Annotated in this window: 101 protein-coding genes, 2 tRNA genes and 1 other annotated feature (1 of these 104 running past the window's edge); of the genes, 64 read left to right on the forward strand and 39 right to left on the reverse strand. The window is 41.6% G+C overall.

Going from position 1 to position 115,343, the window contains the following annotated elements; genetic code table 11:
* Positions 1 to 157: 157 nt before the first annotated feature.
* The 4 genes from AAEZ00_RS05695 to AAEZ00_RS05710 form a co-directional block, all read right to left on the reverse strand.
* Complete coding sequence (locus AAEZ00_RS05695) at positions 158 to 1,450, reverse strand: ABC transporter substrate-binding protein (protein WP_124012252.1); 1,293 nt, start codon at positions 1,448 to 1,450, stop codon at positions 158 to 160.
* Positions 1,437 to 2,258, reverse strand: a complete 822-nt coding sequence (locus tag AAEZ00_RS05700; RefSeq protein ID WP_351075998.1) for a DUF547 domain-containing protein — start codon at positions 2,256 to 2,258, stop codon at positions 1,437 to 1,439. Before AAEZ00_RS05700 ends, AAEZ00_RS05695 begins: the two co-directional genes overlap by 14 nt.
* A gap of 219 nt (positions 2,259 to 2,477) precedes the next feature.
* Positions 2,478 to 4,631: a dihydrolipoyl dehydrogenase family protein gene (locus AAEZ00_RS05705; protein ID WP_124012251.1), complete on the reverse strand. Its 2,154-nt coding sequence runs from the start codon at positions 4,629 to 4,631 to the stop codon at positions 2,478 to 2,480.
* Between the two features lie 11 nt (positions 4,632 to 4,642).
* Positions 4,643 to 6,925, reverse strand: a complete 2,283-nt coding sequence (locus AAEZ00_RS05710) for a TonB-dependent receptor (protein WP_233768654.1) — start codon at positions 6,923 to 6,925, stop codon at positions 4,643 to 4,645.
* 319 nt (positions 6,926 to 7,244) lie between these two features.
* On the opposite strand from AAEZ00_RS05710, the gene AAEZ00_RS05715 reads away from it, so the two are divergent.
* Entirely contained in the window at positions 7,245 to 7,658 is a 414-nt protein-coding gene (locus AAEZ00_RS05715) for a hypothetical protein (RefSeq protein ID WP_101034513.1), read from the forward strand.
* A gap of 176 nt (positions 7,659 to 7,834) precedes the next feature.
* On the opposite strand, the gene AAEZ00_RS05720 is transcribed toward AAEZ00_RS05715, so the two are convergent.
* Positions 7,835 to 9,835: a cytochrome c/FTR1 family iron permease gene (locus AAEZ00_RS05720; protein ID WP_233768629.1), complete on the reverse strand. Its 2,001-nt coding sequence runs from the start codon at positions 9,833 to 9,835 to the stop codon at positions 7,835 to 7,837.
* 668 nt (positions 9,836 to 10,503) lie between these two features.
* Here AAEZ00_RS05720 and AAEZ00_RS05725 point away from each other — a divergent pair.
* On the forward strand, positions 10,504 to 11,115 hold the full coding sequence (locus tag AAEZ00_RS05725) for a flagellar brake protein (protein ID WP_164839448.1): 612 nt from the start codon (positions 10,504 to 10,506) through the stop codon (positions 11,113 to 11,115).
* 171 nt (positions 11,116 to 11,286) lie between these two features.
* Here the strand turns inward: AAEZ00_RS05725 and AAEZ00_RS05730 are convergent, their stop codons facing one another.
* Complete coding sequence (locus tag AAEZ00_RS05730) at positions 11,287 to 12,693, reverse strand: glutamate synthase small subunit GltD family protein (protein WP_351088436.1); 1,407 nt, start codon at positions 12,691 to 12,693, stop codon at positions 11,287 to 11,289.
* A gap of 4 nt (positions 12,694 to 12,697) precedes the next feature.
* Positions 12,698 to 17,146 carry a glutamate synthase large subunit gene (gltB, locus tag AAEZ00_RS05735; RefSeq protein ID WP_335687916.1) on the reverse strand — a complete coding sequence of 1,483 codons (4,449 nt, stop codon included), beginning with the start codon at positions 17,144 to 17,146 and terminating at the stop codon, positions 12,698 to 12,700.
* A 523-nt stretch (positions 17,147 to 17,669) separates the two neighbouring features.
* On the opposite strand from gltB, the gene mnmL reads away from it, so the two are divergent.
* The 3 genes from mnmL (at position 17,670) to oxyR (ending at position 20,410) form a co-directional block, all read left to right on the forward strand.
* The gene (gene mnmL / locus AAEZ00_RS05740; RefSeq protein WP_124012248.1) at positions 17,670 to 18,638 is read left to right on the forward strand and encodes a tRNA modification radical SAM protein MnmL/YtqA; all 969 of its coding nucleotides are present in this window, start codon (positions 17,670 to 17,672) and stop codon (positions 18,636 to 18,638) included.
* Positions 18,639 to 18,929: 291 nt separating this feature from the next.
* Positions 18,930 to 19,295: an Hpt domain-containing protein gene (locus AAEZ00_RS05745; protein ID WP_124012247.1), complete on the forward strand. Its 366-nt coding sequence runs from the start codon at positions 18,930 to 18,932 to the stop codon at positions 19,293 to 19,295.
* Positions 19,296 to 19,486: 191 nt separating this feature from the next.
* Positions 19,487 to 20,410, forward strand: a complete 924-nt coding sequence (gene oxyR, locus AAEZ00_RS05750) for a hydrogen peroxide-inducible genes transcriptional activator OxyR (protein ID WP_101034519.1) — start codon at positions 19,487 to 19,489, stop codon at positions 20,408 to 20,410.
* A 602-nt stretch (positions 20,411 to 21,012) separates the two neighbouring features.
* Here the strand turns inward: oxyR and AAEZ00_RS05755 are convergent.
* Both AAEZ00_RS05755 and mutH read right to left on the reverse strand, forming a co-directional pair.
* On the reverse strand, positions 21,013 to 22,038 hold the full coding sequence (locus tag AAEZ00_RS05755; RefSeq protein ID WP_232772184.1) for an adenylate/guanylate cyclase domain-containing protein: 1,026 nt from the start codon (positions 22,036 to 22,038) through the stop codon (positions 21,013 to 21,015).
* 233 nt (positions 22,039 to 22,271) lie between these two features.
* Entirely contained in the window at positions 22,272 to 22,940 is a 669-nt protein-coding gene (mutH, locus tag AAEZ00_RS05760; protein WP_124012246.1) for a DNA mismatch repair endonuclease MutH, read from the reverse strand.
* 818 nt (positions 22,941 to 23,758) lie between these two features.
* Here mutH and rppH point away from each other — a divergent pair.
* From rppH to AAEZ00_RS05775, 3 genes are all read left to right on the forward strand, one after another.
* Positions 23,759 to 24,277 (forward strand): RNA pyrophosphohydrolase, encoded by a 519-nt coding sequence (rppH, locus tag AAEZ00_RS05765; RefSeq protein ID WP_101034833.1) that lies wholly within the window; start codon positions 23,759 to 23,761, stop codon positions 24,275 to 24,277.
* A 24-nt stretch (positions 24,278 to 24,301) separates the two neighbouring features.
* On the forward strand, positions 24,302 to 26,542 hold the full coding sequence (gene ptsP, locus AAEZ00_RS05770) for a phosphoenolpyruvate--protein phosphotransferase (RefSeq protein ID WP_124012245.1): 2,241 nt from the start codon (positions 24,302 to 24,304) through the stop codon (positions 26,540 to 26,542).
* A gap of 88 nt (positions 26,543 to 26,630) precedes the next feature.
* Complete coding sequence (locus AAEZ00_RS05775; RefSeq protein WP_124012244.1) at positions 26,631 to 27,431, forward strand: sulfite exporter TauE/SafE family protein; 801 nt, start codon at positions 26,631 to 26,633, stop codon at positions 27,429 to 27,431.
* A 77-nt stretch (positions 27,432 to 27,508) separates the two neighbouring features.
* Here AAEZ00_RS05775 and AAEZ00_RS05780 read toward each other — a convergent pair whose 3' ends face one another.
* Positions 27,509 to 28,360 carry a thymidylate synthase gene (locus tag AAEZ00_RS05780; RefSeq protein ID WP_101034524.1) on the reverse strand — a complete coding sequence of 284 codons (852 nt, stop codon included), beginning with the start codon at positions 28,358 to 28,360 and terminating at the stop codon, positions 27,509 to 27,511.
* Positions 28,361 to 28,605: 245 nt separating this feature from the next.
* Between AAEZ00_RS05780 and nhaA the strand changes: the two genes are divergently transcribed.
* The 5 genes from nhaA to AAEZ00_RS05805 all read left to right on the forward strand — a co-directional run bounded on the left by nhaA (position 28,606) and on the right by AAEZ00_RS05805 (position 31,926).
* Positions 28,606 to 29,841, forward strand: coding sequence for a Na+/H+ antiporter NhaA (nhaA, locus tag AAEZ00_RS05785; RefSeq protein WP_124012243.1), 1,236 nt, complete (start codon positions 28,606 to 28,608; stop codon positions 29,839 to 29,841).
* Positions 29,777 to 30,166 carry a hypothetical protein gene (locus AAEZ00_RS05790; RefSeq protein ID WP_124012242.1) on the forward strand — a complete coding sequence of 130 codons (390 nt, stop codon included), beginning with the start codon at positions 29,777 to 29,779 and terminating at the stop codon, positions 30,164 to 30,166. The genes nhaA and AAEZ00_RS05790 overlap by 65 nt, the downstream gene beginning before the upstream one ends.
* Before the next feature lie 105 nt (positions 30,167 to 30,271).
* Positions 30,272 to 31,201, forward strand: coding sequence for a transcriptional activator NhaR (gene nhaR / locus AAEZ00_RS05795; protein WP_124012241.1), 930 nt, complete (start codon positions 30,272 to 30,274; stop codon positions 31,199 to 31,201).
* 22 nt (positions 31,202 to 31,223) lie between these two features.
* Positions 31,224 to 31,472 carry an FAD assembly factor SdhE gene (locus tag AAEZ00_RS05800; RefSeq protein WP_101034528.1) on the forward strand — a complete coding sequence of 83 codons (249 nt, stop codon included), beginning with the start codon at positions 31,224 to 31,226 and terminating at the stop codon, positions 31,470 to 31,472.
* Positions 31,473 to 31,509: 37 nt separating this feature from the next.
* Positions 31,510 to 31,926, forward strand: a complete 417-nt coding sequence (locus tag AAEZ00_RS05805; protein WP_124012240.1) for a protein YgfX — start codon at positions 31,510 to 31,512, stop codon at positions 31,924 to 31,926.
* A 35-nt stretch (positions 31,927 to 31,961) separates the two neighbouring features.
* Here the strand turns inward: AAEZ00_RS05805 and nadB are convergent, their stop codons facing one another.
* Entirely contained in the window at positions 31,962 to 33,575 is a 1,614-nt protein-coding gene (gene nadB / locus AAEZ00_RS05810; RefSeq protein WP_124012239.1) for an L-aspartate oxidase, read from the reverse strand.
* 233 nt (positions 33,576 to 33,808) lie between these two features.
* On the opposite strand from nadB, the gene rpoE reads away from it, so the two are divergent.
* From rpoE to AAEZ00_RS05870, 12 genes are all read left to right on the forward strand, one after another.
* Positions 33,809 to 34,387, forward strand: a complete 579-nt coding sequence (gene rpoE, locus AAEZ00_RS05815; RefSeq protein WP_011638383.1) for an RNA polymerase sigma factor RpoE — start codon at positions 33,809 to 33,811, stop codon at positions 34,385 to 34,387.
* A gap of 26 nt (positions 34,388 to 34,413) precedes the next feature.
* Positions 34,414 to 35,031 carry a sigma-E factor negative regulatory protein gene (locus AAEZ00_RS05820; RefSeq protein WP_124012238.1) on the forward strand — a complete coding sequence of 206 codons (618 nt, stop codon included), beginning with the start codon at positions 34,414 to 34,416 and terminating at the stop codon, positions 35,029 to 35,031.
* 41 nt (positions 35,032 to 35,072) lie between these two features.
* A complete protein-coding gene (locus AAEZ00_RS05825; protein ID WP_124012237.1) occupies positions 35,073 to 36,005 on the forward strand; it encodes a MucB/RseB C-terminal domain-containing protein in 933 nt (310 codons plus the stop codon).
* Between the two features lie 198 nt (positions 36,006 to 36,203).
* Positions 36,204 to 36,674, forward strand: coding sequence for a SoxR reducing system RseC family protein (locus AAEZ00_RS05830; protein ID WP_351088451.1), 471 nt, complete (start codon positions 36,204 to 36,206; stop codon positions 36,672 to 36,674).
* Positions 36,675 to 36,969: 295 nt separating this feature from the next.
* The gene (gene lepA / locus AAEZ00_RS05835) at positions 36,970 to 38,760 is read left to right on the forward strand and encodes a translation elongation factor 4 (protein WP_101034534.1); all 1,791 of its coding nucleotides are present in this window, start codon (positions 36,970 to 36,972) and stop codon (positions 38,758 to 38,760) included.
* 188 nt (positions 38,761 to 38,948) lie between these two features.
* Positions 38,949 to 39,863 carry a signal peptidase I gene (lepB, locus tag AAEZ00_RS05840; protein ID WP_351088452.1) on the forward strand — a complete coding sequence of 305 codons (915 nt, stop codon included), beginning with the start codon at positions 38,949 to 38,951 and terminating at the stop codon, positions 39,861 to 39,863.
* On the forward strand, positions 39,863 to 40,543 hold the full coding sequence (gene rnc, locus AAEZ00_RS05845) for a ribonuclease III (protein ID WP_124012235.1): 681 nt from the start codon (positions 39,863 to 39,865) through the stop codon (positions 40,541 to 40,543). The genes lepB and rnc overlap by 1 nt, the downstream gene beginning before the upstream one ends.
* Positions 40,540 to 41,544, forward strand: a complete 1,005-nt coding sequence (era, locus tag AAEZ00_RS05850) for a GTPase Era (RefSeq protein WP_351075957.1) — start codon at positions 40,540 to 40,542, stop codon at positions 41,542 to 41,544. The genes rnc and era overlap by 4 nt, the downstream gene beginning before the upstream one ends.
* Positions 41,545 to 41,589: 45 nt before the next feature.
* Positions 41,590 to 42,303: a DNA repair protein RecO gene (gene recO, locus AAEZ00_RS05855; RefSeq protein ID WP_164839450.1), complete on the forward strand. Its 714-nt coding sequence runs from the start codon at positions 41,590 to 41,592 to the stop codon at positions 42,301 to 42,303.
* 111 nt (positions 42,304 to 42,414) lie between these two features.
* Positions 42,415 to 43,152: a pyridoxine 5'-phosphate synthase gene (pdxJ, locus tag AAEZ00_RS05860; RefSeq protein WP_101034537.1), complete on the forward strand. Its 738-nt coding sequence runs from the start codon at positions 42,415 to 42,417 to the stop codon at positions 43,150 to 43,152.
* Positions 43,152 to 43,538: a holo-ACP synthase gene (acpS, locus tag AAEZ00_RS05865; protein WP_124012232.1), complete on the forward strand. Its 387-nt coding sequence runs from the start codon at positions 43,152 to 43,154 to the stop codon at positions 43,536 to 43,538. Before pdxJ ends, acpS begins: the two co-directional genes overlap by 1 nt.
* 284 nt (positions 43,539 to 43,822) lie before the next feature.
* Positions 43,823 to 44,344, forward strand: a complete 522-nt coding sequence (locus AAEZ00_RS05870; RefSeq protein WP_124012663.1) for an Mpo1 family 2-hydroxy fatty acid dioxygenase — start codon at positions 43,823 to 43,825, stop codon at positions 44,342 to 44,344.
* A 60-nt stretch (positions 44,345 to 44,404) separates the two neighbouring features.
* Here AAEZ00_RS05870 and AAEZ00_RS05875 read toward each other — a convergent pair whose 3' ends face one another.
* Together AAEZ00_RS05875 and AAEZ00_RS05880 are read right to left on the reverse strand one after the other, a co-directional pair.
* Positions 44,405 to 45,685, reverse strand: a complete 1,281-nt coding sequence (locus tag AAEZ00_RS05875; RefSeq protein ID WP_101034540.1) for an HlyC/CorC family transporter — start codon at positions 45,683 to 45,685, stop codon at positions 44,405 to 44,407.
* Between the two features lie 153 nt (positions 45,686 to 45,838).
* A complete protein-coding gene (locus AAEZ00_RS05880; protein ID WP_101034541.1) occupies positions 45,839 to 46,627 on the reverse strand; it encodes a cytochrome C assembly family protein in 789 nt (262 codons plus the stop codon).
* A gap of 281 nt (positions 46,628 to 46,908) precedes the next feature.
* Here AAEZ00_RS05880 and ffh point away from each other — a divergent pair, with 281 nt between their 5' ends.
* The 8 genes from ffh (at position 46,909) to AAEZ00_RS05920 (ending at position 53,698) form a co-directional block, all read left to right on the forward strand.
* Positions 46,909 to 48,282, forward strand: coding sequence for a signal recognition particle protein (gene ffh / locus AAEZ00_RS05885; protein WP_124012231.1), 1,374 nt, complete (start codon positions 46,909 to 46,911; stop codon positions 48,280 to 48,282).
* A gap of 229 nt (positions 48,283 to 48,511) precedes the next feature.
* Positions 48,512 to 48,763, forward strand: a complete 252-nt coding sequence (rpsP, locus tag AAEZ00_RS05890) for a 30S ribosomal protein S16 (RefSeq protein ID WP_101034542.1) — start codon at positions 48,512 to 48,514, stop codon at positions 48,761 to 48,763.
* A 21-nt stretch (positions 48,764 to 48,784) separates the two neighbouring features.
* Positions 48,785 to 49,315, forward strand: a complete 531-nt coding sequence (gene rimM / locus AAEZ00_RS05895; RefSeq protein ID WP_101034543.1) for a ribosome maturation factor RimM — start codon at positions 48,785 to 48,787, stop codon at positions 49,313 to 49,315.
* A 15-nt stretch (positions 49,316 to 49,330) separates the two neighbouring features.
* The gene (trmD, locus tag AAEZ00_RS05900) at positions 49,331 to 50,077 is read left to right on the forward strand and encodes a tRNA (guanosine(37)-N1)-methyltransferase TrmD (protein WP_101034544.1); all 747 of its coding nucleotides are present in this window, start codon (positions 49,331 to 49,333) and stop codon (positions 50,075 to 50,077) included.
* Positions 50,078 to 50,110: 33 nt separating this feature from the next.
* Positions 50,111 to 50,467, forward strand: a complete 357-nt coding sequence (gene rplS / locus AAEZ00_RS05905; RefSeq protein WP_101034545.1) for a 50S ribosomal protein L19 — start codon at positions 50,111 to 50,113, stop codon at positions 50,465 to 50,467.
* Positions 50,468 to 50,815: 348 nt separating this feature from the next.
* Positions 50,816 to 51,907 carry a 3-deoxy-7-phosphoheptulonate synthase gene (locus AAEZ00_RS05910; protein WP_101034546.1) on the forward strand — a complete coding sequence of 364 codons (1,092 nt, stop codon included), beginning with the start codon at positions 50,816 to 50,818 and terminating at the stop codon, positions 51,905 to 51,907.
* An 11-nt stretch (positions 51,908 to 51,918) separates the two neighbouring features.
* Positions 51,919 to 53,058, forward strand: a complete 1,140-nt coding sequence (tyrA, locus tag AAEZ00_RS05915; RefSeq protein ID WP_351088437.1) for a bifunctional chorismate mutase/prephenate dehydrogenase — start codon at positions 51,919 to 51,921, stop codon at positions 53,056 to 53,058.
* A gap of 295 nt (positions 53,059 to 53,353) precedes the next feature.
* Positions 53,354 to 53,698 carry a hypothetical protein gene (locus AAEZ00_RS05920; protein WP_101034548.1) on the forward strand — a complete coding sequence of 115 codons (345 nt, stop codon included), beginning with the start codon at positions 53,354 to 53,356 and terminating at the stop codon, positions 53,696 to 53,698.
* Positions 53,699 to 53,875: 177 nt separating this feature from the next.
* Here the strand turns inward: AAEZ00_RS05920 and AAEZ00_RS05925 are convergent, their stop codons facing one another.
* Together AAEZ00_RS05925 and hpf are read right to left on the reverse strand one after the other, a co-directional pair.
* Entirely contained in the window at positions 53,876 to 55,822 is a 1,947-nt protein-coding gene (locus AAEZ00_RS05925) for a chorismate mutase (protein ID WP_351088438.1), read from the reverse strand.
* Positions 55,823 to 55,880: 58 nt separating this feature from the next.
* Positions 55,881 to 56,002 (reverse strand) — a sequence feature (Phe leader region).
* Between the two features lie 124 nt (positions 56,003 to 56,126).
* Positions 56,127 to 56,480 carry a ribosome hibernation-promoting factor, HPF/YfiA family gene (gene hpf, locus AAEZ00_RS05930; protein WP_101034550.1) on the reverse strand — a complete coding sequence of 118 codons (354 nt, stop codon included), beginning with the start codon at positions 56,478 to 56,480 and terminating at the stop codon, positions 56,127 to 56,129.
* A 519-nt stretch (positions 56,481 to 56,999) separates the two neighbouring features.
* Here hpf and AAEZ00_RS05935 point away from each other — a divergent pair.
* Positions 57,000 to 57,665: a cytochrome b/b6 domain-containing protein gene (locus AAEZ00_RS05935; RefSeq protein WP_124012228.1), complete on the forward strand. Its 666-nt coding sequence runs from the start codon at positions 57,000 to 57,002 to the stop codon at positions 57,663 to 57,665.
* 135 nt (positions 57,666 to 57,800) lie between these two features.
* Here the strand turns inward: AAEZ00_RS05935 and AAEZ00_RS05940 are convergent, their stop codons facing one another.
* Positions 57,801 to 58,250, reverse strand: a complete 450-nt coding sequence (locus tag AAEZ00_RS05940; RefSeq protein ID WP_124012227.1) for a c-type cytochrome — start codon at positions 58,248 to 58,250, stop codon at positions 57,801 to 57,803.
* 300 nt (positions 58,251 to 58,550) lie between these two features.
* Between AAEZ00_RS05940 and trpR the strand changes: the two genes are divergently transcribed.
* Positions 58,551 to 58,829: a trp operon repressor gene (gene trpR / locus AAEZ00_RS05945; RefSeq protein ID WP_101034553.1), complete on the forward strand. Its 279-nt coding sequence runs from the start codon at positions 58,551 to 58,553 to the stop codon at positions 58,827 to 58,829.
* 301 nt (positions 58,830 to 59,130) lie between these two features.
* Here trpR and AAEZ00_RS05950 read toward each other — a convergent pair whose 3' ends face one another.
* Positions 59,131 to 59,508, reverse strand: a complete 378-nt coding sequence (locus AAEZ00_RS05950; RefSeq protein WP_101034554.1) for a hypothetical protein — start codon at positions 59,506 to 59,508, stop codon at positions 59,131 to 59,133.
* 249 nt (positions 59,509 to 59,757) lie between these two features.
* Positions 59,758 to 60,318 (reverse strand): peptidylprolyl isomerase, encoded by a 561-nt coding sequence (gene slyD, locus AAEZ00_RS05955; RefSeq protein WP_124012226.1) that lies wholly within the window; start codon positions 60,316 to 60,318, stop codon positions 59,758 to 59,760.
* A gap of 718 nt (positions 60,319 to 61,036) precedes the next feature.
* On the opposite strand from slyD, the gene thrA reads away from it, so the two are divergent.
* From thrA to AAEZ00_RS05975, 4 genes are all read left to right on the forward strand, one after another.
* A complete protein-coding gene (thrA, locus tag AAEZ00_RS05960) occupies positions 61,037 to 63,505 on the forward strand; it encodes a bifunctional aspartate kinase/homoserine dehydrogenase I (protein ID WP_124012225.1) in 2,469 nt (822 codons plus the stop codon).
* Positions 63,502 to 64,461, forward strand: coding sequence for a homoserine kinase (thrB, locus tag AAEZ00_RS05965; RefSeq protein WP_206191822.1), 960 nt, complete (start codon positions 63,502 to 63,504; stop codon positions 64,459 to 64,461). The genes thrA and thrB overlap by 4 nt, the downstream gene beginning before the upstream one ends.
* 48 nt (positions 64,462 to 64,509) lie before the next feature.
* A complete protein-coding gene (gene thrC, locus AAEZ00_RS05970) occupies positions 64,510 to 65,793 on the forward strand; it encodes a threonine synthase (RefSeq protein WP_124012224.1) in 1,284 nt (427 codons plus the stop codon).
* 182 nt (positions 65,794 to 65,975) lie between these two features.
* Positions 65,976 to 66,518, forward strand: coding sequence for a hemerythrin domain-containing protein (locus AAEZ00_RS05975; protein WP_124012223.1), 543 nt, complete (start codon positions 65,976 to 65,978; stop codon positions 66,516 to 66,518).
* 134 nt (positions 66,519 to 66,652) lie between these two features.
* Here the strand turns inward: AAEZ00_RS05975 and AAEZ00_RS05980 are convergent, their stop codons facing one another.
* The 5 genes from AAEZ00_RS05980 to AAEZ00_RS06000 form a co-directional block, all read right to left on the reverse strand.
* Entirely contained in the window at positions 66,653 to 66,838 is a 186-nt protein-coding gene (locus AAEZ00_RS05980; RefSeq protein WP_101034559.1) for a DUF3545 family protein, read from the reverse strand.
* A 246-nt stretch (positions 66,839 to 67,084) separates the two neighbouring features.
* Positions 67,085 to 68,722, reverse strand: a complete 1,638-nt coding sequence (pgi, locus tag AAEZ00_RS05985) for a glucose-6-phosphate isomerase (protein WP_124012222.1) — start codon at positions 68,720 to 68,722, stop codon at positions 67,085 to 67,087.
* A 15-nt stretch (positions 68,723 to 68,737) separates the two neighbouring features.
* Positions 68,738 to 69,691, reverse strand: coding sequence for a transaldolase (tal, locus tag AAEZ00_RS05990; RefSeq protein WP_124012221.1), 954 nt, complete (start codon positions 69,689 to 69,691; stop codon positions 68,738 to 68,740).
* A 295-nt stretch (positions 69,692 to 69,986) separates the two neighbouring features.
* Positions 69,987 to 71,099 carry an OmpA family protein gene (locus tag AAEZ00_RS05995; protein ID WP_164839451.1) on the reverse strand — a complete coding sequence of 371 codons (1,113 nt, stop codon included), beginning with the start codon at positions 71,097 to 71,099 and terminating at the stop codon, positions 69,987 to 69,989.
* Positions 71,100 to 71,514: 415 nt separating this feature from the next.
* Entirely contained in the window at positions 71,515 to 73,881 is a 2,367-nt protein-coding gene (locus AAEZ00_RS06000; protein ID WP_124012219.1) for a phosphoketolase family protein, read from the reverse strand.
* A gap of 508 nt (positions 73,882 to 74,389) precedes the next feature.
* Between AAEZ00_RS06000 and AAEZ00_RS06005 the strand changes: the two genes are divergently transcribed.
* Positions 74,390 to 75,826: an alanine/glycine:cation symporter family protein gene (locus AAEZ00_RS06005; RefSeq protein ID WP_101034838.1), complete on the forward strand. Its 1,437-nt coding sequence runs from the start codon at positions 74,390 to 74,392 to the stop codon at positions 75,824 to 75,826.
* Between the two features lie 101 nt (positions 75,827 to 75,927).
* Positions 75,928 to 76,704 (forward strand): peroxide stress protein YaaA, encoded by a 777-nt coding sequence (gene yaaA, locus AAEZ00_RS06010; protein WP_351088439.1) that lies wholly within the window; start codon positions 75,928 to 75,930, stop codon positions 76,702 to 76,704.
* Between the two features lie 106 nt (positions 76,705 to 76,810).
* On the opposite strand, the gene AAEZ00_RS06015 is transcribed toward yaaA, so the two are convergent.
* Entirely contained in the window at positions 76,811 to 78,256 is a 1,446-nt protein-coding gene (locus AAEZ00_RS06015; protein ID WP_351075922.1) for a M20/M25/M40 family metallo-hydrolase, read from the reverse strand.
* A 132-nt stretch (positions 78,257 to 78,388) separates the two neighbouring features.
* Here AAEZ00_RS06015 and AAEZ00_RS06020 point away from each other — a divergent pair, with 132 nt between their 5' ends.
* On the forward strand, positions 78,389 to 78,685 hold the full coding sequence (locus AAEZ00_RS06020; RefSeq protein WP_101034566.1) for an ArsR/SmtB family transcription factor: 297 nt from the start codon (positions 78,389 to 78,391) through the stop codon (positions 78,683 to 78,685).
* A 629-nt stretch (positions 78,686 to 79,314) separates the two neighbouring features.
* Here the strand turns inward: AAEZ00_RS06020 and rpsT are convergent.
* Positions 79,315 to 79,581, reverse strand: coding sequence for a 30S ribosomal protein S20 (rpsT, locus tag AAEZ00_RS06025; RefSeq protein ID WP_101034567.1), 267 nt, complete (start codon positions 79,579 to 79,581; stop codon positions 79,315 to 79,317).
* Between the two features lie 258 nt (positions 79,582 to 79,839).
* Here rpsT and murJ point away from each other — a divergent pair, with 258 nt between their 5' ends.
* The 12 genes from murJ to AAEZ00_RS06085 all read left to right on the forward strand — a co-directional run bounded on the left by murJ (position 79,840) and on the right by AAEZ00_RS06085 (position 93,795).
* The gene (gene murJ, locus AAEZ00_RS06030) at positions 79,840 to 81,399 is read left to right on the forward strand and encodes a murein biosynthesis integral membrane protein MurJ (RefSeq protein ID WP_351075917.1); all 1,560 of its coding nucleotides are present in this window, start codon (positions 79,840 to 79,842) and stop codon (positions 81,397 to 81,399) included.
* 135 nt (positions 81,400 to 81,534) lie between these two features.
* Positions 81,535 to 82,470: a bifunctional riboflavin kinase/FAD synthetase gene (gene ribF, locus AAEZ00_RS06035; RefSeq protein ID WP_351075914.1), complete on the forward strand. Its 936-nt coding sequence runs from the start codon at positions 81,535 to 81,537 to the stop codon at positions 82,468 to 82,470.
* A gap of 32 nt (positions 82,471 to 82,502) precedes the next feature.
* A complete protein-coding gene (gene ileS, locus AAEZ00_RS06040) occupies positions 82,503 to 85,325 on the forward strand; it encodes an isoleucine--tRNA ligase (protein WP_351075911.1) in 2,823 nt (940 codons plus the stop codon).
* A gap of 12 nt (positions 85,326 to 85,337) precedes the next feature.
* The gene (gene lspA, locus AAEZ00_RS06045) at positions 85,338 to 85,850 is read left to right on the forward strand and encodes a signal peptidase II (protein WP_351075908.1); all 513 of its coding nucleotides are present in this window, start codon (positions 85,338 to 85,340) and stop codon (positions 85,848 to 85,850) included.
* A gap of 2 nt (positions 85,851 to 85,852) precedes the next feature.
* Positions 85,853 to 86,296, forward strand: a complete 444-nt coding sequence (gene fkpB / locus AAEZ00_RS06050; protein WP_124012213.1) for an FKBP-type peptidyl-prolyl cis-trans isomerase — start codon at positions 85,853 to 85,855, stop codon at positions 86,294 to 86,296.
* Between the two features lie 12 nt (positions 86,297 to 86,308).
* Entirely contained in the window at positions 86,309 to 87,268 is a 960-nt protein-coding gene (gene ispH / locus AAEZ00_RS06055) for a 4-hydroxy-3-methylbut-2-enyl diphosphate reductase (protein ID WP_124012212.1), read from the forward strand.
* 268 nt (positions 87,269 to 87,536) lie between these two features.
* Positions 87,537 to 88,094 carry a type IV pilus modification protein PilV gene (pilV, locus tag AAEZ00_RS06060; RefSeq protein WP_351075904.1) on the forward strand — a complete coding sequence of 186 codons (558 nt, stop codon included), beginning with the start codon at positions 87,537 to 87,539 and terminating at the stop codon, positions 88,092 to 88,094.
* Positions 88,091 to 89,056 (forward strand): PilW family protein, encoded by a 966-nt coding sequence (locus tag AAEZ00_RS06065; RefSeq protein WP_351075902.1) that lies wholly within the window; start codon positions 88,091 to 88,093, stop codon positions 89,054 to 89,056. Before pilV ends, AAEZ00_RS06065 begins: the two co-directional genes overlap by 4 nt.
* Positions 89,057 to 89,123: 67 nt before the next feature.
* The gene (locus AAEZ00_RS06070; RefSeq protein ID WP_351075899.1) at positions 89,124 to 89,567 is read left to right on the forward strand and encodes a pilus assembly PilX family protein; all 444 of its coding nucleotides are present in this window, start codon (positions 89,124 to 89,126) and stop codon (positions 89,565 to 89,567) included.
* A 2-nt stretch (positions 89,568 to 89,569) separates the two neighbouring features.
* A complete protein-coding gene (locus AAEZ00_RS06075; protein WP_351075896.1) occupies positions 89,570 to 93,079 on the forward strand; it encodes a pilus assembly protein in 3,510 nt (1,169 codons plus the stop codon).
* A gap of 15 nt (positions 93,080 to 93,094) precedes the next feature.
* Positions 93,095 to 93,490: a type IV pilin protein gene (locus AAEZ00_RS06080; RefSeq protein WP_351075894.1), complete on the forward strand. Its 396-nt coding sequence runs from the start codon at positions 93,095 to 93,097 to the stop codon at positions 93,488 to 93,490.
* Complete coding sequence (locus AAEZ00_RS06085) at positions 93,487 to 93,795, forward strand: TapY2 family type IVa secretion system protein (RefSeq protein ID WP_351075891.1); 309 nt, start codon at positions 93,487 to 93,489, stop codon at positions 93,793 to 93,795. The genes AAEZ00_RS06080 and AAEZ00_RS06085 overlap by 4 nt, the downstream gene beginning before the upstream one ends.
* A gap of 51 nt (positions 93,796 to 93,846) precedes the next feature.
* Here AAEZ00_RS06085 and AAEZ00_RS06090 read toward each other — a convergent pair whose 3' ends face one another.
* Together AAEZ00_RS06090 and AAEZ00_RS06095 are read right to left on the reverse strand one after the other, a co-directional pair.
* Complete coding sequence (locus AAEZ00_RS06090; protein ID WP_351088440.1) at positions 93,847 to 94,368, reverse strand: GspH/FimT family pseudopilin; 522 nt, start codon at positions 94,366 to 94,368, stop codon at positions 93,847 to 93,849.
* Between the two features lie 144 nt (positions 94,369 to 94,512).
* Entirely contained in the window at positions 94,513 to 95,034 is a 522-nt protein-coding gene (locus tag AAEZ00_RS06095) for a GspH/FimT family pseudopilin (RefSeq protein ID WP_351088441.1), read from the reverse strand.
* 226 nt (positions 95,035 to 95,260) lie between these two features.
* Between AAEZ00_RS06095 and AAEZ00_RS06100 the strand changes: the two genes are divergently transcribed.
* From AAEZ00_RS06100 to AAEZ00_RS06110, 3 genes are all read left to right on the forward strand, one after another.
* A complete protein-coding gene (locus AAEZ00_RS06100; protein WP_101034580.1) occupies positions 95,261 to 95,599 on the forward strand; it encodes a P-II family nitrogen regulator in 339 nt (112 codons plus the stop codon).
* 272 nt (positions 95,600 to 95,871) lie between these two features.
* On the forward strand, positions 95,872 to 97,158 hold the full coding sequence (locus tag AAEZ00_RS06105; protein ID WP_124012203.1) for an NAD(P)/FAD-dependent oxidoreductase: 1,287 nt from the start codon (positions 95,872 to 95,874) through the stop codon (positions 97,156 to 97,158).
* A 237-nt stretch (positions 97,159 to 97,395) separates the two neighbouring features.
* The gene (locus tag AAEZ00_RS06110; protein WP_101034582.1) at positions 97,396 to 98,097 is read left to right on the forward strand and encodes a SapC family protein; all 702 of its coding nucleotides are present in this window, start codon (positions 97,396 to 97,398) and stop codon (positions 98,095 to 98,097) included.
* 141 nt (positions 98,098 to 98,238) lie between these two features.
* On the opposite strand, the gene AAEZ00_RS06115 is transcribed toward AAEZ00_RS06110, so the two are convergent.
* Positions 98,239 to 98,314, reverse strand: a tRNA-Thr gene (locus AAEZ00_RS06115).
* A 7-nt stretch (positions 98,315 to 98,321) separates the two neighbouring features.
* Positions 98,322 to 98,397 (reverse strand) — tRNA-Phe (locus tag AAEZ00_RS06120).
* A 1,044-nt stretch (positions 98,398 to 99,441) separates the two neighbouring features.
* On the opposite strand from AAEZ00_RS06120, the gene AAEZ00_RS06125 reads away from it, so the two are divergent.
* Positions 99,442 to 99,996, forward strand: coding sequence for a cytochrome b (locus AAEZ00_RS06125; RefSeq protein WP_351088442.1), 555 nt, complete (start codon positions 99,442 to 99,444; stop codon positions 99,994 to 99,996).
* Positions 99,997 to 100,120: 124 nt separating this feature from the next.
* A complete protein-coding gene (locus AAEZ00_RS06130; RefSeq protein ID WP_351088443.1) occupies positions 100,121 to 100,696 on the forward strand; it encodes a YceI family protein in 576 nt (191 codons plus the stop codon).
* Positions 100,697 to 100,860: 164 nt separating this feature from the next.
* Here the strand turns inward: AAEZ00_RS06130 and AAEZ00_RS06135 are convergent, their stop codons facing one another.
* Both AAEZ00_RS06135 and mutY read right to left on the reverse strand, forming a co-directional pair.
* Positions 100,861 to 101,139 (reverse strand): oxidative damage protection protein, encoded by a 279-nt coding sequence (locus AAEZ00_RS06135; protein WP_101034585.1) that lies wholly within the window; start codon positions 101,137 to 101,139, stop codon positions 100,861 to 100,863.
* Between the two features lie 34 nt (positions 101,140 to 101,173).
* Positions 101,174 to 102,247, reverse strand: a complete 1,074-nt coding sequence (gene mutY, locus AAEZ00_RS06140; protein ID WP_351088444.1) for an A/G-specific adenine glycosylase — start codon at positions 102,245 to 102,247, stop codon at positions 101,174 to 101,176.
* Positions 102,248 to 102,497: 250 nt separating this feature from the next.
* Between mutY and trmB the strand changes: the two genes are divergently transcribed.
* The 5 genes from trmB to AAEZ00_RS06165 all read left to right on the forward strand — a co-directional run bounded on the left by trmB (position 102,498) and on the right by AAEZ00_RS06165 (position 106,895).
* Positions 102,498 to 103,214: a tRNA (guanosine(46)-N7)-methyltransferase TrmB gene (trmB, locus tag AAEZ00_RS06145; RefSeq protein WP_101034587.1), complete on the forward strand. Its 717-nt coding sequence runs from the start codon at positions 102,498 to 102,500 to the stop codon at positions 103,212 to 103,214.
* Positions 103,215 to 103,250: 36 nt separating this feature from the next.
* Positions 103,251 to 103,577 carry a YggL family protein gene (locus AAEZ00_RS06150; RefSeq protein ID WP_124012198.1) on the forward strand — a complete coding sequence of 109 codons (327 nt, stop codon included), beginning with the start codon at positions 103,251 to 103,253 and terminating at the stop codon, positions 103,575 to 103,577.
* 6 nt (positions 103,578 to 103,583) lie between these two features.
* On the forward strand, positions 103,584 to 104,498 hold the full coding sequence (gene glsB, locus AAEZ00_RS06155) for a glutaminase B (RefSeq protein WP_101034589.1): 915 nt from the start codon (positions 103,584 to 103,586) through the stop codon (positions 104,496 to 104,498).
* Positions 104,499 to 104,736: 238 nt separating this feature from the next.
* Entirely contained in the window at positions 104,737 to 105,549 is an 813-nt protein-coding gene (locus AAEZ00_RS06160) for a YggN family protein (RefSeq protein ID WP_124012197.1), read from the forward strand.
* Positions 105,550 to 105,953: 404 nt separating this feature from the next.
* Entirely contained in the window at positions 105,954 to 106,895 is a 942-nt protein-coding gene (locus tag AAEZ00_RS06165) for a LysR family transcriptional regulator (RefSeq protein WP_351088445.1), read from the forward strand.
* Between the two features lie 717 nt (positions 106,896 to 107,612).
* Here the strand turns inward: AAEZ00_RS06165 and AAEZ00_RS06170 are convergent.
* The 8 genes from AAEZ00_RS06170 to AAEZ00_RS06205 form a co-directional block, all read right to left on the reverse strand.
* On the reverse strand, positions 107,613 to 109,469 hold the full coding sequence (locus AAEZ00_RS06170) for a DUF885 domain-containing protein (protein ID WP_351088446.1): 1,857 nt from the start codon (positions 109,467 to 109,469) through the stop codon (positions 107,613 to 107,615).
* A gap of 216 nt (positions 109,470 to 109,685) precedes the next feature.
* The gene (hemW, locus tag AAEZ00_RS06175; protein ID WP_351088447.1) at positions 109,686 to 110,825 is read right to left on the reverse strand and encodes a radical SAM family heme chaperone HemW; all 1,140 of its coding nucleotides are present in this window, start codon (positions 110,823 to 110,825) and stop codon (positions 109,686 to 109,688) included.
* Positions 110,826 to 111,395, reverse strand: a complete 570-nt coding sequence (rdgB, locus tag AAEZ00_RS06180) for an RdgB/HAM1 family non-canonical purine NTP pyrophosphatase (protein WP_351075986.1) — start codon at positions 111,393 to 111,395, stop codon at positions 110,826 to 110,828.
* A 583-nt stretch (positions 111,396 to 111,978) separates the two neighbouring features.
* Positions 111,979 to 112,440 carry a DUF4426 domain-containing protein gene (locus tag AAEZ00_RS06185; protein ID WP_101034594.1) on the reverse strand — a complete coding sequence of 154 codons (462 nt, stop codon included), beginning with the start codon at positions 112,438 to 112,440 and terminating at the stop codon, positions 111,979 to 111,981.
* A 49-nt stretch (positions 112,441 to 112,489) separates the two neighbouring features.
* The gene (gene yggU, locus AAEZ00_RS06190) at positions 112,490 to 112,789 is read right to left on the reverse strand and encodes a DUF167 family protein YggU (protein WP_124012192.1); all 300 of its coding nucleotides are present in this window, start codon (positions 112,787 to 112,789) and stop codon (positions 112,490 to 112,492) included.
* 99 nt (positions 112,790 to 112,888) lie between these two features.
* Complete coding sequence (locus tag AAEZ00_RS06195; RefSeq protein WP_101034842.1) at positions 112,889 to 113,437, reverse strand: YggT family protein; 549 nt, start codon at positions 113,435 to 113,437, stop codon at positions 112,889 to 112,891.
* Positions 113,438 to 113,663: 226 nt separating this feature from the next.
* Positions 113,664 to 114,482 (reverse strand): pyrroline-5-carboxylate reductase, encoded by an 819-nt coding sequence (proC, locus tag AAEZ00_RS06200; protein WP_351088448.1) that lies wholly within the window; start codon positions 114,480 to 114,482, stop codon positions 113,664 to 113,666.
* Positions 114,483 to 115,036: 554 nt separating this feature from the next.
* Positions 115,037 to 115,343 carry the 3' end of a YggS family pyridoxal phosphate-dependent enzyme gene (locus AAEZ00_RS06205; protein WP_351075862.1) on the reverse strand. Its footprint extends 389 nt past the window's final position, so 307 of the gene's 696 nt are visible here — the last part of the coding sequence; its start codon lies beyond the right edge, outside the window; it ends in the stop codon at positions 115,037 to 115,039.

The following is a 115,343-nucleotide window of genomic DNA, read 5'->3' on the forward strand; positions in this document are numbered from 1 at the left end:
GGTTCGCTCAATGCTGGGCTACTATCTTGGTTGGCGATAATGGCACTGGGGTGAGACTGGGTTGGCGGTTGAAACCAGGCTTGTTGCGTTGCTGGTAATGACGATATTACGTATGGACTGCTGCTCACCAGTGTTTTGAATCCACTTGCGGATGTCATCATCGCATTACCCCATAGCGTTGTAGCCACTGGGTTGCGATCACCTTGGTCCAACTTGGGTCCGGTTCGCTCAATGCTGGGCTACTATCTTGGTTGGCGATAATGGCACTGGGGTGAGACTGGGTTGGCGGTTGAAACCAAGCTTGTTGCGTTGCGGGTAGTTGCGATTGTGCGATGACACTGGTATCGCCCCATACGCTAGGTTGTTGTTTTTTCGCTTGAGCCTCTGGGCTGAGTAAAAAATTAACCGCCAGTTTAGCGCTGTCAATATGCGTCGCATTATATGGAATGGCAATAAAATGGATATTACTCAAGCTGCCATCACGCATGCGATAACTGCGGATGCTGTCTGGCAAGTCAAAGCGCGCCACTGCTGCTGGAACATCGGCGGCTGAAAAGGTAAATGCCAATGCCAATTCGCTATCACCCATTAAGCGGCGCAGCGCCATGCCGCTGGACATAAAGTGTTGGCCTTTACGCCATAAATTGGGATGTAATTTATCTAAATATTGCCAAAGCACAGGTAACAACAACGCTTGGCTTTGCGCTGTGGCAGGTTGATAAAGTAGATTTTTAATCGCCGCAGGTTGTGAACTATTGAGCACAATTAAGGCGTATTTTAAAAAGCTCATAGCCAAAAAGTCAGGCGGCTTAGGATAGGTAAATCGGCCTGGATGTTGTTGTGTCCACTGGCTTAACTGTGGCAATGTTTGTGGCGGCGTTTGGCTAACCAGATTGTCGTAATAAAAGGTTAACGCGGCTTTGCCCCAAGGTGCTTCCATGCCTAATGTAGGCACACCAAAGTCGCGGGTCATGGCAGGATTATTGTCTGGATCGGTTAAACTAAAGTTGGGTAATTGAGGCACCCAGTTAGGGGTGAGCAATTGATGTTTTGCCATCGCGGCAAAGTTCTCGCCATTAATCCACACGAGATCCACTTGACCATTATGGTCGTTAGCAGCGGATTTTTCTGCCAGTACGCGACTGACCGCTTCACTGGTGTCGGTCAGTTTTACATGATGTAATTTGATGTGATATTGCTGGTCAAGCTGATCCGCAACCCACTGAATATACCTATTGATTTGTGGATCGCCGCCCCAAGCATGAAAATACACCTCTTGATTTGCACCACGTGCTTCAATGTCTGACCATGCTGCTTGCTCATTGGTTTTGGCATAAGCCACACCAGCCCCAAAACTGGCGCATATAAAAAAGCCCAATGCGGTTGCTGCAACAATATGCAGTATAGCTTTAGGCCTTTTTATTAAAAAAATGATCTTATCGAGCGACATTAAGCGACCAATCATAATCTAAAAAATCGATATCCAATTGCTGCTTTTCTGCAGTGGTTTGAAGTGCTGGACTGAGCTTTAATGCGCTAGGATACAGTAATAAAAAGGCATCGATCGAATCCGCGCCGCCAAAGCCTTGGGTAAAATCTTCACCATACCATTTAAAAATGGCTGACAAATAGACCGTATCGCCTTTGGCGTAGTTTCGGCTGTTGTCGCTAAGAAAACGCTCAGTTTGTGCGTTTAGTTGCTGCTCAAGCTTGGCGCCTGTGTAAGCTTCTTCACGCAGCGCAGGGCAACCTATGCTGGCACAGTTTACCGCAAAATGAATTCTAGGCTCATTATATCGATCGCTACCGCGGATCAATTTATGTTCAATATCGTTGAGGCTGCGGGTTTTACCCAATAATGGGATAAAGCTTTTATCCCAAGGTGAGCTAAATAATCCGCCCAAGTCTTTGATGGAGTCGATATCAGGGTACTGGGTTAAGATAAGTTCAAGCGTCCACGCGTTGTAAGCATTGATTAAAAATGCTAATTGTGACGATTTATCCCAAGCATCGAATTCAGTTTGAGTAATGTGACTGAGTTGTGTCAAATAGCCCTGCAATTTGGCATGGTCTTGTTGCATAGCAGAGTAATCTACCGCGCTACTGTGACCTTGGTTTATGGGTTGTACATGTTGGCTAACTAAGTACTGCCAGTCTTGGTGTAACGTCTGTTGCGCCGCTGCCGCTGCAACTTGGGTCGTAACCGATGGCTGCGATTCAGCGGCAAAACTCAGTGAGTTAAAAACAACAGCGAACATAACCACTGCAGTTGAAAATACCTTTACTATTTTATTCATCATGTTTTGCTCACTTACTGTTTGTGCCATTACTCTTGCCTATTCTGTGTGTACTCATTAATCAGTGTTGTCACACAATAGGCGTCAACTCATCTCTCTTTAGCTGACGCCATAATTTGTTAGCCTCTAAAGCATTGATGTTAATGGGCATATAGCTTCATCAACACTGTCTTTAAACCATTAACCACGACGCCATGTGTGGTATTTTTCTAACCAGCCCAGCACTGTTTCTGGCGCGTGGTTACGCTTCCATTCACCGGCGGCGGATTTGTTACCTTCAGCCCAAGTCGGGTAGCTGTGAATGGTGCCTAAAATTTTATTGAGTCCTAATCCGTGTTTCATTGCTAATACAAACTCAGCAATTAAGTCACCAGCATGCTCCGAGACAATGGTAACGCCTAAGATTTTGTCCTTGCCTTTAGGGGTGATCACCTTAATAAAACCGTCGGTCGCACTGTCGGTAATGGCTCGGTCTAATTCGGCAAAGTCAAACCGAGTGACTTCGTAATCAATGCCTTGCTGCTTGGCTTCGTATTCGTTAATACCGACACGGGCTACTTCTGGGTCGATAAAGGTGGTCCATGGGATGACGCGATAATCGACTTTAAACTTTTTAAATTGACCAAATAACGCATTCACTGCGGCATACCAGCCTTGATGAGCGGCCACATGGGTAAATTGGTACGGGCCAACAATGTCGCCTGCAGCGTAAATGTTGGGGTATAAGGTTTCTAAATATTCATTAGTAACAATGGTGCGATTGGTTTCGATGCCTAATGCTTCTAAACCGTAACCGTCTAAGCGGGCACTGCGACCGACGGCGCACAGAAGCTCATCGTATTCGATTGCCAGTTCTTGCTCTTGATGCTTGACGATAATGAATTTTTTATCATCACGCAGCTCACAACGCAGCGCTTGGTGCGAGGTTAAAATGTTGACGCCACTTTTTTGCAGCGCTTGGGTGGCAAATTCAGACACTTCAAGATCTTCTTTGATCATGATGCGATCGGCCATTTCAATTTGAGTCACTTTGGATCCTAAACGGGCAAAACTTTGGGCCAGTTCAGATCCAATTGGACCGCCGCCGAGGACCACTAATTTTTGTGGTGCGCTATCGAGTTTGGCAAATTCATCCCATAAAGTATCGCTGGTGACATAGCCGACTTCTTCAATGCCAGGTAACGGCGGCACAAACGGACGAGCACCCGTGGCAATCACAATACTGCGCGCGGTTAAGCGGCTGGTGTTGCCGTCTGGGTAGCTAATTTCTACGGTCCATGGGTCGACTAATTTAGCATAGCCTTTTACTACGTCGACACCTAAATTGGTGTAACGCTCAACGCTGTCGTGTGGGGCAATATCGGCCACGACTTGATGCACGCGTGCCATGACTTTTTTAAACGAAAACTCAGGGGTGATGTCTTCTAAACCATAATGATGGGCGTTTCTTATCTGCTGGGCTATCTTGGCGCTTTTAATGATCGCTTTACTCGGCACACAGCCATAGTTTAAGCAATCACCGCCCATTTCACCGGCTTCAATTAAGGTGACTTTGGCTTTCACTGCAGCGGCAATGTAGCTGGTGACAAGACCTCCTGCGCCGGCGCCAATCACAATCATGTTGCGATCAAATTTGGCGGGCTTGGTCCAGTTGCTGTATACGCGGCGTTTTTTGATCATATTAACAATCGCCTTAGCAATCAGTGGGAATAAACCTAATAGTGCAAATGACACAATCAGGTTAAATGATAAAATGTTCGCTAAACTGTCAATTTGTGCCAGTTGAGTTCCGGCATTAACATACACAAAGGTGCCCAAAAACATACCGACTTGGCTAACCCAGTAAAAGGTCCACGATTTAAACCCGGTGACGCCCATCAACAAGTTAATCACGAAGAACGGGAATATAGGCACTAAGCGTAAGGTGAATAAATAAAAGCCACCTTCTCTTTCAATGCCGGCATCAATGGCCGCTAAACGTTCAGGAAAGCGCTGCTTGATGGTATCTCGTAGCAAGTAACGTGACACTAAAAATGCCAGTAATGCACCAATACTTGAGGCAAATGAGGCAATAATTAATCCTTCAACTATGCCAAATAGTGCGCCTGAGGCAATGGTGAGAATGGCTGCACCAGGTAGAGACAATGCCGTCACTGCAACATACAGTAAAAAGAACCCGCCAATAACCAGCAGCGGCGATTGCTCGCGCAATTGGTCGAAATCATTCATTGAGCCTTTTAAGCCATCTAGGGTCAGTAACTGATGTAGGTCAAAATAGAAAAACAGACCCACTAATATTGTGGCAATGAGTAATAAAACAATTTTTTTAAACATAAACAATAGCCTTAAAATGAATGCTGTAAGGTAAGTGTGGCGTTAACCGGTAATTCAGGGAAAACCAAGGTAGAACCGAAATAACCGCCTTCAAATACTGGGCGCCAGTTCTGTTGATTAGTAATGTTATTCACGTCTAGCCTTAAACTTGTTTGCTCGCTAAAGTCATAGCGAGTGTTGATATTTAGCGTGTACTGATCGCGAATATACACAGTCGCTAAATAATCCAATGGGTAACTCTTGGTATATAGACCGGAGAAACCGGCTTTCCATTTCTCAGTAATGGACATTCCGCCATTAATTGTGAACGTTTGTTCAGGTAAGCCTTGTACACGGCGGTCAGACGGTGCAAATGAAGCGAAGTTTGGTGCGCCAATACCTGTGCCTTGAATGATATCGGGACGCGAGTTATCAAAGGTATCGGCCACTTGTACCGTATCTTGGCTACTGGCTGAATCATCATAACGAGCGTCTAAATAACTGTAGCCCGCGCTTAACCAAAATGGGTCGGCATCATAAAAGGCTTGGGCTTCAAAACCTTTAGTGCGAACGCCTGTGTTGCTGCCGTCACGATTTCGCAGACTGCGTTTTTGGTCAAACACTGCCCCGTCGATATACCAAGCACTGTCAGTGGGTGAATATTTAATGCCAATTTCAGTAAGGGTATTTTCGGTGGCAAAATTTTGGCTACTAATCTGGTTATTAGCGCCTAACGTCGTGCCGCCTGCCATGCTATTTGAGGTTGATTCGTTATAACTGGCGCTTGCATAGGTGGTGATATCGTCAGTAATGCGATAGCTCAAACTGATTTGCCCAGATTCAAGCATTTCACTTATCGAATCGCTGGCTGCAACTTGTTCTTGGGGGGCAATGGCATCGCGCGCATCTACATTATAAAAATCGGCACGATAACCTACGCTGGTTGAGAACTTATCGGTCCATTGGCTGTTATGTTGAATGGCTAGACCCGTTTGCCAACTGGTTGAGTCAGTGGTGTCAGATAATGAAAAATCGCCACTGCCATCTGCATTGGTATCGTATTGGGCGCCAGGTGACACAAACACACCAGGGCGCAGTTCAACTAGCCTTGCTTGCTGCTCAGCAGTAAGTGGAATACGGCGGTTTTCAATTGGACCGGTTAAGTCGATAGGTAAGTCAGCCTCGGTGGTAAATTGGCTGTAACCTAACACCTTGTTGTAGCGAATATCGACCGCAGTAATGGTGCTTTGGGCGTCATTCCACTCATAAGCCAGTTCCACTCTGTTTTGAGCGGTATCTGCACCATCAATGATTTCAACAAAACTGTTTTGAGCAATTTCTTCACGCTCTAAGTGTTGATAATAAGTGATGTTTTTAAGCGTGGCCTTATTACTTAGTTTACGCACATAAGTACTGTGGAGTAACAAGGTTTGCGCGTCATTGATATTGTCGGGATCGGTTAATACTTGGCTGCGATCTATCTCAACTAACCCGGTAGGCGATACGATGGCATTGGCGCCAGCAATAGTACTGCCATTAGGCTGTACACCTTGGCCAGTCACGTATAAACCGTTATCGATTAATGCTTGAGTCGGACGGTTAATCCCCGCGTTATCGGTAAACTCAACATCATAGTATTCGACATTAATGTCCCACGTGCTGACATCGTCCGGCAAAAATCTAAATGCGACAAAAATACTGTCGCTTTTAAAGCCTGAATAATCGTAGTAGCTGCCATTATCGATATGTTCTGCACTTAAGCGAACACCGCTTTGGTTGGCGACAATGTCGGTGCCAACATCTATTTGAGCTCGGTAATGATCCCAACTGCCGCCAGAGAGGGTGAGCTTAGTAAATTGCTCGTCAGTAGGCGCGACTTTAGAATGTATGTTAACAAATCCACCATTACGTTGGCTGGTGCCTAATAGCACTGGCGGCGCACCTTTTACCACATCAATTTGGTCGACTGCGTTAAATGACATAGGTACACCAAAGCCATTGTTGCCCGCTTGGCGACGCACACCATCTTGATATAACTCACCTAATTGGCCGCGAATTGTTGGCAAACTTGATGCACCAAAACCACTGGCAGAATAGCTATTAGGGCTGACCTTTTGAATGTCTGATAAGTCAGTAATATTAAGCTGGTCAATCATCTCACTTGTGATGGGGGTAACAGAGCGGGCAATATCTTTAAGTGCTATGCCATCGCCAAATGGGCCATCTACCGTGGTGTTTTTAGGTGATAATCCTTGGTCATTAATCGTTTTACCTGAAACGTGAATGACTTCTATTGACGTGTCTTCAGCCGCCATCGTAATCGATGAATACAAGGCGACGCTAATGGCTAGCGCAATAAGTGAGCGATTTTGGTGACGCTGAATAGACATAATATTTTCTGTAGTGATGAACATGGCTAAAGAGACCTTCTAATTAACGGTTTTATTTCAACGATGTTATGCCTATTTTTACAGTGTTAGACCTAAATGGCATAAATATATGTGCAACATAGTGCCGCTTGACTCGGTCAATTGGTGGCTGATGAAATTTTTCAATAAAAGATCAGTTTAGCCTATTAAAAGCTGATTAGTTTTAGATAGATACCACTTTATTTTATATTTTTAAGGAATTATGATGCAAACAGCACTTAGCGGCGATGTTCAACGTAAATTGCAATGGTCTTTACTCTCTTTACGTCTAGGCGTGTTTTTGGTGTTGCTAGTGTGGACAGTGGATAAGTTTGTTAATCCTGGTCATAGCATGAAGATATTTGAAAAATTCTATGGCATTGGTGGCATGAGTGACGTCGCAGCGTATATTTTGGGTGCACTACAATTATTATTGGTGTTTGCGTTTGTACTTGGGATTAAAAAACGGATCACTTATGGGGTGATCTTTCTCATGCACGGTGCTTCAACGTTATCGGCATTCAATCAATATTTTGATGCCTTTAATAATTTATTATTCTTTGCTGCATGGCCAATGTGGGCGGCGTGTTTCGCTTTGTATATGTTAAGAGAGCAAGATACCAAATTTACCGTAAAATAAGTTCCTAAATTACCTCAACTCGAGTTAAATCGTTTTATCGATATAAAAAGGCTGGCTAAATATTATTAGCCAGCCTTATTTATTGGGACACTCTGGAATTAAACGTTGAACTCCCCGCAAGATTAAACGTTAAAGTGCTTGGATCGATTAAGCTTTAAAGTAGCTGGAATTAGGCATTATTTAGCCTCACGATTACGAATAACCAAAAAGCTAAATAACACTACAATTACCATTTGTGTGGTTAACCCTTGCCACGTTGAGGCTATGCCTAACCAGCTAATCGACACATCAACAGGGAAAGGTGTCAGGTTAATGATGGCAGCTTCTTGTAACGCTGAAATCCCTTTTCCTGCCAAGATAAACGCTAAAATAAGCATGAAGTAAGAGCTGACGGCAAAAAAGCGTGCCAAGGGTAATTTCACCGAATATCGCATCATTAACCAAGCAATAACAGCCAAAATGGCCATGCCAGTTAACAAACCGTAGGCCAAATAAGTGACCTGCTCATTACTGCTGGCGGATCCAATGGCTTGTGTCAGTAACGATTGATAGAACAAAATGGTTTCAAATACTTCTCGATATACCGAAATAAAGGCCAATCCAGTCAGTCCCCATAAGGTTCCGGTGTTTAAATGACGATCGACATTCTTTTTAAGGTAACTTTGCCATTTTGAACCTTGAGTTTTACTGTGCATCCAATAGCCTACATAAAACAGTACTAACGCGGCTAACAGTGCTGCACCACCTTCCATTACCTCCCGAGATGCACCGCTAATGCTGATGAGGTTATCTGCCGCCCACCAGGTTAATACGCCAGCGGCTAATGCAGATATCCAACCAAAATGAACAAATTTAATAGCGTCATGACGTTCGGTTTTGATTAACACTGTCATTAAGGCAATGATCACCAATAGGGCTTCTAAGCCTTCGCGTAACAGGATAATTAACGCCGCCGAAAACATAGCGTTATTTGATAGTGATTGTCCGGTTAAGACAGTGTCGGCTTGATTGAGCTGTGTCAGTATGCTGCTCAACTGTTGATTTACCAGCGTGTTTTGACCTGTTGTTTTCAATAAGTTTCTAAAATTAAGCAGCTTGGTTTCGATTGATTTACGCAGACCACTGTCGTGAGCATCTAAATTGTTTTCAATTAATTCAAAACCATCTAAGTAAGCACTTACCGCCAAGGTTTGTGCTTGTGCTAATTCATTAGCTTGATAGGCTTTTACTGCTGCCTGCAAGTTTGTGCGCGTTACCGAAATAGGTGACTCTGCATGTTGGAATAGCAACTCAGGTTGTGAGCGTAATCGTTCTAGTTGACTGCGATCAATGCCGACATTTTGCTGAAGTAATTGTGTTGGATTACTATTGACCCATTGTTGTAATTCAATATTAGCATCTTGCTTAATGTGCTTCGTTGTGACAGCCGTTGGCTCAAAAGCTAAGCTGCCAACATAGAAAGTCAGAGACCAACGCTGTTGATCATTTAACTCACTAAAAGCACGCATAGCACTGCCATCTAAGCCATCAGAAATCGCATCAAAAAGTCCCAATAACGAACGATTTAATGCCCGTTCTTGGTCAGTAAAATTAGTCGGCTGAGGTGATAAGGATTTAGCGAGTGGCCCATTCCCTTGGCCTAAATCACCATGACAGCTTGAGCAATTTTCAATAAACAGTTGCTTAACATTATCTTTGGCTATCAGCTGTGATGGCAGTACTAAGGCGGGAGACTGGCTTAGTAACTGTTTGCGAATTTTTTGACTAAACTGTTGAATAACATCCAGTGATGATTTGTCTGCTATGGCTTGTTGTAATTGAAGTGCATCTGTCATTAACGAATTTGGCTTATCATTAGCGAGCAGGCTGGTTTTTTCTATGATGATACTGGCGAATTGCTGCATTTCAGCAAACTCATCGGCATTATTAATTTCTCCTGCGCTGATGGCTTCAGAATAATCCACACCAATGTATTCCGCTAATTGGAGAATTTGTCGTGTTTGTTTTAGGCGATCTTGAGATGTCTCTGGTGATATCTCTTGTGACGTGACTGCCGGACTTTGCGCCCATAATGAGGTTGAAAACACCGAACTAATGACAATTAGTAGGCACTTATTGAAGACTGAAGATGTAAGCTGTTGTCGCCATAACGTGATGCTGCTTAAGAAAGTATTCAAGGTATTGCCTTAATAGGAATGAAAGAATTATTCTGTAAACTAATTGAATAAATGATAATGATTAGCATTCTACTTTCTTGTTGGCGGCTTATCAATCATTCTGAAACTGTGCTGGTGAGGGCGGTTAGTGGCAACAAGGGTTATCTGCGAGATTATTGTGGATAGAAAATAATTTAATAATCAGTTTTTGGTTATTATTTATTTTTGAAACAGTGGGTTATGTTTTTTATGGGTGGGTGAGGTGATTCGCTTTGTGACGGATTGATAAACCGTAGTCAGTATCCATTATCACTGTTTAGTATAAGTAACCTCTACTTGAGATAATAACCGCTGATTAAATAGGCCTTTGTTCTGCTGTCGGCATTGACTAAAATAGACACCTAATTTTGCAGCTTGTTAGCAAAACGAATGACATGGTTGATATGACTATCCTGAACATATTTGACCGTTACCTAGTTTCCCTAGCTTTTATTGTGAGTTGAGATTAACTAGAATCAACAAGGCTATTATTATTTTTGAGCTACATCTGATATGTTTACATTATTGATTTTTATGTTTTTTTTGATAAAAAAGAGCGCTATTATGACGAGTTACACTATGGCAGGTAAATGATGAAAAACCCCATAAGCGTTACGTTGTATGAAGACCTTCGCCTGATTGACATAGGCATGGAATTATTCATTGAGATTCATTTTGCCAATGGTAAAACCGTGCAATCACGTTCGAGCATGATTGGATATCAACTGGAGCGTTTTATCTTGATTGAGTATCCAAATAAAGGTTTTTCTGAGGCTTATCAGTACATGCTAGCTAACGCTGAAATTGTTGTCAGAGCGATAACTAATAGTGGCTTTAAAGACATTATTGCTTTTAAGTCGACCATATTATCTGTGGTAAATCATCCGATTAAAATGTTGTGTCTTAGTGTGCCCAAAGCCATCACCAAGAAAAAGGTCAGAGATCAGCCCAGAGTCAATATAGAGCAAGCCGTGTTTGTTATTCACAACGAGAGTAAAGTTAGCGCTACCATGGTTGATTTTTCATTTTCGGGTTGTTTACTGACATTAGATGCTAACGCCGTGAGTATTGAGCAGGGCGAGCAAATGCATGTGGCTATTTCGATTAATACTGATCTTTCTGGCATCTTAACTGGCAGTGCGGTTAAAATTCAACATGTCGACGGTAAACTGCATGTTGGGATTAAATTCTCAGATGAACATCCTGAGTTAACCGACAATATTTTCAGTTATTGTTTGGTGAATTCGACCAAAAAATCGTGATCTAAAATGAGTCATTTTTGCAAAAAAAAGATGAAAAAAAGCGCATCAGAAGATGCGCAAAATTCACAAGAAAACACGTTATGGCGACTTTTATTATCAAGCTAACTTATTAACTTGTTAACCTTTGAACGCTACCCTTTAGCCCATTGCAGGCTAGAGGTTAGTAAGTCGTTAATTTAAATAATTTAAAATACCTAATGCAGCGTCTCGGCCTTCAGCTATTGCTGTAACAACTAAGTCAGAACCCCGCACCATATCACCACCGGCAAACACTTTAGCATTCGTGGTTTGGAAAGGATTATCATCTGTTTTATTAGCTTTAACTAATCCCCATTCGTTGGTTTCGATACCAAACTCACTAAACCAAGATGCAGGACTCGCTTGGAAGCCAAAGGCAATGATCAGCGCATCGGTTGCTAATACTTGCTCACTACCTGCAATGATTTCAGCGCGTTGACGTCCGCTGGCATCAGCTTCGCCCATTTTGGTTTCAACGCACTCAATACCGACCACATGACCATTTTCAGCTTTAATTGCCACAGGTTGACGATTAAATAAGAAATTGACTCCTTCTTCGCGGGCATTTTTTACTTCACGACGTGAACCGGGCATGTTGGCTTCGTCACGACGATAAGCACATGTGACACTTTTAGCACCTTGGCGCACTGCGGTACGTAAACAATCCATCGCAGTATCACCGCCGCCCAATACAACCACATTTTTACCTTCAAGGCTTAAATACGGTGTAGCGTCGTCTTGAGTGCCCATAATATGATGCGTATTACCGACAAGATATGGCAGCGCTTGGATCACGCCTTGCGCTTCTTCATTGGGCAGTTTCGCTTTCATGGCTGTGTAGGTACCCATACCAAGAAAGACAGAATCGTATTCGTCTAATAGACTCTGAAAGCTCACATCTTTACCAACGGTAATCCCCAATTTAAATTTAATCCCCATGCCTTCAAGTACTGAACGGCGAGTCGCCATCACCTCTTTATCAAGCTTAAAAGAAGGGATGCCATAAGTAAGCAACCCCCCAATTTGAGGATATTTATCATATACCACTGCTTGCACGCCATTGCGAGCCAACACATCAGCACAACCAAGACCTGCAGGACCGGCTCCAATAATGGCAACACGCTCTGTGCGTGGTGTCACCTTGGTCATGTCGGGGCGCCATCCTTGTGAGATAGCGGTATCGGTAATGTATTTTTCAACACTACCAATAGTGACTGCACCAAAGTCATCGTTTAAGGTACAGGCACCTTCACATAAACGGTCTTGTGGACACACTCGTCCACAAATTTCAGGCAGAGTATTGGTCTCATGTACCAAGTCTGCCGCTTCCATAATACGACCTTCTTCTGCCAGTTTTAACCAGTTTGGAATGTAGTTATGCAGTGGGCATTTCCATTCACAATAAGGGTTACCACAGTCAAGACAACGGTCTGCTTGTTGCTTGACTTCAGGTTGCGTATACGGCTGATAAATTTCAATAAATTGTGTAGCACGTTTTTTTGCTTCATGTTTAACGGGGTCTACTCGACCCACTTCGATAAATTGAAAGTCATTGCTCATAATGTTACCCCGCCTTTACCACTAATTCCGGACTCTTCTGCTCAATTTTTAGCAGGTCGGCAACGGCAATATTCTTTGGTTTTACTAATACAAAACAATCCAACCAGTTTTCAAAATCACTTAATATCAGGTTGGCATGCTCACTGCCTGTTTCAGCATAATGAGTTTCAATTAACGATTTTAAGTGTTGTTGGTGGATTTTTGATTCTATTTTATGGGTGTCGACCATTTCGGTGTTAACCCGGCGATTAAAACGACCAAATTGGTCGAATACATAGGCAAATCCGCCTGTCATCCCCGCGCCGAAGTTGACCCCCGTTTTACCTAAGATAACCACGATACCGCTAGTCATGTATTCACAGCAATTATCACCAGAGCCTTCAACAACCGCGATGGCACCAGAATTACGAACCGCGAAACGCTCACCCGCTTGTCCCGCTGCAAACAATTTACCGCCCGTAGCACCATACAAACAAGTGTTGCCCATGATGGCGCTGCGTTCACTTTGGAACGGGCTACCAATAGGGGGGTGAATTACGATCTTACCGCCAGACATCCCTTTGCCAACATAGTCATTGGCATCGCCGCAGAGCTTAAGTTCAAGGCCTGGACTGTTCCACACGCCGAAGCTTTGACCTGCGCTACCACTAAAGGCAAGTGTTAACGGCTGTTTTGCCCCTGCCACGCCTACGGTAGTTGCAATATAGCCTGACAATGTTGCACCCACTGAACGATCGGTATTATTGATTTGATATTGACAAGAGAAAGGCTCTCCAGTATCAACCGCTTTACGACAATCTGCTAATAGGGTTTGGTTTAACTGACCTACGTCTGACGGTGGGTTAGTTTCTTTCCAAGTGAGTGACGAGTTTGGCTGCACTTTAGGTTTATATAAAATCGGCGCTAAATCTAAACCTCGTTGCTTATCTGTTTGACCTTCGAGCGTATATAACCAGTCACTACGTCCGATCAGATCGTCAAATTTTGTCACGCCTAATGCCGCCATCCATTCACGCACTTCTTGAGCCACAAACTCAAAGTAGGTCATCACACGTTCTGGTAAACCGTGGAAATGGTTTTCACGTAAGTTTTTATTTTGGGTTGCCACACCGGTTGCACAGTTATTGAGGTGACAAATACGTAAGTATTTACACCCTAACGCAATCATTGGCACCGTACCAAAACCAAAGCTTTCTGCCCCGAGTAAGGCGGCTTTAATCACGTCGGTACCCGTTTTTAAGCCACCATCAACTTGCAGGCGAATTTTATGACGTAAGCCATTTTCTACCAGCGACTGATGCACTTCAGCTAAGCCTAGTTCCCAAGGTGATCCGGCATACTTAACCGAGGTAATTGGGCTTGCGCCAGTACCGCCGTCGTAACCGGATATGGTGATCATATCGGCATAGGCTTTAGCGACACCCGTTGCAATGGTGCCAACCCCTGGTTCAGAAACCAGCTTGACCGACACTAAGGCTTTTGGATTGATTTGTTTTAAATCGAAAATCAGCTGGGCTAAATCTTCAATTGAATAAATATCGTGGTGTGGTGGGGGTGAAATTAACGTTACGCCAGGACGAGCATGACGCAGCCCTGCAATTTCAACACTGACTTTATGACCAGGCAACTGACCACCTTCACCGGGTTTAGCCCCTTGGGCCACTTTAATTTGCAGCACATCAGCGTTAACAAGATAGTGCGCTGTTACCCCAAATCGGCCAGATGCAATTTGTTTAATGGCAGAGTTACGCTCGCTATTGAAACGACGCGCATCTTCGCCACCTTCACCAGAGTTTGAGCGTCCACCAAGACGATTCATCGCAACGGCTAAGGCTTCATGAGCTTCAGGGCTTAAGGCACCAATACTCATGGCGGCACTGTCAAAGCGAGAGTAGAGCTTTTCAGCTCCTTCAACGGTGTCTTGTTCCACAGCGTCAAGTTGACCTTTGATGCCAATTAAGTCACGTAACGTTGCCACTGGGCGGTCATCAACTAAGTGAGTAAACTTTTTATACTCAGCATAGTTTTTGTCTTTAAGTGATGCTTGTAGGGTATTGACTACGTCTGGATTAAAACAGTGGTATTCACCGCCTTCAACATACTTTAATAACCCACCTTGAGGTAACGGCATATGCGCGCGATACGCAGCAGTATGAAGTATCTTTTGGTCATCGGCGATATGGGTAAAGGTAACGCCTTCAATACGGCTAATGACGCCTTTAAAGCATAATTCAATGACATCACTGGCTAAACCCACGGCTTCAAATTGTTGACTACAACGGTATGACCCCACAGTGCTGATACCCATTTTAGACATGATTTTACGTAAGCCTTTTTCAATGCCAAAACGGAAGTTAAGCAATAAAGGCGTTACATCTTCTACTTGACGTGATTTCGCCATTGCAGAGATAGATTCATAGGCAAGGTAAGGGTAGATAGCTGTCGCGCCAAAGCCTAGCAGCACCGCAAAGTGATGCGGGTCACGGGCCGATGCCGTTTCAACAATAATGTTGGTGTCGCAGCGTAAACTTTTATCCACTAAACGTGTCTGCACAGAACCCACAGCCATAGCGGCAGGGATGACTTGTGCATTTTTCGCTACTGCACGATCAGACAAGACTAATAATGTTGTGCCACTGCGTGCTAGGCGTTCTGCTTCATCCGTTATACGACGGATCGCCTGCTCTAGGGTTTCGTGGGTATCATAGTTTAAATCAACCATATTAGCGCGATAGTTGGTGCTATCTAAGCCAAGCAGTTGATTAAAGTCACTGAATAATAAAATCGGCGAATTAAACATCACTCGGTAAGCGTTGCCAGTGGTTTCGCTAAATAGATTTTGCTCGCGGCCTACACAAGTGGCTAATGACATCACGTGTTTTTCACGTAATGGGTCAATTGGTGGGTTGGTGACTTGAGCAAATTTCTGACGGAAATAATCATACAATGAACGCGATTTTTTCGACAATACTGCCATGGGAGTATCATCACCCATTGAGCCGACGGCTTCTTCACCTTTACTGGCGAGTACCCAAATAACTTGCTCTAATTCTTCACGAGTAAAACCAAACTGTTTTTGGTATTGCAGCAGTGTTTTAGCATCAAAGCCACTTGAACCTTGTTTGCTGGGAGGCATTTGCTCAGCAGGAACTAGGGTTTGACTGTTTTTAGCCATCCATTCTTTATAAGGATGACGACGTTTTAAGTCGTTATCAATTTCAAAAGAGTGATGTAAATGACCGTTCAAGGTGTCCAATACTAATAATTCACCCGGCCCTACACGGCCTTTTTCAATCACTTCATCGGCTGCATAATCCCAAATACCGACTTCAGAGGCTAAGGTTAGGATACGATCCTTGGTTATAACGTAACGAGAAGGACGTAGGCCGTTGCGATCAACCGCACAGGCAGCATGGCGACCATTAGTCATTACAATGCCAGCAGGGCCGTCCCACGGCTCCATGTGCATTGAGTTAAAATCATAGAAAGCTTTTAACTCGTCGTCCATCTCTGGGTTTGATTGCCATGCTGGTGGAATAAGTAAGCGCATGGCTCGGTATAAATCCATCCCACCTGATAACAGCATTTCGAGCATATTGTCTAAAGAAGAGGAGTCTGAACCTGTTTCGTTAACAAAGGGTGCCGCTTGTTGTAAGTCGGGCAATAAAGGCGAATTAAACTTATAGGCACGCGCTCTAGCCCATTGACGATTACCGGTAATGGTATTGATTTCACCGTTATGGGCAAGATAACGAAACGGTTGGGCTAATGGCCACTTGGGATGTGTGTTGGTTGAAAAGCGCTGGTGAAATAAACAAATGGCACTTTTCAAACGTATATCTGCTAAGTCTGTGTAAAATGACGGCAGATCGGCTGGCATCATTAACCCTTTATAGACAATCACTTGCCCAGAAAGACTGGCAACGTAAAAGTCTTCATCATCAGTGATTTGCTGTTCAAGTCGGCGACGCGCCATATACAAGCGACGTTCAAGATCTTTTTCCCGCCAGCCAACTGGCGCGTTGATCAATACTTGATAAATCTGTGGCAAGCTTTCCCGACCAATCTCCCCCAAAACATCAGGATTAATCGGAACTTTACGCCAACCAGCGACACTTAACATTTCTCGTTGTAGTTCTTTTTCTAAGATAAGTTTGGCTTCATCAGCGCGTTGTTTATCTTGGCTGAGAAATAGCATACCCACGGCAAAATTTCGGCTCAAATGCCAATCATTTTCTGCCGCAATAGCTTTAAAAAACCCTGTAGGCATTTGCATTAATAGACCACAGCCATCACCTGTGCGTCCGTCCGCTGCAATACCACCACGATGCTTCATTCGATCGAGACCATGAATCGCAGTACGCACAATGCGGTGACTCGCGTCACCATCCATTTGTGCAATTAAACCAAATCCGCAATTGTCACGCTCAAAACTGGGATGATACAAGCTCATACAAAAACCCCCTAAACCTCTACTAGAATACGACTCGGGGTAAATTCAAAGAATATCCATAGATATGCACCCGAACCATTCAAAATAAACTGAGATTGAATAAAGGTCAAACCAAAAAAATGCAACAAACTGAAATCTAAATACTCATAAAACGTAATACGCTACCAACCTTACGTTAACGTAAACTGTGATATATCACCTATAACCTTATGAATAAAAAGAATTTTAGAAAATGATAAAATAATCAGCTACTTTTTTGCAACAACAACAAAGAAGTGTTTTTGAAACAAAAATAGTGAATTTTATTTCAAACACAGTTTTTGAGTAAAAAATTATTCTAAATGACTAAATATTCATATCGAGTGTTTTGTAAGTTGATTAAATGGTGTTAACTGTTTTTAGCGTTAGCGCACAAGTTTACTGCCAGCGCCAATAGATAAACTATTTTATTGATTTAGCACCAAGACAGGTGTGTATCGGTTGACTAAACTGGCGAACTTTAAAGTAATGTTGAGAGTAAATTTTGGGTTTAGATGACTACGTTAATACATTTGGTTTACATTGCAAGCAACGTTATGGCCAACGCATAAAAAAATTAACTATAGATGCCCAATTTACTTGTCCTAATCGAGATGGCACCTTAGGCGTAGGCGGTTGTACTTTTTGTAATGTGGCTTCATTTAGCGGAGAACAAGACAGTGCTCAACCCATTGCAGTGCAATTATCCGAAGGAAAAATACGTGCCCAGTCAGCCAAAAAAAGTGTGCTTCCCACTGAAGTAGCCCCAGCGTCGACAGCAAAATATATTGCTTATTTTCAGGCCTATACCAGCACTTACGATGAGTACAAAGTACTCAAGCAAAAATATGATCAAGCCGTTGAAGATACCGATATTGTCGGGCTTCATATTGGTACTCGTCCTGACTGTGTGCCTAATGAAGTACTTGATTTATTGGTTGAGTATCAACAACGAGGCATCGAGGTGTGGCTGGAGCTTGGTTTACAAACGGCCAATAATCAGACCTTAAAGCGGATTAATCGTGGCCATCAATTATGCCAATACCGTCAAACCGTTAAAAAGGCTCGTGCTAGAGGGATTAAAGTGTGCACCCATCTGATACTAGGCCTCCCAGGAGAAACTTCCGTGGACTACTTTAATAGCTTACAAACCGTATTAGGGATAGGTGTTGATGGGCTAAAACTGCACCCACTACATATTGTAGAAGGCAGTATTATGGCAAAACAATGGCGTTATAATCCCATGCCATTGATCGGTCTGGACGAGTATGCTTCAGAGGTCGCAAAACTGATCCGTCACACCCCAAAAGACATTATCTTCCATCGCGTGACCGCTTATGCAAAAAAACCAATGTTGCTTGCGCCTGATTGGTGTGCTTTTCGTTGGGATGGTCTTGTTGCGATTGTTAATGAGTTACGAGACTTTGGCGGCCAAGGTAGCGCTTTAATGTGTAGCCAAAGTAAAACGGTTTAGTGTTAGAGATATCGATAGATTGGTCGTGAGTCAGCTGAATACGATCAAAATAAAGGTCGGTTTTTATGACGTAATACAAGGGTGGTAACGATTATTTACTCATTATTGAATAAAACATTACCAATATGAGGTATTTTTAAACATTGGTAATACCAGTTGATCAGTTGTGTTAGTAAAATGTAATATTTATAATTAAATCGCAGCTAAATATTGGCAAGCCTTGCATAGGGTATTTTACTCGGTATCATATTTAAAATTCTAGAAAGTTATATTATTGATAGAGGTGCCTTTATGGCCACAACGCAGTTAGACTCAATATTGGATCTCAATACGCTTGAGCAATATATCAGTGCCATTGGTGCTGGAACGTTATTGAAAAGCGTAGTGTTATTCGAGCAGCTAATGCCTGAATATGTCAGTAGCCTAGTGAAAGCTGGCGATGCAAATGATAAAGATACGTTATGTGCAGAAGCCCATAAATTTAAAGGCGCTGCGGGATCTGTTGGCCTTAAACGCATTCAGCAATTCTCACAGTTATTACAGCACGGTGAAGAAACCCAATGGGACACTGAGCATAAAGTATGGCTTGCTGTAATTGTTGACCACGCCGCTGAAGATTTACAGCAATTGAAAGCCTATTTAGAAGCAAAAGCGTAATTGTCCGTCATGTAGGTAGCATAATGGATAGATATTAACCTCCATTAGTGCCTAAAAGCGCTTTTTTGAAATGCCTCTTATTAAAGAGGCATTTTTTATGGGCGTCTATTGACTATTACACATAGACGTCTTGTTATTTCGCCCGTTTTAATTCACTATTTGAATTAAAATAGATAAGGGCAATCGTTTATATGAAAAATCTTCCAAGCCTCAAAAACCTTTATTACTTGGTTCATTTACACCAAGAACAGAATTTTAATCGCGCAGCCAAAATGTGTTTTGTCAGTCAATCTACACTATCTAGCGGCATTCAAAATCTTGAAGAGCAACTGGGTTATCAGTTAATTGAACGCGACCATAAATCGTTTATGTTTACCGCCATCGGTGAACAGGTGGTGGAACGTGCTCGAAGTATTTTAACTAATGTTGATGATTTAGTAGAATTGGTTAAAAATCAAGGTGAACCTATGACCGGTGAGGTCCGCTTAGGGTGTATTCCGACTATCGCACCTTTTTTACTCAGTCGAGTGGTCAAGTTATGTCAGCAAGACTACCCTAAACTCAGTTTGTTATTAAAAGAAGACACAACTGAACGCTTATTAGGAGCGTTAGCAAAAGGGGAGTTAGATCTATTGATACTCGCTTTACCTGTCGACACAAGTGGTTTTCACAGCATGAAAGTCGGTATCGATCCATTTAAAATAGTAATGCATAAAGAGGTATCGCAACAATTTTTGCAACCGATTGATTATCAAAAAATGCCCGATGAAAGTATTTTTTTACTGCAAGCAGAACATTGTATTACCGGACACGCGATAACGGCTTGTCAGCTTGGTAATAGCGCTAAAATCAATCCATTTGCTGCCACGAGTTTGCACACTTTAGTGCAGATGGTAAACAGCAAACTGGGGACCACTTTTTTACCGCAAATGGCAATTGATACCGGGATTTTAACCGACACAGATCTTGTCGCAATGGATCCACCGGGTGAGGCACCCTATCGTGAGATTGGATTGGTTTGGCGACAAACGACTAGCCGGATTTCAACGTTTAGAACCTTAGGCCTAGCGATACAGCAAAAACTGCTCGCACAATCATTACCGAACAAACATTAACTAGGGTTGAGACATGGGATAAGTCGATAACAAAAGGTTTATTTACAGTCTCAATATCACACTGGCCAGTTGTTTTACTAACAAGGCGCACCCAGGGGTTAAAAGCCCCATCAACGGATATCTTTTACCCATAAGTCTATGCACAGAGCAGGGCTAAGAGCATTTGATAACCGTTTATTATGCCAAGTTGAGGTTAATTAACCTCAACGCGAGGGGATAGGTGGTGAATGTTATCGACATCAGCACAGTGGCAAGTCTTGTTTAGCAAACTTTCATTGTCTGCAAACAAGGTGCATTAACAAGCGTCTGTCGGTATAAGTGATTGCAGTAACCTAAACTCTCTTCACGCAACCTTGGGCCGTTTGATAACTGTTTATTATGCCGAGTTGAGGTTAATTAACCTCTATGTAAGGTGATAGGTGGGAAAATGTTAGCAACATCAGCACAGTGGTAGGTCTTGTTTAGCAAACTGTCATTGTCTGCAAACAAGGTGCATTAACAAGCGTCTGTCGGTTATAAGTGATGGCGGTAACGTAACCCTATTTACACAAGCTTAGGCCGTTTGATAACCGTTCAATGTCGCGAGTTGAGATTAACTCACCTTAACGAGGGGGATTGGACTGTATCGGGGCAACACCATAGACTTGAGTAGGAAGTTGCTTACCTTTAAGTATTATTGGGCCTAAGTCAGTGAGCTTATATTTGCTGTTTTGTTGCTCAAGCCGATGCACCACATCTCCTGATAACAACATCCTTTGACCTAATGGATTACATTGATCTTGTAGCCGCGCCAAGGTATTAAGGACATCACTAAAAAAGCTAATTTCTTGTTTATGTACGCCAACCACCGCGGCTACCACTTGACCACAATGTGCAGCAGATTTGAATTTAGGCACAAACCCATATTGCTGTTCAAAATACTGTCTTTGCCACTGTAACTGCTGACAAAACTCAAAATAGATATTCATGCACCTATCTTGTTTAATGCCTTGTTCTAACGGCCAGTGAATTAATACGGCATCGCCCATATAGCGGTAAATTTCAGCTTCATTATCTGTCACCGTGTCCGCGAGCAAACTGAAGCTATCTTGAATTAAACGACTAAAACGATAATCACCTAAGGTCTCTGCGTGGGCCGTGGATGACACCATATCAATAAATAAGAACAATTGTTGCTCGTAACGTGGTTTGTGGTATTTACCCAAGCCAATATTAAGTAATACTTTGGGGCCAACCAAGAGTGACATTTGTTCAATAAAAGCTAATCCGACCCGCACCACGACAAGATACACCACTAACGCCTGAAACGATGGGCTGTAAATAATGTGGACGGTGATCATTTGCCGTAACGTTAACATGTGGTTTTCAATCGCCCACATATTTAAAAACTGAGTGACATAGGCCAATGTGGTCGCGCCGAGTAGTAAAAATAACCCTTTAAACACGACGGAGAACAGATAAGGTAGGCGGCTGATGGCGCTAAAGTCTGCAATTAAATTCGACATCCAATGCAAACTGCCAAATATAAACCCCATAAATATTGCTAGTGTGGCTAAATCAGCGTTACCAATAGCCCATTCGGGCAACTGCGATGACTGTGAGTAGCGAAAAAAAACGAAAGAAGCCATTGCTACACACCAGGCAAAAATAGCGAACAATAATTTTTGAGTTTGACGGCGTGCTTTCACGGAGTATGTGGTTGCCTAAATGACCTAGTATATAAGGGTGGTAGTCTATAGAAGTTTTACTTACATGTGATAGTTTATTTGTGATTTAGATCAATAGAAGTGAAAAAATAAGTGCTCTAACGCAATCTTTTTCCAATATTGCTAACAATACCAAGGATTGTTATCGCAACAGATTATGAAAATGCATTGGTTAAAATCTGTTGAGTAAAATCAATTTTGAGATAAAACCCTCGGGGGTTTGATAATTGAATACTGCCGTCTTCGGCGATGCTTTCGGTGAGTATTTGACTATTAGCTGCTTTTGGACGTAATTGAAGTACTTCACCCTGACGCGCGGTAATTTTATCAACCTGACCTAGCGCAATGAGCTCCATTATCTCTTCCCAATCTTGTTGTAATTGTTTGGCTTGTTTAGTGTTGGGTTGCCACAGTATGGGGGTACCTATACGACGATCTCCCACCGGAATGCTTCGCTCCCCTTCAACCGGTATCCATAAAACCCGCTGCAGTTTATGATAAACCACACTGTTTTCCCAGGTCATACCCTGAATGTTTGTCAGTGGTGCGACTGTGACATAAGTGGTTTCAAGTGGTTTGCCTTTATGACCGATAGGGATCGTTTTGAGTTCAACCCCTAAATGGAGAAAGTCTTGCTCAGGTTTTGATCCCGCGAGCGCCCCTAATTCAGATTCAATAAGTTGGCCCACCCAACCTTTATCTCGGCGTAAATCCACCGGCACCAATATACGATTATCGGCTGCGATGTCAGCTAAACGAATACCTGCCATGTTGTGCGCTCTTTCCATTAATTCGCTAAGATTTAAGGGCGATGATTTAGCCATGAATGAGTCTTTGCCTCTGGGTAAATGGATTAGTCGACAATCAAAATCAACAGGTTATGCTATCAAGTAATATTCATCGATACCAAGTTTAGTTAATGTATAAAAAGGTCATAAATTTATACAAGGTTATTAATTTATAATAAGTTTAGTGAATTATCCACGAGCAGGTTATAAAGTAAACTATTATTGGTCACTTCAAACAGCTTGATTGAATTTAGTTCCAAGTTACTGTTTAATATTATATTTTTAATGTGTCGTTGTTTTTTTAATATACTTGTCCCGAGTTACACTCATTTTCCCCCTGTATTTCACACATACTTATCCACAGATTTAATGGATAACTGTCATAAAATGTGTCTTTAACTGATTAAAAACACCAAGTCAACGCAATAAAATGGCTTTTTAAGGGGTTTAATTTAAAATAAGCCTTGTTATTTGTGTATAACTTAAGTTGCTAAATGAGTGATTACCTATCTTAATTAGGCTTGTATGTTTTTTGTACGATAGTGGCGATCGGATATTTTGATAGTTTGTAAATATTTATAAATCATTGTTAATATAGTTTTATTTATAGTTATGTGCTGTTTTTCTTAAAAAAATCTCAATGGTTTTTTACCCTGTTATCAAGCCTCACTAAAGTTTCGAACAGAGATATCCACAGATTTTGTGGATAATCCACAGAGTGGCTTTAATCAATTGTTGATAATTCTGACTTATTAACATTGTTATTCAATTATCCACAGTAAATAGAGGTTTGCCGATAGGCATGCTTTGTGAAACAATCAGACGATATAAAAATTGCTATTTTCGGAGTCCATGTGATTGATAGCGACGGCTTTCGCGCAAATGTGGGCATCATTATCTGTAATAAATTTGGACAAGTTATGTGGGCCAGACGTTTTGGTCAGCATTCATGGCAGTTTCCACAAGGTGGGTTAGATGATGGCGAGTCACCAGAAGAAGCCATGTATCGAGAGCTTTACGAAGAAGTGGGACTCAGACCTGAACATGTTCAAATTCTAATGTCCACTCGTTCTTGGTTACGATATCGTTTACCTAAGCGTTTGGTTCGCCAAGAAAGCAAACCTGTTTGCATTGGCCAAAAACAGAAATGGTTTTTACTACAATTGAAAGGTCACGATAATACCATTAACTTGAATTCTTCTGGTCATCCTGAGTTTGATGATTGGCGTTGGGTCAGTTATTGGTATCCTGTTCGTCAGGTAGTGTCTTTTAAACGCGACGTATATAGAAAAGTAATGAAAGAGTTCGCATCGACGACATTAGCGCTACAAACGCGCGAGTTTAGTAAAAAACGAAGCAAACAACGGAGTTAACTGATTTCAAAGAGGATTGGAACAGTGTTAAATATGCTCAGGGATATCACTCAAGCTGTTGCCAGAGCAAGCAGCCTTGAAAGTGCATTAAATATATTAGTGTCACAAACTCGATTAGCAATGGAGACCCATTGCTGTTCTATTTATATCCTTGAAAAACAAAATCTTGTCTTATCGGCCACTGAAGGGTTACAACAATCTGCTGTGGGCAGAGTCAGCATGCCAATATCAGAAGGCTTAGTCGGCTTAGTTGCAGAACGTGAAGAAGCTATCAATCTCGCTGATGCACGTATTCATCCTCGTTTTAAATTATTTCCCGAAGCAGCAGAAGAAGAATATCGCGCATTTTTGGCTGTGCCGATTATTTTTCAAAAACAGCTTGTCGGCGTTATTGTCGTACAGCAACCTGAAGCCCGTCAGTTCAGTGAAAGCGAAGAAGCATTTTTAATGACCTTAGCCGCTCAACTCGCAGTGATTGTGCGCAGTTTGAAGCACAAAGCGTCAAATACCAGTGTACAACAACAAGTTGTTTTCAGTGGTATTAATGCATCTAGTGGTATTGCGATTGCTCATGGCCTGGTATTAGGTGGTGTTATTTCATTGGAACAAGCCGAGGTGGCTTGTGCCAATATTGATGTTGAGATTCAGCGCTTAAAGTCGGCTATGCAGCGTTGTAAAGACATCCTGTCGTCAATTTCGCAACGATTCGAACAAGAAAAATCGGCTGATGTTGCGTCTATTTTTACCGCATTTCAGTTACTGTTGGATGATTCTAGCCTTGGTGGCGAATATGCCCGTGAAGTCGCTTTAGGTTGGCAGGCTGAGTCTGCAGTAAGCCGGGTTTCATTACGCTATATCCAACAGTTTCTAGAGATGGAAGATCCTTATCTAAAAGAACGCGCAAGCGATATTCGCGAACTTGGGCAAAAGCTACTACGACAGCTTATAGAGCCAGGCAGGTTAGTATTAGAGCCTGAAAAACCGGTAATTTTAGTCGCCAAAGAGGTGGATGCCACTTTACTGGCTGAGTTTCCTCGTCAAAAGCTGGCGGGTATTGTTACTGAGCGTGGTGGCGTTAATGCCCATGCGGCCATTTTAGCGCGTGCGCTGGGTGTACCAGCCATTGTTGGTGTTGATGATGTTTTATCAGTAGATATTGATCAAAAGCTATTAGTTCTGAATGCCAATCGTGGTCAGTTATTGGTGTCGCCATCGCCTGCAGTGATTGAAGAGTACCAACTACTGATCGATGCAGATGTCGAAAAGCAAAAACAATTTTCTGCGGAGTTGAGTCTACCTTCTGTAACCACAGATGGTGAGCGGATACATTTATATCTCAATGCTGGACTATTGAGTGGTATTGATTCTGAAATCGCTGAATGTGCTGATGGTATTGGGCTGTATCGAACCGAAATCCCCTTTATGTTGCATCAACGCTTTCCAAGCGAAAGAGAGCAAATCAATGTATATCGTCAAGTATTAAGTGCAGCAGGTGATAGACCTGTTGTGATGCGTACTTTGGATGTAGGCGGCGATAAACCGTTGCCGTATTTTCCGATTAAAGAAGACAATCCGTTTTTAGGTTGGCGTGGTATTCGTTTATCTCTTGATCATCCTGAGTTATTTTTAGTGCAATTGCGTGCGATGTTGCAAGCCGCTGGCAATGGCAATCAATTGAAAATATTACTGCCAATGGTCAGTAATCTCGATGAAATAGATCAAACATTAAGTTATTTAGAGCAAGCGTTTACTGAACTAAACCAAGAATTAAATACCCGTTTGGTTAGGCCTCAAGTCGGCGTTATGCTTGAAGTACCCGCATTATTGTATCAGTTGCAAGATGTGGCGAAGCGGGTCGACTTCGTATCGGTTGGCAGTAACGATTTAACCCAATATTTACTGGCCGTCGATCGTAATAATCCTAGTGTGAGTTCACTATTTGATAGCTATCATCCTGGTATTCTTCGAGCCCTTAAACGAGCCGTCGATGAGTGTAAACAGTATGACTTGGATGTGAGTGTTTGTGGCGAACTTGCTGGTGAGCCTTATGGTGCATTACTTTTGGTGGCAATGGGTTATAACAAACTCAGTATGAACCAGGGCAGCTTAGCCAGAATAAATTTTTTACTTAGACGAGTATCAAAACAAGAATTAACTGAGTTGTTGGAGTCTATTTTACAACAGTCAACGGGTAACCAGGTTCGAGGGTTATTAGCACATTTCTTGCGAAAACATGATTTATCAGATTTAGTTAACATAGATTAGTCATACGATTGGAGCGGGTTGGGAAATGCTTAGATGATCTTTCGTATGGTTGATAATATAGTCAAACGTCATTTTTAAGGATGTCATCGTGGATAGTTTGCTGCAGGTATTTTTAATTTGCCTTGTTTTAGGTTCCGTAGTGGGTTTTTTAGCTGGGTTGTTAGGTATTGGTGGCGGGTTAATTATTGTGCCTGCACTCTTGTACATTTTGCCCTCAGTCGGGATCGATTCGACACAAATCACTCATGTTGCTATCGCTACATCACTGGCATCAATTATTTTAACCTCAATGTCTTCAGCTGCTGCGCATCACAAACGCGGTAATATACCTTGGGAATTGTTTAAGCCTATTTTCCCTGGCATTGTTATTGGATCGTTAGCATCGGCATTTGTTTCTGAACAAATTGCATCGGATGATTTACAACAGACTTTCGCTATTTTTGTCGTGTTAATGGCAGCACAAATGGCGTTTCCGTTTAAAGTCAAAACAGGTGGCAGTCTGCCTAGTTTTGCCGTGTTATTAACCATCTCAACGGCGATCGCGTTAATTGCTGGCTTAATGGGCATTGGTGGTGGGGTATTACTGGTGCCATTCTTGAGCTATTGCGGTTTACAAATGCGCCAAGCTGTGGGGTTTTCATCGGCTACCGGAATGCTTATCGCGGTATCCGGTACCATTGGCTATATCATTGCGGGCTTTGATGTCCCCAATTTACCTGAGGGTTCGGTAGGGTTTATTTATCTACCGGCATTAATCGGGATTATTATTAGCTCAATGCTGTGTGCGCCTATGGGCGTAAAAGCGGCAAGCACTTGGCCAACACCAGTATTGAAAAAGATCTTTGCTGGTTTGTTAGTCGTAGTGGGATTGAAACTGTTATTGAGTTAACCTCAGTCAGGTTATAGACACGCCTTTGTTCAAGTATTTGAGCAAAGGCGTTTTTTTATTAATTAATAACGCCGTTATTACACCGCGAAAGGATACTTAATGGCGTCGTGATGCTCGTAACCTTCAACGCTAAAATCAGCTAAGGTCACCCAGGTTTCAATGTCTTTTAGGGTTTTAATCTTTGGATTAATTATCAACTTAGGAGAGGCAAAGGGCTCACGTTTAAGCTGAATATCCCGCATTGAGACAAGTTGATCTTCGTAAATATGAGCGTTAACAATTTTATGGTATGCCTTACCGGGCTTATGACCCGTTATTTGGGCCATTAAAGCCAACAATACATAGACTTGTACCATGTTGAAATTCAATCCTAGAGGGACATCACAGCTTCTCTGGGTACTATTGAGATACAGGGTATCACCGAGTAATGAAAAGTGATGCTCGTACATGCATGGACGCAAGCAACCTAGGTCAAATGCGCCTGGGTGAAAGAAGGTTAAAATCTCAGCGCGATTGTCTATGCCATTAGTTAAATCATCGACGATTTGTTGCAGTAAATCGACGTGGCCACCATCATGTTTTGGAAATGCACGTCCTAAAGCGCCATAAATGAGCCCCATATCGTCGGGCCCTTTGCGGTTTGGGTTATCTAGCCAAGCTTGGTTTAGATTGGCATTGGCATCCCATGTTTTAGTGCCTAATGCTCTAAAATCGGCAGCATTTTGATAACCGCGTAAATAACCAAGGACCTCTGCGATGGCCGATTTCCAGAAGCTTTTACGTGTGGTGACTAACGGAAATTGATTGTTTGCAACATCATAAACGAGATCTGCATTTATCACGGTTAAGCATTTTTTGTTAGTGCGAGCATTATTGACCCATTCGCCTTCATCGACAATACGCTGGCACAGATCTAGATATTGTTTCATGTATTTAAATCCTTTTCTCTTTTCGAGATTATACCCAAATGATGGTTAATTAACACGACCTAATCTGTAGATAACGCGTTAATCAGAATTAAGCATCACCATGTCAGCATTACTTACAATAAGACGGGAAACCGTCTTATTGCAGCTTGTTACCTCGGTAATTCCGAGGTAACATCAAGAAAGAATCGATTATTATTGTTTGAGTTTTCTCTATAGACTGAGCGATTGTTTTTTAGGAGTGTTATATGGAACGTACAATTAAAAACTTCTTAAGCCAAGAGTCTGCTGGTGGCATTTTATTAATGATCGCAGTGGCATTGGCGATGATTTTCGCCAATTCACCTTTAGCTGACGTATATCAAGGTTTCTTAGGCACAGAAGTACAGCTTCGAGTAGGTGATCTTGACATCGATAAGCCACTTTTACTGTGGATTAACGATGGCTTGATGGCATTATTCTTTTTATTAATCGGCTTAGAAGTGAAGCGCGAACTACTTGAAGGGGCGTTGTCGAGTGTGGCAAAGGCATCCTTACCCGGCATTGCTGCTATCGGTGGCATGGTATTTCCGGCATTATTTTACTTGGCATTTAACTACTCTAACCCCGATACTCAGATCGGATGGGCTATTCCTGCTGCCACAGATATCGCCTTTGCTCTAGGTATTATGGCATTACTTGGCAGCCGAGTTCCGGTGGCGTTAAAAGTGTTTTTGTTGGCGCTGGCAATTATTGATGATCTCGGGGTGATTGTGATTATTGCGCTGTTTTACAGTACTGATTTATCCATGCTAAGTTTGATTATTGCCGCGGTGTCGATTGTGCTTATGATCGCACTGAACAGAAAAGGGGTCAGTTCGATCCTGCCTTACGGTTTACTTGGTTTTATTTTATGGGTTGCGGTATTGAAATCTGGAGTACATGCGACATTGGCCGGCGTAATTATTGCGTTTTGTATTCCACTTCGTGCTAAAGATGGTTCATCTCCTTCTGAGTCGCTAGAGCATAGCTTACACCCATGGAGCACCTTTATGATCCTGCCTGTGTTTGCTTTTGCTAATGCTGGTTTGTCATTAACGAATATGTCATTGAGTTCATTTGCGGAACCTATTACGCTAGGGATCATCATTGGTCTGTTGTTAGGTAAGCCTGCTGGGGTGCTTTTATTTAGTTATTTAGCGGTAAAACTGAAACTCGCTGAGTTACCTCCGGGAATTGGCTGGAGACACATTACGCCTGTTGCCGTTATGTGTGGGATCGGATTTACCATGTCGGTGTTTATTGCTTCCTTAGCATTTGAACATTCACCTGCTGCATTTGGTGACTATGCAAGGTTAGGGATTTTAACTGGGTCATTATTTGCGGCGGTGATTGGTTATTTTTGGTTGGCTAAGGTACTGCCTAAAAAGGAGAGTTATCATGAAAAAAGTGACTGTAATATCGGGTCTGTTTGTGACCATGATGTCGATGCCAACATTGGCTGATTCATTTAACGTGTGTCAGCAATCACCAGAATCATTAACCTGTCAAAGTTATCTTGAAGGTGTGGTTGATGGGGCATTAATGTATCGCAATGATGCGACCGCAAATCGAATTGATCCCAATGATTATGCCTCCAGAGCATTAAAGTTTCGGGCAGGGAAACGTTATCAAAAAGCGTATTTAAATTATTGTTCCAGCCATGTTCCGGTGAAGTCAGAAATCGTTTCGGCATTAGCGGAACAAGTCTCACTGAACAATGTTACTAACAGTGACGAACTGGAGTCAGTGATTAACAGCTTATTAGATTGTCGCCCTAGCCAACAGTAAGGTTTATGTATTGAACAATACGCCGCATAGACACTGCGTATTGTTCAATATTATTTTTAATCAATCATATTTGGTTGTAGTGATTTTGTTAGGTTATTTATTACTATGCAGCATTTAAATTATAACCATTTATATTATTTTTGGATGGTGCAAAAGAAAGGCTCTGTGACTAAAGCCGCTGAAGTATTATGCCTTGCTCCTCAGACGATTACGGGTCAGATACGCTCATTGGAACAAAGATTGAAAGGGGCGGTTTTTAAACGTGTAGGACGTAACTTGGAGGCCACTGAACTGGGCGAGTTAGTCTTTCGTTATGCCGATAAGATGTTTAGCCTTAGCTATGAAATGCTCGATATCCTTAATTATCAAAAAGATAATTCATTGTTGTTCGAGGTAGGGATTGCTGATGCATTGTCTAAGGCCTTAGTGAGTCGAGTGTTGTTAACCGTTATTCCTAACGATGGTTCGGTAAATTTAGCGTGTTATGAATCAACTCACGATAGCCTTATTGAGCGTTTACGTGAGCATAAACTGGATATGATTTTATCGGATTGTGCTGGCGCTTCATTGAAGTTTCCTGAGATTTTGTCGAAAAAACTAGGTGAGTGCGGTGTGAGCTTCTTCTCTGCTGAACCTATCTCATTACCGTTTCCTGATTGTCTTGAACAGCGAAAATTACTGATCCCGGGTAAACGAACGTCATTGGGACAACAATTACATGGTTGGTTCGCCGAAAAAAATCTTAATGTGAGTATTTTAGGCGAGTTTGACGATGCAGAAATGATGAAAGCTTTCGGTTATTTTAATCGAGGTATTTTTGTTGCGCCGTCTATTTATCGTCATGATATACTGTCACAAGGTATGGTATTACTTGGTGAAACAACCGATATAAAAGAAGAATACCATGTGATGTTCGCCGAGCGAATGATCCAACATCCGGCGGTAAAGTCATTGCTGGCAACGGATTTTAGTGATCTATTTGCTGGACGAGATCAGTCCATAAAAGATTTAGGCAACCGTATAACTAGCTTGTGATATTGACATCAGGAGATTTGTGTTGGAATTAATGAATATAGCGCGTGTACGCTGGGCATGTCGTCGCGGAATGTTAGAATTAGATGTGTTGCTTCAACCTTTTATTGAAGCCCAATATGAAGCAATGACAGACGAAAATAAAAATACTTTTATTCGTTTATTAGAATGTGAAGATCCTGAATTATTTGCTTGGTTTATGGGGCATGAACAATGCCAAGATCCACTGCTAGCTGATATGATAGTCAAAGTCCGTGGAAGAGCAGCACCTTAACCCGCCGATTGACTCCTTGCTCAACACGAGCACTCAAATGCAACAATTTGCGTTGAGTGCTTCGTTTTTACAGCGTGGGGCGTTAATCGTCTCATTAGCGGTTGTGTTAAGCAGTTTTTTAGCTTGGCCCAGTTATCCCTCCCTGATATACCAAATTATCCAAACGTTACTTTTTATTGCCACAATACTGATTTTCATTTTCGAATGGCGCAGAGTGTCTCGCTGGCGTTGCTTGTTGTCTCTGGGCAACAAACAGGCTGGCACCTTATTATATGGTGTTGAGGGTCAATCGGATAACGTCAAGCTTTGTAAAAAACCGTTTATTAGCCCATTACTGTGCATCATTTTTTTGCAGTACACTAAAACCGAAGAGCGTCGGCTATTGCTGGTGTGGAGTGATATGGTAGACGACACAGCATATCGTACTCTGTGTCGCCTGTTATTGAGCCAATAATTGAGCCATTCAGACTGGTTTAATCTTGATAGTGTTTAACGGCTTGGCTGCAATATTGTCGGTTTAGGATTATCGATTTGATCAGGATAATCTGCGTTATAATGTAGGCCTCGACTTTCTTTTCGCTCCATTGCACATCGAATAATCAACTCCGCGACTTGGACTAAATTACGCAGTTCTAATAGATTATTGCTGACTCGGAAGTTTGAATAATATTCTTCAATTTCTTGCTGAAGCATCAAACATCTTCTTAGTGCCCGCTCTAAACGTTTGTCTGTGCGCACTATGCCAACGTAATCCCACATAAAGAGCCGCAGCTCGTGCCAGTTATGGGCAATAACCACTTCTTCATCAGAGTTAGTCACCTGACTTTCATCCCACATCGGTATTGGACTAGGCATAGGAATCTTATGTAACAGACCTTCGATATCTTGTGATGCTGCACGGGCAAAGACTAAACACTCCAGTAATGAATTACTCGCCAGTCTATTGGCACCATGTAAGCCGGTGTAAGCCACCTCACCAATGGCATATAAGCCATTAATATCAGTTTGACCATGAAGATCCGTCATTACGCCGCCGCAGGTATAGTGTGCCGCTGGCACGGCAGGAATAGGATCTTTGGTAATATCGATTCCGAATGTTAGACAACGCTGATGGATGGTCGGGAAGTGCTTAATGATAAAGTCCGCCGGTTTGTGGCTTATGTCTAAATAGACACAGTCAGATCCTAAGCGTTTCATTTCATAATCAATGGCGCGGGCGACAATATCGCGAGGGGCGAGTTCACCTCGTTCGTCAAAGTCAGGCATAAAACGACTGCCATCAGGGCGACGTAAATACGCACCTTCACCGCGTAACGCTTCTGATAATAGGAAGTTTCGGGCGTTGGGGTGAAATAAACATGTCGGATGGAATTGATTAAATTCCATATTGGCGATGCGGCAACCCGCACGCCAGGCCATCGCAATACCATCACCGCTGGCAATATCGGGGTTAGAGGTGTATTGGTACACTTTTGAGCTGCCGCCAGTTGCTAACGCAACAAATTTTGCTCTGATGGTTTCAACATGTTCTTCATCACGATTCCATACATAAGCACCAAGCACCCTGTTACCTGGGCGAGCCAATTTGCGCGTGGTAATTAAGTCAATCGCATTGTAACGTTCTAGTACTTGTATGTTTGGGTGATCGATAGCTTGTTGTTGTAATGTAATTTGCACCGCTTTACCGGTGGCATCAGCAGCATGTAAAATGCGCCGGTGGCTATGTCCACCTTCACGGGTCAAGTGATAATGGGCTGTGCTATCGTCACCGGTAACGGTTTCTTCTTTATCAAATGCGACACCACAATTAATTAACCATTCCATTGCACTTTTTGCGTTTTCTGCGGTGTATGTCACTACAGATTTGTCGCATAATCCAGCTCCAGCGATTAAGGTGTCGTTTACATGTGATTCAATTGTGTCATCTTCATCAAAAACAGATGCAATTCCACCTTGGGCGTACAAGGTTGACCCTTCTGATAGTGGGCCTTTAGAAAGAAGAATTACTTTTGATTTTTCAGCAAGATGTAGTGCTAAAGTTAGTCCTGCAGCGCCGCTGCCGATGACCAAAATGTCAGATTGGTGTTCAACTGCTTGTTTCATCAGGTATCATGATATGGTTTAGTGGTTTGATCATAGTAAAACAAATTTCTTTAGCAGGGTACTTTTACAGCGTATTTTATTTGATTTTGCTTATATATTTTATTTATAAGTAAAATAAATTAACTTTTTTTAATTCAATATCGAACTTTCTTCATATCAGTAGGTCTATTTATATGAACAGGATTCGAGCGACTGAGTAATCAGTGTGACAGATTTAGGAGTAGTCAGCTCGGATGAGTGGACAATATAGTGATCAACAATTAGTTGAGCGAGTGCAGCAAGGCGATAAAAACGCATTTAACCTGCTAGTGCTGAAGTACCAAAATAAAGTGATGAGTTTAATTTCCAGATATGTGCGCAATCAAGCGGATGTTGCGGATGTGACACAAGAAGCCTTTATTAAAGCCTATAGAGCGTTAGCCAATTTTCGGGGTGAAAGTGCATTTTATACTTGGTTGTATCGCATTGCGGTAAACACTGCAAAAAACCATCTTACGTCGCAAGGGCGCAGAGCACCTGCAAACGATGTCGATATAGAAGATGCAGAATATTATGAAGGCAGTGATGCGTTAAAAGAGTTTGCATCACCAGAGCGATTACTAATGAAAGATCAAATGAGTAAAGTGATCTTTGATACGCTCGATACTCTGCCTGAAGAGTTAAAAATGGCCATATCGCTCAGAGAGCTAGAGGGAATGAGTTATGAAGATATTGCCAATATAATGGATTGTCCCGTCGGTACGGTAAGATCTCGAATCTTTCGTGCTCGAGAAGCAATCGACAAACAGCTCCAGCCTTTGCTGGAAAAGTAATAGCCTTAATCTTAGATAGGTGAATAATGCTTAAATCAAGTCAAGAGTGGGTATCTGCATCAGTTGATGGCGAAGTTGATGATAAAACATTGGCACAACTTTCTGCTGACGTTGATTCACATGATGAATGGCAACGCTATCACATGATAGGCGATGCAATGCGCGGTGAGACACCGGCAACCATTGACTTAGACCTTTTTGCTAGCATCGCAGCAGCAATTGAGCTTGAGCCAACAATTATAGCGCCTCAAGCCAAGCAGAGTGAATTAGCCGAGCAAGCTGGAACACAACAGCGAGCTGCATCGGGTTCAAACGTGGTACCATTTTTCAAACAGTTTGGCCAATATGCTATTGCTGCAACGGTTGCCATGGTTGCCATTGTTGGAGTACAAAACTATGATCAAAGTAATGATCCAGAGTCACCATTGCCAGTATTAATGACACGTCCTTTAGTGGGTAGTGTGTCTCCGGTAAGTTATCAAACTGGTGCAGTGAAAAATCAACAAAATTATTCTGATCAACAAGTGATAGAACAGCGTCGCCGTATTAATTCTTATATTCAAGATCACATGCTGCAACAACGTTTAAACCCAGGTGTTGCTGTTGATGATAATCGCGTGCAAGATGCTGCGGTAAATCCATAATCCATCGGCAGAAACCTTGTCTTACCATTTTAGGAGTTAGCTTGCGCCTTATCCTGCTAGCACTGTTAGTGTTAACCTTTCCAACACACGCTGAAGATGATTTATCTGCTAAAGCTTGGCTTAATAATATGAGCCAAGCAATGCGCGTTAAGCAATTTAAAACCTCTATTATTCAGCTACAAGCCGATCATATTCGTCCGCTTGTTTACATTCATGGCATTGTCGATAATAAAGAAATCGCATTACTTGAATACCTAAATGGCCCGCCTAAAAGTGCTGTTAGAGTGGGTAATACGGTTACGTTTATAGAACATGACCAATCGGCTTATAGCGTTCAAGCCCCTCGTATTCAGGGGATTTGGCCTGCTGCTTTAGCGGGAGACTTACACCAGCTCGAAAAAGGCTACCAATTTGTAAAAGGTGGCCGCGGACGTATTGCTGGACGCCCTGGGCAAATGATCCGTTTATTGGCTAATGATGATAATCGTTATGACGCTCAAGTGTGGATCGATATGGACACTTATCTGCCATTACGTTTTGATACCCTTAATAAAGACAAACAATTACTTGAACAAACCATGGTCATTGAGCTGATTGAATTAGCCGAGCCTGCGAAAATTTTAATTGAAGCCGCAAAGCAAGAGTGGCCAGCAGTAATGAACCAAGCGGAACGCACTGATGGCAAAAACTGGCAATTTACTTGGTTACCAGAAGGATTTGATGTCGTTGTTCGCGATCATCATCGGTTGATTGGTAGTCACGAGCCCGTTGAGTATGTTGCCTTAACAGACGGATTGGCTAATATTTCTGTTTATGTTGCGCGAGCGGGAGACAATCCAATGCCGAATGAATTACTTATTCGTAATGGGTTATCTATGGTCGTTGTTAAAGTCGGTACGCTTGAGGTGGTTGCTATTGGTAAAGTGCCTTCAGAGACCTTAGACAAAATTGCCAATAGTTTAGTGTTGAAATAAACCTTAGCTTATTGATTTGTAAGCCGTGACATGATGCTATTGTGTTGCGGCTTACGTGTTTTTATGATGAGCCATGAGCGATATAGCTTAGGCATAAACTGACTTAGCCAATGATGGTCATTGTGCTAAAATACCAACATATTTATTGGTCGAGTGTGTTAAATGAATAAGCATATATCTGAGTCATCTACTTCTGCAATGATGGAAGAAATTGCCCGCGTGGTTGATTATCAACAAGGCTGGGTCACCGTTGAAGTAGAATTAAAAAGTGCTTGTAATCATTGTGCCAGCAGTGAAAATTGCGGTACTTCAACCATCGCCAAGGCCTTTTCGGTTCATACTCAGCGTTTTTCATTACCCAGTGAGAAACCTTGCCGTAGCGGTGATTTGCTTAAAATTGGCTTGCCTGAAAGTGTGATCATCAAGGCGGCTGCATTAGTCTATTTGTTGCCATTATTAGGCATGTTTCTATCGGCCATTATTGGGCATATGCTGGCCGCGGGTTTAGGGCTAAGTACCAATGGTTTTGCAATGGCTTTTGGGGCTTCAGGGGCGTTGGTAGCATGGTTTGTCGGCAAACACTTTGCTACCCAACTTGAAGCACTCGCTACGCCTGTGATCATCACCTATTTAGGCCAAGAAGTAGGGATTATTAGCGCGACTCGTTAGTCATGGTTCATTAGTGATTGTTCATCAGATATTACGACGATATATTTTCGGTGCAGTTTGAATGATCATTAACGATAGGCATACTGCTCAATCGCACTAGCATTCTGCTCAATCGAACTAAGAGTATGCTGATCTAGCCATTAATCCCATCAAGAGATGCTTAAAAACTGCTTTTTATGACCAATAAATATACCCAAACAGATACTATTAATTAATCTGATTGGTATTACCCCCCTAATCAGGTACACTTTGTCACCTTAATTTTCATCATTTTAGTAGTAGTCATTGCAGCATAATGAAACACATTAGAAACTTCTCGATTATTGCCCATATCGACCATGGTAAATCAACTTTATCCGATCGCCTTATTCAGGTATGTGGCGGCTTAACTGACCGTGAAATGGCTGCACAGGTTTTAGATTCAATGGATCTAGAACGTGAGCGTGGCATTACGATTAAAGCCCAAAGTGTCACCCTAGATTACCATGCAAAAGATGGTAAAACTTATCTACTTAACTTCATTGATACACCTGGCCACGTAGACTTTTCTTATGAAGTTTCACGCTCTCTGGCTGCTTGTGAAGGTGCATTGTTAGTAGTTGATGCTGGTCAAGGCGTAGAAGCTCAGACATTAGCAAACTGCTATACCGCACTAGAGATGAATTTGGACGTTGTTCCAGTATTAAACAAAATTGACTTACCTCAGGCTGAACCTGACCGTGTCGCCGCTGAAATTGAAGATATTGTTGGTATTGCAGCCATCGATGCAGTGCGTTGCTCGGCAAAGACAGGGGTGGGTGTTGATTTAGTATTAGAAGAAATTATTGCCAAAATTCCACCTCCAGAGGGTGATGAGACTGCACCATTACAAGCGCTGATTGTCGACTCATGGTTTGATGCATATCAGGGTGTCGTGTCTTTAGTCCGTATTAAGAATGGCGTACTTAAGAAAGGTGACAAATTCAAAGTGATGTCCACAGGACAAAACTATAACGCCGATCGCATCGGGATTTTTACACCAAAAGAAAAAGACAAAACAGAGCTTCGTGCCGGTGAAGTGGGTTATGTGATTTCTGGTATTAAAGAAATTCATGGTGCGCCAGTGGGCGATACCTTGACCCATGCAAAAAATGGTGCAGATAAACCTTTACCTGGGTTTAAGCGCGTTAAGCCGCAGGTTTATGCCGGTGTATTCCCAATCTCTACCGATGAATATGAGAGCTTCCGCGATGCGTTGAATAAATTAAGTTTAAATGACGCATCACTGTTTTTTGAACCTGAAACATCCTCCGCGTTAGGTTTTGGTTTCCGTATCGGTTTCCTTGGTCTACTCCACATGGAGATTGTGCAGGAGCGCTTAGAGCGCGAATACGATCTCGATTTGATCACCACAGCTCCCACCGTAGTTTACGAAGTTATTATGAACAGTGGTGAAACTGTTTATGTTGATAATCCATCGGATTTACCTGCGCTGAACAACATCGAAGAAATTCGTGAACCGATTGTTGAAGCCAATATATTAGTGCCAAAAGAGTACTTAGGTAACGTGATTACCTTGTGTATTGAAAAGCGTGGTTCACAAACTAATATGGTATATCACGGTAATCAAGTGGCGGTTACTTATCACTTACCGATGGCTGAAGTGGTCATGGATTTCTTTGACCGTCTTAAGTCAACGAGTCGTGGTTATGCATCATTAGAGTATAACTTTATTCACTTTGAACCTGCGGACATGGTGCGATTAGATATTTTAATCAACAGCGATCGTGTTGATGCGTTAGCGATGATTATTCACCGCAGTAATATTCGTCATCGTGGTTTAGCTTTGGTTGATAAGATGAAAGAGCTGATCCCTCGACAAATGTTTGATATTGCGATTCAGGCTGCTGTTGGCAGTCAGATTATCGCTCGTTCAAGCATTAAAGCATTGCGTAAAGACGTTACCGCTAAGTGTTATGGCGGCGACGTATCGCGCAAGAAAAAACTGCTTAACAAGCAGAAAGAAGGTAAAAAGCGCATGAAGCAAGTCGGTAACGTTGAGGTGCCACAAGAGGCATTTTTAGCAGTTCTGAAGCTAAATAATTAATAATAATTAATTAAGTTAATGTGCAGAATAACGCCGCGTATTGCGGCGTTATCGTTATTTTCACGATATATTATGTAACACTCAACTGGGTGAATGTTTATACGTTTATCACCATACTTGATTGAGTTATTCTAAGCCTTGGCTCAAGCCATATGGATCCAACACACCCAGCAGGAGATAAATTAGTAATGGCAGCCTATTTTTCGCTTATTTTAGTGCTCGTAACCTTAGTCAGCGGTCTTATTTGGTTAATTGATGTGGTTTTTTTCGCGCCTAAACGCCGTGAAAATTTATTAGTTGCACATGCCAATTCGACGGAGTTGAGTGCCGATGCCATCGATAAAATCATTCGTGAACCTGTGCTAGTTGAAACTGCGCATTCTATTTTTCCGGTGATCGCGTTTGTGATGATTTTACGGTCATTTATTTATGAGCCATTTCAAATCCCATCGGGTTCTATGATGCCAACATTGTTGGTGGGGGATTTTATTCTGGTAGAGAAGTTTAGTTATGGGTTACGCGATCCAGTATGGCGCAGTAAACTCGTTGAAATTGGTGAGCCAGAACGCGGCGATGTTTTTGTCTTTAAATACCCAGAAAACCCAAAAATTGACTATATAAAGCGTGTAGTCGGATTGCCGGGTGACAAAATTATTTACCGTAATAAACAGTTAATGATCCAAGGTCCGTGTGACACAGGCATCGATTGCCTAGCACCAAGAGTCATTGCTCATACTGAAATTAATCGGGGTGAGTTTAGCCAGGATAATGTGCCGCTTATTCGGTTAAGTGAGCAATTAGGCGACGTTAAGCATGATATTTTGATGAACCCGTCACGTCCTGATTTTAGACAACACTTTTATCCTCAAGCTGGCCTTCCTGTGGGTGAGTTTTTGGTGCCAAAAGGCATGTATTTTGCGATGGGTGATAATCGCGATAACAGTACCGATAGTCGTTTTTGGGGCTTTGTACCGGAAGAAAATCTTGTCGGAAAAGCTGTCGCCATTTGGATTAGTTTTGAATTTGATAGTAAGCCGAGTGATTGGTTACCGACGTGGGTACCGACCGGCGTGCGTTTTGATAGAGTAGGTGGAATACATTGATGGAACCCATTAAAAATTTGCCGCGTTTGTGCCGTACTTTAGGTTATGAATTTAGTAATATTGAATTACTTATCCAAGCACTAACACATCGTAGCGCAGCAAATAAACATAATGAGCGTTTAGAGTTTTTAGGCGATTCGATTTTGTCGATAGCCATTTCAGATGCCTTGTATCATCAGTTTCCAAAGGCGACTGAAGGTGATTTAAGCCGCATGCGCGCCACCTTGGTTAAAGGTGACACGCTGACATTAATTGCCATAGAATTCAAACTGGGTGATTATTTGTATTTAGGCCCAGGTGAGCTCAAAAGTGGTGGCTTTAGACGCGAATCTATTTTAGCTGATGCAGTAGAAGCCATTATTGGTGCGGTCTACCTCGATGCTGATATTGAAGTTTGCCGTAAGCTATTACTATCATGGTATAAAGAGCGTTTAGCTGAGATAAAACCGGGTATTAATCAAAAAGATCCGAAGACAATTTTGCAAGAACACCTACAAGGTTTTAAAAAGCCATTACCTGATTACCAAGTTGTAGCGGTAGACGGTGAAGCTCATGACCAAACCTTTACGGTAGAATGTCGAATTAGTGAATTAGATAAAGTTGTCACTGGTGTGGCAAGTTCAAGAAGAAAAGCTGAGCAGCTTGCTGCAGCTCAGGTATTGGAGCTACTGAATAAATGATCAAGAAAACAGACTTGCCAGCAGGTGATAGCCAAGAACCTAGCTTAGATGAACTGCTGGCAAGGATGAACCAAGCAGCACCAATCGCCACGGCGAAATACGATGTGACCTATTGTGGCATGGTAGCCATTGTCGGTCGTCCTAATGTGGGAAAATCGACTCTTTTAAACAAGTTACTTGGCCAAAAAGTCAGTATCACGTCGAAAAAACCCCAAACGACTCGTCATCGTATTATGGGCATTCATACTAATGGCCCAAGTCAAATTGTATTTATTGATACCCCAGGCCTGCACATTGAAGAAAAACGCGCGATTAACCGCTTAATGAATCGTGCTGCTGCCAGTTCATTAGCCGATGTTGCTATGGTTATTTTTGTTGTGGATGGCATGACGTGGACTGCCGATGATGAGATGGTGTTACAAAAAATCCAACATCGTAATGATGATCGTAAAATCATCTTAGCCATTAATAAAGTTGATAATATTAAAGATAAAGAATCATTATTCCCTTATTTAACTGAATTGGCTAAAAAGTTTGATTTTGATGAGATTTTGCCAATATCAGCCACCAAAGGCACCAACGTGCAGCGCATTTTAGATATGGCACGAGAATCATTACCTGCAGCGCCATTTTACTTCCCTGAAGATTATGTGACTGATCGCTCGCAACGATTTATGGCATCAGAAATTGTCCGTGAAAAACTGATGCGTTTTCTAGGCGACGAACTGCCATATGATGCGACAGTAGAAATTGAACAGTTTAAAATGATGGAAAATGGTGTTTACCAAATCAACGCGTTGATTTTAGTTGAACGTGAAGGCCAAAAACGTATGGTCATTGGTAATAAAGGTGAGCGAATTCGGACTATTGCCACTCAAGCCCGACTCGACATGGAAAAATTATTTGATAATAAAGTGTTTCTTGAGGTATGGGTGAAAGTGAAATCTGGCTGGGCTGATGACGAACGCGCATTGAGAAGTCTAGGTTATGGCGAAGACTAAATCGTCTTTAGTATTTTTGATTATTTGCTTTTAGGCATGGCCACCATGAAACGTGGCTATGTGCTTCATCATCGTCAATTTCGAGAATCGAGCGTGATTGTTAATTTGCTGGTCGAGGGCGTTGGACGTGTCGATGCCATCACTCGAGTCGGTTCAGGTAAACGGTCGATTAAAAGTATTTTACAACCTTTTCAACCGCTAATAATCCAATTTAGTGCTCAATCGGAAGCCAGAAACCTAGGTTTAAAAACCATTACCCAAATTGAATCAGCAGCACCAGCTATACCTTTAAGTGGTAATAGTCTGTATTCTGGTTTTTATCTAAACGAGTTATTGGTTCGTCTATTATCGGTGGAACACCAAGCTGAAGGGTTATTTTTAGACTATCACCGTGCGTTACTGGCGTTAGCCAAACAGTTTTGCTCAAGTCACCTGCGTTATTTTGAAATGGCACTGTTATTAGAGCTAGGTGCATTGCCATCTCTTGCCCATGACACTCAAGGTGACTCATTAGATTGCCGTTGTCACTATCGGTTTATTGCACAAAGTGGTTTTATCCCTGTGGTAACAACCCAAGCGTCATCTTTTTCTCATGGCAAAGGCTGTTTATCTGGCTCAATGTTGCTAGCATTGGCATCGCAAGATTTACAACCTGAACAGTTTAATCAAGCCAAAGGGTTAATGCGGTATTTACTGACGCCATTGCTGGGTAATAAGCCACTATTAAGTAGGCAATTGTTCGCTAAGAAAGCCGATTAGTATAGAGAATTTCGTAAACTGAATACGCAAACCGAGCACGATCTCATTCGTGTCTAAACCTTGGTGAGCATATGTCGTTATTGTGTTATTTATTACCTTAAGGAGCTCGATGTGAGCGGAATACTGTTAGGCATTAACATCGATCATATCGCGACACTGCGTCAGGCTCGCGGTACTCACTACCCCGATCCGGTGCACGCCGCGGCAGTGGCAGAGCATGCTGGTGCAGATGGCATTACTATACATCTACGTGAGGACCGACGTCATATTCAAGATCGTGATGTGTATTTGTTAGCAAAAACATTGAAAACGCGAATGAACTTTGAGTTTGCTGTCACGGAAGAAATGATCGCCATTGCCTGTGATATAAAACCTGCTTACGCTTGTTTAGTGCCAGAGAAGCGTGCAGAGCTGACGACTGAAGGTGGTCTTGATGTTGCTGGTCAGTTAGAGAAGGTTAGTTTAGCCGTCATCCGTTTAGCCGCAGCAGGCATTAAAGTGTCATTGTTTATCGATGCTGATAAAAGCCAGATTGATGCCGCCGTTGCTTCTGGTGCACCCTATATCGAAATTCATACGGGTTGTTATGCAGATGCCAAAACCGATGCACAACAGGCTGTTGAATTAGCTCGTATCATCGAAATGGCAAAGTATGCCCATAGCCAAGGATTGGTCGTCAATGCCGGTCATGGTTTGCATTACCATAATGTTAAAGCGATTGCGGCAATACCAGAGCTTTATGAGCTTAATATTGGTCATGCTGTCATAGCAAGGGCGGCAATTGATGGCTTAGACACTGCCGTTAGAGACATGAAAGCATTGATGCAAGCTGGGCGTAGAGGCGAGTAATGGCCATTGTGGGAATTGGGACTGATATTGTTGAGATAGAGCGCATTCGCGAGCAACAAACTCGCTTGGGTGACAAACTGGCCAAAAGGGTGTTAACGCAAGCTGAGTTAGCTGTGTATTGCGCTTCTACATTACCGGAGCGTTACCTTGCTAAGCGTTTTGCTGCTAAAGAAGCTGCTGCCAAAGCCTTAGGTACTGGGATTGGACGTGGCGTATCATTCCAGCATATTCACACCAGCAATGATGAATATGGTGCACCTTTGGTGACCTTCACTGAGGGGGCTGCCAAAAGGTTAGCTTTGTTAGGTGGTGTAAAAGGTCACTTGTCTATTGCTGATGAAAAACATTATGCCATCGCAACCGTCATTTTAGAGTCAGCTGATTAGCGCCATCGGCTGACTAACTATCGTTAACAATGAACCGCCTAGAAATTAACCATTCCCATAGCTGCCATCCGCAGTAATCTTAGTCAATCTTCAGCCCTAAATCTTCAGTGTTAAATCTTCAGTCTCAAATCTTCAGGGATAAATCTAAGCCTGCATCAAGGTTAAGCGACAAATGTTTTATGATGTTATTTACTCAGTAAATAAGCTAAATTAACATTAGTATCGAATAGGGACATTTATATGAGCTTGGATATTCGTGATAATCATAAAGATATGGAGCAATGATGAAATCGGCAGTAGAACAACTTTCAACTTATAAAAGTGTGCACTTAAACCCACAAAATATAAAGACGCATTTTGTTGGTGTGCCGATGATTGTTTGGTCGGCATTTCTAATGCTGGGGACACTTCGCTTTGCATGGCAAGATTATCAAGTCAGTCTAGCGATGATATTAGCTGTGGTGGTGTTGTGCTACTACATGGCGCTTCACATGCGCTTAGCACTTGGTCTAGTCTTGTTTATTTTGCCGGTGTTATATACCACCGAGCAGGTTGTTCATACTTCACACCCATTTATGATTGCCATGGGTATTTTTGTGATCGGTTGGATTATTCAGTTCATTGGCCATAAGTTTGAAAAAGCTAAGCCTGCTTTTATGGATGATCTCAATCAACTACTGATAGGACCATTTTTCTTGATGGCAGAATTGTATTTTATGCTAGGTTTGGAAAAAGAGTTAGCCGCCGAAATAACCCCAATAGCACATGAAAAACGCCGTGCGTTGGAGGCTAAACGTCATCGTTAGCGATGAGGCATTAACCGCAATAAAAAAGGCGCATGCTGCGCCTTTTTTATAAGTGATAACCTATTCGTTATCATCAATGAGCTGTAAATTACTCGGTAACACTCTGACTGTTTTAATCATATTATCCGCAACATCGATGACATCTATTTGATAATCAACTATGCGTAAACTAGTATTTGCTACTGGGATCTCTTCGAGGAATTCAATAATCAGACCGTTTAAGGTTTTGGGACCATCAATCGGCAAGTTCCATTTCATTTCTTTATTAAGATCACGAATGTTAATCGTGGCATCAATGATGAAACTACCATCTTGCTGGATATTAATGTCTTCACTGGCAGTGCTAAGCATCGAGGTTGTAAAGTCACCGACAATCTCTTCCAGAATATCTTCCAAGGTTACTAAACCCTGAATATCACCGTATTCATCGACAACAAGCCCAATGCGTTCTTTATTTTGTTGGAAATTAGTCAATTGTACGTTTAGTGGTGTGCCTTCAGGAATAAAGTACAATTCTTTGACCGCACGTAATAATGATGACTTGCTGAATTGTTCTTTTGATTGCAAGCGCAATGCATCACGTAAATGAATAAATCCTACAGCATCATCAATATTGTCTCGATACACCAGTACTCTGGTGTGCGGACTTTGCACCACTTGCTTATTAATCAACTTAAAATCGTCATTGACGTTAATGGCATAAATATCTGAGCGTGAAATCATAATGTCTTCGACAGTGACTTTTTCTAAATCTAAAATCGACAGTAACATTTCTTGGTGACGCTGTGGGATGAGCGCGCCGGCCTCATGCACAACGGTGCGCAGTTCTTCTTGGCTTAATGCATCATTTGTTTTGACGGTTTTTATACCCATCAAACGTAAAAATATCGTAGTAATTAGGTTGATTGCCTTCACTAATGGTGACAGCAAGATTAATAACCAACCTAATAGAATGCTCGAGGGGAATGCAATACGTTCAGGGTGCAAAGCGGCAAATGTTTTTGGTGTCACTTCAGCAAACACCAGTATCACAAGGGTCAATACACCGGTTGCAATCGCAACGCCCATATCGCCAAATAAACGCATTCCAATAATCGTTGCTATTGCCGATGCCAGAATATTAACCAGGTTATTACCGATGAGAATGAGCCCGATGAGTCGGTCAGGGCGATCAAGCATTTTTAACGCACGAATCGCGCCTTTGTGTCCATTAGCCGCAAGGTGTCGTAAGCGGTAACGGTTGAGGCTCATCATTGCAGTTTCCGAGCCGGAAAAGTATGCAGACATTACGATTAAAACCAAAAGGAATATAAGGAGTGCGCTGGTAGATATAGCGTCCAAAAAAGGGGCCCCATGAAGTGGTGTGAAATTGACCAACAGGCCGAATTGTCATTAATTTAACGGCCATTATTTATTATTGGCCGTTAGTGTCAAGTTATCTTGTTAATCTATCAATACAATAGAATAAGTTAATGAACTTATAAACGGTTAAAATTAGTTTAATATCAACTCTTTAACAATTCTCGCACCAAAATAAGCCAGTGAAAGTAAGCTAGCGCCAGAGAGACTATATATCACTGCGGTACGGATTCTACAGCCAACAGTATATTGTTGCCACAACATAATCGCGTAAACGATCCAAGCGATCATGGATAATATGGCCTTATGCCCTTTACCGTCGCCAAACATATCGTCTAAAAATATAAACCCAGTCACGAGTGACAAGCTCAATAAAATAAATCCAATAATGATGAGATGGTAAAGCTGTTTTTCTACCGTCATTAATGGCGGCATTGCAGGGCTCATCATCATCTGCTTTTTCTTAAGTTTATTTTGGATTAACCACAGTTGAATGGCGTACATTGCCGCTATCATCAAAGCACTGTAAGCCATGAGTGATAAAATAATATGAGCCAGAATTTCAGGGTGCAAATCAAAATGAATAATATATTGCGGTGGTAGTAACCATAAAAGCGCTACCGATAAAATTGAGCAGGCGTAAACAACGGGTACAACAATGATGACTTTAAGTTTCGGCATCGTAATGGTAAACGTTAATGCAATAATCCAGTTAACCAATGAAATCACATTGGTTAAACTAAAATTTTGTCCATCGACGGTAAAAATTGCATTTGAAAGTGCAAAACCATGCATGATAACGGCAATACCAGAAGCCACCATGACAGCTTTACGATTCGGCCCTTTTACGTGAAAAAGTCGGCTCGTCACTAAAACTAACGCTAAGCAGTAAAAAAGCATAGCTGCCGCTGAAAAAATAACCATTTAGAATCAACCTATCATAGTAGTTAATGCTGAAAAACTGCGCCCTGATGGTTGAACAATACTACCAAAGCATCACATTTTCATTATTTGTATTAGATTAACATGATCATGGCCTAATATGGCAGTGACCTAAGACGCAAAATTTAACAGTTTCCTGCCTTTAGGGGCAATTAATTTACGTAAAGTTGATTAGTGTTTAAGTTCTTCGTGTTGCAAGTATCGTAATTTAGAGTGGCTTGGGTATAATGGGCTCAATTATTGATATGCTTAAAGAGCCGCCAATGTTTGAAAATTTATCTGACAGACTGTCAAGCACACTAAAAAACATTAGTGGCCGTGGTCGCTTAACAGAAGACAACATTAAAGAAACCCTGCGTGAAGTGCGTATGGCGCTACTTGAGGCGGATGTCGCTTTGCCTGTTGTTAGGGATTTTGTTAACAGCGTAAAAGAACGCGCTGTAGGACAAGAGGTGTCAAAAAGCTTAAGCCCAGGGCAAGCTTTTATAAAAATTGTTCAAAACGAACTTGAAAAAGCCATGGGTGAGTCGAATGAAGCCCTCGACTTAGCGGCAATACCACCGGCTGTGATCATGATGGCGGGTCTTCAAGGCGCGGGTAAAACAACGTCGGTTGCCAAATTAGGTAAGTTTTTACGCACACGTCATAAGAAATCTGTACTTGTGGTGAGTGCTGACGTTTATCGTCCAGCGGCGATTAAACAGCTTGAAACATTAGCCGCAGAGGTTGAAGTTGAGTTCTTTCCGTCTGATGTTAGCCAAAAACCCGTTGATATTGCTAAAGCAGCAATAAGCTATGCAAAATTAAAATTCATTGATGTGGTGATTGTCGATACAGCGGGTCGTCTGCATGTTGATGAAGCCATGATGGATGAGATCAAACAGCTGCATGCCACTGTCAATCCTGTTGAGACGTTATTCGTCGTTGATGCGATGACGGGGCAAGACGCGGCTAATACGGCTAAAGTATTCAATGAAACGTTGCCTTTAACGGGTGTCATCTTGACCAAAGTTGATGGCGACGCTCGTGGTGGTGCTGCATTATCTATTCGCAGTATCACGGGTAAGCCGATTAAATTTCTAGGTGTCGGTGAAAAAACCGATGAATTAGAACCTTTCCATCCTGACCGAATTGCTTCACGCATTTTAGGTATGGGTGATGTACTGTCTTTAATTGAAGAAGTTGAACGTGGCGTCGATAAAGACAAAGCGATGAAATTGGCTTCAAAAGTGAAATCAGGTGGCAGTTTCGACTTAGAAGATTTTCGTGAGCAATTACAGCAAATGAAAAACATGGGCGGAATGATGAACATGATTGAGAAGCTTCCTGGTGTGGGGCAATTACCACCAGAGGCATTGGCTCAAGTTCAAGACGGTAAGATGACTGGACAAATGGAAGCCATCATTAATTCGATGACATTTAAAGAACGTAAAAATCCAGATTTGATTAAAGGATCTCGTAAACGTAGAATCGCCTTAGGTTCTGGGACTCAAATTCAAGATGTAAACCGCTTGTTGAAGCAATTTACCCAAATGCAGAAAATGATGAAAAAAATGTCTGCAAAAGGTGGAATGAAGAAGATGATGCGCGGAATGAGCGGAATGTTACCTCCAGGAATGAAGTTACCTGGTCGATAATATCAGCATCTTTCAAGTACAAAATTAGTTAATCTTAAATTCAATCAGTAGGTTAGGTTATGCTGTTGACTTTATTGCAACAAAACTGGTGAGTTAAAAAACATCAGATTTGGTTGCATTAGTTCAAAAGTCAGGTAAAATCTTCCCGCTTTCTTTCTGGAACTCTTCGCGAACACGGAGTTCCAGTTTTTATTTTTGCTTCTAGCAAATCATTAGAGGAATAAAACGCATGGTCACCATTCGTTTGGCTCGTGGCGGCGCAAAAAAGCGTCCATTTTATAATATCGTTGTTGCTGATAGCCGCAATGCTCGTGACGGTCGTTTCATCGAACGTGTAGGTTTCTTCAATCCATTGGCTCGTGGCCAAGAAGAAACGTTACGTTTAGATCTTGATCGTGTTGAGCACTGGGTTGCTACTGGCGCTGCAACATCTGAGCGTGTTGCAAAACTGATTAAAGACGCGCGTAAAGCTACTGCTTAATCGCGTATAAGGTATAGATAGATGAGTAGTAACCAAGAACTCGTTGTACTGGGTAAATTAGGCTCCAGTCATGGTATTAAAGGTTGGCTAAAAATCACTTCCTATACCGATTCTGTTGAAGGTATTTTCGATTATTCGCCTTGGCTAATAAAAGAACAAGGCGTTTGGCGTGAAGTTAAGGTCGCTCAGTGGCGTTTTCAAGGTAAAGCTGTTGTGGCTGAACTTGAAGGTGTCGCTACCAGAGAAGATGCGCAAATGCTCACGAATTGTGAAATTGCGATCAACCCTGAGCAAATGAAAGAACTCGATGATAGTGAATTCTATCATCGTGATCTTATTGGCTGCGAAGTGACCAATATAAACGGCTATAACATGGGTATTGTTGAGCAGATCGTGGAAACAGGATCAAACGACGTATTACTGGTTAAAGCTAATGCCAAAGATGCCTTCGGCAAAGCGGAACGTATGATCCCCTTTGTCCCTGAGCAGTTCATCAAACAGGTGGATCTGCAAGGGAAACAGATTTTAGTGGATTGGGATCCTGACTTCTAAGTCGAGGTACAACATATGTGGTTAGGGGTAATCACCCTGTTTCCAGAGATGTTTCGTGCTGTTACAGACTTTGGGGTCACGGGTCGAGCCGTGAAAAACGGCCTGCTTGAGTTGCAAACGTGGAATCCTCGAGATTTCACCCATGATAGACATAATACTGTGGATGACCGACCTTATGGTGGTGGACCTGGTATGTTGATGATGGTGCAGCCCTTGCGTGATGCTATCCATGCAGCTAAAGCAGCTGCAGGTGATAGGGCAAAAGTGATTTATCTGTCTCCTCAGGGACGCAAGCTGGATCAACAAGGCGTCACTGAGTTAGCTAAATCAGAACGTTTGATTTTAGTGTGTGGTCGATACGAAGGTGTTGATGAGCGCATTATTCAAACAGAAGTAGATGAAGAATGGTCAATCGGTGATTACGTACTTTCGGGTGGTGAATTACCGGCAATGACGTTAATCGATTCAGTGGCTCGTTTAGTACCCGGTGTACTAGGTAAGCAAGCGTCAGCAGAGCAAGATTCTTTCTCTGATGGTTTACTGGATTGCCCTCATTATACTCGCCCTGAACTATTGGATGGTCTTGACGTACCTGCAGTGCTATTAAGCGGTGACCACGAAAAAATTAGACTTTGGCGTCTACAACAAAGTATCGGAAGAACTTTTTTGAGGCGACCAGAATTATTTGAAAATCTAGCTCTGACTGACGAACAAACGACTTTATTAGCGCAGTTCGTGAATGAAACGGACAAGTCCGCATAGTCAATGCTCAGTTAATACTAGGATGGAGTAATTATGAACAACATCATTAAAATGCTCAACGATGAGCAAATGAAAACAGATGTACCTGAATTTGGTGCTGGTGATACAGTAGTGGTTCAAGTACGTGTAAGCGAAGGTGAGAAAGATCGTCTTCAAGCTTTTGAAGGTGTGGTAATCGCTAAGCGTAACCGTGGTTTGCATTCTGCATTCACAGTACGTAAAACCTCTAATGGCACAGGTGTTGAGCGTGCTTTCCAGACGCACAGCCCATTAATTGCTAGCATCGAAGTTAAGCGTCGCGGACGTGTACGTCGTGCGAAACTGTACTATTTACGTGAGCGTTCAGGTAAGTCTGCACGTATCCGTGAAAAATTGGCAACTAAAAAATAGTTACCGATACAGAATAAAGATGCAGTGTTCGCACAACAACCCGCCGAAAGGCGGGTTTTTGTTTGTGGCGCTTTTAAAAATGTAAAATCGAGAAAGCGAAAAAAGCGCCAGGAGCGGAAAATAAACTAGGCTACAGCTTAGTGCTTAAATAATTTGATTAATATATCAGTGATTAAGTGATTATTTACGCTTTGGCTAAATAAGCCTTGATCTCATTCATTGCTACAGGCATAGTTGCATCTAAGGTGTAATGGTGTAGCGTTACAAAGGTACGATTTGAACGATCCAATACCTAAAAAATAAATCTATTAGTGACCTTTGGTCAGTCGTCAAAAGAGAGTGATAAGTATGCAACAAGATACCATTAATAATGTGCACATTAGTTCAGAGCAAGTGCTAGTGACTCCTGCAGAGTTAAAGCAAGAACTTCCATTATCAACTCATGCTTATCAATATATTCTTAACGCGCGTAAGCAAGTGTCGGATATTGTTCACAAACGTGATAATCGTGTGCTTGTGGTGACAGGCCCTTGTTCTATTCACGATATTGCAGCGGCAAAAGAGTATGCATTAAAACTTAAAAAGTTACATGATGAACTCAGCGATGACTTTTACATCTTAATGCGAGTGTATTTTGAGAAACCGCGCACAACCGTTGGTTGGAAAGGGTTAATCAATGATCCTGATATGGATGAGTCATTCGATGTGGAAAAAGGACTCAGAATGGCCCGTGAGCTTATGATTTGGCTTGCAGAATTAGAGTTACCTATTGCGACCGAAGCACTTGATCCCATCAGTCCACAGTATTTATCTGAGTTGATTACGTGGTCTGCGATTGGCGCCAGAACCACAGAATCGCAAACTCACCGTGAAATGGCTTCAGGTCTGTCTATGCCTGTTGGTTTTAAAAATGGTACCGATGGTAAGTTAGAAGTGGCGATAAATGCACTTAAATCAGCCGCCAGTAGCCATCGCTTTATGGGGATTAATCAAGACGGTCAAGTTGCGTTACTGCAAACCGCCGGTAATCCTGACGGTCACATTATTTTACGTGGTGGCTTAACCCCTAATTATGATGCTGACAGTGTTGCTGTGAGCGAAGCTCAAATTCATAAAGCTAATCTCAGTGCGCGTTTAGTTGTTGATTGTAGCCATGGCAATTCATCAAAAGATCATCAACGTCAAAAAAACGTTTGTGAAGATGTATTTAACCAAATTGAAGCAGGTAATAAATCGATTATCGGTGTTATGCTGGAAAGTAACCTAAATGCTGGTAATCAAAGTGCAGACAAACCCCTTGCTGAACTTAAGTATGGTGTTTCTGTGACTGACGCATGCATTGACTGGGAAACTACTGAAATCATTTTAAAACAAGGCGCTAGCCAGTTGTCTGCAGTATTACCAACGCGTTTTGAGACGCTGCAGGTTGTCAACGGTTAATGGATAAACACATGAACGAAAAAACCACAGCAGGCTTAGAACATCTTCGTGATTTAATTGATGGCGTTGATCAACAATTACTGCATTTATTACGTAAACGCCTCGATTTAGTGGCACAGGTTGGTGCGGTAAAGCACTCGGCAGGTGTGCCCATCTATGCGCCACAGCGCGAAGCATCGATGTTAGCGAAACGTCGAGATGAAGCGCAAAGCATGAATATCTCGCCTCAATTAATCGAAGATATACTGCGTCGACTTATGCGTGAATCTTACCTAAATGAGAAAGATGTGGGGTTTAAGCAGATTAAGCAAGATCTTGGCCATGTAGTGGTGGTGGGTGGGCAGGGCAAACTTGGGCAGTTATTCAGCCAAATGTTAGTTCTCTCCGATTATGAAGTGAAATGTATTGATAAAAATGATTGGCAAGATTCCGCCGCTATTTTTGATGGTGCTGGACTGGTCATTGTTACCGTACCTATTAATGTGACCTGCGAGGTGATCCGCGACAAGTTAACCCAATTGCCTGAAAATTGTATTCTGGCTGATCTCACTTCTATTAAAGAAGCCCCTTTAGCGGCAATGTTAGCCGCCCATAGCGGCCCTGTAGTGGGTTTGCATCCTATGTTTGGCCCCGATGTTGGTAGTCTGGCCAAACAGGTGGTGGTAGTGTGCCATGGCCGTCATCAAGATGCATATCAATGGTTGCTACAACAGATTGAGATTTGGGGTGCCCGTATTGTCGAAGCTGAAGCTGAACGTCATGATAAAGCCATGCAACTTGTGCAAGCTATGCGTCACTTTTCAACATTTGTATATGGCGTAAACCTGTGTAAAGAAGAAGCTGATATTGATAATTTATTACAGTTTAGCTCCCCTATTTATCGTTTAGAGTTAGCCATGGTTGGGCGTTTATTTGCTCAAGATCCCGAGCTTTATGCCGATATTATTTTTGCGCAACCTGGTAGCCAACACGCGATAAGTGATTATCTCGACAATTATCGTGATGCATTAATTATGTTACAAACTGGTAATAGGCAAGCCTTTGTGGAGCAATTCCAACGTGTCGCTGCATGGTTTGGTGATTTTGCGCCGCAGTTCCAACATGAAAGTCGCACCATGTTGCAATCGGTTAATGATATGAAAAGTAGTTAACCTCTGCTCGGGTTATAAACGCTTATCAAACAGCATTTTGCTCCGCTATTAACGCGTTAATGTGTCTTGTTAGTAGAACAAATAGCATGTTTGATATTGCCGACTTTAAAGAGACTCATTTTTATTAATTTAACCCATCTTTTATCCTAAATTGAGGTAAGTTAGGCTTAAATGAAGTATTATTAATGGGTGTAAATATTGCGAAATAATGACACAAAGCTTATGTTTAGCTACACGATAGCGTGAATAACGTCGTGTTAGATAGGTAATCTTAGTTACCTTTGGAGGATACCCCATGTCGATGATGCCATCGAATATGCTACCTATTCAACAGGTTGAAGATAATTCCTTAGGGCATTGTCTTTATGGTTTAATGAGTGCTTTTCCATTATTTTTTGTACCCGTATTATTGAGTCTTTGGCTTAATTTGATCCAGAAAAACGTTAATCCAGATTCCGTGCTGGGCAGCCATCTGCGTTGGCAACGCATGAGTATTATTGGTTTATGCCCATTTTTTATTGCGGGTTATTGGATCAGTCCATTATGGCTGAGTTTACCCATGTATATACTGGGTGTTAGCTGGTTTAGTTATCGTATTTTTAAAGGCTGGATTAGCCTTAATGATGGTATTGCTGTTTAAGCAAAGATGATGTGGACAAAAAATGCCGAGATAATATCTCGGCATTTTATTTTGTTGATTTAACCTCAACTTAGGGTAAGAGATGGGCTAAAGCGATAAAAAGGGTTTATTCAAGTTGGCAATATCAAATTTGTCCGTTGTTTTGATCGGCGCTTATTATCCCGAACTGAGGTTGATTTAATCTGTCTGGTATAAGTCATGGATCAGATCAGCATGGGACAATTGGTCTTGATGCAAAATGATAATGCCATCGCCTTTTAGCTGCTTAACGGCAATGGCATGAGTACTGATCAGTGCAGGGTTACTGCTAAAACTAGTATTAACGATAACAGGTAAATGACTGCGAGATTTCACTTCAACCAGTCCAGCTAAATCGAGGCTTAACTGCTCAGGGTGAGTGAAACTACGTACGCCTGACTCACACAAGCCTAGTTGTTGATTACCGTGGCTAAGGACAGTGTCAGCTGCTTGTAACCAATCATTGACACTCGCCATGGTGTTTCGTTCTAATATTACCGGTAAATTGACTGAACCTATTAAGGTTAGCATGTCTGGGTTATACATTTGTTTACCGCTTAAGATCAGCATGTCTGCTAATTGACTCGCAATAATAAATTCTTGTTCTTGATCTATCTGCATTATGCACAATAGACCAGCTTGCTTAATGACCTTTGCATGTTGTTTTAACTGTGGTTCATTGAGTTGTTGTTTCAAATCATTTAATACAATGGCTTGAAAACCTGATTCCTTGATGTTCTTAGCTTGGGTTGCCAGCTCGGTATTATCAATCGGTAAGTTGATTTGGTGCAATGCGCTAAATTGTCCAGCACCTATTTGTAAATGTTGGCAGAACAACTGAGTATCTTGTGATTTATAGTTGCGTGAATGTTTTGCTTGGCTGCTTGGCAAAGGTTTGAGCGGCTCTTGTTTTGAACTACCAGGTTCAATCAACAACTGAGCTTGCGATAATTGTGTCGGCTTAACGGTTTCACATGGATAGCAGCCTAATACTTTGATAAAACGGGTAAGGCGTTCTAGCTCTTTAATCGCTTGTTGTACCTCAGTAGTGGCTAAATTGCCATCGATATCGAGGTAAAACATTTCTTCCCATGGCGTACCAGGGATCGGGCGAGATTCTAATTTACTCATATTTAAATTATGTGCTTTCAGTACCAGTAACGCTTCCACTAGTGCTCCAGGTTTTTGTCCTGTCGCCATAATCAAGGTCGTTTTTGCCGGTAGCTGAGAGGGAACCGCTGAGGCTTTTCTGGCGACGACGATAAAACGACTTTGGTTAATTTTTTGGTTTGCCAAACCTTGTTCAATTGCAATCAGCTGGTATAAGGCTCCGCCTTCAGCACTGCCTATGGCCGCCACAGTATTGCTGTCCGCCTCGATAACTTTAGTCATGGCTTCAGCACTACTAGAACAATATTCGAGTTTAATATGGGGATGCTGGCTTAAGTAACGACTGCATTGGCTGATCGGCTGCGGATGAGCGTAAATAGTCTTGATATCAGTTAGTTTGCTGTCTGGCTTAGTGAGCAAGCAATGACTCACTTCTATTGTGGTTTCGCCCACAATCGATAGCGTTGTATGTTGCAGTACGTCATACACTTCATTGATAGATCCTGAAGAGGTATTTTCGATCGGCAAAAAACCATAATCGGCATGACCAGATTCGACGGCATTAACAATGTCATCAAAACTTTGGCAACCAAAATCAAGCATTTCTACTTGGCGGCGAGAGCAGTAACGGCTGGCCGCTAAGAAAGAATAAGACCCTCGCGCACCTAAGTAAGCAACGGTATATTGCTGCTTTTGAGTGTCAGGATTTGCTCTGCCGTGAAGATAAGTTTGTTGAAATAAAACTGAGTCTTCAATAATGCTTTGATAAAGGGAGATGACAAAGTGAGCATCGAGACCTTGTTCACGTCCTTGTTGCACTAGTCGCTCAAGCAGTTCTTTTTCTCGTTGCGTGTCTCGTATCGGTCTAACATCAATTTCTTTACTGCGTGCAACATTTAAGCTCAATTGGCGGCGTTTAGATAACAGCTCTAACAGCGCTTTATCAAGAACAGTGATCTGTTCGCGAGTTTGACTTAACTCTGGTGGTTTTTGCATATTGACCTCAATGTAACGCTACAAACTGACATATTGGAAGATACGGCAGTGTTAATAAGACAAAAAAGCCTCCCAGTTGGGAGGCTTTAGAATTTTCATTTTCGTTTTTACACAGAAAATCCGCCTCCGAAGGTGGGCTGAATAAAAAAGAAAATAAAAAGACTGAGTATTTGTTTGTTCATGGATTAAAAATAAAGCTCCGACAGACGACTGTCAATGTAAATTTATTCATCAAGGTATTAAGTATCTGATTATAGACAAAAGAAAGCGCACCCGAAGGTGCGCTGGTGAAAGATAAATAATATCAAGCGGCGTTTTCCTCCTTATAGACATACTCAAATTCGCTTTCTGTGTCATTTGGTAATGATACATTACGTTGAGCCTGGGGTTTATGGGTCAGGCGATTTAGCTGTTTTTCCAGCTTTTGTCCCATTGCAGTAATCGCTGCGTATAGGTTTTCTCTTTTTGCCTGGGCGAATAACTCTCCACTAGGTAATCCAACTGATGCCTCTATTTTAAACAACTGCTTTTCTTGGGTGATAATAACGTGCGGGTTAATTAAATGAATATCATGTCGACTTAATTTTTCTAATCGTCCTTCGATACGTTCGCGGATAAGGGCAGTGACTTCAAGTTGTTTGCTAGTGATTTTCAGCATATTTCGAACCTTCTTGTTGTTTGCTTAACTCCAGATTACCAAGATTAACCATGTGAATTGTGATCTATGTCACACTTTTGCCGACTGTAACGTTCGAGTGATGCATATTTGATCGCTTAGACATTTTGGACAAAAAAGACCTAAAATATGCTTGTAATGCTGTGTATATAGGCTCATATTTGAATGGATAAGTTAACACTTAATTAGTCTTCAAAGTCATTGTTACTATTTTGGTAACGACAGTACAAGGGTTAAGTCTGGCCTATTGCTGTTCACAACTGCACTAGATACACATTCTAAGTGGTATTTTTCCGCCATGACAAAAAGGTCTCTGAATTTTTTTTCATTCCTCTTTTCACTGTGTTCTTTCTCGGTAACCCCCCCTATATTTGTCCAGTCGTTAGTCAGATAAAGAAACAAAATCATCATTATGTCTATTAGTTTGTAAACTACTTGCTTTGTTTATTACTGATGAGTTTATAATTTGCCAGCAAAACAATAGTATTAAGCAGGTTATTAGTGAGTATAGAACAACAAAAAATAAAGGTATGGGATTTTCCTACACGCTTTTTTCATTGGGCAATGGTACTTTTACTCGGTGGCTTATGGTGGACAGCTGACGTGGGTGAGATGCAATGGCATCAAGTATTGGCTTATGTATTAATGGGCTTAATCGGATTTAGATTGATTTGGGGACTTGTTGGGAGTGAAACTTCTCAATTTAGACATTTTGTTGTCTTGCCTAAGCAAGTTATCAGCTACGTAAAAGCTCAACCAAAACCTTCGACACTGGGCCATAATCCATTAGGTGGTTATATGGTGGTCGTGTTGCTAAGCATTCTTGTGCTGCAATTAACCACAGGGCTATTTGCCACCGATGAAATCTTTACCGAAGGTCCATTGATGTATCTTGTGTCGTCTGATATTGCAGGGTGGTTAACATGGCTACATAAAACCAATTTTAATCTTATTCTAGCTTTGGCTGCGCTGCATATCATTGCCGTGATAGTGCATGTTTTTAAGGGCGACAATATACTTAAAGCCATGTTCAGTGGTTATAAACAAATCAACAAGCAGGTAACGTCACCAACATTACGCTCACCTTGGATGGCATTAGTGATTGTATTCGTTATCTTTGCATGTATTTGGTGGCTATTACTCGAACCTGTGGTCAGTTACTTATAAGTTCAGCTTTATTACCAGCCAATAAAACGCCCATATACATGGGCGTTAATCATTTTACTATTGAACTGAGTTGTGGTTACTCAAGCTAAACTTACCAATCAAATGAGTGACAGGCTAACTTAGCGCCTTGTCACGTTAGTCTTTTTTGTAGACATCGTGACACCCTTTACAGCTTTTGCCTGTGTTAGTAAACGCTTGTTTAATGTTGTTTTCATCAGTTGTTTTAGCTGCAACGGCTAAAGCCGCGGCATTATCTTGAAATGCTGTCATTTTGCTATCAAAATCGGCCTTATCTTGCCAAATTTTTGCTAGCGCTTCAGTATCGCCTTTATCAGAACCGGCAATAAAACCTTCATGAGGTATTTTAGACAGTGCTGCAACATTATCAGCACGAGCACTAAATACAGCTGCATCAAAAGGCTTTTTACCTTTTAGCATCGCACCCATATCACCAAAGTTATAAGCAATTAAGCCAAAAGCCGCTTGGCGATATTCAATGGCATCTGCAGTTTCTTCGAAATTGTTGGCAAACACTGCGGGGATCATCATTGCGGTTACTGCAACGGTTAGTAATATTTTTTTCATCGTTATCCTTCACTTTTTTGTGGATGGTACCGGTTCCATTAGCACTAAATACCCACTTAGTTATGCTAAATCTTATGCAACTGTGCTAATACTAAATGTTAGCTAAATTTTTAACACTAAGTTATGAGGGTATTTATCCTATTCTACACAATTTTATTATCACTTTGTGATATGTTTTATCAACAGCTTACAACAGCTCTATTCATTTTTTATGACACGTTGATCGGGAGTAGTTTTGCACATCGGCGTTATTCCTTGGTACAATTGTAATGTCTGGGCATTACTAAAAAGAGAAAAATAATGCGTGCCAATTGGAATTTAGTGGTAGAAAAAATATTAACCCATGCAAACGAAGATGATTTGTCTGTGTTGTTTCATTTATTATTAACTGAAGAAGAGCGGAGTGCGGTGTCTGGGCGTTTGCAGGTGTTTCAAACGTTATTAGCAGGGGAGTTGAGCCAGAGACAAATTGCTGCAGATCATCAAGTGAGTATTGCAACGATTACACGGTGTTCAAATTATTTAAAAAATATGCCGACAAATCAAAAAAACTTAGTCAAAAAATTGATTCTGGATTAGCTAAGATGCAAAGTCATAATCCTACCGCAATACCTTGCTAGTGACGATAATGCTAGAGCATCTTTAAGGTCCAGCTCAATAAACATGGTTAATACTGTAGTGTTTAAAAAAATGGGCTACGGCTCAACAAGAGATATGCATACCCCTTTGAGCCTATCGTATGCTGCGAACTACCAATCCAACACCAATCGACTTTAGTTACCCATAGTTGAGCTTAAGTCGCGAGTGATTAATTTATCAGGTGCTAATACCTTTGTTTTACCAAGCGACGCTATTTTCAAAGCGTCATCACAGTAACCGGTTATTGGCTAATGCCTCGCGGTAATCGGTGATGACGATAACTTAAACGACTTAAGAATAGGTATCCGCCATAGGTGGTTAAACACAAGGCAAAAAGTGTGCTGGAATTTTTTGGGTAGAAATTATAAAGACTCGCGGCTATCAATACATAAATAAATGGCAGTAATCCATAGAGTGTTTCAGGCATAAATCCTGATTTTCGCTTACGTTTAGGATCCGTGCGGCGATTTTTTGATCGTAAAGTATAGATATACGCGCCATATAAGTACACCACCACAGAAGCGATCAGTACATAATTGGGCTCAAGCAGGAAAATACTTACGCAGCCTATAATCATGTAAGTGAAAGGCAGCGATTCGTATAGCGGTTTAATTAACATAAGCACTCCGTCGCTATGTATTAATTCTTATATAGAGGTCAATTAATAAGGATTATGCTGCCTCTGTTGTCCCTAACGGCAGCATAATAAATCTTACTAGTTGATATGATTTATGCTCAGACTATAACCTAAACAAAAAGGCACTGCCTAGTAACTAGGCAGTGCCTTACAACGTTTCAATCTTTCTACTGACAAATAGACATTAAATATGGGACGTACAACTTGGTTGTCTATTTATCCGACGATGAGTTAACTACAGCCACAGCCGCCATTGCCATCACAGCCAGGTTTTTCTTCACCGCATGATTCATGGGCATCATCGTGTCCATGGCTACCACATCCGCCTTCAGCATGGATATGTCCATGAGATAGCTCATCTGCAGTGGCTTCTCTTACAGCGAGAACTTCAACACTAAAGTTAAGTGATTGGCCCGCTAGAGGGTGATTACCATCAACAACAATGACATCGTCTTTTACTTCAGTCACTTGAACCGGGCGTTGACCCATTTCAGTTTCAGCGATAAAACGCATACCTGGAACGATATCTTCGACATCACCAAATGCACTGACAGGAACTTCTTGCTTTAAGCTAGGATGATATTCGCCATAAGCTTGTTCCGCAGGGATCTTCGCCTCAATGCTTTCACCAGCAGTTTTACCTTCTAAAACTGATTCAAGTCCAGGAATTAAATTTTCAGTTCCATGTAAGTAAACCATTGGCTCACTTTCAAATGAACTTTCAACTAATAAACCTTGCTCATCAGATAAACGGTAATGAATAGTGACCGCCGCATGTTTTGTAATTTTCATATCGCCTCCAATTGTAATGTGATCATGATAGCGTATTTTGCTATCAGGCTGCGATGGATAACATCAGTTTTTGCTTATTGAATCACAGCTTTTTTTATTTTGTATTGTGCTGCATGTTTTATGGTACTGATGTTGAAATTAACTCATCTTAATTGTGGTACAAGTTGATAAGACTTTTAAATCATCTTGGTAACACATTTATCGGCAATACCTTAACTGTTACATGTTATTCAACCATCTGTATTTATTGTGCTTTATTGATTTTCGCGCCTTGATTGACGTTGACGTTAACGTTAGTTGTTGATAGAGGTAATGGTTATTGATACTCAATTCTCATTTTAAATCTGTTGAATATTCAAAAATCAACTCAAGTTCTAAAATAACTGGTAAATAAAGCGTAAGGAGGGGTTGACAACCTTAGGTAAAAAAAGCAATTCTGTTAGCTGAAGTGGATCAGCTATTTAATCGGATTAAATAATATCGGCCGTTAACATTTAATAAAACAAAGAGAATCATCAAATGTTTACCCTCATGCTTGTTGTAATTACTACCATTACAACCACCACTATTACCATAGTGGGGGCGGGCTGATTTCACCCTAAAAGATTTGCATAACAAGCCCGCTTCTCATCACCTGAAGCGGGCTTTTTTGTTTTTAATTATAGTCATTTGATTTTAATTTAATGTTGTCACTAGTATGAGTGACAAGGAGAGCGACATGAAAGTAATGAAATTTGGTGGGACATCGCTGGCGAATTGGCCTCGCTTTTTGATGGCGGCAGACATTATTGCTGACACGGCTTCGACAGAATCAGTTGCTACGGTACTTTCAGCTCCGGCCACAGTGACTAATGCACTTTTAGAAATGGTCGATATAGCGGTTAAACAACAAGACTATCAACCCGTGTTAGACCATATTGATACTGTGTATAGCGAACTCTTTTCTGACGCAGCAGTATCACTTATAACGGCTCATCAGCATGGCTTACTGGTTGAAAAATTAGCTGCGCAGATGCAAGTTTGGAAAGACAAACTTTACGGCATTAAATTATTGGGCGAATGCCCTGATAGTGTTCGCGCAGAAATAGTGGTCACAGGTGAACGTTTATCTGCTGCATTGATGGAACAAGTTATGCTGGCAAAAGACATCACTTCAGCACAATTAGATCCAGTTGCGTTATTTTTAGCGCATGGACAGCCATTGGAATCGGTCGTCGATATTGCCGTGAGCAAACCTCGTTTTTCTGTTCTGCCTTTAGATCAGTATCGCGTGTGGGTTATGCCAGGTTTCACCGCTGCCGATGTTCATGGCAAAGTGGTGACATTAGGGCGTAATGGTTCTGATTATTCAGCTGCAGTGCTAGCCGCTTGTTTAGATGCCTCTAGTTGTGAAATTTGGACTGACGTTGATGGGGTTTACAATACTGACCCTCGTGTGGTCGCAGATGCTAAATTATTGTCACAATTAAGCTATCAAGAAGCCATGGAGTTATCTTATTTTGGTGCGAAAGTATTACACCCCAAAACCATTGGACCGATTGCTCAATATCATATTCCTTGTTATATCAAAAACAGTTTCAATCCATCGGCTCCCGGCACGCTAGTGTCTAATGACGATGATAAAACCGGTTTGCAAGTAAAGGCTATTTCAAATCTCGATAACCAAACCATGTTTAATGTCTCTGGTCCAGGTATGAAAGGCATGGTTGGCATGGCAAGTCGTACTTTAGCGGCCATATCTCGGAGTGGTATCTCGGTATCTCTTATCACTCAAAGTTCATCGGAATACAGTATCAGTTTTTGTGTGGCTACCCTCGATGCTAGCAAAGCTAAATGGGCTTTAGAGCAAGAGTTTGAACTTGAAATTAAAAGTGAATTACTTGAACCAATTGAGTTACGTGAAGGCTTGTCGATTGTGTCATTGATTGGTGATGGCATGAAAACCCACAAAGGCGTAGCGGCTAAGTTTTTTACTGCGTTAGCTAAAGCCAGTGTCAATATTGTTGCTATTGCGCAAGGATCATCAGAGCGCTCAATTTCAACGGTAATCCAGCAGAAAAAAACCAAACATGCTATTGGGGCATGTCATCAAGCCTTTTTTGATGTACAACAGTATCTTGATGTCTTTTTAGTGGGCAGTGGTAATGTTGGCGCGGGTTTATTAGAGCAAATTAAGCAGCAAAGCGCGATGTTAAAAGAGCAGCACATTAGTATTCGTGTTTGTTGTATCGCCAATTCACGTCAAATGCTGTTAAACAGTGACGGTCTTGAGCTTAGTGAGTGGCAATTATTATTGACCGAAAAAGGCCAACCGTATGATTTACCTAAGCTACTTGAGTGGGGGCAAGAGCAACAATTGCTTAATCCTGTATTGGTTGATTGTACTTCAAGCGAGCTAATCTCAGACCGTTATCTCGATGTAATGAATGCCGGTTTCCATGTCGTTACGCCAAACAAAAAGTCGAACACTCGTGATTATGCTTACTATCAAGCATTGCGTAAAACGGCATTAACTCAACGTCGTCAATTTTTGTATGAAACGACGGTAGGTGCAGGTTTACCCGTTATCGATAACCTTAAAAAACTGATGTATGCGGGTGATAAGCTACATAAGTTTAATGGTATTTTATCTGGGTCGTTATCGTATATTTTTGGTATGTTAGACGAAGGCATGAGCCTATCTCAAGCGACCGCGATTGCCCGCGATAAGTGTTTTACTGAGCCCGACCCCCGAGATGACCTCAGTGGTATGGATGTGGCGCGTAAGGTGTTAATTTTAGCCAGAGAAGTGGGTTTACCTTTAGAACTCGATGATATTAATGTTGAGTCTGTATTACCGGCTCATTTTGATGACTCAGGCGATGTAAACCAGTTTATGGCTAACCTTCCTTCATTGGATGCTGACATCTCTGCCCGAGTTGCGGCGGCAAAAGCCGAGGGAAGAGTACTGCGTTATGTAGGCCAAATCGAAGCGGGCTTATGTTATGTCCGAATTGTTGAGGTTGATGCAACCGACCCGCTATACAGCGTAAAAGGTGGCGAGAATGCGCTGGCGTTTTATAGCCGCTATTATCAGCCCATTCCTTTTGTGCTAAGGGGCTACGGTGCAGGCATCGACGTCACGGCAGCTGGCGCCTTCGCTGACGTATTAAGAACCCTAAATTGGACCCGTGAGGTGGGTCTATGAGTCAGGTGTTAAATATTAGTCAGAAAATGCTAACTGTTTATGCTCCTGCATCAATGGGTAATGTTGGCGTTGGCTTTGATTTGCTGGGTGCTGCATTAGCGCCAGTCGATGGGTCATTGTTGGGTGATAGGGTGATGATTAGCGGCGCTGAAGAAGGTGTTCATTTTAGCCAAGTCGGTCCGTGGGCACATAAGTTACCGGCAGATGGCAAGGACAATATCGTCTATCAATGTGCTGAGTTTTTCTTAGATAAACTTCAAAGACAAGATGGGGTAACCGTTTGTCTGGAAAAAAACCTTCCTGTAGGCAGTGGCTTAGGCTCAAGTGCTAGTTCAGTTGTTGCTGGACTATATGCGTTAAATGAATATTTTGGACTACCGTTTGACCAGCAAGCCTTATTAGGATTGATGGGTGAGTTTGAAGGTAAAATATCCGGTAGCGTACATTATGACAATGTGGCGCCTTGCTACTTAGGTGGCATGCAATTAATGCTTAATTCTCGTGACAAAGCCTGTGCCGTTATTCCTAGCTTTGATAATTGGTATTGGGTGGTCGCTTATCCTGGTATTTCATTATCTACTGCCAAAATGCGGGCATTATTACCTGAACAATATGATAAATCTGTTGCGATTGATTTCGGTCGTCACTTAAGTGCATTTGTTCACGCAAGTTATCAGCAAGATGCTGCACTGGCGATTGAAATGCTAAAAGATGTCCTGGCTGAACCTTATCGAGCGGCGTCGATCCCTGGCTATACCGATGCTCGAGCAGCGTTAACTGAATTAGGCATGCTGACGACAGGGATTTCTGGCAGTGGCCCAACACTGTTTAGTGTGACTGACGATTTAGCCACAGCAGAAAAAGCCAAAGATTGGTTAATGGAACATTATATTTCTGAGTCAGGTGGCTTTACTCATGTTTGTAAATTAGATCAGCTTGGCACGCGCTGCGTGTAACTCACACTCTTTGGTATTATGCATATTGAAATTTAAAAGGTAGTCGCAATGGAATTATATAATTTAAAGCACCCATCGCAGGTAGTTAACTTCAGTCAGGCTGTTCAGCTTGGTTTAGGCCAAGATCGCGGGCTATTTTTCCCGACATCAATCCCTGTATTGGCTGATATCGATGCATTATTGGCACTACCCTTTGCTGAGCGTAGCAAAAAAGTGTTGGGCGCTTGGTTAGCCGATGAGCTAGGGCAGGAAAGTGTTGATAAGCTAGTGGATAAGGCCTTTACCTTTGATGTGCCGCTAAGCAAGGTTGATGAGAAACGTGCCTGTTTAGAGCTTTTCCATGGGCCAACATTGGCCTTTAAAGATTTTGGCGCGCGGTTTATGGCCCAATGCATTGATTTACTTGCTGGAAATAAAAAACTGACTATTTTAACGGCGACATCTGGTGATACTGGTGCCGCAGTAGCAGATGCCTTCTATGGCCTAGATAACGTCAATGTGATGGTGCTATACCCAAAAGGTAAAATCAGCGAGCTGCAAGAAAAGATGTTTACCACCTTAGGCAAAAATATTCATACTGTGGCGGTAACAGCTGACTTTGATGCCTGTCAGGATTTAGTCAAACAAGCTTTTGATGATAGTGATGTTCGTGATGATTTAGCGTTAAACTCTGCTAATTCAATTAATATCAGCCGATTACTGGCGCAAATTTGTTACTACTTTGAAGCTGTCGCGCAAGCCAAACAAGCTGGCTATGATGAGATTGTCATGGCAGTACCCAGTGGTAACTTTGGTAACTTAACCGCGGGTTTATTTGCTAAAGCCATGGGCTTACCGATTAAACGCTTTATTGCTGCCACCAACAGTAATGACACTGTACCGCGTTACCTTGTGGAGGGAAAATGGCAACCGCATAAAACAGTGGCAACCATGTCAAATGCGATGGATGTGTCTGAGCCAAGTAATTGGCCTCGTGTTGAAGCTATCTGCGGGCAAATGGGCTGGCCATTGTCTTTGGTATCGGGTTTAGCGTTGTCGGAGGACGATACCTCGGCGGCGTTAGCAGAACTGTATCGTTTAGGTTATCAATCTGAACCTCATGCGGCCATCGCAGCCCATGCATTAACACTCGGTCTTGATGGCAACGAAAAAGGTATCTTTCTTGGTACCGCCCATCCTGCCAAGTTTAAGGATGTGGTTGACCGTGAGTTATCAATTAATTTGCCCTTGCCTCCTGAGTTGGCTGCGGTTGTAGAAAAAGATATTTTGTCAGCACAGTTACCCGCAGACTTTGAGCAACTCAAAGCACATATGTTTGCTGTATTGAAATAGTCTACTTTTTCAAATGTCTACCACTTTATATCAATTTAATCGATATAAGGTGGTAGATATATTTCAATATTATGATCTTGGTCATACCTCAAAAGGTTTATACCAGTGTAGATTAGTAAATAGTGCGTTATTGGCTATTATTTATAGATTGGCGTTTGTAAAAGAGATTACGGGAGAAGACTATGTTGCAACGTTTAATGCAAGATCATAAGCATATTGCCATTTTGTTGAATATTCTTTCCAATAAATTGACTCGATTGGCCGATGGTCAAGGCGTAAATTTTAATCTGGTTAGAGATATTGTTGAGTACATGCAGGGTTATGCTGAACACAGTCATCATCCATTAGAAGATATCATTTTTGATTATTACAGTAATAAAACTGGCCAAGCAAATTGTGGTCAGTTGTATAATGAACATCATCGTTTAGCTGAAACATCAGGCGCTTTAGTGTATAGCTTGAATATGATTTTATCTGATGTGGTGATTTCACGTGAAAAGCTGATTAACGATCTGCAAGAGTATATTGAGCTACAACAACGACATATGCAGTATGAAGAGCGAGAAGTGTTTCCCAATTTTATTAAGACGTTGGACGATAGTGATTGGCAAAAAATCACCGTCTTATGCCAGAAACGGTTAATTGAAGATCCATTATTTAATGACAATGATAAAACGATTTTTGAAGATTTACGTGACTATATTGAACATGCGGATAATAAATGATGCACTTATTCTTGTACTAGAGGGCTTTGATGTCCATTAATGGTCAAGCTGAATAAATCTTGTCAACAAAAAGAGCGCATTAAGCGCTCTTTTTGTTGATTTTATCGTTAAGCTTTCATTGTGATTGGACCCAATTAAAGCACTAATGTGTTGACATCAAAATCGAATGAATCGTCAATATCTTGCAATTCCTTGAGTAAACGCTGTTTATCCTTAATGGCTTCAATTTCACGCCATTTTCGTTTTTTTGACGAGCTTTTTGAACGGCTTGGTCTTTCAACAACTTCGTCTAGCGCACCACCATAGTCTAATCTATCCATGGTAACCTCCCTTGTTATTATGATGTCTCTGTAAATAGATATCATATTTCAACCATAGGGTGCAACATTTACGTTTCATTTGCGTTTCATTTGCATTACTAAATAGTTAAAGTTTAATGCGTTATATCGATGTTTTAGTTAGCCTTTAACGATATTTTTCAATATATATCCTGACAATAAAAAAACACCCCCAACAGTGTTAAAGGTGTTTTTGATAAATAAGTTTCCTATCGAGTGTGTTAAGTCTTAAAGCTGTCCCTGACGATACAGGTTGATTAACGCATTACTTGATGAGTCTAACTGTGTCGCTCCTTCTTTAGCGCCAATACGGTCTAATACGTCATTGCCTAGCTGTTTACCTAATTCAACTCCCCACTGATCAAATGAATTGATTTGCCATATAGCGCCTTGAACAAACGTTTTGTGCTCGTACAACGCAATTAACGCTCCTAATGTCGTTGGCGTTAGTTTGTTCATCAGTAGAGTATTGCTCGGTTTGTTACCTGACATTACTTTATGCTTGGCAATAAGCGCTATTTGAGCATCGTCCAACGGACTATTACTGAGTTCAGCAAGAGCTTCATCATAAGTTCGGCCTTGCATTAACGCTTGGGTTTGGCCAAAGCAATTTGATGCAAGTTGGTCATGATGTTTACCGAGCGGATTATGGCTTTGCAACGGCATGATAAAGTCTGCAGGAATAAGAGCGGTACCTTGATGCAACAACTGATGATATGCATGTTGACCATTAGTGCCTTCACCGCCCCAAATGACCGGGCCAGTGCTGTAATCAACATCTGTACCGTCCAGAGTCACTGATTTACCATTACTCTCCATGTCTAACTGCTGGAAATATGCAGGTAGTCCGCGCAGATTATGATCATAGGTCAAAATGACATGTGCTTGAGCACCATGGAAGTTGCCATATAATACCGACAACATCGCCATTATCACTGGCATGTTTTGCTCAATAGGCGTATTAACAAAATGCTCATCCATTTGATGAGCACCCTCTAACAAGGCTATAAAGTTATCCATGCCGATAAGCAGAGCAATAGGTAAACCAATGGCTGACCATAATGAGTAACGTCCGCCAACCCAATCCCACATTGGGAATATGTTGTTAGCGTCCATCCCAAACTCTGTTGCTTTAGCCACATTGGATGTCACAGCCACAAAGTGTTTGGCGACATCTTGTTGGCTTGCCCCTTGGGCTAAAAACCAATCTTTAGCGCTAAGGGTATTGGTTAGTGTCTCTTGGGTATCGAATGATTTTGACGACATCACAAACAATGTGGTTTCAGCATTGAGGTGGATTAATTTTTCACAAATAGAGCTCGCATCAACGTTAGCGACAAAATGACAGTTAAGCCCATCTCGCCAATAGGGTCTTAACGCTTGAGAAACAATTTTAGGTCCAAGAAATGAGCCTCCAATACCGATACTAACGATATCTGTAATCGCTTTACCGGTATAACCTTTCCAATCACCAGACTGAACCGAGCCAACAAATTTAGCCATTTTGGCTAATGTTTGCTGCACTTCAGGAACGATATTCGCGCCTTCAGCAATAATTGTTTGAGTGGCTTTACTGCGCAATGCTGTGTGTAAAACTGAGCGTTGTTCAGTATTGTTAATCACATCGCCATTGAACATTGCAGTAATCTTTTCACTCAGTTTTGCTTCTTTAGCGAGAGAGAATAGCAGCTTAAGTGTTTCATCGTTCACACGGTTTTTAGAGTAATCTAAAAACAGACCACAAGCCGCAACGCTCATTTGCTCAAAACGTTGTGGGTTTTGAGCAAACAATTCGCGCATGTGAGGAAGTTGACTTGTATGGTTTTTTAGCGCTTTCCAAGTCGTGCTTTGAGTCAGTGTCGTCACGAGTAAAGCCTCCAACTAGCTTAATTTTATTTTTAGCATAACTTCAAGTTTACTTTGGTCGATAGCAAAGTTACGAATACCTTCAGCTAATTTATCAACTGCCATTGGCTCTTCATTAAACGCCCAACGGAATTGTGCTTCAGTTAATGCTGTCGGAGCCGCATGTGTTGATGACGTCGCCACTAATTTTCGGCTAATTTCCACATCAGTATTGGCTAACTCTTCTAATAATGCAGGGCCAATCGTTAGACGGTCACAACCTGCTAATTCGATAATCTCACCTATGTTTCTAAAACTGGCACCCATCACAACCGTGCTATAACCATGCTGCTTGTAGTAGTTGTAAATTTCAGTTACAGAGACCACACCAGGATCCGTTTCAGCGGTGTAATCTTGGCCGGTGTCTTTTTTATACCAATCTAAAATGCGGCCAACAAAAGGCGAAATGAGGTAAGCACCAGCTTCTGCACACGCTCTTGCTTGAGCAAAGCTAAACAGTAATGTTAGGTTGCAGTTGATGCCTTCTTGTTCAAGTACTTTGGCAGCGCAAATTCCTTCCCAAGTGGAGGCTAGTTTAATGAGAATACGTGATTTATCAATTCCGGCTTCTTGGTATAATTTGATTAGCTTGTGCGCTTTGTCAATTGAGCGTTGTTTGTCAAAAGATAACCGAGCATCTACTTCTGTTGAAATACGGCCTGGGACTATTTTTAAAATTTCTATACCGATATTCACGGCTAGTTTATCACCAGCATCTTCAATTTGTTGTTCAATACTGTGGCTTTGCGTTTTGGCCCATTCAATTGCATTCTCAATCAGAAAAGCGTATTGCGGGATCTGAGAGGCTTTTAAAATAAGTGATGGGTTGGTTGTTGCGTCTTGAGGCTGGTACCGCTTAATCGCCTCTATGTCGCCGGTATCTGCAACGATGGTAGTGAATGACTTGAGTTGCGCGAGTGTACTGGTCATGTAAATTTCCTCTCGATAAGCAATGAATATAGATCAATGCCTTTATTAGAAGCGATTTTAGTGATTATTCCAACTTTATTTGTAAAAAAATTACCAAATATTAGGTAATTTTTACTTAATTAACGCCGGTATTGTTGCTAAATAGACAGAATGGGTCGCTTAATATGATTAATACTTCCAGTTCTAGTATCGCAACGTCAGTGATAGCCTCTGCTACACTGTTTTTTACGTTGTTCTTAAAATAAAAAAGTCGCTGCGAGCAGCGACTGTAAAGTATAGCGTATCAATATTAAAATTAACGTAATACTACGCGCTTTTCGGTACCCGTCACGATAGCTTCGATACGACGGTTTACACGGTTAGCTTCAGCTGAACTACCTTGAATAACAGGTTTAGTCACACCATAGCCAATTGAATCAATACGGCTAGTGTTGATCCCGTATTTTTGGTTTAGCGCTTTAGCAACTGAATCGGCACGACGCTCAGAAAGCTTCATGTTATATGCTGCTTTACCTACGTTAGACGCATGGCCTTCAATCGATACCGTGTGTTGTGGATTCTTGTTTAAGAAATTGGCTAATTTATTTAAATCGTCCAATGAACCCTTACGGATAACCGCTGAATCGTTAGCAAACAAAATGCCGCCTAAGTCATGCTTAGTGGTGATGTATTCATAAACACTACAACCTGTCGCATCAACTTTGTGGGTTAAAGGGGTATTCGGACATTTGTCCATGTTGTCTGTTACGCCATCTTTGTCAGCATCACCAGGTGCTGCGACAACCATCGGTGCTGCCACTGGAGCGGCTGCAGGAGCGCTAGTACCAAAACGGTAACTTAGTTCAAGACCCCAGTAGTTGCTTTCCATTGACAGTGTATTCCACTTTTCTTCGTCAAGGTTTTCATAACGACGGTACTTAGCTTGTAACTTTAGATTGTCAGTCACGTTATAACCAATACCAGCACCTAAGTAGGGTGCAATACCGCTATCACTGTAGTATTCAGTGTTGTATTCTTTTTTGTTAGAGATTAAATAGTTAAGTGCACCTGCTTCAGCAGATAAACTCCACTTGTCTGCCAGTGGGTAAAAACCAACAAAACCTAATGACATACCACGAGCACCAACATCATTACGCTTGTTTGAATAATCAGTCCATTCAGCACGGCCAAGGTCACGATAACCCAGTTCGATACCAACATAGTCGTTAAATAAATATCCACCAAATACATCCCATGCATATGGGTCATCTTCACCACACACTTTCATGGTTTTTTGATCGCAATTTGGTTCATAGTTGTTGACGCCTAAACCCCCACCAACGTACCAAGGTGTTAGTTGTTCTGCCGCAGATGCAGCAAAAGGTAATAGAGAGGTAAGTAATACTACTTTTAATGTGTTCTTCATCATATATACGTCCATTGTTATTTTACTCCAAAAATGCATGTAACGGAGTTGTTACTGTTATGCATTACTGACGCTTAATGTGGGGTTTCTTTGTATTTTTAGTCAGCGTCGCAATTATGGGTGGTAATGAGAGGTTTATCTATAGTAAGAAAGATTAATTTTTGGTCATAATTAATTTAATGGCGCTGTTGATAAATAGATGTTTCATTGAAAAAATTGCTAAAAAAGAAACTAAGTATGATTGAGTTTATATTTATAAAATATTGAATAATAATTGTTAAAATCATCTATGTTTTTTACGTTAGTTTCATACGGTCAACATAATTAGTTTTATACGGTCAACATAATTATTTTTTTGAATGGTAAAAGCAAAAATACGCCCTGAAGGCGTATTTTTGTTGTCTAAAGTGACTTCGTTTTAACGAGTCCACACCCAGTTTTCGATCTCTTCTGGGTCAACACCGTTTGCTTTGATATAGTTTTTGTGATCTACCAAGCGTTGTAACATGTCGGTAGTGATGGTCACATGTTGTGTTTCATCAATCACGCCTTGCTGGAACAACTTGTAAGCCATATCGATAACTAAGTGGTAGCGAGAGGTACCGTTACGTACGCCCATATCAAATGGAGTCGTCGTTGAACCTTCTTCTTCATAACCCTTAATACGGAAACGACGGTTACCTTTATAATCGAATACCAGTTTCTTGATGGTATTTGGGTAACCATGGTAGTTAAATACCACGCCTTTGTCTTGGGTGAACACTTCGTCCATCATCCAAGGCTTGCTTTGGAACTTAAGATTACCTAAACCGCTGCTGTGAAGTTCTGACACACTCACAAAACGGATACGCACTCTTGGTAGGATCTCACGGATGAGTACTAGTGAGGCCATACATTCTTGAGTTGCATAGTCGCCACAACCCGCTAATACCACATCTGGATTTTCATCAGAGGCAAAGTCCCACACCATAACGCCGTCTTTAGCTTGCTTACGGGCTTCATCCAGTGATAACCACTGTGGTAGTGACTTTTTACCGGCAACAATAATATTCAATTTGTCTCTGTCAGCATAAGCTTTTTCGGTATAGACCAAGGTGCTGTTAGCATCTGATGGTAAATAAGCAGAGATAATGTTTGGGTGCTTCTCTAACATAGCGCCTAGGAAAGACGGGTTCTGATGAGAATAACCGTTGTGATCTTGACGCTCTAGTAGCGATGATAATACGACGTTACATGCTGGAATTGGCTTACGGAAATGGATCCCTTGGCTTGCATGGACATATTTACAGTATTGGTCAGCCATTGATGACACTACCTGAGAGAAAGACTCGTAGGTAGGGAACATGCCATGGCGGCCCGTTACTGTGTAACCATGTAACATACCAAACAACAAGTTTTCAGATAATAATTCAATAACACGGCCGTCGCGAGACATATCTTGGTCCCAACTTTCTATCGGCCACTGCCATGAACGGTCAGTTTCTTCAAACACAGCTTGTAGTTGATTAGAATAAGTTTCATCAGGACTGAAGATACGTAGGTTTCGTTGATCACGGTTTAGCTTGAACGCATCACGCATCCACTCACCCATTTTCAACATTGAGAAACCACGTTGACCACGAGGCGTTTCTGAACCATAACCTAGTTTACTTAAGTCTGGATTAGCTAAAGCACGAACCACTTCACCGCCGTAGCTTAGACGTTGACGACCACAGCATAAATCTTTTGGTGGCATTAATGATAAAATGTCTTTATCAAATATTAATTCACCGCTTTCAGTAGTTTGTACTAGTTCGTCGAACTTATAGCTCGCTAACCACTTATCAAGTGCTTCAAGGTGCCCTTTATCTTTAGCACAATTGCTCACAATAACTTGGTGAGATTCGCAGTTACCTTCTAGTTTTTTACCCTCATATTCAGCGGTACCCGTCCAACCTTTTGAGGTTCTCATTAAAATAACCGGCCAGCGTGGTTTGACAACATCTTCGCCAGAACGGGCACGGCGTTGAATGTCATTGATCATGTCATAAGACAAGTCCATTGCCGCAGTCATTTGTTCAAAGATATCGGTTTCCATTTCATCATCAACGATGATTGGGTGATAACCAAGACCACGGAATTCTAAATCGAGTTCTTCATGGCTCATACGTCCCATACGGGTAGGGCCAGATATTTTGTAACCGTTAATATGCACGATTGGCAGTACAGCACCGTTGTGCTCTGGTGACACTAAACGGTTAGCATACCAAGACGCAGCTAATGGACCTGTTTCTGCTTCACCGTCACCGATTAAACAGGCGGCAATAAGATTTGGGTTATCTAATACAGAGCCCCAAGCAACTGAAAGTGAATAGCCAAGCTCACCACCTTCTAATATTTGACCTGGCGCTTCTGGGTTTGCATGTGATGGATAACCGTAAGCGGCGGAGAATTTTTTACAGATATCTTCGATACCTGTTTCTGTAAATGGAATGGTCTCTGGATAGAAATGACTTAATGAGCCTTCCATAAATAAGTTAGCTTGCACCGCTGGGAAACCATGTCCCGGGCCTACAAGATAAAGAAACTCACGCTTGTGCTTAACGATTAGACGGTTTACGTTGGCATAAACAAAGTTGATCCCCGGGCATGTGCCCCAATGGCCTAAAAGGCGTGGTTTAATGTCTGTGTGCTCTAAATGGCGTTTATAAAGCACGTTTTGCTTTAGGTAAATTTGTGACGTCGCAAGGAAGTTCGTTGCTCTAACGTATTTCTTCAGCGCGATTATTTCATGTGAGTCTGTCATAGTTGCCTCGTTCAAAGGGAAAAGCATTAATAATCTATCTTAAGAATACTGTATTTGTAATTTAGTTACAATAACGTGGCCTTTATCTAACTTTTGAATAATGAATTTCGCTTTAGAGCGCATTTTGAGAGGTTTGTAGTTAATTAGTTGAAATTTAACTACACTTTTACGAAATTTTAAACATAGAGCATTTAGATGAGAAATGATAAAGTGTGATGGAACTCACTTGTTGCATTTCAATTAAGGTTTTCTGCAGCGCAGAAAAATACATCTAGTCGTATATCGCTTACAAACAAGTGGCCTTAGTATTCTCAGTCCTTGATAATCAATACCTATTTATACGCCATAGGTTGGTTTTTTATGGCAAGTTAGCCAAGGTATTTGAGTTTATTTTTATCGTTAGACTCATAACAGTATAGATTCTGTTTTATTATGTGGCTTATATTCAGTGCAATAGCCTGGACTAAAATAATAATATTATTCACGGGGAAGATTAGACAATATGGCAATGTTAGAAACGATTATTAATTTTATGAATAGCTTGCTTTGGGGCAAGTTATTGGTTTATGGGCTGGTGGGAGCTGGATTGTTTTTTACCATTCGTCTCGGTTTTATTCAAGTAACACATTTTGTTCATGGTATTAAAGTATTGACGATTAGCCGTCGTCCAGGCAAGCATGGCTTATCATCATTTCAAGTTTTTTGTACCAGTATGGCGGCGCGCGTGGGGGCGGGTAATATGGCCGGTGTGGCCGTTGCAATTGGTACTGCAGGCCCGGGTGCCGTGTTTTGGATGTGGGCTATTGCGGTACTGGGTATGGCAACAGCAATGATTGAGTCGACGCTTGCCCAAGTCTATAAAGTGACCGATAGTGATGGCCAGTACCGCGGTGGACCTGCATATTATATGGAGAAAGGTCTTGGCCAACGCTGGATGGGCGTGGTTTTCTCTTTATTGTTAATTGTAGCTTTTGGGTTAGTCTTTAATGCCGTTCAAGCCAACACCATTACCGGCGCGATGACTCAGGTTTTTGGTTTTGAGCCATTCGATGTCGGAATTGTTATTGTGCTCTGCAGTGCTTTTGTCATTGTTGGTGGCCTTAAGAAAGTAGCTAAAGTCTCTGAGTTAATTGTGCCTGTTATGGCGATTGCTTACATCGCGATCGCATTGGTTGTAGTGGCAATGAATATTGAAAAGTTACCCGACATATTTATGCTGGTAATTAATAGTGCATTTGGCTGGCAAGAAGCCGCTGCTGGTGGTGTTGCATATAGTGTTGCTCAAGCAATGCAAGCGGGTATTGCCCGAGGATTGTTTTCAAATGAGGCCGGAATGGGCAGTGCGGCAAACGTTGCGGCTAGTGCATCGCCAAACCCTAATCATCCAGCGTCACAAGGTTTTGTGCAAATGATGGGGGTTTTTGTCGATACTATTGTTATTTGTACTGCAACAGCCGCGATTATTTTATTGTCAGGAGATGCTGCAGCGAGTTCTGATGGTATAGCCAAAACCATTAGTGCCTTGACGAGTCATGTTGGCGAGTGGGGTGGTGCATTTATTGCTTTTGCCATTTTACTGTTCTGCTTTACTTCTATTATTGCTAACTATTCTTATGCAGAAACCAATGTGATGTTTTTGTTTGGCAATAGTAAAAAGGCCTTACCGTTATTTCGTGTCGTGGTGTTAGGCATGGTGATGTTTGGCTCGCTAGCCAAAATTAGCTTGGTGTGGGATTTAGCCGATGTCTCAATGGGATTAATGGCCATTGTTAACATTGTTGCACTGGTGTTGTTATCTGGTCTCGCGATCCGAGTCATTAATGATTATCGTGAGCAGATTGATGCCGGTATAGATCCTATTTTTGATACCAGTAAGTTTCCGGAGTTAGCCGATCAACTAGAAGAAAATATTTGGCCTAATTCGAGTGAACCCGTTAATAAATAAGTTTTGTCTATTAACCTAATCGAAAAAACCATGCGAGTACGGCATGGTTTTTTTACATCAATTTAGTATGATAACAATATGATTTTATCTGGAGCAGACTTATGTTGGTTTTAGTTTCACCTGCGAAAACATTAGATTTCGAAAACCCACCTATTACCAATACTCATACTCAGCCGAGTTTGCTTAAACAAAGCCAAACATTGATGGATGTATGCCGTGCATTAACACCAATGGATATTGCCAGCCTGATGAAGGTGAGTGATAAAATCGCTGGGCTTAATGCGGCTCGTTTTGCCGAGTGGCAGCCCCCATTTACGCTCGATAATGCCAAACAAGCTATTTTTGCGTTTAGAGGTGATGTATACACGGGGTTTGATGCAGATAATTTATCTGAGTCACAAATGGCTTCTAGTCAACAGCACCTGCGTATTTTATCTGGCTTATATGGTGTGCTTAAACCGTTAGATTTAATTCAACCTTATCGTTTAGAGATGGGAACAAAATTGACTAACGCTAAAGGCAGTAACTTATATGCTTTTTGGGGGGATATTATTACTAGTGAAGTGAATCTGGCGTTAAAAGAGCAGGGTGACGATATCATTGTCAATCTGGCCTCGAATGAGTACTTTAAATCGGTCAAAGTGAACCAGCTTGAAGGGCAGTTAATTACGCCAATGTTTAAAGATTTCAAAAGCGGTCAATTTAAAGTGATTAGTTTTTATGCTAAAAAAGCCCGTGGATTGATGGCTCGTTATATCGTTGATACCAAACCCGCTACTGTTGAGCAATTAACCGAGTTTGATCTTCAAGGTTATTATTACAGCAAAGCACAATCAACGGCGACAGAACCGGTGTTTTTACGAGATGAACAAAAGTAACTCATTTGAAAATAATAATATTAGGACAAAATGAGTACAATAAAAAAGCCCTTAAATGAGGGCTTTTTGAGTTATTAAGATAGGTTCTTTGTAGAGATAAAACGGATTAGTGCTGTTGTTTTTTCTGGGTAACCGGTCTTAAAGTAATTTCTGATTGCGCCATCATATAAGCAAATTGAGCATAAGCCGCCGCACTTTGTGCCAGTTTTTTTGGATCAATTTTATCCAATGTATCATTCGGCGTATGGTGATAATCAAAGTAATCAGTACCATCTTGATTTAATGACGCGACCGGAACGCCTAATGCTGGCAGCATAGACACATCTGGTCCGCCTGAGGCTTGGTTATTACCGAGTTCAACCCCGTTTAGCGTTATGGCTGAGTGTTGTTGTTTCACCTGTTCAAATGTGGCGGGGTTAACATTAAAATCAATTTTATAGACAGGTCCTGCGCCAAAATCAGATTCTGCAGCAATATAATGCTTGTCTAACTCATCCGCATGCTGCGCTGCATAGGCTTTACCACCGACCATACCGACTTCTTCCGCAGCGTATAATACCACTCGAATTGTGCGTGCTGGTTTTTGTGGTAAGTCTTGGATAAGTTTAGCTGCGGTGGTAACAATCGCGACACCTGCACCATCATCAATCGCACCTGTACCTTCATCCCATGAATCAAGATGAGCGCCAAGAAGGACTATTTCGTCTGGTTTACTGCTACCAGTGACTTCTGCGATAACATTATAAGAAGTGGCAATTCCTAAGTTTTCTGAGGTCATGTTCAAGGATAGCGTGATGTTAGGATCTCGCTTTAACATCGCATTAATTAAATCGGCATCGGGATTCGACATCGCCGCGGCGGGTATTTTAGGCGTCCCTTCTTCATAACGCATCATGCCAGTATGGGCCATTCTGTCATGATCGGTCCCAATAGAACGGATCACGATTGCCACTGCACCTTTTTGTGCGGCAACGATAGCACCACGGGAACGACCACCAACGGCTTCACCATAACCTTTCCCAGTAATATGGCGTTCAGTTTTGTGGTCGATAAACACAATCTTGCCTTCGATGCGCCCAGGCGAGGCATTGGTTAACTCTTCTAAGCTATCAAAACGTACTATGGAAGCTTTAAGACCATTAATGGGCGTAGCGACACTGCCACCTAAGGCTGTGATCACCAACGGCTGTTCATAAGGAGATACTATGCTTGCGCGGGCGGTCCCTCTAGACCAAGCAGGCACTTGGACTGATTCTTTATAAACTCTATCAAATCCGAGTAACCACAGTTTTTCCATGGCCCAATCAACAGCGATAATATCTTTATCTGTTCCAGTCAATCGTGGACCCACTTCGACCGTCAGCGATTCAACAATGTCATAGCTCAAACTCGATGATAAGGCTTGTTTGGCTAACAGCAGACTGATTTGGGCATCATCTGACTGATTAATGATCAGATTATCGCCCGCCGTTTTTGATGGTGAGGTTGCTTGGCAGCCAACAATAGCGACAAATACCGCTCCGACGAGAGTGGCTCTGTAATAGTTTTTCATGAGTTTCCTTTGATTATTATAGCTAAGTCTCATTTTTCACAACAATCTAGCAAAAAGTGTGCTTCATGTCCCGACTCTATTTGTAAGGGAACGCTATATTAGAGTGGGGATCGATGAGGAGAAGAGCGCGTGATGAATATAGAAAAAATGCAACATCAAGCAGATCATGCAGTCGTGTTGCTAAAAGCTTTAGCAAATGAACGTAGATTATTTATTTTGTGTCATCTTCTTAATGAAGGTGAAATGTGTGTTGGCGAAATGAATAAGAAGTTGGGCTTAAGCCAATCGGCTTTATCTCAACATTTAGCATGGCTTCGTAAAGACAATTTAGTCTGTACTAGGAAAGAAGCTCAAACTGTTTTCTATTCATTAAAAAGTGATGAGGTAAAAGAGTTAATTCAAGTATTGAACAATATGTACTGTTACTAAATTAACTCCGCAAACGTCTTAACTGATACATCTCATTAATGGTGTCTTAAGTTAAGGCGTTTAGTTTTATTAACGCAGTTATTAACCCTAATAATGCTGTGCGCGTTTGTACCCAATAAATTCCAATACGTTTATACCTCATACTACCAATGTGTCAGTGTGATAAATACTGTCAACGATCATCTCAAGCGCTTCATTTCAAATAGACATTGGCGAAAGTTTCCATTCTGTCTGCCGCCCACTCTGTACCCCTGCTTCTCTTGTTAAGTCGTTAGAACCTATAAAATCTTAGCCGCGAAGCTGTTCCTATCTCTGAGATGAAAAGCGGTAGGGAACGATGACAAGCGATACAAGCGGTGGTAAGCGATGATAAGCGATGATAAGCGATGGCAAGCGATGATAAGCGATGATAAGCGATGATAAGCGATGATAAGCGATGATAAGCGATGATAAGCGATGATAAGCGGTGATAAGCGATGGTAAGCGATGACAAACGATAGCAAGCGGTGGCAAGCGGTGGCAAGGACAAGATCCTAGCAGTGTAGCGACCTAGATCTTATAGAGAGGGTAAAACTTAGATATAAAAAAACCGGCCGAGGCCGGTTTTTTGGATCTTAATCTACAAAAAACTAAGCTGCAATAGCTTTGATTTTTGCGTTTAAGCGAGCCTTCTGACGAGCGGCTTTATTCTTGTGAATAATGCCTTTAGTCGCCATACGGTCAACAATTGGTTGTGCAGTAGCAAACGCTTCTGTAGCCGCTTTATGATCACCGCTTTTGATAGCAGCGATGACTCTTTTAACGTATGTACGTAACATAGAGCGACGACTAGCGTTATGCTGGCGACGCTTTTCAGACTGAAGCGCGCGCTTCTTTGCAGACTTGCTATTAGCCAAGGTGCAACTCCTAAAAACTGGATTTGATACTTTTAAGGCCGAGGAATATGCCTGCTTTTTGTCGTCTTGTCAACGACTATAGTTGAATAATAATCATAAAGATAAATTAATCCAACCTAGCATGCCAAACTTCAACCCAACTCGTGTAATATGTGGCGTAATTCTACCAGCTCTTCGGTCTGTGTGACAGCGTTAGAATAGAATATTTATTATAAATCCCATTAATTTCTTAGAAGTGACCGAGTGTCTGGGGGCTGTTTGAGCAAAAAATTATTTAAATCAGGTCTAATTGTCAGTGTTATGACGCTGATTTCCCGAGTATTAGGCTTAGTTCGCGATGTGGTAATCGCCAATTTAATGGGGGCGGGTAGTAGTGCGGATGTATTCTTTTTTGCTAATAAAATACCTAACTTTTTAAGACGTTTATTTGCTGAAGGGGCTTTTGCGCAGGCATTTGTGCCAGTACTGACTGAGTATCAGGAGAACATGACTCCAGAAGATACTCGTGAGTTAATCAGTAAGGTTGCTGGTACCTTAGGCGTACTAGTGACTATTGTGACTTTGTTTGGGGTCGTTTTTTCACCCGTATTAGCGGCCCTTTTTGGTGGCGGGTGGTTCGTCGATTGGCTCAATGACGGGCCTAATGCCGAAAAGTTCGAACTTGCATCAGTTATGTTAAAAATTACTTTTCCCTATTTGTGGTTTATCACCTTTACGGCCTTGGCGGGCTCGATACTCAACACCCGTGGACGATTTGCTGTATCAGCCTTTACGCCTGTATTTTTGAATGTTGCAATTATTGCGGTAGCTTTATGGTATGCGGACACCTTAGAAAATCCTGAAATTGGTTTAGCTTGGGGGGTCTTTTTTGGTGGTCTGATTCAGTTTTTGTTCCAAATCCCCTTTTTAATTCGTGAGAACGTGCTCGTTAAGCCAACGTGGGGATGGAATCATCCTGGTGTGGTAAAAATTAGAACCTTGATGATCCCAGCCTTATTTGGTGTGTCTGTTTCACAAATTAATTTATTGTTCGACACTTTTATAGCCAGTTTCTTGATGACGGGATCGATAAGTTGGTTGTATTACGCTGACCGCCTATTGGAGTTCCCTTTAGGATTATTTGGCATTGCCATTGCCACAGTGATTTTGCCTGCATTATCGCAAAAACATGTTAATGCCCAAGGCACTGGGTTTAATCAAACCATGGACTGGGGCGTTAAAGCCATTTTGCTATTAGGCACTCCGGCGATGTTAGGGTTAATTATTCTGGCCAAACCTATGCTGATGGTGTTGTTTATGCGCGGAGCCTTTAGTCTTAATGACGTTGAAATGGCGTCCTACAGCTTGGTTGCATACGGTTGTGGCTTATTGAGTTTTATGATGATTAAAGTGTTAGCGCCGGGATACTACTCGCGTCAAGACACTAAAACACCAGTTAAATATGGCATTATTGCCATGGTCAGCAATATGGTGTTTAACCTTATTTTTGCTATTCCATTTGGCTACGTGGGCTTAGCCATTGCGACATCAATGTCTGCACTATTAAATGCGAGTTTGTTATATCGCGGTTTACACAAAGCGGGCGTTTATCAAATGAGTCGACAAACGTTATTTTTCTCATTAAAAGTGATCATTTCTACAGCCTTAATGACCATTGCCATTATTTATTTTATGCCACAACAAAGCGTATGGCTTGAATGGCAAACCTTTGAACGTATGTTTATGTTGATTGAGCTTATTGTAGGCGGTGCAGTTATTTATTTGTTGAGTTTACTGGCATTGGGCGTTCGGCCTTGGAAAATTAAACGCCAGGGATAATTTCCTAAGGTGAACCACCGACCGAGGATCGGCAGGTTATCCTAAATCCTGTGTAATAATCTGAGCCTGAAACTCGCATCTAACATTGGTTTGGGTATATAATCTGCCGATTTGCTATAGGCAGTATTGAGCGTAATGGAATTAATCCGCGGTATACACAATATTTTACCTTCTCATCATGGTTGCGTTTTGACCATAGGGAATTTTGATGGTGTCCATCGTGGTCATGCGCAGGTGATCAGCTGCTTGGTTAGTAAAGCGCATCATTTTCAATTACCTGCAACAGTAATGACCTTTGAGCCTCAGCCACAAGAACGCTTTCGTGGTGCTGATGCTCCCGCTCGTCTCAGTCTTCTGCGCGATAAAATTAGATTACTCGATGAGCTTAAAATTGACCAGCTACTCTGTATCAATTTTACTGCCGCTTTTGCTAATCAACCTGCTGAAGCGTTTATTGAAGAGTTATTAGTCAAAAAACTCGGGGTTAAATATCTCGTCGTGGGTGATGACTTTTGCTTTGGTAAAGGCCGCGAAGGTACTTTTGACATGCTCGTTGCTGCAGGTAAGCAATTTGGTTTTACGGTTGTCAGTACACAAAGCTTTGTGGTTGGGTCGTCGCGAGTAAGTTCTACGGCTGTAAGAGAACAACTGGCGTTAGGGAATTTAGAACAAGCAAGACGTTTATTGGGACATCCGTTCATTTTAAGTGGTAGGGTTGCTCACGGACAAAAATTAGGCCGTACAATCGGTTTTCCAACGGCAAATATAGCATTAAAGCGTAACGTTGTGCCTGTTCGAGGGGTATTTGCTGTGCGTTTGTATTGGGATGGCAGCGATATTTATGACGGTGTGGCTAATGTAGGGTTCAGGCCCACTGTAAATGGCCAAACCTGCAGATTAGAAGTCCATTTGTTTGATTTTAGCGGTGATTTATACGGCAAACGAGTGGAAGTAGAATTAATAGCAAAAATCCGTGATGAGCAACCCTTTGAGTCATTGGATGCGCTAAAAAAACAAATTTTAAATGATGCAAATGAAGCTCGCGCTTTATTTAGCAACGATGCTAGCTGAAATGAATCAGCTTTAATAATGGTATGGGATCAATGAGCGACTATAAATTTACTTTGAATTTGCCGGAAACAGAGTTTCCGATGCGCGGTAATTTGGCAAATCGCGAGCCAGAAATGTTAACTCGCTGGACGCAAGATGGACTGTATCAACAGATCCGTGAAAGCCGAATTGGCCGTAAACCTTTCATACTGCATGATGGCCCTCCATACGCTAATGGCAGCATTCATATTGGTCACTCTGTTAATAAAATTCTTAAAGACATTATTATTAAGTCAAAAACCATGTCTGGTTTTGACGCACCCTATATCCCTGGTTGGGACTGTCATGGATTACCGATTGAGCTGAAAGTTGAGCAAAAAGTCGGTAAGCCTGGTGTCAAGATTTCTGCAGCGGAATTCCGTGAAGAATGTCGTAAATATGCGGCTATCCAAGTTGACGGTCAACGTGATGACTTCATTCGTTTAGGGGTATTAGGCGATTGGCAAAATCCTTATTTGACGATGGATTTTTCAACTGAAGCGAACATTGTTCGTTCACTGGCAAAAGTGATTGATAGCGGTCATTTGCACAAAGGTGTTAAGCCAGTGCATTGGTGTACCGATTGTGGTTCAGCACTCGCTGAAGCGGAAGTAGAATACGAAGATAGAACATCTCCGGCTATTGATGTCGCTTTTGTGGCGGTTGATAGTCAAGCTGTTGCCGCTAAATTTGGCGTTGAAAATTATACTAAACCAGTAGCGATGGCAATTTGGACTACTACGCCGTGGACCATCCCTGCTAACCGTGCATTGTCATTAAACGCCGAGTTAGATTACAGCTTGATTGAGTTTGTTAAAAACGGTGAAACCACAACATTGATTTTGGCTCAAGTGCTTGTTGAGTCATGTCTTGAACGTTACGGCGTTGAAAGCCATCAATTATTAGGCGAAGTTAAAGGGGCTGAGCTCGAGTTAATGCGCTTTAACCACCCATTCTATGCCTTTGATGTACCAGCTATTTTAGGTGACCATGTCACCACAGATGCGGGTACTGGTATTGTACATACCGCCCCAGGTCACGGTCAGGACGATTTTATTGTTGGCCTGAAATACGGTTTGGAAGTGGCCAACCCTGTTGGCGATAACGGTGTTTATAAAGCCGATACTGAGTTTTTTGCCGGTCAGCATGTCTTTAAAGCTAACGCCAATGTGGTTGAGCTGTTAAAAGAGAAAGGTGCGTTATTACTTCATGTTGCTTACCTTCACAGCTATCCACATTGCTGGCGCCATAAAACACCGATTATTTTCCGTGCGACACCACAGTGGTTTATCTCTATGGATAACCACGATCTGCGTTCGCAAGCATTACAAGAAATAAAGCAAACCAAATGGATCCCTGATTGGGGTCAAAGCCGTATTGAAAAAATGGTAGAAAACCGCCCAGACTGGTGTATTTCACGTCAGCGAACTTGGGGCGTACCGATCACATTATTTGTTCACCGCGAAACGGATGAGCTGCATCCCGACAGCGTGTCATTAATGGAACGAGTTGCGCATCGCATTGAACAGCAAGGTATTCAAGCTTGGTGGGATTTAGATGCAAGTGAATTGTTAGGTGATGAAGCAGATCAGTACCGTAAAGTCACTGATACATTGGACGTATGGTTTGACTCAGGCTCATCATTCTCTTCAGTTGTTGCTGCGCGTCCAGAGTTTCAAGGACATGAAATTGATTTGTATTTAGAAGGTAGCGATCAGCACCGCGGTTGGTTTATGTCATCATTAATGATTTCAACGGCGATGAATGGTAAAGCACCTTATAAGCAAGTATTGACTCATGGTTTTACCGTTGATGGTAAAGGCCGCAAGATGTCAAAATCTGTCGGTAATGTGATAGCCCCATTACAAGTGATCAATAAGCTCGGCGCTGACATTTTACGCTTATGGGTTGCTGCAACCGATTACAGTGGCGAAATGACAGTCTCTGACGAGATTTTAAATCGCAGCGCTGATGCGTACCGTCGTATTCGTAATACTGCCCGTTTCTTGTTAGCTAACTTAAATGGCTTTAACCCAGAAACTGACATGATCCCGTCTGAAGACATGGTCGCGTTAGACCGTTGGGTCGTGCGTCGTGCCGCTGCACTGCAACAAGAAATAATTGAAGCGTATGATCAATACAACTTCCATTTAGTGACTCAAAAGCTGATGCAGTTCTGTTCAGTAGAGTTAGGCAGTTTTTATCTTGATATTATTAAAGACCGCCAATACACAGCTAAGCAAGAAGGTCATGCTCGTCGGAGTTGCCAGTCAGCGCTTTATCATATTGCAGAAGCAATGGTACGTTGGATGACACCCATTTTAAGCTTTACTGCTGATGAACTATGGCAGTTGCTACCAGGTAAGCGTGAAAAGTATGTGTTTACCCAAGAATGGTACCAAGGTTTAGAAGCGGTGACACTTGACAGTGATTTAAGTGATGATTACTGGGAGAAACTATTAGCTGTCCGTAACGAAGTTAACAAAGTGCTTGAACAAGCTCGTCGTGATAAACGTATTGGTGGTTCATTAGAAGCGGAAGTGACATTGTTTGCTGATGCTGATTTAGCCGCTGAGTTAGCTAAAGTAGGTGATGAGTTACGTTTTGTACTGATCACCTCTAAAGCTGCTGTTGCCGATATGTCACAAGCGGGTAGTGACGCCATCGAAACTGAATTAAGCTCGCTTAAGTTAGTGGTTGCTAAAAGTGCGGCACACAAGTGCGAGCGTTGCTGGCACTATCGCGAAGAAGTTGGCACCATTGAAGCTCACCCAACATTGTGTCAACGCTGTGTGACCAATATTGAAGGTGAAGGCGAACACCGTGACTTTGCTTAAGGAAGCATATACATGAGTTCTGTACCATTAACGTGGAAAGACAGTGGCTTGCGTTGGTATTGGGTAGCTGCATTGGTGTTTTTAGCCGATCAGCTGTCCAAACAATGGGTGCTTGCCAATTTTGATTTGTATGAGTCTATACAGCTTTTACCCTTTTTTAATTTCACTTATGTGCGAAACTACGGCGCGGCTTTCAGTTTTTTAAGTGACGCAGGGGGCTGGCAGCGGTGGTTGTTTACCGTTATTGCTCTCGGTTTTAGTACCTTGTTAACGATCTGGTTACGTAAGCAGTCTTATTCGCTATGGCGCAGCAACCTCGCTTTTACGTTAGTTATTGGCGGTGCATTAGGTAATTTGATTGATCGTTTAATGCATGGTTTCGTGGTTGATTTTATCGATTTTTACTGGAATACCAGTCATTATCCAGCGTTTAATATAGCCGATGCGGGGATCTTTATTGGTGCCGCATTGATCATTTGGGACTCATTTAGACCCGAGACAAAGCCAACGAAGGAGCAAGAGTAACTATGACAGATTTAACTAAACAAGATAGTCGTTCATTGTTGTGTCATATGAATATTGTACTGGAAGATGGATCTACAGCTGAAAGTACAAAATCATCAGGTAAACCTTCACGCTTAAACATTGGTGATGGTAGCTTAAGTCCGGCTTTTGAAGACCAGCTTAAAGACTTAAATGAAGGTGATAAGCACCAATTTACCTTAGCGGCAAAAGATGCATTTGGTGAATCCAATCCAGATGCGGTTCATTATATGGACAGAAGCCGCTTTCCTGCAGATATGGAGCTTGAAGAAGGCGTTATTGTCAGTTTTGGCGGTCCTGGTGGGAGTGAAATACCGGGTATTATTCGTGATACTGCTGGCGATTCAATTACCGTCGACTTAAACCATCCACTAGCAGGACGCACGATAACGTTTGAACTTGAAGTTGTCAGTGTCATCACTGAGTAAAAAAGGTATCACATGCTAAAAGTTGATCCAACGTCTCCTGAGCTTAATATTCTACTCGCCAACCCTCGCGGATTTTGCGCAGGGGTAGATCGCGCTATCAGTATTGTAGAACGTGCTTTAGAGTTATTTGAACCGCCAATTTATGTACGTCATGAAGTCGTACATAATCGTTATGTGGTTGAAAACCTAAAACAGCGAGGTGCTATTTTCGTTGATGAACTTGAGCAAGTACCAGACAATAGCATTGTTATTTTTAGCGCTCATGGTGTATCACAGACAGTAAGAAAAGAAGCAAAACACCGTGGTTTAAAAGTGTTTGATGCGACATGTCCTCTAGTGACCAAAGTACATTTACAAGTGACTCGTGCAAGTCGCAAGGGTGTTGAGTGCATTTTAATTGGTCATGAGGGACATCCAGAAGTTGAAGGCACCATGGGGCAATATGATAACCCTAACGGTGGTGTTTATCTTATTGAATCTCCTGAGGATGTGAATAATCTTCAGGTCAATAACCCAGATAACCTCTGTTTTGTCACTCAAACTACGCTTTCTGTCGATGACACCTTGGATATCATTACTGCACTAAAACAGCGTTTCCCTTCCATTGAAGGACCTCGTAAGGATGATATTTGCTACGCGACACAAAATCGCCAAGATGCGGTAAGAAGTATGTCTGCTGAAGTCGATTTATTGATTGTTGTCGGTTCCAAAAATAGTTCTAATTCAAATCGTTTACGTGAACTGGCTGAAAAGACCGGTACTCAATCTTATTTAGTTGATACAGCCGCCGATGTTGAAGCAATCTGGTTTAACGGGGTGAAGAAAGTGGCAGTAACTGCTGGGGCCTCAGCGCCTGAAGTGTTAGTGCAACAGGTTGTTAACGCGATAGCGACACTTGCACCGAGTGTGATAACTGAAGTTGAAGGTCGTAAAGAAGACACTGTGTTTGCAGTTCCGGCGGAATTACGCTAATTATTTCAATAGTTTCAACTGTCTATCAATATTAACCCGCAACCTAACTTGGTTGCGGGTTTTTTGTACTTGCAAAATAAACCGAGTATAATACCGAAAAGACTGTATTGAGCTCTTAATCATGCTTAATATAAGAAATTATACAAAATTGATACTATCTGATTACATTTAAGTCAGCTATTATCAATGCATAATAATAATTCAAGTCAAGTAAAGGATCCAAGGTTGAAAGTATCTGCTATTGACCTTATTAGGGGAGTTTGCACTCATGTCATGTAAAAGGAATGGATTTTCCTTAATTGAAGTTATGGTCTCACTGGTTATTCTAGTGATAGGCCTTATAGGTATTTTTAATCTTCATTTAGTTGCCAAGAAAGGCAGTTTCGAATCTTTTCAGCAAACTCAAGCGTCATATTATGTTAACGATATTATTAATCGTATGCGCATCAATAGCGGTCAATTAGCTACTTACGATGGTACTTATACTGGAACAACGATTACATCTGCTAAGTCTTGTGATGTTGGTGTTGGTGGTAATGTTATTTGCACCAACATTGAAACCAGAAACTGGGACCTATATCAATGGGAACGGGCATTTTTAGGTGAAAATGAAAAATCATCTTACAATGAAAATGTAGGTGGTTTAGATTCCCCTACGGCCTGTATTGATATTGACGCTAGCAATAATGTCACCGTAGTCATGACTTGGAAGGGCGTACGAGCGTCATCAGATGGTACTGCAGACAAAAGTGCTTTTATTAAAGGGTGTGGTTCTAGTAGCGATAGACGACGAGCATTGGTTGTCAATACGGCGATTATAATATGATAAAAGCATTTGATAGTCAGCGAGGCATGTCGCTAGTAGAGTTAATGGTCGCTATGTTAATCAGCTTATTTTTAACGGCTGGTCTTTTCACTATGTTTAGCATGTCTTCAAGTAATGTGACCACCACAAGCCAATTTAATCAACTGCAAGAAAATGGCCGTATTGCTTTAGTTATAATGGAGCGAGACCTTAGTCAGTTAGGGTTTATGGGTGATATTACTGGCACCGATTTTAATAATATCAATAGTACATTTTCTGCAACGGCAGTTACCGCAGATTGCGTTGGTGCTGGGTTGAATAACGCAAGTTTCCCTGATACGACTCAGCTCACTAACTTTCGCCATTTATGGGGATATGAACAAGGCGAAAGTGCAGAGACAATGGCTTGTATAACGCCCAATAGTAATACCGACGTCATTCAAATTAAACGCTTAATTGGCCCTCCCAGTACAGTATTAACAGCAACTCGCTATTATGCTGCATCAACATCAAGTAAAATCGTTTTTTTTAATGGTAGTTCTGCAGCTCCGGGGCTTGTTAATAGTAGATTGTGGGAATATCAACACCATGTTTATTTTATTAGAGACGATGGAATTACTCCAGTATTAAGACGCAGAACCCTGTCTATTAGTAATGGCATGAATAATGAAGAACAACTCGTCGAAGGCATAGAGAATATGCGTATTTTATATGGTTTTGATAGCGATGGTGATGGTACTGCAAACAGTTATATGCCTGCCCAAAATGTGACGACCTTAATGTGGGACAATGCGGTATTTCAACGAGTAGTATCTTTAAAGGTATTTTTGTTAGTGCGTTCTAGTGAAGAAGACAGAACCTATAAAAATGATAATACCTATAAGTTAGGTGACAAAACTATTGGACCACTTAATGATAACTATCGTCGAAAAATCGTTTCAAGCACTATTGTTTTAGAAAATCCAATACTAATAAATCTTTAAGTTTTTCGTCCGAACGTTGAGCTGTTTATGCATTATTTATAATAAGGATATGAGAAAAGGTGAGAGCATGATTAAATCGTATAACAAACAACGAGGAATAGTGTTGTTTTTCTCATTGATTATATTAGTCCTTATGACATTGATAGGTGTTGCATTAGCGGTTAACTCAACTCAATCCCTTAGAATGTCGGGGGCAGGCGCTGAACGTATAGAGGCGATGGCATCCGCACACGGTGCTCAAGACAAGACTCTTTCTGCTAACTCGGGTCCGACATTGTCAATGATGACAACTACCTCGACAACAGTAGATGATGATTTAGGTGTCACCAACACCATTACACCAATGAATGTCGTTGATGTAGGTTGCCAAAGAAATCCAAAAGGGAGCTCGGGAAAGTCAATTCAGTGTCTTCGTTTTGAAGTCTCCAGTGTCGCAACTTTTGGCCGTAGTGATATGGGGCGAGTTACTGTCGTCGTGGGCATTGAACAACAAGTGACAACAGGGAGTTAGTTATGTTTGTAAAACAATTATTATATACGTTACTTTTTGCCATATTGGCATACTCATCAATTAGCTTCGCCGATGACACCGAATTATACGTGCTTGAGTCGACAGCGCGTACTGGTTCAAAACCGCAAGTGCTGATTGTTTTTGATACATCCGGCAGTATGGATACAAACTTTAAAACAGATGACCCTTACGAACGCGAAAATGAGAATGTCAATTCTAACGGACGACTGAAAAAAAATACCAAGTTATTTTTTACGCGTAATACTAGTAGCATACCATTAGCATCCAGTAATCAATATTTTTTGAATGAAAAAAACGGATGTGATGTAGGAGAAAAGTATTTAGAAGACTATGGTATGTTTACAGGCTATATACGTGAACATAAATATATAGGTGAAAACGGTGAGTGGTCCGAGTTACCATTAACCGATGGAACTAGCATTCAATATACCGATTGTTATGAAGACATTGCGGAAAGAGATTATATTAATCGTGCAGTAACTAATGGTTTCCCAGTTGATGGACTAGGTACATCAGCAGTTCCCAAAAGACATACACCTATCAACGGTTCATCTACTACTGCAGAGGTTGATGCTGCAATCGCTACTGCAAAGCTAACCAATTTTGGTATTGGCCAGCCCATTACTCTGTTCACTGAAAAATATGTAAACTGGTATCATAGCGCAAAAGAGCAGCATCCTTATTCGCGAATAGCGGTTGCAAAACGTGTTATAGAAGACACTATTGTAACAACGCCAAGTGTGGATTTTGGGTTGTCAGTGTTTAACTATGACGATGGCGGACGTATCGTTTATGGTATTGCGCCCAATAATGAGACAAATAAACCCAGTTTACTTTCAACAATTAGTTCACTTCCCTCAAACACTTGGACACCATTATGTGAAAGTCTTTATGAGGCTTATCATTATTTTTCAGGGAAAAGTGTTTTATATGGCAATGATGACCCCACTAGAACGCCCCATAGAGATACTTCAATAGAGTCTAGTGGAAGTTATATATCTCCATTTGTGGGTAAACAATGTCAAGACAAAGCTTATGTTATTTACATAACTGATGGGGCGCCCACGAGAGATAGTGGCGCGGATAATTTAGTTAAAAATCTTTCTGGTATTTCTGATTCAGATAAATACTCTGGTAGTTTCTTGCCCGCTCTTGCTGGTTGGTTAAATAAAAATGATGTCAATACAAGCCTTGATGGGACCCAAACAGTATCGACTTACACCATCGGTTTTGGGTCTGATGCAAGTTCAGTCGCGGCTATTTTGCAAGAAACAGCTACTCGAGGTGGTGGGGCTACCTACTCTGCTGCTAATGCTCAAAAATTACAAGAAGCGTTACAATCGATTTTCTCCAATATCTTAGAAACTAATTCTAGTTTTACTTCCCCTTCAATTTCGAGTAATAATTTTGATAGAACGCAGACACTCGAGTCCGTGTACTATGCTATGTTTTTACCTAATGAAGGCCCTCGTTGGGTGGGGAACCTTAAAAAGTTTACTGTTACAGGTTCTGGTGAAGTTGTCGATAAGAATGGTGATAATGCCATAGATGATGATGGAAACTTAGCCTCTTCGGCATGTTCATATTGGACTGATAACTCCGTCTGTAGCGCAACTAGTGGTGGAGGTGATGGCAATAATGTCGAAATTGGTGGCACCTTAACCAAGCTTCAAAATACCCCCAATAGGACTCTATACGGTAACTTTGGTAGTGATGGTTCCTTAAAAGCATTTACTAAATCAAATGCTGCAAGTAGTCCTGGTATTACTAGTGAAACATCATTGGCAACCTTTATGGGGGTTGATAAAACCGAATTGACCAAATTATTCGATTGGGCTACGGGTATCGATGTTGATGATGAGGACAAAGACGGTTCAACAACAGACAAACGCTCAGACATTATGGGAGACCCATTACATTCAAAACCCCTTGCAATTAATTATGGTACAGAAGGATCACCTGATATAAGAGTTTTGCTTGGCACCAATGCTGGCTTTTTGCATATGTTTAAAGATAATGGCAGCACTGTTGAAGAGTCTTGGGCCTTTATGCCACAAGACTTGCTACCAAACTTACGAGAGCTTAGAGCCAACGTTCCTACTGGTGTTCATTCGGTTTATGGTATAGACAGTTCGCCAGTATCCTATATCAAGAGAAGTGCATCTGGAGCCGTGGAGAAGGCGTGGTTATTTTTTGGGATGCGTCGAGGGGGTAAATCTTATTATGCACTCAATATTACCAACCCAGATTCTCCCTCGTTTATGTGGAAAGTTGATCCTGGTTCATCAGGCATGGCAGACATGGGACAATCTTGGGCTGAACCGGTTGTTGCGTTTATTCCAGGCGTGCCTGCTGGAAATACATCAGCTGATACTGCGTCACCAGTGATCATCATCGGAGGGGGTTATAATCCTTCCACTAAAGATGGTTCTAGTGTTGGTACAGATGACACTACCGGTCGCAGTGTTTATGTTTTAAATGCTGAAACAGGCGCTTTAGTACATCAATTTGGAACATCCACTGGAACCAACAAAACCAAATTACCCAGTATTGTTGACAGTATCCCTAATAGTGTTGCAATTTTAGACAGTAATAACGATGGTCTAACCGATAGATTATATGCTACTGATACCGGCGCTAATATTTGGCGTATGGATTTACCTAGTGCATCACCCTCTAGTTCAACGAGTCCTTGGACTGCGTTTAAGTTTGCGAGTTTAGGCGGTTCTACGCAAGCTACTGATAGACGATTTTTTGCTGAACCTGCTGTGGCACAAACGGTATTCACCAATATCTCTGAGGTATCAGTCACTGATTCGGAAAGTAATACAACCACAAGTCTGACTTATCAGAATATCCCTTATGATGCAGTCACGGTAGGAAGTGGCCACAGATCGCATCCTTTAGATAAAACTCGTTCAGACAAGTTCTTTGTATTACAAGATCGCAATGTAGTCACTAAATCGTTTACCGGAGATGCAGATAAAGAAATCCCTACTCCGTTAGAGTTAGCAAATTTATATAATGTATCTTCTACACCACCGACATCAGAAGATGACAATATTGAATTTGGTACTAAACGTGGTTGGTATTATAACTTTACTTCATCAGGTGAAAAAAGTTTATCAGCCTCGACAATCATTCTAGGACGAGTGTACTTTACCTCTTATGTTCCTGGAGATAATACTTCAGCAAACCAATGTTTAGCCACAGGGCAAGGCAGATTATATGGTTTTGATTTACATAAAGGAACCCGCTCTTATACCCAAGAATATTTAGAAATGGGCGATCGAGTACCAGATACGCCTCAGTTAGTCATACCGCCGAATGGAACATCAGATAGTTATATGTATTTAATTGGTATTGGTTCTGCTGGTGATGAAATGGAAAAAGTTGACGATACTGGTAGTGATGGGTGTGCAGGAGGTGATAATAAGTGTATTGGTCCTGGACCTGGCGTTAACAAAATTTATTATCATATTGATGAGTAGGAATGAGTAAAAATAATGAAGCAGTTACAGTTCGGATTTACATTAATTGAAGTGATGATCACTGTCGTGATAGTGGGTATTTTAGCTTCAATTGCCTATCCAAGTTATACTCAATTTGTTGCCAAAGGTGCTCGTGGTGATGGTTTAGCAGGGGTTATGCGTGTTGCAAACTTGCAGGAGCAGTTTTATCTGGATCATCGTAACTTTACAGCCGATATGACTAATCTTGGTTTGTCTGCAGATCCTTGGGTTGTTGAAAATACATATTATAAAGTTGATACAACCTTGAGTGGAGATGATTACACCGTGACAGCTACAGCCGTTGGTGTACAAGCTTCTCGAGATACTGTTTGCGCAACGATATCATTAACTTCAACAGGCACCAAATCACCTACGGAGTGTTGGAAATGAAAATAACCATAATGTTAATTACTACTCTCTCCATTTGGATTAGTTCAACCGCTATAGCCGTAGAAGAGGGCACCATACTCACTCCTTATAAGTGCCACATTGAAACGGCTAATGGTTCAAATATTGCGTTGTTTGTATGGGATGGGGCATTAAAAGTTGAGGAACAAAGTTCATTGCTATCTAAGTATGTATCGACAATAACAAATGAGCGTCTCAAGGTTAGACGAGTTGTAGAATGTATTACAGAAGATGAAGTATTTAAAGATGTAATTATACGTGAGTTGGATGAACAAAGAACTTATTAACACTACCTATTTATAGATGTAAAAAAAGGCTTACAAATGTAAGCCTTTTTATTAATTACAACTCACGGAAGAAGTCACTTTAGATACTCTACCGGAGGCACTTATGCTTATGGCCTCGGATGAACCGCTATCGGCAGCGCCAGGGCAATAGCTGAAGGTACCATTACCATTAGCTATCATGCCATCAGGGTTAAAACTGTATCGCGCCAAATCTGATTTGATAAAGTCGTTACTATTAAACGCATCCATTTTACGTAGAATCACATCAGCAATACCATTGGTTGTATCCACTGACCCAAGAGTACCATTATCAATAAATACACTAAATCCATTTGTCCAGTCACTCCCACACGACGTTGTTGTCATAGGACAGACAGAAACTCTGCTTCCGTAACTAACGGCTTGACTACGGGCAAATACAAACGAGGATTCAATGGTGCTGATAACACTTCTTGCTCTTATACCTTCATAGAGGCTTGTTAACGATGGCACGCCAATAGCTAACAGTATTGCAGCAACGGTAATGGTCACCATCAATTCTATTAGGGTAAATCCAGATTGTATTTTTTTCATGCGCAATTCCTCTGCTATATAAAACAGAGTATAACCAAGCGCAACATGAATGACAGTGTTTTATTGACTATTTGCAGACATCACTGTTAATTAATTCTTTATCGATAATCTCTATTATTTTATGTTTTCTCATTTTACACTTTGTTAAAATTTACACTCTATATTTTTCTTGTTTGATACTCTTACCCTACCAGCTTGATTAACAATTACCGCTTTTGAATAAGGACTGTCAACAGAGCCGGGGCAATACGTTAATGTGCCATTAGTGCCTGAAGCCAATCCATCGGGTTGAAATCTAATAGCGGGACGGTTGTAGTCGATATAATCATTTTCATGAAAAGGAGATGTTTGTTGGAGTAAGCGATCACGGGCATCAAGTTGGTTTTTTTGCCCATGGTCAATAAATACACTTAACCCAATACTCCAATCCGATGAACACAAATTGTCGACTAAAGGGCAAATTGTTACCCTCGAGCCATAACTGATTGCCATATTTCGGCCTAATTGAATGGTCTGTTGGATCACTTTAATATTACTACTTGCCCTGACTTGTTCAATTAATGCAGTAAATGAGGGAATTGCGATGAGTGAAATTAGTGTGGCAATCAGCATAGTTACTATTAACTCAATCAGACTAAAGCCTTTTGCTCGAATGGAAAATGTCATACTGGTTCATCCTTAAACGTTGTCGGCTGCGTCCTGCAGTAAAACTTAACCTAGTATAGAAAATGAACAGCAAGTTTGCTGCGAAATATCTTTTCATAAATACGTAAAATAGCCGCGACAATTGGCTGCGCTTTCAAGTAAGATATTTGAATAATATTAGTAAGCATATAAACTGTAATCAGGACAAATGCTTAATCAACAACTTAGCCGATGACAGGAGTATTTAATGAAAAAAGTCGAAGCGATTATTAAGCCATTTAAACTTGATGATGTGCGTGAGTCACTTGCTGAAATTGGCATTACGGGTATGACAGTGTCTGAAGTCAAAGGTTTTGGCCGTCAAAAAGGTCATACCGAGCTTTATCGTGGCGCAGAATACATGGTGGATTTTTTACCAAAAGTAAAAATCGAATTGGTTATTCAAGATGAAATTCTTGAGCGAGCGATTGATGTTATTGTTGATATCGCCAGAACGGGAAAGATTGGTGATGGTAAAATATTTGTAACCGACGTTGAGCGAGTCATTCGAATTCGTACCGGTGAAGAAAACGAAGAAGCAGTATAAGGCCCACAGGGCCTTTTTTTCACTTGTACATTTTGTTTAGTTAACCTCAACTCTGGATAAGAGATGGAATAAATTGTTAAAACGACTTTATTTCAAGTCTGCAGCATCAAACTCGCCATGTGTTTTGATCGCAAGACGTATTGACGCGTCAATAGCGGGCCCATTTTAAGTAGGTGCAACTTTGGCCGCGCAGCAAAGGGCTGTTTGATAACCGTTTATTATCCACAGTTAGGTTACATAGTCGCTGGCATAGGGTATCTCTGAGGTAATGTATGGTTCAACGAATTGTTATTGTGGGTGGCGGAGCTGCAGGGTTAGCATTGGCCTCCAAATTGGGACGGAAGTTTGGTAAAAGTCCGTTAATCGATATTAGTCTGATTGATAAAAATACCATCCATATTTGGAAACCCAAGTTACATGAAGTTGCCGTTGGTGTGATTGATCAATCAATTGAAGGCCTGCAATATCGAGATCACGGATTAAAGAATGGCTATCGATATATTCGAGGTGCCATTGAACAATGCGACCCAAGCACTAAGCAAATTCAACTTGCTCCAGTGTATAACGATGAAGGCGAGATGATCATTGCCGCGCGCAGTATTGAATACGATACTCTTGTGCTTGCATTAGGCGGGGTTTCAAATAGCTTTAATACACCGGGTGCTGAAAAACATTGTATTTTCTTAGACAGTTTAGACAGTGCAAATCTTTTTCACCATAAGCTTATGGATGCACTCTTACAGCTTAATGAAACACAAGACCAATTAGGTATCGGTATCGTAGGTGCCGGTGCAACAGGCGTCGAGCTGGCCGCTGAACTCCATCATGTTATTGAGTCTGTAAGGGAGTACGGTTATCAAAATATCTCCAAAGATCATTTAGATATAAACCTAATTGAAGCATCCACTAAAATCCTTCCCCAATTACCTGAACAAGTCAGTTCGAGGGCACAAACTGTACTGTCAAAATTAGGGGTAAAATTGCACTTAGGTGTGCAGGTTAAAGAAGTGACTAAAGAAGGCTTTGTTACTGCGACAGGTGAGACGATTAAAGCCAATATAAAAGTATGGGCAGCAGGTGTTAAAGGTCCAAAGGTCTTTGAAAATTTCACCCAATTACCTATTACGCCACGTAATCAAATCGATGTAGATGAGTGTATGCATGTTAAAGGCCTTAATGATATTTACGCCTTAGGTGACTGTGCTCAATTAATTTTACCATCAGGTAAACCCGTACCACCCAGAGCCCAAGCAGCTGCCCAAATGGCCGATCGCCTATATGACAATATTTGTTTAAAGATGAAGCTTCAACCAGAAAAACCTTTCGTTTATAAAGACTATGGTTCATTGGTATCGCTCAGTCGTTTTTCTGCGGTTGGAAATTTAATGGGTAACCTTCGTTCGGGAGACTTTTTTGTTGAAGGTCACGTTGCACGTTTGATGTATATCTCGCTTTACCAACGTCATTTAGCCAGTTTATATGGCTGGTTCTCCGCTTCTGTATACCGTATTGCGCAAAAGCTACTTCGCTGGCAACGTCCTAAACTGAAATTGCATTAGGTGATTACCCGGCTAATAAATCGATAATCAGCGCCCATTGTATTCTTTTTTATTGAATACAAAGCTTTTTTGGACAAGAATTGGTCACTTGGTGATTATTGACGCAATTTAGCCTAAATGTACTTGAATTTAAGATTTAACTTGGTAGTTTCAGTTATTAATTATTTGTTAACCTAAGGTATGACAATGATGTTGTACTTAAATCAGAGAAGATAATCAGTGCTTCAAGGAGCCAAGATGCCCAACGAAATTACATTATTAGAACAAACCAAACATGGTGATTTAAAACTGACTCCAAGTGATTTTTCACACGTGGCAGAACAGCACATTGTGCCTGTAACCTTACATGAAATTAATCGCGCTGCCACTGAGTATCCTATCGTATTCGTTAAAAATAGTGACACAAACGAGTTTCAATCAGTTGCTATGCTAGGGTTAAAGCCTGGTCAGAATCTAAGTGTAAAAGACGGCAAATGGCAAGGCTTGTATATTCCTGCGGTTGTACGAGATTATCCTCTTGGCTTAGTCGTTAACCCAGACGTTAAAGATAAAGTGTGGATTGGCATTCGTGAAAATGCTAAAGAAGTGACTAAAGAAGACGGCCAAGCATTATTTGAAGAGGGTAAAGAAACCCCATTTTTAGAAGCGCGTAAGCAAGCATTGATTAGTCACTATGAACAAGATCAAGCTACACGGGGTATTTTGAGCTTTTTAGATGAAAAAGGATTGTTGATTAATCAGACTCTAACTGTTGATGTCGCCGGTGAAAAACGTAATATTAATGGTTTATATCTTATTGATGAAGCTAAATTAAATGCACTAACCGATGAAGAGTTCATTGAGCTTAAAAAGCGTGGTTTACTCGGTCCTATATACGGTCATTTAGGCTCACTTAACCAAGTTAATCGCTTAGCTCGAATTGAAGCGCTGGGTCGATAGTGTCGTAAGGTTATATTAAAACAGGCACTCAATTGAGTGCTTGTTTTGTTTTAAGAAGCTAAAATGCAATAAATAGAGCGCTTAAATCGAATACATTTCAGATACAAAAAAGCCACTCATTGAGTGGCTTTTTTGTTTTTATGGTGCCGGCACCAAGAGTCGAACTCGGGACCTACTGATTACAAGTCAGTTGCTCTACCAGCTGAGCTATGCCGGCTAAATTGTGGTGCCCGAACCCGGAATCGAACCAGGGACACGAGGATTTTCAATCCTCTGCTCTACCGACTGAGCTATTCGGGCAACTAACTAAGTGTCAGTTAACTACTACAGACTAAGTATTAACTTGGTAATCAATACCTGTCTCGTCTGGAGTGCGCACATAGTATAGTGATGGTTTTTATCGTGCAAGTGGTTTTTCAAATGTTTTCACTCGTTCGGCTAGTTAATGTGCAAACGGGTGGCTTTTTATAAGTAATTGATGATTTTTAACGCGAAGGGAGGAATTAATATACTAAGGCCTGTTGATCTTTCAATGTTGTTTTTGCAGCGAATTGTTGCTCATTACTTAACATGAGCTACAAGGCAGGGGCTTTGTGGTGTAGTTATTCTACATACAAAGCCGATAACGCAGTCGAAATGACCAACAAACGCTGCCCGAAGGGGTCGGCTAAAAACATTTTACTCTTTGTTGAGTGAGTCTTTGATAAGCGAGTGTTGCTTAGATTGCTAGGCAGCAATCCACTCGCCTCGATTAAAACGTTTTTATCTCGAACAAAATTTAACCAGCGAAGATCAACAGGCCCTAATCATGCAGTATATCGGGGAGCGTAACGGTGCCAGTTTGCTATAGATAAAGGCAAAACCCAGCTAATAGCAGACATAATCCATTTACTGATTTTTCTTTAAGCCATTTTGAGGTTAACCATAGTCGTTAATAGCATTAAGAGGGGGGAGCGGTATAAGACATCCTAAGTAAGATGCGTTTAAGCGCTGACTTTGCTTGGCTCTATAAGCTAAAAAGACAACTGTTATTACCTCATACTTAACGTTGAGTACTCGCTATTAACCTTGTATACCCCATATATAAAGTGTTCAATTCCCATTGTTGGTTCGTTTTCTATCCTAGTTAACTGGACTCGAGCCGTTAACGGACAAGTGTATGCGTTGTTTCTTACTATAATGGGTATTTACCGCTCTTGTACCGACTTAAACGGTTAATCATCCTCACAGATAATATTGGTTAACAATTCATTTCTATTTTATCGAATGAATACTCCTGTATTTAGCGGTTTTCTTTACTAAAAATGACGTTAATATGTTGTGAGTTTATTGAGGAAGGTACACATGTTAAAAAACACTTTAGCTGGTTATGGATTAATAACCATTTTGACCCATTGGTTGTCTGCCATCGCAGTTATTAGCCTTTTTAGTGTAGGTTATTGGATGGTTGATCTTACGTACTACAGTAGTTGGTACCAAACTGCGCCACATGTTCATAAAAGTATTGGTCTGCTGTTACTCGGATTAACCTTGTTAAGATTAGTGTGGCGAGCTATGTCACTAACGCCTAGTGCATTACCTAACCATCAGCCATGGGAAAAACGTATGGCAACCTGGGCACATGCTATTCTTTATACGTTAATGCTGCTGATTATGTTTTCAGGAATTATGATTTCTACAGCAGATGGTAGGGATATTTGGATTTTTGACTGGTTTGCCGTGCCGTTTCCTAATGCTTTTATTGACGAACAAGCTGATATTGCCGGTGTTATACATCAATACCTTGCTTATAGCTTAATTGGCCTAGTTGTGTTGCATAGCGCAGGTGCGATTAAGCATCATATTATAGATAAAGATAATACTCTGAAAAGAATGCTCATTCCCAACCGTGTTCGTTAACAGTTGTATTGGTTAACAATCTAATTAATCGTCGGTTCAGCTAACGGTTATGTTCGATGATGATGACTCTACTTATTTACTCTACCTATTTACCATTAACGCTTAATTTAAAGGAATAAAAATCATGAAAAAACACCTTATTGCAGCCATAATCGGTTCAACGCTTATGTTACCCGTTGCAGCTAATGCGGCCGACTATGTTATCGACACCCAAGGTGCACATGCATCGATTCAATTTAGTGTTAACCATTTAGGTTATAGTTTTGTGGTAGGACGTTTTAATGAGTTTTCAGGTGACTTTAGCTTTGATGCTAACAAATTGGCTGATGCCAAACTGAACGTCAAAATTAACACTAACAGTGTTGATTCAAATCACGCCGAACGTGACAAGCATTTGCGCAGTGAAGACTTTTTAAATACCAGTAAATTCCCTCAAGCTACTTTTACGTCGACATCCATAGTGGATAAAGGCAATAACCAGTTTGTGATTAATGGTGATTTTACCTTAAATGGCGTGACCAACCCCCTAACCATAGATGCCGTTGCCATTGGTGAAGGTAAAGATCCATGGGGAGGTTACCGTGCAGGCTTTAGTGGTACAACGACTTTTGCGATGAAAGATTTCGGTGTCAAAATGGATTTAGGTCCTGCTTCTGCTAACGTTGAATTAGCATTAGTAGTGGAAGGCATTAAGCAATAATGAACACTATGAGTTCACTAACTGGCATCAGGTAGAGTAATAAATGAGCGCCCACCGACGCCACTTCGTGTCGAACAACGAGGTTTTTCGATGACGGTGATATAATAAAGCCGCTTAGTAAAGCGGCTTTATTTTTAGGTAAAACAATTGATTATATTGACTGGTTACTCGTCTTCAGCTGGCGGAACATAGCCTTCAATTTCAACGTCTTTACCTTCAAATAAAAAATTAGTCATTTGCTCTTCAAGAAATTTACGATCATCAACATTCATCATATTGAGTTTTTTCTCATTAATGAGCATGGTTTGCTTCTGTTGCCATAAGCCCCAAGCTTCTTTACTGATATTATCAAAAATGCGCTTACCCAATTCGCCAGGGTATAGCTGAAAATCTAAGCCGTCAGCGGATTTGTTTAAATGTTGACAGTGAACGGTGCGAGCCATGATGATCCCTTACTAACTTTAATTACGATAAAAATTAATGTGTCGCGAAAAGTACGGCTAAATTAGCCAAAATACGTTCTGTGGCAGCTGCCAACCCGACTTTCGCAGGTTGTTCTATGTTATACCAGAGTGCCGAGGTTTGTTCCATGATACCGCTAGCGAGATCTGGAGATAGTTCAACTAATACCGGGTGAATATCCAGATGAAAGTGACTGAATGTATGCCTAAATCCTGCAAGCCCTTGCTCTGACTCTGTCAAATGATGCAGGCTTAAATAATCATTTAATTCTGCTTGGTGATCAAATTGCGGAAAACACCATAATCCACCCCATATCCCCGCGGGTGGACGTTTGATAAGCTGAACTTTTACTGAGTCTTCGCTGCTATCGACTAAAACCAGCATAAAAGCAGATTTTTCTGGAGTGATTTTTTTAGGTTTTTTACCTGGATATTGACTTTGAAGACCGCTTTGTTGAGCCACACAATCAATTGCCACAGGGCAAGCTGCGCAATTGGGTTTACTGCGGGTGCAAACACTTGAACCAATATCCATCATTGCTTGGTTAAACTTTTCAACATCTTTGACTGGCGTTAATGTGTCGGTTAACTGCCATAATTGCTGCTCAACGTTTTTTTGTCCAGGCCAGCCTTCAATAGCACCATGTCTGGCCAATACTCGTTTTACATTACCATCTAAAATAGGGTGGTGTTGTCCGAGCGATAACGATAATACCGCGCCAGCAGTCGATTTACCTATTCCAGATAAAGCCACTACATCATCAAACTGAGTGGGGAACTCGCCGTTAAAAGCATCGCGAATATGCTGGGCTGCTTTATGTAAATTACGTGCTCTGGCGTAATAGCCCAAGCCCGTCCACAAATGCAGCACCTCATCTTGATGAGCATTAGCAAGATCTATAACGCTAGGGAAACGCGCTATAAATTTTTGGAAATAGGGAATCACCGTCGCGACTTGAGTTTGCTGGAGCATGATCTCCGACACCCAAACACGATAAGGCGTTTTATTGATCTGCCAAGGCAGTGATTTACGACCATGTAGGTCGTACCAAGCGATGATACGCTCAGAAAATGGAGTCAGATTTTTCATGGGCGCAGTGTAGCCATAGGCATTTTATTACACAAGTAGCCAGGCTATTTTAAATCACTCGTTTACACCAAATTAGCGTAAACATGTGCAATCAGTTTAGGTATAATGGCCCACTGACTTTAAAAATGATCTGTTACAGATAACAATTGCGTAATGTGCAGCTAAAAAGTGGCTACCATGGCATTTAGCCACTAACCCATTTAATCACTCGCTATAACAGCACAAGAAGTACGCAGACAATGAGGCAAAGATGAGCGACGTTACCACAGCTGAATTTAACGAAGACGGTAAATACATTCGTAAAATCAGAAGTTTTGTTTTACGTGAAGGCCGTTTAACCAAAGGCCAATCTCAAGCAATTGAAGCACATTGGCCAGCAATGGGACTTGATTACACTCCACAACCGTTGGATTTAAACCAAGTGTTTGGTCGCGATGCTGATACCGTTCTAGAAATAGGTTTTGGTATGGGTGCATCATTAGTGCAAATGGCAAAAGCAGCCCCAGAACAAAATTTTATTGGCATAGAAGTCCATAAGCCTGGCATTGGTACGTGTCTTTCTGAGGCCGGTGCTGCTGAAGTTACTAACTTACGTGTATATCACCATGATGCAATGGAAGTGCTAGAGCACAGTATTCTTGATGGTTCACTTGCGCGGGTACAATTGTTTTTCCCCGATCCATGGCATAAAAAACGTCATAACAAGCGTCGGATTGTACAAGCTGAGTTTGTACAGCTAGTCCGTCGTAAGCTTAAAATTGGTGGTGTGTTTCACATGGCAACCGATTGGGAAAATTACAGCGAGCATATGTTAGACATAATGAATGCTGCTGAAGGTTATAATAATCAATCAACAACTGGTACAGTTGTCGAACGTCCAGACCACCGTCCGCTTACAAAGTTTGAAGCAAGAGGCCACAGACTTGGTCACGGCGTATGGGATATCATGTTTGAGCGTATCGCTTAATCACTACTACACTTTTTAGCAATCGGAGAATACACCATGGCGCAAAATCGCAGTCGACGTTTACGTAAAAAATTACGAGTTGATGAATTTCAAGAATTAGGTTTCGAAATGAACTGGACATTTAATGAGTCAGTTTCTGAACAAGATATCGATAGTTTGGTTGATCAGTTTATTGCTCAAGTGATTGAACCACGTCAATTAGGTTTCCACGGTGGTGGACACAAGCAATGGGAAGGCATTATGGCTACCCAAACTATCGGTAAATGTACTGATGAAGATATTGCAGCAGTCAATGCATTCTGGAAAGACAAGCCAGTTTCTGACCTTGAAGTCAGTGATTTATATGATATTTGGTGGGGTTAAGCTAAATTGCCAGAGCAATTATTACTTCAAGACGCTGTCGATAAAGTAAGATCGCTATTGGGTAAAGGTAAGGTGGCAGGATATATTCCTGCTCTTGCCTGCGTTGACCCCAACAAAATAGGTATTGCAGTTACCACCATTGACGGTCAAACAATTGGTGCGGGTGATTATCTCGAACCTTTTTCCATTCAAAGTATTTCTAAAGTCTTTAGCCTGACTCAGGCACTTAATTTATATACAGAAGAAGAAATCTGGAGTCGAGTGGGTAAAGAACCTTCTGGGCATTCATTTAACTCGCTTGTACAGGTTGAATTAGAGCGTGGCAAACCACGGAATCCATTTATTAATGCTGGCGCGTTAGTCATTGCGGACTTGTTGCAAGCACGCTTGGGTGCACCTAAACATCATATGCTTGAGGTGGTGCGTCAGTTGAGCCAAAATACCACATTAGCCTTCGACAAAGTGGTAGCAGATTCTGAGTATCAATTTAGTGCACGTAATGCTTCTATTGCCTATTTAATGAAGTCATTTGGTAATTTCAATGGCGACGTGAATACCGTACTTAAAAGCTATTTTCATTATTGTGCGTTAAGGATGAATTGTGCAGATTTGTCCCGGGCGATGTTTTATTTGGCCAATCGTGGTAAGACACTCGATGGCGATAGCTTAGTCTCACCAGTGCAAACTCGGCAGCTTAATGCATTACTCGCAACGTCTGGATTATACGATGGCGCAGGCGAGTTTGCTTACCGAGTGGGTATGCCGGGTAAAAGTGGCGTAGGCGGCGGTATTATTGCGATTATTCCTGGTGACATGTCTATCTGTGTGTGGTCGCCTGAACTCGACAATAATGGCAATTCATTGGCAGGTACAGCCTTACTTGAGCATTTAAGCCAGCAGTTAGGTCGTTCAATTTTTTAATTCCACATCACTTTTTTTAATTTCACATCACTACTCGTAAAATAGACTACTTTTTGGTTTATTTTACGAAGAGGGTGGTGTTTTTTGTTCATTTAGTAGATGTTAAATTTTAAGTTTTATAAAAATCACATATAAATCAAGCAACTATACTTGTTGGCATGACTAGTGCTTTATTGTGCTATAACTAATTATATTGAATAGATTTTATCGATATTCGTTTAACAAAAGGATTTTTATCATGACCAAACAGAAGTTAATTTGTGGTTTAGCGTTAACCAGCATGTTATTCACTGCAGGGGCATTGACTCCAGCCATGGCAAAAATGTCAATTAATGATGAAAAGTGTAACGTGACATTAAACTATGACGTGACCGTTGAACCGAAAAGTTTACAGGTCAGTGATAATGGCAGCGAGAAATATCGCGTTCAACTGGGTCAATTGTATGTCGACGGTAAAGAAGTCGCATTAAATGACAAGCAACGGCTGTTATTAACTCAATATTCTGATGAGCTATCTCGCCAAGTTCCTGAAGTGATTGATTTAGTCACCGACGTTGTGTCGATGGCATCTCAGGCTGTCAATATGGCGCTAACACCAATATTTGGCGATGCCACAGGCGTTCAGATTGATAAGATGATGACAGGTATTCAACAACGCATTGATACTATGGCTTATCAACAAGGTGATAAATTTTATTTAGGCTCAACTGAATCTTCAATGGAACATGCCTTTAATGAAGAGTTTGAGCAAGAAATAGAGCAAATGGTAACGAACTCAATGGGCTCATTAATGATGACATTAGGTAGCCAGATCATGTCTTCTGAAGGTGGTTCGTTTGAAGAGAAAATGAATACTTTTTCACAAAAAATGGACAACGTCGGTAAAGACATCGAGCAACAACTTGAGTCGCAATCTCAAGGTCTGGAGCAACGCGCGACTGAGGTTTGTGATAATTTTGAAGGATTATTAGTGTTAGAAAGTCGAGTGCGTAAAGCCATCCCAGAACTTGCACCTTACACCTTAGCTACGCTAGGCGATATAAAAGAGTAACCTTGTTCAAGCTGTCTTCCCGGACACCTGACCTTCCCCTGTGCTTTTTTAAAGACACAGGGGCTTTTTTTTTCCGCCTATTTTAGCTATTTTGCCGCTATAGCTAGTGTTGCTTTGTTCTGATAAAAAAATTGTCAATTATAAATATACAGCCCGACAGGCTTTTTTTGTTATACTAATAAAAACTATAACAAAATTGCACTCTATTTTTGGATGTGGTTATATTTCGGAGTAGTCATTTGTTTGTGTTGATTTACAGTATTGGTTTGTTTCGGTGCTCATTGAGCATCAACACTATTAATAACTGAATGTTGATATTGTGCTTAGCAAGGTTTAGTTACCAGCAATGGCAAACAGACATCTGAAATTTTTATTAATGTCGTAACCAGCTTAAGGCGACTTTCATGTTAGAACTGTTAGAACCTATCGCAATTTTTACTCATGTTGCACGTGCAGGAAGTTTTAGTGCTGCAGCCAGACGTCTTGGCATTTCTAAATCTAAAGTGAGCACTCAAGTTGCAGATCTTGAACATAAACTTGGCGTTCAACTTATTCAGCGTACAACACGCAGTTTAAGTCTTACCGAAGCCGGCAATCTATTGTATCTTCAAGGCGAAGAACTACTTCGAGATGCAGAACAGGCAGTATCAAGTGTTCACAACTTAAATGATGCCACTCGTGGTGTATTGAAAGTCGGGATTTCGCAATCATTTGGTACTATGCATATTATTCCTGCTTTACCAGAATTTATGGCGAGACACCCAGATCTTGAACTACAAATCAGCTTGCTTGACCACAAAGTTGACGTTGTCAGCGAAGGTTTAGATCTGTTGTTAACCATGTCTGAGCAATTACCGCTGGGTATGGTGGCAAGGCCGTTAATGAAATGTCAGTTTTTGTTAGTCGCATCACCAGGCTATGTTGCCCAGCACGGAAACATTAGCCGGCCTGAACAATTGGTTGAACACAATTGCTTGGTGTATCAAGGCGAGTGGCATGAGCACAGTATGTGGCAATTTAAAAAGGGCGATGATTATTGCGAAATTGGCGTATCAGGCAATTTCCGTGTTGATAATGCGCCGGCATTAAAATCGGCCGCAGAGAGTGGTTTAGGTATTGTTTACTTAGCCAGTTATTTGCTGGAAGATGAAATTGCTGAAGGAACATTGGTTCCTTTGTTACCTGATTGGCAGTTGACCCATAATCTTCCATTACAAGCGGTGTATCCGCGTCGTAAACACCTGGCTCCAAAGGTGAGTGCGTTTATTGATTTTATTAAAACGCACATTAGTAGCCCACCTTATTGGGACGCTAAGTTTGAAAATTTGTACAAACAGCGTAAATAGCCTCAACTCTGGATAATAAACGGTTATCAAACAGCCCTGTGTTGTGCTAGCTGCATTGTATCGACTTACATAGGCTGGCATGGCACATAGTTATTGAGGCAGCGCTTAACGCGGCCCTTAACATAGCGATTAATGCGTCAATCCGCCTTGTTAGCAAAACACATGGCAAGTTTGATACTGCAAACTTAAAATACATCCGTTGATAACTATATATTCCCACGCCTGTTTAGAGTCGATGCTAGGTAAAAGCGGAAACACTGTTTCCTTTTTAAAACAAAGCCAAAAATTATCTTGCAGTTTAATATTAAAGTCATATTTATCAGTTTATTAAGCTTTTAATTTATTAGTTATTCATTAGGTGGCTAATCAAGGGGGCAGCGAAATACCAGAGTTAAGTTGTTGAAGTCTGTTCTGATATCAATACAATAGTTATTAGTTGATTCGAAATGATTTGAAGCATGCGTTTTCTGAGAAATGACCCCTTTTTAGTTAAGCGTACAAATCGGCAAGGTAGCAAATTTTGAATCAGTACTGGCAGTGGTTTTGAACTAATATAATGCCAGTCTTGAAACCATCATCCTAGTTTATTTGGTTACCCCAGACGTTGAGCTGGGGTTATTTTTTTGTGGCATTATGAAAGTAAAACCATAACCATAACCATAATCATAATCCAAGCTTGGTGCTTTACTTTATCCAGTACCAATAACCAACGCTAAATTACTGCGACTGAACCTGTTTAATCCACTTATTTACCTGCTCTGCAAGAATGTCTAATGGCAATGGCCCATTTTTCAAGATTGAGGTGTGAAATTCACGAAGATCAAACTTGGTGCCTAATTCTTTTTTGGCATGTTCACGTAGCTGAAGTATGTTAATCATTCCCACTTTATACGCGGTTGCTTGTGATGGCATAACAATATGGCGCTCGACCATTTTAATGGCATCAGATTGCGCATTTGGTGTGTTATCGACGTAATAGGCAATAGCTTGCTCACGAGTCCACTTTTTAGCGTGTATTCCAGTGTCAACGACTAAACGACATGCGCGCCACAGTTCCATTGATAGACGGCCAAAGTCTGAATAAGGATCTGCATATAAGCCCATTTCTTTAGGAAAATATTCAGAGTAAAGTCCCCAGCCTTCAGTATAAGCAGTGTAACTGCCAAATTTACGGAATTTTGGAATGCCTTGCAGTTCTTGTGCAATAGCAATTTGCATGTGATGACCAGGGATCCCTTCATGGTAGGCCAGAGCCTCCATTTGATATTTTGGCATCGCTTCCATTTTATATAAATTAGCGTAATAGGTGCCTGGACGAGATCCGTCTGGTGCTGGTTGATCGTAAAATGCTTTACCTGCCGACTTCTCTCTAAAAGCCTCCACCTTTCGTACCACTAAAGCGGCTTTAGGCTTAATGGTAAATACTTCATCTAAACGAGACTCCATAGTATCGATCAGAGACTTGGCTTGGGTGAGATATGCTGTTTTACCTTCATGAGTGTCAGGGTAATAAAACTGTTGGTCATCGCGCATGAAAACAAAAAACGCTGCTAAGTTGCCGTCAAAATGCACCTTTTTCATAATGACACGCATTTCATCATGAATACGCTTAACCTCGTTTAAGCCGAGCTCATGTATGGTGTCTGCTGTCATGTCAGTGGTGGTGGTGCGGGCGAGGGCATTATTGTAAAACGCTTCCCCGTCAGGCAGTTTCCAAACACCATCTTGTGTATCAGCAAGCGCTTCAAGTGACTTTGTATAGTTGATTAATTGCTCATAAGCAGGCTTTACCTTAGTAAGCAGAGCCTGTTTTACTTCGGTTAATAAGGCTTGTTTGTTGCCATCGGTTATATCGAGTTTATTTATCTTACGGTTCGCGTCAGCCCATAACGCGCTGTCTTTTCCCGTATTGGCAAATGGGGCACCAGTAATAATATTTTTGCTATCAGAAATCACATATGAAAATACAAATTTCGGCGCGATAATATACTTTTCGGCACGAATTTCTAATGAGGTTTGTAATTGTGATAACAGTGTCGGTATGGCGTTTAAACGACTGATATACGCTTTTGCATCACTTTCATCTGTTATTTGATGTTGATTAATAAGCAAAGAGGCCACCATTGAGTGAACACCGTTCATTTGGTTAATCGGATAGGTGTGATAACGCCATTTATCATCGCTAATACTGTGTTCTAAACTGGCTTTTAATAGTTCAAAACTGAGTGCGGCCTGTTCATCGAGCTTAGTCGCATCAAGGCGGGTTAATCTTGTCAGTTGCTGCTTACTGCGGGCTAAATTTGCATCGGCAGCGGCTTCTGATAAATCATTCCACTTGCCATAATCTTGTTTGATCCCAAGGTAAGTTTGGTTAACTGGACTTGCCATAACATTTTCCATAAAAATGGCTTCAAACAATGCATTGGCTTTTGCTGATTCGGTTTGCTGGTTTGTGGTTACTGTACTTTCTTGTGAGCTTAATTGCGTCATGTTATGCAGCTGTGCAATAGCTGATGTAGCGAATAAACTTGATAACGCAACAGCAATCAGAGTTGTTTTTGTTTTAATAGACATTGATATTATCCCAAAGTTATAAGGGCACATCCTAATCAAGCTTTAGCTAAAGATGTAAATATAAATGTTAGAAAATGTGTATGTAAGGCAGAGGTAATGGCGCGGTTATGTCGCTATTTTGGGTTTGCGACTCGCAGCATCTGGGTATAACAGTAAGCTGCGAGCCATATTTTTCTATTAAATCCAGTAATTAAATCTAGTGATTAAATCTAGTGATTAGATAAATTGGGATAGCAAATCATTGACAAACATGTGGCCTTTTTGCGTTAAGTGCCAATGTGTTGTGGTCTCGGTCAATAATCCGCGTTCAATTGATTTTTGCATCCCTTGCTTGACCACATCTGCCGATTGCCCTGTTCGCTGCTCAAATTCAGTTTTAGGGATTGGCGTCATCAATCTAAGACGATTCATTAAATACTCTAATGGGCGATCGTCTTCAATCACCTCTGTAGTTTCAAAGGTATATTTATCTGCTGCGAGGTAGCCTTTGGGGTGCTTTATTTTAACGGTACGGACAATCCGATTTGAGTCGGGCAGGGTGATTTTGCCGTGGGCCCCGCAACCGATGCCAAGGTAATCGCCAAATTGCCAATAGTTAAGATTATGGCGACATTGGAATCCAGGTTTTGCATAGGCTGATATTTCGTATTGCTCATAACCTAATGCCGCTAAGCGTTGCTGACCTTGCTCGTAAATTTGCCACAGGTTCTCATCGTCTGGTAATTGTGGCGGTTTTGAATGAAACAAGGTGTTGGGTTCAATGGTGAGTTGATACCAAGACAGATGCGGTGGGGCTAAGGCTGTTGCCGTGTCGATATCATGCATGGCTTCATCAAAGCTTTGATTCGGTAAACCATGCATTAAATCGAGATTGAAACTTAAATAATCAGCTTGCTTGGCTTTTTCAGCCGCCACTTTCGCTTCATCTTCGTTGTGGATCCGTCCGAGTAAATTAAGTTTTTCTTTTGAGAAACTTTGCACCCCAATCGATAAGCGCGTGACACCCGCAGCACGGTAAGCACTAAAGTCATCGTGCTCTAGTGTACCTGGGTTGGCTTCCATAGTGATTTCAATATTATCTTCAAAAGGGATTAATGCTTGCGCCCCTTCTAGTATGAGTTGAATTTGGCTCGCATCAAATAACGATGGCGTGCCACCGCCGATAAAGATGGTATGCACCTTTCTACCTTGAACATAAGCCAAGTCTTGTTTTAAATCGTCTAATAACGCATCGACATATTGTTGCTGTGGTAACTCACCATTTTGGCCGTGAGAGTTAAAATCGCAATAAGGGCATTTTTGTACACACCATGGGATATGGATATACAAGCTAAGGGGTGGCAATTGCAATGTCATTTATTGATTATCATCCGTAGTATTGTTCGATGAAATGATACCTTGCGCTTTCATTGCACTCACTAAAAGTTCAAGTGCTTTGCCTCGATGACTGTGGGCATTTTTCTGATCACGAGTTAATTCTGCTGCCGAGCAATCAAAACCTTGCGGGATAAATATCGGGTCATAACCATGGCCTTGCTCGCCTTGTGGGGCATGGTTTATGGTCCCTTCCCATGAGGCTTGGCAAATAATGGGCGTCGGATCTTTTGCATGGCGCATATACACCAGCACACATTGAAACCGGGCATTACGAAGCGTTTCACCTTGCAGTGCATCAAGTAATTTAAGGTAATTGCTGGTTTCAGTGGCACCGGGGCCAGAATAGCGCGCTGAATATATGCCTGGTTGGCCTTGTAATGCATCAACTTCAATACCCGAATCATCTGCAATAGCCGCTTTACCGGTAATTTCAGCGGCATGACGAGCTTTTATTATAGCGTTTTCAACAAACGTGGTGCCTGTCTCTGCAACCTCAGTCACGTTAAATTTATTCTGTGGTAATACTTCAATATTAAATGTTGTCAGCATTTGATCAAATTCGGCAAGTTTGCCTTTGTTGCCACTGGCAAGAACAATTTGTTGTTTCACTGGGGTATGCATAAGTTTTTTTGAGATGAGGATAAATTTGCGGTCATTATACGCTAACAAGGTTGCGATGCGCTACGCTGCTAAGATCCTAGGCCGCTACGCGGATAGTGCGCTTCGCTTCTAGGGCGTGACTTCGTCACTGCTAGGGACAGCTTTCGCTGCTAAGATCCTAGGCCGCTACGCGGATAGTGCGCTTCGCTTCTAGGACGTGACTGCGTCACTGCTAAGGACAGCTTCGCTGCTAAGATCCTAGGCCGCTAAGTGGATAATGCGCTTCGCTTCTAGGACGTGACTGCGTCACTGCTAAGGACAGCTTCGCTGCTAAGATTCTAGGCCGCTAAGTGGATAGTGCGCTCCGCTTCTAGGACGTGACTGCGTCACTGGTAAGGACAGCTTCGCTGCTAAGATTGAGTCGCTGGGCGACTAGGCTGTTGATTTTATAGCCTCTAGCCGCGTAGCGTCCTAGCAGCGCAGCGCTCTAGGCTCTTTCGCTCGATATCGCTCGTTATCGAGATTTTAGGCCTTAATCTACATAGAACTTCTGTTTGAATTTCACCGAGGTATTTAATTGATTTTTGTACTTAATGGCAATGGTGAAATTGACATCTTGATCGTCGCGGTAAGGCACTTCTGCGATGTAATAGATGGATTCGCCTTCACGGATTTCTTTAAAATCAAGCGTCATGCGTGCATCAATTAAGTTGTTGGCGATGCCTGAAATTTCAACCGAGACCGCGGGATGTCCTTCTTGGCTGGTATTTAGCACGGTAATATTGACTAATCCATTGTAACTGCTGCGTTCTATGCCGTAGGTTTTAGCTATTTCAGGGGTAATAAAGGTGCTACTAAGCGCCATGTAATGAATATCAAAATTACCAACTTGTTGCTTTTGTTCTGCGTGAGCATTGCCAATATTGCTGATTGCGATGAGTGACAACAGCAATATTTGTAACAGTGAGCGAGATAAACGCAATGATTGAAACATAATCTGTCCTTAGTGTGCTTGAGCAATAACGTTATTATAGATGAGTCGGCTATAAAAGCGCGGCTATTTCCGCTGGGATAACTTTGGGTTGGCATATTTTAATTTGCTTATGACGACCTTGTTCACCTTTGAGAATATGTACCTGACTTTTAGGGACTTTACAGGCTTTTGCGAGGTACTTAGATAAATAAGCATTTGCTTTACCGTCAATGGGTGGCGCTGTTATGGCTATTTTTAATTCGTTACCGTGTAAGCCGACAATTTGATCGCGGCTTGCTTTGGGTTGTACATAGACAAAAAGCAGCAAGTCACCTTGCTGCTCATCGTTAATATAGCTTACTGGGTTCATTGTTTAACCTCAGCTCGAGATATTAAATTGTTGAAATGGGCTAATTTTAGTTTATTTACCCCAACTCTTAACCCGAGTTGAGGTTGTTTAATTCGACAACTAAATAATTGACCAAAAAGGAATATATTGTGCACACAGCATGTTAATGAAGTTCATTGCAATAAACACCACCAATACCGATAAATCCAAGCCACCCATTGCAGGTATTATTCTACGCACTGGCGCTAAAACCGGTTCTGTTAATTGCGCAATAACCATAACAATAGGGTTATTGTTTTGATTGAACCAGCTTAATACTGCACGAATAAGTAACATCCAAAAAAACAATACGCCCGCTTGTTTTATCACAGAGATAAATGAGAACAATAACAAGGTAAGAATGTCTACAGCAGCACCTGCAATCAAAGTAAGTACTAACATTTTAACTAACACGACAATCAGTGCCAGTAAGATTGATGAAGTATCGATACGTCCTATCGAAGGTAATAGTCGACGCATTGGTGCGATAATAGGCTGTGTCGCTTTAATCACAAATTGACTAAATGGATTGTAAAAATCCGCTCTTGCAAGCTGCAGCATAAAACGAAGAATGACGATCATTAGGTATAAGTCAAACACGGTGTTGACTAAAAAACTCATTGCATTCATGGATATTGCCTTACGTTTATGTAAATTAGTGCCTAAGTTAGTACCTAAATTAGTGCTTAAATAAATGCTTAAATTAACTGATCGCATATTTAACAGTTCAGTTAACTCAGCTGCAATATACCCGATTTTCACTCAGATTTCGTGCGTTTAAGCTGAGTTTTTACTAAAAACTATTTTAGCACTAAAGAGGTTAACGTTAAGTTAAATAATCATTCATCCCATAGCGTTAAAATGTTTTAGCCATCTCTTGGGCTCTGGCAACGCAGTTTGTCATGGCTTGGTCTACCAATTCAACTAAACCGCCTTGCTGGAGCGTTTCAACCGCTCTGGCTGTGGTGCCACCTTTTGACATAACATTCTGACGTAATTCTGTCACCGATAATTGTTGGTTTTGGATCACCATTTGCGCGGCACCTAAAGCGGCCTGTTCAGCAAGGAGTCTTGCTTTGTCCTCAGCCATGCCCATATTGACGCCAGAAGCGATCATTGACTCGATAAACAAGTAGAAATAAGCAGGAGAACTGCCCGCTAGCGCAATCACTTGATCTAATTCTGCTTCTTTATCAACCCAAACTACTTTGCCACCACTTTGCATTAATGTTTCGCAAATGGCCTTATGTTCGGCAGATATACTGTCATCGGCATAAATACCCGTCATACCATAGCCAATTTGAGTAGGGGTATTAGGCATAGTGCGGATAAGCTTGATAGGTTGTTTAAAATAGACCGGATAACGAGACGCCGGAATACCTGCAGCGATAGTGATGATTAACTTATCCGCTAAATCCAGTGAACTTAAGTCTTCACAAACAGATGCCATTAATTGAGGTTTTACGCTTAACACGATCACCTCTGCTGCTTTGGCTGCTGCGTGGTTATCATGGGAAACCTCAATAGCAAAATCTTGCTGCAACGCATCCAATTTACCTTTGCTTGGATTGGTAGCATGAATAAGATCACTAGGATAGCCATGTGTAACTAAGCCACTGATAATGCTACGAGTCATATTGCCCGCACCGATAAAACATACTTTTGCTTGAGTCATTAAGTCTGTATCCAATAAAAGAGTGAATTTATGTCCAATTGCTGTGTATGTTACCTAATTCAGCTCTAGGACGCTACGCTTCCAGGTTCTAGTGTCGCTACGCTGCTAGGGCGGACTACGTCCTGCTAGGATCTAGGGCGTGACTTCGTCACTGCTAGGGTCGCTGCGCTGCTAGAACGGACTACGTCCTGCTAGGCCGCTGCGCGGATAGAGCGCTTCGCTTCTAGGGACAGCTTCGCTGCTAAGATTGAGTCGCTGCGCGACTAGGCTATTGATTGTATAGAATCTAGCCGCGTAGCGTCCTAGCAGCGCAGCGCTCTAGGCTGTTGCTATTGATTGTATAGAATCTAGCCGCGTAGCGTCCTAGCAGCGCAGCGCTCTAGGCTGTTGCTATAGATTGTATAGAATCTAGCCGCGTAGCGTCCTAGCAGCGCAGCGTTCTAGGCTGTTGATTGTATAGCATCTAGCCGCGAAGCGTCCTAGCAGCGTAGCGCTCTAGGCTCTTGCTATAGATTTTATAGCCTCTAGCAGCGCAGCGCTCTAGGCTGTTGATTTTATCTTTGACCAAAGATAGCACTGCCGATGCGCACCATGGTTGATCCGTTAGCGATGGCGATATCCATGTCGCCGCTCATGCCCATAGATAGAGTGTCGACGCTAGGATATTGCTGTTTGAGCTGGTCAAAAAGTTGCTTTAATTGGCTAAATTCTTGTTGTTGAAGTTGTACATCATCAGTGGCGGTTGGGATCGCCATTAATCCGCGCAGTTTAAGGTGGGGCAAGGATGCGATAGTAAGTGCTAACGTGGCGACATCTGCGAAATCTGCAGAATTGATACCCGACTTAGACTCTTCCTGGCTA

The sequence above is a fragment of the Shewanella sp. S1-49-MNA-CIBAN-0167 genome (assembly GCF_040310145.1).
GTDB lineage: Bacteria > Pseudomonadota > Gammaproteobacteria > Enterobacterales > Shewanellaceae > Shewanella > Shewanella psychromarinicola.

Coding starts and splice junctions, on each gene's coding strand:
- AAEZ00_RS05695 (WP_124012252.1), bottom strand. CDS start 1,450: ATGTCGCTCGATAAGATCATTTTTTTAATAAAAAGGCCTAAAGCTATA.
- AAEZ00_RS05700 (WP_351075998.1), bottom strand. CDS start 2,258: ATGTTCGCTGTTGTTTTTAACTCACTGAGTTTTGCCGCTGAATCGCAG.
- AAEZ00_RS05705 (WP_124012251.1), bottom strand. CDS start 4,631: ATGTTTAAAAAAATTGTTTTATTACTCATTGCCACAATATTAGTGGGT.
- AAEZ00_RS05710 (WP_233768654.1), bottom strand. CDS start 6,925: ATGGCGGCTGAAGACACGTCAATAGAAGTCATTCACGTTTCAGGTAAA.
- AAEZ00_RS05715 (WP_101034513.1), top strand. CDS start 7,245: ATGCAAACAGCACTTAGCGGCGATGTTCAACGTAAATTGCAATGGTCT.
- AAEZ00_RS05725 (WP_164839448.1), top strand. CDS start 10,504: ATGGAATTATTCATTGAGATTCATTTTGCCAATGGTAAAACCGTGCAA.
- AAEZ00_RS05730 (WP_351088436.1), bottom strand. CDS start 12,693: ATGAGCAATGACTTTCAATTTATCGAAGTGGGTCGAGTAGACCCCGTT.
- gltB (WP_335687916.1), bottom strand. CDS start 17,146: ATGAGCTTGTATCATCCCAGTTTTGAGCGTGACAATTGCGGATTTGGT.
- AAEZ00_RS05745 (WP_124012247.1), top strand. CDS start 18,930: ATGGCCACAACGCAGTTAGACTCAATATTGGATCTCAATACGCTTGAG.
- oxyR (WP_101034519.1), top strand. CDS start 19,487: ATGAAAAATCTTCCAAGCCTCAAAAACCTTTATTACTTGGTTCATTTA.
- AAEZ00_RS05755 (WP_232772184.1), bottom strand. CDS start 22,038: ATGGCTTCTTTCGTTTTTTTTCGCTACTCACAGTCATCGCAGTTGCCC.
- mutH (WP_124012246.1), bottom strand. CDS start 22,940: ATGGCTAAATCATCGCCCTTAAATCTTAGCGAATTAATGGAAAGAGCG.
- AAEZ00_RS05780 (WP_101034524.1), bottom strand. CDS start 28,360: ATGAAACAATATCTAGATCTGTGCCAGCGTATTGTCGATGAAGGCGAA.
- nhaA (WP_124012243.1), top strand. CDS start 28,606: ATGGAACGTACAATTAAAAACTTCTTAAGCCAAGAGTCTGCTGGTGGC.
- AAEZ00_RS05790 (WP_124012242.1), top strand. CDS start 29,777: ATGAAAAAAGTGACTGTAATATCGGGTCTGTTTGTGACCATGATGTCG.
- nhaR (WP_124012241.1), top strand. CDS start 30,272: ATGCAGCATTTAAATTATAACCATTTATATTATTTTTGGATGGTGCAA.
- AAEZ00_RS05805 (WP_124012240.1), top strand. CDS start 31,510: ATGCAACAATTTGCGTTGAGTGCTTCGTTTTTACAGCGTGGGGCGTTA.
- nadB (WP_124012239.1), bottom strand. CDS start 33,575: ATGAAACAAGCAGTTGAACACCAATCTGACATTTTGGTCATCGGCAGC.
- rpoE (WP_011638383.1), top strand. CDS start 33,809: ATGAGTGGACAATATAGTGATCAACAATTAGTTGAGCGAGTGCAGCAA.
- AAEZ00_RS05820 (WP_124012238.1), top strand. CDS start 34,414: ATGCTTAAATCAAGTCAAGAGTGGGTATCTGCATCAGTTGATGGCGAA.
- AAEZ00_RS05830 (WP_351088451.1), top strand. CDS start 36,204: ATGATGGAAGAAATTGCCCGCGTGGTTGATTATCAACAAGGCTGGGTC.
- lepA (WP_101034534.1), top strand. CDS start 36,970: ATGAAACACATTAGAAACTTCTCGATTATTGCCCATATCGACCATGGT.
- lepB (WP_351088452.1), top strand. CDS start 38,949: ATGGCAGCCTATTTTTCGCTTATTTTAGTGCTCGTAACCTTAGTCAGC.
- rnc (WP_124012235.1), top strand. CDS start 39,863: ATGGAACCCATTAAAAATTTGCCGCGTTTGTGCCGTACTTTAGGTTAT.
- era (WP_351075957.1), top strand. CDS start 40,540: ATGATCAAGAAAACAGACTTGCCAGCAGGTGATAGCCAAGAACCTAGC.
- recO (WP_164839450.1), top strand. CDS start 41,590: ATGAAACGTGGCTATGTGCTTCATCATCGTCAATTTCGAGAATCGAGC.
- acpS (WP_124012232.1), top strand. CDS start 43,152: ATGGCCATTGTGGGAATTGGGACTGATATTGTTGAGATAGAGCGCATT.
- AAEZ00_RS05870 (WP_124012663.1), top strand. CDS start 43,823: ATGAAATCGGCAGTAGAACAACTTTCAACTTATAAAAGTGTGCACTTA.
- AAEZ00_RS05880 (WP_101034541.1), bottom strand. CDS start 46,627: ATGGTTATTTTTTCAGCGGCAGCTATGCTTTTTTACTGCTTAGCGTTA.
- ffh (WP_124012231.1), top strand. CDS start 46,909: ATGTTTGAAAATTTATCTGACAGACTGTCAAGCACACTAAAAAACATT.
- rpsP (WP_101034542.1), top strand. CDS start 48,512: ATGGTCACCATTCGTTTGGCTCGTGGCGGCGCAAAAAAGCGTCCATTT.
- rimM (WP_101034543.1), top strand. CDS start 48,785: ATGAGTAGTAACCAAGAACTCGTTGTACTGGGTAAATTAGGCTCCAGT.
- trmD (WP_101034544.1), top strand. CDS start 49,331: ATGTGGTTAGGGGTAATCACCCTGTTTCCAGAGATGTTTCGTGCTGTT.
- rplS (WP_101034545.1), top strand. CDS start 50,111: ATGAACAACATCATTAAAATGCTCAACGATGAGCAAATGAAAACAGAT.
- AAEZ00_RS05910 (WP_101034546.1), top strand. CDS start 50,816: ATGCAACAAGATACCATTAATAATGTGCACATTAGTTCAGAGCAAGTG.
- tyrA (WP_351088437.1), top strand. CDS start 51,919: ATGAACGAAAAAACCACAGCAGGCTTAGAACATCTTCGTGATTTAATT.
- AAEZ00_RS05920 (WP_101034548.1), top strand. CDS start 53,354: ATGTCGATGATGCCATCGAATATGCTACCTATTCAACAGGTTGAAGAT.
- AAEZ00_RS05925 (WP_351088438.1), bottom strand. CDS start 55,822: ATGCAAAAACCACCAGAGTTAAGTCAAACTCGCGAACAGATCACTGTT.
- hpf (WP_101034550.1), bottom strand. CDS start 56,480: ATGCTGAAAATCACTAGCAAACAACTTGAAGTCACTGCCCTTATCCGC.
- AAEZ00_RS05940 (WP_124012227.1), bottom strand. CDS start 58,250: ATGAAAAAAATATTACTAACCGTTGCAGTAACCGCAATGATGATCCCC.
- trpR (WP_101034553.1), top strand. CDS start 58,551: ATGCGTGCCAATTGGAATTTAGTGGTAGAAAAAATATTAACCCATGCA.
- AAEZ00_RS05950 (WP_101034554.1), bottom strand. CDS start 59,508: ATGTTAATTAAACCGCTATACGAATCGCTGCCTTTCACTTACATGATT.
- slyD (WP_124012226.1), bottom strand. CDS start 60,318: ATGAAAATTACAAAACATGCGGCGGTCACTATTCATTACCGTTTATCT.
- thrA (WP_124012225.1), top strand. CDS start 61,037: ATGAAAGTAATGAAATTTGGTGGGACATCGCTGGCGAATTGGCCTCGC.
- thrB (WP_206191822.1), top strand. CDS start 63,502: ATGAGTCAGGTGTTAAATATTAGTCAGAAAATGCTAACTGTTTATGCT.
- thrC (WP_124012224.1), top strand. CDS start 64,510: ATGGAATTATATAATTTAAAGCACCCATCGCAGGTAGTTAACTTCAGT.
- AAEZ00_RS05975 (WP_124012223.1), top strand. CDS start 65,976: ATGTTGCAACGTTTAATGCAAGATCATAAGCATATTGCCATTTTGTTG.
- AAEZ00_RS05980 (WP_101034559.1), bottom strand. CDS start 66,838: ATGGATAGATTAGACTATGGTGGTGCGCTAGACGAAGTTGTTGAAAGA.
- tal (WP_124012221.1), bottom strand. CDS start 69,691: ATGACCAGTACACTCGCGCAACTCAAGTCATTCACTACCATCGTTGCA.
- AAEZ00_RS05995 (WP_164839451.1), bottom strand. CDS start 71,099: ATGATGAAGAACACATTAAAAGTAGTATTACTTACCTCTCTATTACCT.
- AAEZ00_RS06000 (WP_124012219.1), bottom strand. CDS start 73,881: ATGACAGACTCACATGAAATAATCGCGCTGAAGAAATACGTTAGAGCA.
- AAEZ00_RS06005 (WP_101034838.1), top strand. CDS start 74,390: ATGTTAGAAACGATTATTAATTTTATGAATAGCTTGCTTTGGGGCAAG.
- yaaA (WP_351088439.1), top strand. CDS start 75,928: ATGTTGGTTTTAGTTTCACCTGCGAAAACATTAGATTTCGAAAACCCA.
- AAEZ00_RS06015 (WP_351075922.1), bottom strand. CDS start 78,256: ATGAAAAACTATTACAGAGCCACTCTCGTCGGAGCGGTATTTGTCGCT.
- AAEZ00_RS06020 (WP_101034566.1), top strand. CDS start 78,389: ATGAATATAGAAAAAATGCAACATCAAGCAGATCATGCAGTCGTGTTG.
- ribF (WP_351075914.1), top strand. CDS start 81,535: ATGGAATTAATCCGCGGTATACACAATATTTTACCTTCTCATCATGGT.
- ileS (WP_351075911.1), top strand. CDS start 82,503: ATGAGCGACTATAAATTTACTTTGAATTTGCCGGAAACAGAGTTTCCG.
- lspA (WP_351075908.1), top strand. CDS start 85,338: ATGAGTTCTGTACCATTAACGTGGAAAGACAGTGGCTTGCGTTGGTAT.
- fkpB (WP_124012213.1), top strand. CDS start 85,853: ATGACAGATTTAACTAAACAAGATAGTCGTTCATTGTTGTGTCATATG.
- ispH (WP_124012212.1), top strand. CDS start 86,309: ATGCTAAAAGTTGATCCAACGTCTCCTGAGCTTAATATTCTACTCGCC.
- pilV (WP_351075904.1), top strand. CDS start 87,537: ATGTCATGTAAAAGGAATGGATTTTCCTTAATTGAAGTTATGGTCTCA.
- AAEZ00_RS06065 (WP_351075902.1), top strand. CDS start 88,091: ATGATAAAAGCATTTGATAGTCAGCGAGGCATGTCGCTAGTAGAGTTA.
- AAEZ00_RS06070 (WP_351075899.1), top strand. CDS start 89,124: ATGATTAAATCGTATAACAAACAACGAGGAATAGTGTTGTTTTTCTCA.
- AAEZ00_RS06075 (WP_351075896.1), top strand. CDS start 89,570: ATGTTTGTAAAACAATTATTATATACGTTACTTTTTGCCATATTGGCA.
- AAEZ00_RS06080 (WP_351075894.1), top strand. CDS start 93,095: ATGAAGCAGTTACAGTTCGGATTTACATTAATTGAAGTGATGATCACT.
- AAEZ00_RS06085 (WP_351075891.1), top strand. CDS start 93,487: ATGAAAATAACCATAATGTTAATTACTACTCTCTCCATTTGGATTAGT.
- AAEZ00_RS06090 (WP_351088440.1), bottom strand. CDS start 94,368: ATGAAAAAAATACAATCTGGATTTACCCTAATAGAATTGATGGTGACC.
- AAEZ00_RS06095 (WP_351088441.1), bottom strand. CDS start 95,034: ATGACATTTTCCATTCGAGCAAAAGGCTTTAGTCTGATTGAGTTAATA.
- AAEZ00_RS06100 (WP_101034580.1), top strand. CDS start 95,261: ATGAAAAAAGTCGAAGCGATTATTAAGCCATTTAAACTTGATGATGTG.
- AAEZ00_RS06105 (WP_124012203.1), top strand. CDS start 95,872: ATGGTTCAACGAATTGTTATTGTGGGTGGCGGAGCTGCAGGGTTAGCA.
- AAEZ00_RS06110 (WP_101034582.1), top strand. CDS start 97,396: ATGCCCAACGAAATTACATTATTAGAACAAACCAAACATGGTGATTTA.
- AAEZ00_RS06125 (WP_351088442.1), top strand. CDS start 99,442: ATGTTAAAAAACACTTTAGCTGGTTATGGATTAATAACCATTTTGACC.
- AAEZ00_RS06130 (WP_351088443.1), top strand. CDS start 100,121: ATGAAAAAACACCTTATTGCAGCCATAATCGGTTCAACGCTTATGTTA.
- AAEZ00_RS06135 (WP_101034585.1), bottom strand. CDS start 101,139: ATGGCTCGCACCGTTCACTGTCAACATTTAAACAAATCCGCTGACGGC.
- mutY (WP_351088444.1), bottom strand. CDS start 102,247: ATGAAAAATCTGACTCCATTTTCTGAGCGTATCATCGCTTGGTACGAC.
- trmB (WP_101034587.1), top strand. CDS start 102,498: ATGAGCGACGTTACCACAGCTGAATTTAACGAAGACGGTAAATACATT.
- AAEZ00_RS06150 (WP_124012198.1), top strand. CDS start 103,251: ATGGCGCAAAATCGCAGTCGACGTTTACGTAAAAAATTACGAGTTGAT.
- AAEZ00_RS06160 (WP_124012197.1), top strand. CDS start 104,737: ATGACCAAACAGAAGTTAATTTGTGGTTTAGCGTTAACCAGCATGTTA.
- AAEZ00_RS06165 (WP_351088445.1), top strand. CDS start 105,954: ATGTTAGAACTGTTAGAACCTATCGCAATTTTTACTCATGTTGCACGT.
- AAEZ00_RS06170 (WP_351088446.1), bottom strand. CDS start 109,469: ATGTCTATTAAAACAAAAACAACTCTGATTGCTGTTGCGTTATCAAGT.
- hemW (WP_351088447.1), bottom strand. CDS start 110,825: ATGACATTGCAATTGCCACCCCTTAGCTTGTATATCCATATCCCATGG.
- rdgB (WP_351075986.1), bottom strand. CDS start 111,395: ATGCTGACAACATTTAATATTGAAGTATTACCACAGAATAAATTTAAC.
- AAEZ00_RS06185 (WP_101034594.1), bottom strand. CDS start 112,440: ATGTTTCAATCATTGCGTTTATCTCGCTCACTGTTACAAATATTGCTG.
- yggU (WP_124012192.1), bottom strand. CDS start 112,789: ATGAACCCAGTAAGCTATATTAACGATGAGCAGCAAGGTGACTTGCTG.
- AAEZ00_RS06195 (WP_101034842.1), bottom strand. CDS start 113,437: ATGAATGCAATGAGTTTTTTAGTCAACACCGTGTTTGACTTATACCTA.
- proC (WP_351088448.1), bottom strand. CDS start 114,482: ATGACTCAAGCAAAAGTATGTTTTATCGGTGCGGGCAATATGACTCGT.